This is a genomic window from Citromicrobium bathyomarinum (genome assembly GCF_038594485.1).
Taxonomy (GTDB): domain Bacteria; phylum Pseudomonadota; class Alphaproteobacteria; order Sphingomonadales; family Sphingomonadaceae; genus Alteriqipengyuania; species Alteriqipengyuania bathyomarina_A.
This window is the reverse complement of the sequence record NZ_JBCFZG010000006.1, coordinates 57,672-169,057: the sequence shown is the minus strand read 5'-3', so window position 1 is coordinate 169,057 and position 111,386 is coordinate 57,672. Positions and strand designations below refer to the sequence as shown.

At 64.1% G+C, this 111,386-nt stretch carries 116 protein-coding genes and 1 tRNA gene (2 of these 117 cut by a window edge); 77 read left to right on the top strand and 40 right to left on the bottom strand.

Annotated elements, in window-relative coordinates:
* Positions 1-496, bottom strand: partial view of a RadC family protein gene (gene radC / locus AAG591_RS12055; RefSeq protein ID WP_425341662.1) — the 5' portion only. Its footprint begins 251 nt before the window's first position; 496 of the gene's 747 nt are visible here — the first part of the coding sequence; it begins with the start codon at positions 494-496; its stop codon lies off the left edge, out of view.
* A gap of 207 nt (positions 497-703) precedes the next feature.
* On the opposite strand from radC, the gene AAG591_RS12050 reads away from it, so the two are divergent.
* The 6 genes from AAG591_RS12050 (at position 704) to AAG591_RS12025 (ending at position 4,308) form a co-directional block, all read left to right on the top strand.
* A complete protein-coding gene (locus AAG591_RS12050; RefSeq protein WP_342531579.1) occupies positions 704-1,039 on the top strand; it encodes an AtpZ/AtpI family protein in 336 nt (111 codons plus the stop codon).
* 79 nt (positions 1,040-1,118) lie between these two features.
* Positions 1,119-1,877, top strand: coding sequence for a F0F1 ATP synthase subunit A (locus tag AAG591_RS12045; protein WP_342531668.1), 759 nt, complete (start codon positions 1,119-1,121; stop codon positions 1,875-1,877).
* 41 nt (positions 1,878-1,918) lie between these two features.
* The gene (locus AAG591_RS12040) at positions 1,919-2,146 is read left to right on the top strand and encodes a F0F1 ATP synthase subunit C (protein ID WP_342531578.1); all 228 of its coding nucleotides are present in this window, start codon (positions 1,919-1,921) and stop codon (positions 2,144-2,146) included.
* 98 nt (positions 2,147-2,244) lie between these two features.
* Positions 2,245-2,739 carry a F0F1 ATP synthase subunit B gene (locus tag AAG591_RS12035; RefSeq protein ID WP_342531577.1) on the top strand — a complete coding sequence of 165 codons (495 nt, stop codon included), beginning with the start codon at positions 2,245-2,247 and terminating at the stop codon, positions 2,737-2,739.
* Entirely contained in the window at positions 2,732-3,313 is a 582-nt protein-coding gene (locus AAG591_RS12030) for a F0F1 ATP synthase subunit B family protein (RefSeq protein WP_342531576.1), read from the top strand. Before AAG591_RS12035 ends, AAG591_RS12030 begins: the two co-directional genes overlap by 8 nt.
* A gap of 101 nt (positions 3,314-3,414) precedes the next feature.
* Positions 3,415-4,308, top strand: coding sequence for an alpha/beta hydrolase (locus AAG591_RS12025; protein WP_342531575.1), 894 nt, complete (start codon positions 3,415-3,417; stop codon positions 4,306-4,308).
* Here AAG591_RS12025 and AAG591_RS12020 read toward each other — a convergent pair.
* The 5 genes from AAG591_RS12020 to rpsA all read right to left on the bottom strand — a co-directional run bounded on the left by AAG591_RS12020 (position 4,305) and on the right by rpsA (position 8,216).
* A complete protein-coding gene (locus AAG591_RS12020; protein WP_342531574.1) occupies positions 4,305-4,631 on the bottom strand; it encodes a DOPA 4,5-dioxygenase family protein in 327 nt (108 codons plus the stop codon). The genes AAG591_RS12025 and AAG591_RS12020 overlap by 4 nt on opposite strands.
* 33 nt (positions 4,632-4,664) lie before the next feature.
* The gene (locus AAG591_RS12015; protein WP_342531573.1) at positions 4,665-5,180 is read right to left on the bottom strand and encodes a DUF3224 domain-containing protein; all 516 of its coding nucleotides are present in this window, start codon (positions 5,178-5,180) and stop codon (positions 4,665-4,667) included.
* A complete protein-coding gene (gene gloB / locus AAG591_RS12010; RefSeq protein ID WP_342531572.1) occupies positions 5,180-5,935 on the bottom strand; it encodes a hydroxyacylglutathione hydrolase in 756 nt (251 codons plus the stop codon). The genes AAG591_RS12015 and gloB overlap by 1 nt, the downstream gene beginning before the upstream one ends.
* Positions 5,936-5,958: 23 nt before the next feature.
* Complete coding sequence (locus AAG591_RS12005; RefSeq protein WP_342531570.1) at positions 5,959-6,420, bottom strand: hypothetical protein; 462 nt, start codon at positions 6,418-6,420, stop codon at positions 5,959-5,961.
* 92 nt (positions 6,421-6,512) lie between these two features.
* A complete protein-coding gene (gene rpsA / locus AAG591_RS12000; protein ID WP_342531568.1) occupies positions 6,513-8,216 on the bottom strand; it encodes a 30S ribosomal protein S1 in 1,704 nt (567 codons plus the stop codon).
* Between the two features lie 405 nt (positions 8,217-8,621).
* On the opposite strand from rpsA, the gene AAG591_RS11995 reads away from it, so the two are divergent.
* Positions 8,622-9,341 (top strand): EAL domain-containing protein, encoded by a 720-nt coding sequence (locus AAG591_RS11995; protein WP_342531566.1) that lies wholly within the window; start codon positions 8,622-8,624, stop codon positions 9,339-9,341.
* A gap of 4 nt (positions 9,342-9,345) precedes the next feature.
* Here the strand turns inward: AAG591_RS11995 and AAG591_RS11990 are convergent, their stop codons facing one another.
* From AAG591_RS11990 to aroA, 4 genes are read right to left on the bottom strand one after another with little or no spacing between them, the layout of a single operon-like run.
* Complete coding sequence (locus AAG591_RS11990; protein ID WP_342531565.1) at positions 9,346-9,975, bottom strand: (d)CMP kinase; 630 nt, start codon at positions 9,973-9,975, stop codon at positions 9,346-9,348.
* Positions 9,972-10,976, bottom strand: a complete 1,005-nt coding sequence (locus AAG591_RS11985) for a proline iminopeptidase-family hydrolase (RefSeq protein ID WP_342531564.1) — start codon at positions 10,974-10,976, stop codon at positions 9,972-9,974. The genes AAG591_RS11990 and AAG591_RS11985 overlap by 4 nt, the downstream gene beginning before the upstream one ends.
* Positions 10,973-11,227, bottom strand: coding sequence for a CBU_0592 family membrane protein (locus AAG591_RS11980; protein ID WP_342531563.1), 255 nt, complete (start codon positions 11,225-11,227; stop codon positions 10,973-10,975). Before AAG591_RS11980 ends, AAG591_RS11985 begins: the two co-directional genes overlap by 4 nt.
* A 51-nt stretch (positions 11,228-11,278) precedes the next feature.
* A complete protein-coding gene (aroA, locus tag AAG591_RS11975; protein ID WP_342531562.1) occupies positions 11,279-12,601 on the bottom strand; it encodes a 3-phosphoshikimate 1-carboxyvinyltransferase in 1,323 nt (440 codons plus the stop codon).
* Positions 12,602-12,750: 149 nt separating this feature from the next.
* Between aroA and AAG591_RS11970 the strand changes: the two genes are divergently transcribed.
* From AAG591_RS11970 to AAG591_RS11880, 19 genes are all read left to right on the top strand, one after another.
* A complete protein-coding gene (locus AAG591_RS11970) occupies positions 12,751-13,083 on the top strand; it encodes a TIGR02300 family protein (RefSeq protein WP_342531561.1) in 333 nt (110 codons plus the stop codon).
* A gap of 70 nt (positions 13,084-13,153) precedes the next feature.
* Positions 13,154-13,229: transfer RNA gene (locus AAG591_RS11965), tRNA-Ala, on the top strand.
* Between the two features lie 137 nt (positions 13,230-13,366).
* Positions 13,367-14,863, top strand: coding sequence for a signal recognition particle protein (gene ffh, locus AAG591_RS11960; RefSeq protein WP_342531560.1), 1,497 nt, complete (start codon positions 13,367-13,369; stop codon positions 14,861-14,863).
* A 37-nt stretch (positions 14,864-14,900) separates the two neighbouring features.
* Positions 14,901-15,368: a 30S ribosomal protein S16 gene (gene rpsP / locus AAG591_RS11955; protein WP_342531558.1), complete on the top strand. Its 468-nt coding sequence runs from the start codon at positions 14,901-14,903 to the stop codon at positions 15,366-15,368.
* Between the two features lie 115 nt (positions 15,369-15,483).
* Positions 15,484-16,008 (top strand): ribosome maturation factor RimM, encoded by a 525-nt coding sequence (rimM, locus tag AAG591_RS11950; protein ID WP_342531557.1) that lies wholly within the window; start codon positions 15,484-15,486, stop codon positions 16,006-16,008.
* A 6-nt stretch (positions 16,009-16,014) separates the two neighbouring features.
* Positions 16,015-16,347 (top strand): hypothetical protein, encoded by a 333-nt coding sequence (locus AAG591_RS11945; RefSeq protein ID WP_342531556.1) that lies wholly within the window; start codon positions 16,015-16,017, stop codon positions 16,345-16,347.
* Between the two features lie 112 nt (positions 16,348-16,459).
* Positions 16,460-17,197, top strand: a complete 738-nt coding sequence (locus AAG591_RS11940) for a DUF5818 domain-containing protein (protein ID WP_342531555.1) — start codon at positions 16,460-16,462, stop codon at positions 17,195-17,197.
* 40 nt (positions 17,198-17,237) lie between these two features.
* Positions 17,238-17,789, top strand: a complete 552-nt coding sequence (locus tag AAG591_RS11935) for a glycine-rich domain-containing protein (protein ID WP_342531554.1) — start codon at positions 17,238-17,240, stop codon at positions 17,787-17,789.
* Between the two features lie 14 nt (positions 17,790-17,803).
* Positions 17,804-18,619 carry a TIGR04222 domain-containing membrane protein gene (locus AAG591_RS11930; protein ID WP_342531553.1) on the top strand — a complete coding sequence of 272 codons (816 nt, stop codon included), beginning with the start codon at positions 17,804-17,806 and terminating at the stop codon, positions 18,617-18,619.
* 106 nt (positions 18,620-18,725) lie between these two features.
* On the top strand, positions 18,726-19,133 hold the full coding sequence (locus AAG591_RS11925; RefSeq protein ID WP_342531552.1) for a hypothetical protein: 408 nt from the start codon (positions 18,726-18,728) through the stop codon (positions 19,131-19,133).
* Positions 19,133-19,993, top strand: a complete 861-nt coding sequence (trmD, locus tag AAG591_RS11920) for a tRNA (guanosine(37)-N1)-methyltransferase TrmD (RefSeq protein ID WP_342531551.1) — start codon at positions 19,133-19,135, stop codon at positions 19,991-19,993. Before AAG591_RS11925 ends, trmD begins: the two co-directional genes overlap by 1 nt.
* A complete protein-coding gene (gene rplS / locus AAG591_RS11915) occupies positions 19,990-20,376 on the top strand; it encodes a 50S ribosomal protein L19 (RefSeq protein WP_342531549.1) in 387 nt (128 codons plus the stop codon). The genes trmD and rplS overlap by 4 nt, the downstream gene beginning before the upstream one ends.
* Before the next feature lie 210 nt (positions 20,377-20,586).
* Entirely contained in the window at positions 20,587-22,839 is a 2,253-nt protein-coding gene (locus tag AAG591_RS11910) for a S9 family peptidase (RefSeq protein ID WP_342531547.1), read from the top strand.
* An 85-nt stretch (positions 22,840-22,924) separates the two neighbouring features.
* Positions 22,925-24,142, top strand: a complete 1,218-nt coding sequence (locus tag AAG591_RS11905) for an APC family permease (protein ID WP_342531546.1) — start codon at positions 22,925-22,927, stop codon at positions 24,140-24,142.
* Positions 24,143-24,204: 62 nt separating this feature from the next.
* Entirely contained in the window at positions 24,205-25,395 is a 1,191-nt protein-coding gene (locus AAG591_RS11900; protein ID WP_342531545.1) for an APC family permease, read from the top strand.
* 108 nt (positions 25,396-25,503) lie between these two features.
* The gene (locus AAG591_RS11895) at positions 25,504-25,854 is read left to right on the top strand and encodes a hypothetical protein (protein WP_342531544.1); all 351 of its coding nucleotides are present in this window, start codon (positions 25,504-25,506) and stop codon (positions 25,852-25,854) included.
* Between the two features lie 225 nt (positions 25,855-26,079).
* Positions 26,080-27,105, top strand: coding sequence for an aspartate-semialdehyde dehydrogenase (locus tag AAG591_RS11890; RefSeq protein WP_342531543.1), 1,026 nt, complete (start codon positions 26,080-26,082; stop codon positions 27,103-27,105).
* 3 nt (positions 27,106-27,108) lie between these two features.
* Entirely contained in the window at positions 27,109-27,549 is a 441-nt protein-coding gene (locus AAG591_RS11885; RefSeq protein WP_342531542.1) for a hypothetical protein, read from the top strand.
* 53 nt (positions 27,550-27,602) lie between these two features.
* Positions 27,603-28,202, top strand: coding sequence for a hypothetical protein (locus tag AAG591_RS11880; protein WP_342531541.1), 600 nt, complete (start codon positions 27,603-27,605; stop codon positions 28,200-28,202).
* Positions 28,203-28,217: 15 nt separating this feature from the next.
* Here AAG591_RS11880 and AAG591_RS11875 read toward each other — a convergent pair whose 3' ends face one another.
* Genes AAG591_RS11875 through AAG591_RS11865 form a run of 3 tightly spaced genes read right to left on the bottom strand, consistent with a single transcriptional unit; the run spans position 28,218 to position 31,297 of the window.
* The gene (locus tag AAG591_RS11875; RefSeq protein ID WP_342531539.1) at positions 28,218-29,783 is read right to left on the bottom strand and encodes a DHA2 family efflux MFS transporter permease subunit; all 1,566 of its coding nucleotides are present in this window, start codon (positions 29,781-29,783) and stop codon (positions 28,218-28,220) included.
* A gap of 4 nt (positions 29,784-29,787) precedes the next feature.
* Positions 29,788-30,858 carry an HlyD family secretion protein gene (locus AAG591_RS11870; RefSeq protein WP_342531537.1) on the bottom strand — a complete coding sequence of 357 codons (1,071 nt, stop codon included), beginning with the start codon at positions 30,856-30,858 and terminating at the stop codon, positions 29,788-29,790.
* Positions 30,851-31,297, bottom strand: a complete 447-nt coding sequence (locus AAG591_RS11865; protein WP_342531535.1) for a MarR family winged helix-turn-helix transcriptional regulator — start codon at positions 31,295-31,297, stop codon at positions 30,851-30,853. The genes AAG591_RS11870 and AAG591_RS11865 overlap by 8 nt, the downstream gene beginning before the upstream one ends.
* 96 nt (positions 31,298-31,393) lie before the next feature.
* Here AAG591_RS11865 and AAG591_RS11860 point away from each other — a divergent pair, with 96 nt between their 5' ends.
* From AAG591_RS11860 to AAG591_RS11830, 7 genes are all read left to right on the top strand, one after another.
* Positions 31,394-31,843, top strand: coding sequence for a GFA family protein (locus AAG591_RS11860; RefSeq protein ID WP_342531534.1), 450 nt, complete (start codon positions 31,394-31,396; stop codon positions 31,841-31,843).
* Positions 31,840-32,289: a GFA family protein gene (locus tag AAG591_RS11855; RefSeq protein WP_425341661.1), complete on the top strand. Its 450-nt coding sequence runs from the start codon at positions 31,840-31,842 to the stop codon at positions 32,287-32,289. Before AAG591_RS11860 ends, AAG591_RS11855 begins: the two co-directional genes overlap by 4 nt.
* Positions 32,286-33,044, top strand: coding sequence for an alpha/beta fold hydrolase (locus tag AAG591_RS11850; RefSeq protein WP_342531533.1), 759 nt, complete (start codon positions 32,286-32,288; stop codon positions 33,042-33,044). Before AAG591_RS11855 ends, AAG591_RS11850 begins: the two co-directional genes overlap by 4 nt.
* Positions 33,045-33,118: 74 nt before the next feature.
* Positions 33,119-34,969 carry a M2 family metallopeptidase gene (locus AAG591_RS11845; RefSeq protein ID WP_342531532.1) on the top strand — a complete coding sequence of 617 codons (1,851 nt, stop codon included), beginning with the start codon at positions 33,119-33,121 and terminating at the stop codon, positions 34,967-34,969.
* Between the two features lie 28 nt (positions 34,970-34,997).
* The gene (locus tag AAG591_RS11840; protein ID WP_342531531.1) at positions 34,998-35,441 is read left to right on the top strand and encodes an ATP-dependent zinc protease family protein; all 444 of its coding nucleotides are present in this window, start codon (positions 34,998-35,000) and stop codon (positions 35,439-35,441) included.
* 10 nt (positions 35,442-35,451) lie between these two features.
* Entirely contained in the window at positions 35,452-36,357 is a 906-nt protein-coding gene (rimK, locus tag AAG591_RS11835; RefSeq protein WP_342531530.1) for a 30S ribosomal protein S6--L-glutamate ligase, read from the top strand.
* A gap of 153 nt (positions 36,358-36,510) precedes the next feature.
* Positions 36,511-37,470: a tetratricopeptide repeat protein gene (locus AAG591_RS11830; RefSeq protein WP_342531529.1), complete on the top strand. Its 960-nt coding sequence runs from the start codon at positions 36,511-36,513 to the stop codon at positions 37,468-37,470.
* Positions 37,471-37,591: 121 nt separating this feature from the next.
* Here the strand turns inward: AAG591_RS11830 and rplI are convergent, their stop codons facing one another.
* Genes rplI through rpsF form a run of 3 tightly spaced genes read right to left on the bottom strand, consistent with a single transcriptional unit; the run spans position 37,592 to position 38,885 of the window.
* Positions 37,592-38,275 carry a 50S ribosomal protein L9 gene (rplI, locus tag AAG591_RS11825; protein ID WP_342531527.1) on the bottom strand — a complete coding sequence of 228 codons (684 nt, stop codon included), beginning with the start codon at positions 38,273-38,275 and terminating at the stop codon, positions 37,592-37,594.
* Positions 38,276-38,289: 14 nt separating this feature from the next.
* The gene (rpsR, locus tag AAG591_RS11820) at positions 38,290-38,514 is read right to left on the bottom strand and encodes a 30S ribosomal protein S18 (RefSeq protein WP_010240048.1); all 225 of its coding nucleotides are present in this window, start codon (positions 38,512-38,514) and stop codon (positions 38,290-38,292) included.
* Positions 38,514-38,885 carry a 30S ribosomal protein S6 gene (gene rpsF / locus AAG591_RS11815; RefSeq protein WP_342531526.1) on the bottom strand — a complete coding sequence of 124 codons (372 nt, stop codon included), beginning with the start codon at positions 38,883-38,885 and terminating at the stop codon, positions 38,514-38,516. Before rpsF ends, rpsR begins: the two co-directional genes overlap by 1 nt.
* A gap of 223 nt (positions 38,886-39,108) precedes the next feature.
* On the opposite strand from rpsF, the gene AAG591_RS11810 reads away from it, so the two are divergent.
* On the top strand, positions 39,109-40,071 hold the full coding sequence (locus AAG591_RS11810; RefSeq protein WP_342531525.1) for a DUF808 domain-containing protein: 963 nt from the start codon (positions 39,109-39,111) through the stop codon (positions 40,069-40,071).
* Here the strand turns inward: AAG591_RS11810 and AAG591_RS11805 are convergent.
* The 3 genes from AAG591_RS11805 to AAG591_RS11795 form a co-directional block, all read right to left on the bottom strand.
* A complete protein-coding gene (locus AAG591_RS11805; RefSeq protein WP_342531523.1) occupies positions 40,068-40,355 on the bottom strand; it encodes an RING finger protein in 288 nt (95 codons plus the stop codon). The two genes, AAG591_RS11810 and AAG591_RS11805, sit on opposite strands and share 4 nt — an antisense overlap.
* 360 nt (positions 40,356-40,715) lie before the next feature.
* Entirely contained in the window at positions 40,716-41,444 is a 729-nt protein-coding gene (locus AAG591_RS11800) for a hypothetical protein (protein ID WP_342531521.1), read from the bottom strand.
* 93 nt (positions 41,445-41,537) lie between these two features.
* Positions 41,538-42,968 carry a glutamate ligase domain-containing protein gene (locus AAG591_RS11795; protein WP_342531519.1) on the bottom strand — a complete coding sequence of 477 codons (1,431 nt, stop codon included), beginning with the start codon at positions 42,966-42,968 and terminating at the stop codon, positions 41,538-41,540.
* Positions 42,969-43,114: 146 nt separating this feature from the next.
* On the opposite strand from AAG591_RS11795, the gene AAG591_RS11790 reads away from it, so the two are divergent.
* The 6 genes from AAG591_RS11790 to AAG591_RS11765 all read left to right on the top strand — a co-directional run bounded on the left by AAG591_RS11790 (position 43,115) and on the right by AAG591_RS11765 (position 49,593).
* Positions 43,115-43,945, top strand: a complete 831-nt coding sequence (locus tag AAG591_RS11790; RefSeq protein ID WP_342531518.1) for an LD-carboxypeptidase — start codon at positions 43,115-43,117, stop codon at positions 43,943-43,945.
* A gap of 25 nt (positions 43,946-43,970) precedes the next feature.
* Positions 43,971-44,909 carry an ACP S-malonyltransferase gene (fabD, locus tag AAG591_RS11785; protein ID WP_342531517.1) on the top strand — a complete coding sequence of 313 codons (939 nt, stop codon included), beginning with the start codon at positions 43,971-43,973 and terminating at the stop codon, positions 44,907-44,909.
* A 91-nt stretch (positions 44,910-45,000) separates the two neighbouring features.
* Positions 45,001-46,986 (top strand): beta-propeller domain-containing protein, encoded by a 1,986-nt coding sequence (locus AAG591_RS11780; protein WP_342531516.1) that lies wholly within the window; start codon positions 45,001-45,003, stop codon positions 46,984-46,986.
* 85 nt (positions 46,987-47,071) lie between these two features.
* Positions 47,072-47,824: a 3-oxoacyl-[acyl-carrier-protein] reductase gene (gene fabG / locus AAG591_RS11775; protein WP_342531515.1), complete on the top strand. Its 753-nt coding sequence runs from the start codon at positions 47,072-47,074 to the stop codon at positions 47,822-47,824.
* 185 nt (positions 47,825-48,009) lie between these two features.
* On the top strand, positions 48,010-49,137 hold the full coding sequence (gene dnaN, locus AAG591_RS11770) for a DNA polymerase III subunit beta (RefSeq protein WP_342531513.1): 1,128 nt from the start codon (positions 48,010-48,012) through the stop codon (positions 49,135-49,137).
* An 87-nt stretch (positions 49,138-49,224) separates the two neighbouring features.
* Positions 49,225-49,593 carry a hypothetical protein gene (locus AAG591_RS11765; RefSeq protein ID WP_342531512.1) on the top strand — a complete coding sequence of 123 codons (369 nt, stop codon included), beginning with the start codon at positions 49,225-49,227 and terminating at the stop codon, positions 49,591-49,593.
* A 31-nt stretch (positions 49,594-49,624) separates the two neighbouring features.
* On the opposite strand, the gene AAG591_RS11760 is transcribed toward AAG591_RS11765, so the two are convergent.
* On the bottom strand, positions 49,625-50,530 hold the full coding sequence (locus tag AAG591_RS11760; protein ID WP_342531510.1) for an alpha/beta fold hydrolase: 906 nt from the start codon (positions 50,528-50,530) through the stop codon (positions 49,625-49,627).
* Between the two features lie 287 nt (positions 50,531-50,817).
* Between AAG591_RS11760 and AAG591_RS11755 the strand changes: the two genes are divergently transcribed.
* The 3 genes from AAG591_RS11755 to AAG591_RS11745 all read left to right on the top strand — a co-directional run bounded on the left by AAG591_RS11755 (position 50,818) and on the right by AAG591_RS11745 (position 57,707).
* Entirely contained in the window at positions 50,818-53,469 is a 2,652-nt protein-coding gene (locus AAG591_RS11755; RefSeq protein ID WP_342531509.1) for an EAL domain-containing protein, read from the top strand.
* A gap of 95 nt (positions 53,470-53,564) precedes the next feature.
* Entirely contained in the window at positions 53,565-55,400 is a 1,836-nt protein-coding gene (gene lepA, locus AAG591_RS11750; RefSeq protein WP_342531508.1) for a translation elongation factor 4, read from the top strand.
* Between the two features lie 81 nt (positions 55,401-55,481).
* Positions 55,482-57,707 carry an ATP-binding protein gene (locus AAG591_RS11745; RefSeq protein WP_342531664.1) on the top strand — a complete coding sequence of 742 codons (2,226 nt, stop codon included), beginning with the start codon at positions 55,482-55,484 and terminating at the stop codon, positions 57,705-57,707.
* Positions 57,708-57,898: 191 nt separating this feature from the next.
* Here the strand turns inward: AAG591_RS11745 and AAG591_RS11740 are convergent, their stop codons facing one another.
* From AAG591_RS11740 to AAG591_RS11725, 4 genes are all read right to left on the bottom strand, one after another.
* Entirely contained in the window at positions 57,899-58,630 is a 732-nt protein-coding gene (locus AAG591_RS11740) for a hypothetical protein (protein WP_342531507.1), read from the bottom strand.
* 119 nt (positions 58,631-58,749) lie between these two features.
* Positions 58,750-59,934, bottom strand: coding sequence for a GGDEF domain-containing protein (locus AAG591_RS11735; protein WP_342531505.1), 1,185 nt, complete (start codon positions 59,932-59,934; stop codon positions 58,750-58,752).
* A 210-nt stretch (positions 59,935-60,144) separates the two neighbouring features.
* Complete coding sequence (locus AAG591_RS11730) at positions 60,145-61,011, bottom strand: aldo/keto reductase (protein WP_342531504.1); 867 nt, start codon at positions 61,009-61,011, stop codon at positions 60,145-60,147.
* A gap of 54 nt (positions 61,012-61,065) precedes the next feature.
* Positions 61,066-61,563 (bottom strand): (R)-mandelonitrile lyase, encoded by a 498-nt coding sequence (locus tag AAG591_RS11725; protein WP_342531503.1) that lies wholly within the window; start codon positions 61,561-61,563, stop codon positions 61,066-61,068.
* Positions 61,564-61,710: 147 nt separating this feature from the next.
* Between AAG591_RS11725 and AAG591_RS11720 the strand changes: the two genes are divergently transcribed.
* Positions 61,711-62,622 carry a LysR family transcriptional regulator gene (locus AAG591_RS11720; protein WP_342531502.1) on the top strand — a complete coding sequence of 304 codons (912 nt, stop codon included), beginning with the start codon at positions 61,711-61,713 and terminating at the stop codon, positions 62,620-62,622.
* A 64-nt stretch (positions 62,623-62,686) separates the two neighbouring features.
* On the opposite strand, the gene AAG591_RS11715 is transcribed toward AAG591_RS11720, so the two are convergent.
* Together AAG591_RS11715 and AAG591_RS11710 are read right to left on the bottom strand one after the other, a co-directional pair.
* Entirely contained in the window at positions 62,687-63,952 is a 1,266-nt protein-coding gene (locus tag AAG591_RS11715; RefSeq protein WP_342531501.1) for a glutamate-5-semialdehyde dehydrogenase, read from the bottom strand.
* An 80-nt stretch (positions 63,953-64,032) separates the two neighbouring features.
* Positions 64,033-64,800, bottom strand: coding sequence for a pyrroline-5-carboxylate reductase family protein (locus tag AAG591_RS11710; protein WP_342531500.1), 768 nt, complete (start codon positions 64,798-64,800; stop codon positions 64,033-64,035).
* Between the two features lie 200 nt (positions 64,801-65,000).
* Here AAG591_RS11710 and proB point away from each other — a divergent pair, with 200 nt between their 5' ends.
* The 4 genes from proB to AAG591_RS11690 all read left to right on the top strand — a co-directional run bounded on the left by proB (position 65,001) and on the right by AAG591_RS11690 (position 69,627).
* Positions 65,001-66,173: a glutamate 5-kinase gene (proB, locus tag AAG591_RS11705; RefSeq protein WP_342531499.1), complete on the top strand. Its 1,173-nt coding sequence runs from the start codon at positions 65,001-65,003 to the stop codon at positions 66,171-66,173.
* An 81-nt stretch (positions 66,174-66,254) separates the two neighbouring features.
* A complete protein-coding gene (locus tag AAG591_RS11700) occupies positions 66,255-67,058 on the top strand; it encodes an outer membrane protein assembly factor BamD (RefSeq protein WP_342531498.1) in 804 nt (267 codons plus the stop codon).
* Positions 67,059-67,172: 114 nt separating this feature from the next.
* Positions 67,173-68,846, top strand: a complete 1,674-nt coding sequence (gene recN, locus AAG591_RS11695) for a DNA repair protein RecN (RefSeq protein ID WP_342531497.1) — start codon at positions 67,173-67,175, stop codon at positions 68,844-68,846.
* A 64-nt stretch (positions 68,847-68,910) separates the two neighbouring features.
* Positions 68,911-69,627, top strand: a complete 717-nt coding sequence (locus AAG591_RS11690) for a DUF4396 domain-containing protein (RefSeq protein ID WP_342531496.1) — start codon at positions 68,911-68,913, stop codon at positions 69,625-69,627.
* Positions 69,628-69,646: 19 nt separating this feature from the next.
* Here AAG591_RS11690 and AAG591_RS11685 read toward each other — a convergent pair whose 3' ends face one another.
* On the bottom strand, positions 69,647-70,651 hold the full coding sequence (locus AAG591_RS11685; protein ID WP_342531495.1) for an acyl-CoA thioester hydrolase/BAAT C-terminal domain-containing protein: 1,005 nt from the start codon (positions 70,649-70,651) through the stop codon (positions 69,647-69,649).
* Positions 70,652-70,749: 98 nt separating this feature from the next.
* On the opposite strand from AAG591_RS11685, the gene ligA reads away from it, so the two are divergent.
* The 4 genes from ligA (at position 70,750) to AAG591_RS11665 (ending at position 75,125) form a co-directional block, all read left to right on the top strand.
* Positions 70,750-72,960, top strand: a complete 2,211-nt coding sequence (gene ligA / locus AAG591_RS11680; RefSeq protein WP_342531493.1) for an NAD-dependent DNA ligase LigA — start codon at positions 70,750-70,752, stop codon at positions 72,958-72,960.
* Positions 72,961-73,053: 93 nt separating this feature from the next.
* Entirely contained in the window at positions 73,054-73,485 is a 432-nt protein-coding gene (locus AAG591_RS11675; RefSeq protein WP_342531492.1) for a hypothetical protein, read from the top strand.
* A gap of 49 nt (positions 73,486-73,534) precedes the next feature.
* Positions 73,535-74,731: a serine hydrolase gene (locus tag AAG591_RS11670; protein ID WP_342531491.1), complete on the top strand. Its 1,197-nt coding sequence runs from the start codon at positions 73,535-73,537 to the stop codon at positions 74,729-74,731.
* A 40-nt stretch (positions 74,732-74,771) separates the two neighbouring features.
* The gene (locus AAG591_RS11665) at positions 74,772-75,125 is read left to right on the top strand and encodes a YciI family protein (RefSeq protein WP_342531489.1); all 354 of its coding nucleotides are present in this window, start codon (positions 74,772-74,774) and stop codon (positions 75,123-75,125) included.
* Here the strand turns inward: AAG591_RS11665 and AAG591_RS11660 are convergent.
* Positions 75,122-75,460: a hypothetical protein gene (locus AAG591_RS11660; RefSeq protein ID WP_342531487.1), complete on the bottom strand. Its 339-nt coding sequence runs from the start codon at positions 75,458-75,460 to the stop codon at positions 75,122-75,124. The genes AAG591_RS11665 and AAG591_RS11660 overlap by 4 nt on opposite strands.
* On the opposite strand from AAG591_RS11660, the gene AAG591_RS11655 reads away from it, so the two are divergent.
* Positions 75,389-76,342, top strand: a complete 954-nt coding sequence (locus tag AAG591_RS11655; protein WP_342531486.1) for an RNA polymerase sigma factor — start codon at positions 75,389-75,391, stop codon at positions 76,340-76,342. The genes AAG591_RS11660 and AAG591_RS11655 overlap by 72 nt on opposite strands.
* Here the strand turns inward: AAG591_RS11655 and AAG591_RS11650 are convergent.
* The 6 genes from AAG591_RS11650 to AAG591_RS11625 all read right to left on the bottom strand — a co-directional run bounded on the left by AAG591_RS11650 (position 76,339) and on the right by AAG591_RS11625 (position 81,118).
* A complete protein-coding gene (locus AAG591_RS11650; protein ID WP_342531485.1) occupies positions 76,339-77,172 on the bottom strand; it encodes a sterol desaturase family protein in 834 nt (277 codons plus the stop codon). The genes AAG591_RS11655 and AAG591_RS11650 overlap by 4 nt on opposite strands.
* Before the next feature lie 70 nt (positions 77,173-77,242).
* Positions 77,243-77,965 carry a DUF2459 domain-containing protein gene (locus AAG591_RS11645; RefSeq protein WP_342531484.1) on the bottom strand — a complete coding sequence of 241 codons (723 nt, stop codon included), beginning with the start codon at positions 77,963-77,965 and terminating at the stop codon, positions 77,243-77,245.
* Positions 77,941-78,882 carry a 50S ribosomal protein L11 methyltransferase gene (locus tag AAG591_RS11640; RefSeq protein WP_342531483.1) on the bottom strand — a complete coding sequence of 314 codons (942 nt, stop codon included), beginning with the start codon at positions 78,880-78,882 and terminating at the stop codon, positions 77,941-77,943. The genes AAG591_RS11645 and AAG591_RS11640 overlap by 25 nt, the downstream gene beginning before the upstream one ends.
* Entirely contained in the window at positions 78,872-79,471 is a 600-nt protein-coding gene (locus AAG591_RS11635) for a DUF6151 family protein (RefSeq protein ID WP_342531482.1), read from the bottom strand. The genes AAG591_RS11640 and AAG591_RS11635 overlap by 11 nt, the downstream gene beginning before the upstream one ends.
* Positions 79,468-80,418, bottom strand: coding sequence for a subclass B3 metallo-beta-lactamase (gene bla / locus AAG591_RS11630; RefSeq protein ID WP_342531481.1), 951 nt, complete (start codon positions 80,416-80,418; stop codon positions 79,468-79,470). The genes AAG591_RS11635 and bla overlap by 4 nt, the downstream gene beginning before the upstream one ends.
* Complete coding sequence (locus tag AAG591_RS11625) at positions 80,408-81,118, bottom strand: SDR family NAD(P)-dependent oxidoreductase (RefSeq protein WP_342531480.1); 711 nt, start codon at positions 81,116-81,118, stop codon at positions 80,408-80,410. The genes bla and AAG591_RS11625 overlap by 11 nt, the downstream gene beginning before the upstream one ends.
* A 173-nt stretch (positions 81,119-81,291) precedes the next feature.
* Between AAG591_RS11625 and sdhC the strand changes: the two genes are divergently transcribed.
* The 6 genes from sdhC to AAG591_RS11595 all read left to right on the top strand — a co-directional run bounded on the left by sdhC (position 81,292) and on the right by AAG591_RS11595 (position 87,083).
* Positions 81,292-81,672, top strand: coding sequence for a succinate dehydrogenase, cytochrome b556 subunit (gene sdhC, locus AAG591_RS11620; protein WP_342531479.1), 381 nt, complete (start codon positions 81,292-81,294; stop codon positions 81,670-81,672).
* Positions 81,673-81,683: 11 nt separating this feature from the next.
* Entirely contained in the window at positions 81,684-82,070 is a 387-nt protein-coding gene (gene sdhD, locus AAG591_RS11615) for a succinate dehydrogenase, hydrophobic membrane anchor protein (protein WP_342531478.1), read from the top strand.
* Positions 82,070-83,944, top strand: coding sequence for a succinate dehydrogenase flavoprotein subunit (sdhA, locus tag AAG591_RS11610; RefSeq protein ID WP_342531477.1), 1,875 nt, complete (start codon positions 82,070-82,072; stop codon positions 83,942-83,944). The genes sdhD and sdhA overlap by 1 nt, the downstream gene beginning before the upstream one ends.
* 58 nt (positions 83,945-84,002) lie before the next feature.
* Entirely contained in the window at positions 84,003-84,872 is an 870-nt protein-coding gene (locus AAG591_RS11605; RefSeq protein WP_342531476.1) for a glycoside hydrolase, read from the top strand.
* A gap of 121 nt (positions 84,873-84,993) precedes the next feature.
* Entirely contained in the window at positions 84,994-85,383 is a 390-nt protein-coding gene (locus tag AAG591_RS11600) for a BlaI/MecI/CopY family transcriptional regulator (RefSeq protein WP_342531662.1), read from the top strand.
* Complete coding sequence (locus AAG591_RS11595; protein ID WP_342531475.1) at positions 85,380-87,083, top strand: M56 family metallopeptidase; 1,704 nt, start codon at positions 85,380-85,382, stop codon at positions 87,081-87,083. Before AAG591_RS11600 ends, AAG591_RS11595 begins: the two co-directional genes overlap by 4 nt.
* Positions 87,084-87,188: 105 nt before the next feature.
* On the opposite strand, the gene AAG591_RS11590 is transcribed toward AAG591_RS11595, so the two are convergent.
* The 3 genes from AAG591_RS11590 to ypfJ all read right to left on the bottom strand — a co-directional run bounded on the left by AAG591_RS11590 (position 87,189) and on the right by ypfJ (position 90,846).
* Positions 87,189-88,187, bottom strand: coding sequence for an LLM class flavin-dependent oxidoreductase (locus tag AAG591_RS11590; protein ID WP_342531474.1), 999 nt, complete (start codon positions 88,185-88,187; stop codon positions 87,189-87,191).
* Positions 88,188-88,255: 68 nt separating this feature from the next.
* A complete protein-coding gene (locus AAG591_RS11585) occupies positions 88,256-89,932 on the bottom strand; it encodes an ATP-dependent Clp protease proteolytic subunit (RefSeq protein ID WP_342531473.1) in 1,677 nt (558 codons plus the stop codon).
* Positions 89,933-89,967: 35 nt separating this feature from the next.
* Positions 89,968-90,846: a KPN_02809 family neutral zinc metallopeptidase gene (gene ypfJ / locus AAG591_RS11580; protein WP_342531471.1), complete on the bottom strand. Its 879-nt coding sequence runs from the start codon at positions 90,844-90,846 to the stop codon at positions 89,968-89,970.
* 134 nt (positions 90,847-90,980) lie between these two features.
* On the opposite strand from ypfJ, the gene AAG591_RS11575 reads away from it, so the two are divergent.
* From AAG591_RS11575 to AAG591_RS11520, 12 genes are all read left to right on the top strand, one after another.
* Positions 90,981-91,739, top strand: coding sequence for a 3-hydroxybutyrate dehydrogenase (locus AAG591_RS11575; RefSeq protein WP_342531470.1), 759 nt, complete (start codon positions 90,981-90,983; stop codon positions 91,737-91,739).
* Positions 91,740-91,762: 23 nt separating this feature from the next.
* On the top strand, positions 91,763-93,235 hold the full coding sequence (locus AAG591_RS11570) for a M28 family peptidase (RefSeq protein WP_342531469.1): 1,473 nt from the start codon (positions 91,763-91,765) through the stop codon (positions 93,233-93,235).
* Between the two features lie 13 nt (positions 93,236-93,248).
* On the top strand, positions 93,249-93,860 hold the full coding sequence (locus AAG591_RS11565; RefSeq protein ID WP_342531468.1) for an SOS response-associated peptidase: 612 nt from the start codon (positions 93,249-93,251) through the stop codon (positions 93,858-93,860).
* Positions 93,861-94,024: 164 nt separating this feature from the next.
* The gene (gene rimP, locus AAG591_RS11560; protein WP_342531467.1) at positions 94,025-94,579 is read left to right on the top strand and encodes a ribosome maturation protein RimP; all 555 of its coding nucleotides are present in this window, start codon (positions 94,025-94,027) and stop codon (positions 94,577-94,579) included.
* A gap of 157 nt (positions 94,580-94,736) precedes the next feature.
* A complete protein-coding gene (nusA, locus tag AAG591_RS11555) occupies positions 94,737-96,404 on the top strand; it encodes a transcription termination factor NusA (RefSeq protein ID WP_342531466.1) in 1,668 nt (555 codons plus the stop codon).
* Positions 96,385-97,080 (top strand): DUF448 domain-containing protein, encoded by a 696-nt coding sequence (locus AAG591_RS11550; RefSeq protein WP_342531464.1) that lies wholly within the window; start codon positions 96,385-96,387, stop codon positions 97,078-97,080. Before nusA ends, AAG591_RS11550 begins: the two co-directional genes overlap by 20 nt.
* Before the next feature lie 51 nt (positions 97,081-97,131).
* Positions 97,132-99,681: a translation initiation factor IF-2 gene (infB, locus tag AAG591_RS11545; RefSeq protein WP_342531463.1), complete on the top strand. Its 2,550-nt coding sequence runs from the start codon at positions 97,132-97,134 to the stop codon at positions 99,679-99,681.
* Positions 99,682-99,825: 144 nt separating this feature from the next.
* On the top strand, positions 99,826-100,239 hold the full coding sequence (locus AAG591_RS11540) for a PaaI family thioesterase (RefSeq protein WP_342531462.1): 414 nt from the start codon (positions 99,826-99,828) through the stop codon (positions 100,237-100,239).
* Positions 100,239-100,778 carry a DUF1697 domain-containing protein gene (locus AAG591_RS11535; protein ID WP_342531461.1) on the top strand — a complete coding sequence of 180 codons (540 nt, stop codon included), beginning with the start codon at positions 100,239-100,241 and terminating at the stop codon, positions 100,776-100,778. Before AAG591_RS11540 ends, AAG591_RS11535 begins: the two co-directional genes overlap by 1 nt.
* A complete protein-coding gene (gene rbfA / locus AAG591_RS11530; RefSeq protein ID WP_342531460.1) occupies positions 100,778-101,182 on the top strand; it encodes a 30S ribosome-binding factor RbfA in 405 nt (134 codons plus the stop codon). Before AAG591_RS11535 ends, rbfA begins: the two co-directional genes overlap by 1 nt.
* A gap of 23 nt (positions 101,183-101,205) precedes the next feature.
* Complete coding sequence (locus tag AAG591_RS11525; RefSeq protein WP_342531459.1) at positions 101,206-101,805, top strand: thymidine kinase; 600 nt, start codon at positions 101,206-101,208, stop codon at positions 101,803-101,805.
* Positions 101,806-101,810: 5 nt separating this feature from the next.
* Positions 101,811-102,527: a site-2 protease family protein gene (locus AAG591_RS11520; protein ID WP_342531458.1), complete on the top strand. Its 717-nt coding sequence runs from the start codon at positions 101,811-101,813 to the stop codon at positions 102,525-102,527.
* On the opposite strand, the gene glpD is transcribed toward AAG591_RS11520, so the two are convergent.
* Positions 102,524-103,993, bottom strand: coding sequence for a glycerol-3-phosphate dehydrogenase (gene glpD, locus AAG591_RS11515; RefSeq protein ID WP_342531457.1), 1,470 nt, complete (start codon positions 103,991-103,993; stop codon positions 102,524-102,526). The two genes, AAG591_RS11520 and glpD, sit on opposite strands and share 4 nt — an antisense overlap.
* Before the next feature lie 112 nt (positions 103,994-104,105).
* Here glpD and truB point away from each other — a divergent pair, with 112 nt between their 5' ends.
* The 5 genes from truB (at position 104,106) to AAG591_RS11490 (ending at position 109,828) form a co-directional block, all read left to right on the top strand.
* Complete coding sequence (gene truB / locus AAG591_RS11510) at positions 104,106-105,185, top strand: tRNA pseudouridine(55) synthase TruB (RefSeq protein ID WP_425341663.1); 1,080 nt, start codon at positions 104,106-104,108, stop codon at positions 105,183-105,185.
* Positions 105,186-105,190: 5 nt separating this feature from the next.
* A complete protein-coding gene (gene rpsO, locus AAG591_RS11505) occupies positions 105,191-105,460 on the top strand; it encodes a 30S ribosomal protein S15 (protein WP_342531455.1) in 270 nt (89 codons plus the stop codon).
* 178 nt (positions 105,461-105,638) lie between these two features.
* Positions 105,639-107,969 carry a polyribonucleotide nucleotidyltransferase gene (pnp, locus tag AAG591_RS11500; RefSeq protein WP_342531454.1) on the top strand — a complete coding sequence of 777 codons (2,331 nt, stop codon included), beginning with the start codon at positions 105,639-105,641 and terminating at the stop codon, positions 107,967-107,969.
* Between the two features lie 97 nt (positions 107,970-108,066).
* Complete coding sequence (locus tag AAG591_RS11495; RefSeq protein ID WP_342531453.1) at positions 108,067-109,146, top strand: sensor histidine kinase; 1,080 nt, start codon at positions 108,067-108,069, stop codon at positions 109,144-109,146.
* A 1-nt stretch (position 109,147) separates the two neighbouring features.
* Entirely contained in the window at positions 109,148-109,828 is a 681-nt protein-coding gene (locus tag AAG591_RS11490; protein ID WP_342531452.1) for a spermine/spermidine synthase domain-containing protein, read from the top strand.
* On the opposite strand, the gene AAG591_RS11485 is transcribed toward AAG591_RS11490, so the two are convergent.
* Both AAG591_RS11485 and AAG591_RS11480 read right to left on the bottom strand, forming a co-directional pair.
* Positions 109,825-110,361 carry a DUF1993 domain-containing protein gene (locus tag AAG591_RS11485; protein ID WP_342531451.1) on the bottom strand — a complete coding sequence of 179 codons (537 nt, stop codon included), beginning with the start codon at positions 110,359-110,361 and terminating at the stop codon, positions 109,825-109,827. The genes AAG591_RS11490 and AAG591_RS11485 overlap by 4 nt on opposite strands.
* A gap of 77 nt (positions 110,362-110,438) precedes the next feature.
* A complete protein-coding gene (locus tag AAG591_RS11480) occupies positions 110,439-111,134 on the bottom strand; it encodes a GcrA family cell cycle regulator (protein WP_342531449.1) in 696 nt (231 codons plus the stop codon).
* An 89-nt stretch (positions 111,135-111,223) separates the two neighbouring features.
* Here AAG591_RS11480 and AAG591_RS11475 point away from each other — a divergent pair, with 89 nt between their 5' ends.
* Positions 111,224-111,386: the start of an ABC transporter permease gene (locus tag AAG591_RS11475; protein ID WP_342531448.1), read on the top strand. 716 nt of this gene lie beyond the right edge of the window; only the first 163 of its 879 coding nucleotides appear in the window; it begins with the start codon at positions 111,224-111,226; the stop codon falls past the right edge of the window.

The following is a 111,386-nucleotide window of genomic DNA, read 5'->3' as shown; positions in this document are numbered from 1 at the left end:
CGTGGTGATCCTGCACCAGCCGGTTCCTGTTATCGAGATACAGCACCCGCACGCGCTCCACCGTCAGGTGCGCCATGTCCGCGCTCAGGTAGTCGATCAGCGCCTGCCAGTTGCCGATCACCGGACGATCCGCGACTGCGCTGCGCGCCATCCGCCGCGCGGCCAGCGCGACAGCCTTCAGCGCAGCAGCGCTTGCCTCGCCCATGCCGGGCACCTTGGCCAGCGCAGCCGGATCGGCCTCCATCACCCGGCCAAGACTGCCGAACCGCGCCAGCAGCGCCTTGGCGAGAGGTTTAGTGTCGCCCCGCCGGATGGCAGCGAACAGCAGGTATTCGAGAACTTCGTAATCGGCGAGCGCTTCGGCCCCGCCGGTCAGCAGGCGGTGACGCAACCGCTCCCGATGGCCGAGCGCGCCGGTGGCTTCGGAAGCGCGGGCGGGGGCTCTCCCAGCCTCGTGCTCCGGCTCCCCGAACAGATCGTCGTTCTCCTGCGGCACCCGCTACCATCCCCCGTTCGATCGCGGCCCTGCGATGCGCCAAGCCTTGCCTTTGCCGGGCTATGCGCGCAAGCTCAGGAAATACCCCATGCAATGTGCAGGCAGCCTCGGTTGACTTGCCCATGACGCTTTTCTAAGGGGGCGGCGCCCTCGGCGGGCAGGTCCTGCCCATGCCGCATGATTCTCACACTGGAAGAGAGCCTTGGCATGAGCGACGACAAGTCCGCGCGAGAGCCCATACCCGAGGATGCGCGGATCGACGCGCTCGAGCAACGCCTTAAGGCTGCACGCGAGCGAGAGGAGAAGCGCAACCCGTCGGAAAGTTCACGCAAGTCCGATGCGAATTATCGCGCCGGCAACCGTGTACTGGCCGATCTGCTGGGTGGGCTCATCGGTGGTGCGTTGTTCGGGTGGGCCTTCGATTGGTTCGTCGGAACGTCGCCCTGGGGTCTGTTGGTCGGCCTGTTCCTCGGGATCGGGGTGGCCTTCAGGAACATCTTCCGCATGGCCGGAACGCAAAGCCCGCCCTCTGACGAGGGCTGATTGAGTTTACGCTGCACGAACGTGCGGCAAACGCGAACGGGAATTTCAGGTGGCCGCCGAAGAAGGCAAAGTCGATCCGATGCACCAGTTCACCATCGAGCCTGTCGGCTCGTGGGCTCACTGGGAAATCGCGGGCGTCGATGTGACGTTCACCAACAGCGCGCTGTGGATGCTGATCACCACCGTGGTGCTGATCGCGTTCGTCCAGATGGGCAACAAGCGTCAGCTTATCCCCGGTCGCTGGCAGATGGCGGTCGAGAGCCTGACCGGCTTCGTCGACAACATGGTGCAGGCGAACATCGGCAAGCAGGGTCGCAAGTACCTGCCTTACGTGTTCTCGCTGTTCAGCTTCATCCTGTTCGCCAACATCCTCGGCCTGCTGCCGCTGGGTGTCGCGGGCATCCACCCCTTCACCTTCACCAGCCACTTTACGGTCACCGGCATTCTCGCGGTGATCAGCTTCTCGATCGTGCTGCTCGTCGGCTTCTGGAAGCATGGCCTGAAGTTTTTCACGCTGTTCGTGCCGCACGGCACGCCACTGCCGATGATCCCGATCATCGCGCCGATCGAATTCATCAGTTTCATGGTGCGTCCGTTCAGCCTCGGCCTGCGACTCTTCGTGGCGATGATGGCCGGGCACGTGCTGCTCGAAGTTCTGTCGAGCTTCGTGATCGACGGCACCAATGCGGGCATCGGTTTCGGTGTGCTGGTCGGCCTGCCCAGCTTCTTGCTGATGATCGGTATCTGCGCACTGGAACTGCTGGTTGCCGGCATCCAGGCCTATGTTTTTGCGCTGTTGACCGCGCTGTACATCAACGACGCTGAAAACCTTCACTAAGCAATTTTCTCAAAACGAATATTTCTCAAGGAGTTAGTACTATGGATCCTGAAGCAGCCAAGCTCATCGGTGCGGGTCTTGCGGCGATTGGCGCCGGTATGGCCGCGATCGGCGTGGGTAACGTGTTCGGTTCGTTCCTCGAAAGCGCGCTGCGCAATCCGGGTGCGGCAGACGGCCAGCAGGGCCGCCTGTTCATCGGCTTCGCCGCCGCCGAACTTCTCGGCCTGCTGGCCTTCGTCGTCGCGATGATCCTGATCTTCGTCGCCTAACGACCTTCTTACGGTACGGGGCGCGCCTGTCGGGTGCGCCCCGGCCGACGACCTGCCGATCTTACGACCGGCCGTTTTTCTGACCGGATTGGCCCGCAATGCCTCAGATAGCCCAGCTCGCCGAGACCTTCTCCAGCCAGATTTTCTGGCTGTTGGTGTTCTTCGGCATCACCTTCTTCGTCGTTGGGCGTGGCATGGTGCCGCGCGTGATGGACACGATGGACTCCCGCGCCAAGCAGATCACCGACGATATCGCGGCGGCGCAGGCTGCCCGTGACCAGGCCGACAAGGAAGAGGAAGCCTGGCGGGTGCGTGAGAACGAGAATCGTGCCCGTGCGCAGGCCCTGATCGCGGAAGCCAAGGCGGAAGCCGCGGCCAAGTCCGAGAAGAAGATTGCCGCCGCGCAGAAGCGGCTCGACAAGAAGCTCGAAGAGGCGGACCAGGAACTCGCCGCAACGCGCGAAGCCGCGCTGGGCGAGATCGAAGAGGTCGCGACCGACGCGGCGCAGGACATCGTCTCGCGCCTCGCCGGGGTCAAGGTGACCAAGCCGGTCGCCAGCAAGGCCGTGAAGGAAGCGATGGCACATGGCTGAAACATCACCCGAACTCTTCACTACCGAAGAACCTGGCGCGACCACCGCGCATACCGAGCAGGCGCATGGCGGCGATGCCGCGCACGCCGAACCCGAACTGTGGGGCCTTGCGCCCTATCAGTGGGTCTCGGTCTCGATGCTGGTGCTGCTGCTGATCGCGTTCTTCGGCGCGAAGGTGCACAAGACCATCACCGGCGGCCTCGACGGGCAGATCGCCGCGATTCGCGAAGAACTCGACGAAGCCAAGCGGCTGCGCGCCGAAGCGGAAAAGCTGCGCGACGAGTACTCGACCAAGATCGCCAATGCGGAAACCGATGCCGAGGCGATGCTCGACAATGCCAAGGCCGAAGCCGAAGCGATCCTTACCCGCGCCGAAGCCGACAGCAAGGATCTTGTCGAGCGCCGCAAGCGCATGGCGCAGGACAAGATCGCCGCTGCCGAGCGTGACGCGGTTGCCGAAGTGCGCGCCAAGGCTGCGGCTGCCGCCGCTGCAGCGAGCCGCAAGCTGATCGGCGAAAAGCTGGACGCGCAGGCCGACAGCAAGCTGGCCGACGACCTGATCTCCAGCATCTGATCTGAACACTCGGACCGGTTACGAGAGACCCCGCTTCGGCGGGGTCTTTTCGTATGCGCGTCTTCGCGGTAGCGTTACCATAGGCGAAAGGGAGGGTGACGATGCGGCGGCTGTTGCGATTGCTATTGGGGTTGGCGGTATCGGCGCTCCTGGCGGGGACGGCTTCTGCACAGGACGCGCCGGATCCCGGGCAGCGTCTCGAACTGTGGCAGGGCGGGGTTCCGGGACATGAAGACCGCGCGAGCATCCCCGAGGAATCGCGCGACTACTGGACGAAGTCGATCAACAATCCCTCGCTGCGCTATTTCGCGGCGTTGCCCGAGCGGCGCACCGGTGCGGCGGTCATCATCATGCCGGGCGGTGCGCACGAATTCCTCGTCACGACGACAGAGGGCACCGACGTAGCCCGCTGGTTCGCGCAGCGCGGCGTTGCCGCCTTCGTGCTCAGCTATCGGCTCTCCCGGCAGGCGGGTTATCCCTGGACGATTACCGATTCGCGCCAGGACGCGGAGCGCGCCGTCCGCCTGCTCCGCTCGCGCGCCGGGGAGTTCGGGATCGACCCGAAGCGGATCGGGGTGATGGGCTTCTCCGCCGGAGGAGAGCTTGCCCGCATGACGCTGCTCAGCCCGCCGGTCGCGCCTCCGGGTTCGGGTGATGCGATCGACCAGCTATCTTCGCAGCCCGATTTCGGCATCCTCGTGTTTCCCGGCCCGCTCAAGGGTGACATCGAGACGATCACTGCGGATTCGCCCCCGCTGCTGCTGTCTGCCGCCAACGACGACGAATGCTGTGCGCAGCCGGTGGTGGATGTGTTCGACGCCTATCGCGCGGCTGGGGCCTCGGTAGAGCTGCACATGTATGCCGCGGGAGGCCACGCCTACAATATGGGCGAGGCGACACCCTCCGTCTCGCTGCGCCACTGGCCCGAACGGATCATCGACTGGATGACCGATCGCGGGCTGCTGCTGCCGTCAGGCGCGGAATCCGCGCCCTAATCGAAGATCGACAGGTCGAGCGGTTCGGACGGTCCGAACCAGACCACGTGATGCGTGTGATCGGCCAGGTCGTCGCCGCTCAGTCCGTGCGCGAAAATGGTCAGATCGCCGCGCTCGCTGGTGGCCCATGGCGCGAAGGCCCCGAATTTTTCTGGCGTGAGCGACAGCTGGCAACTGCCACGGGGGTGCGGGCCGACCGGCCTTTCGTGGAAATGGCCGACGCCGCAGCGAAACAATTCGCGTGCGCGCACGGCGAAGGCTCGCGCCGCCTCGATCTCATCGGGGTGGAAATAGATGTGGGCGTGAAACCCTCTGAGCGTCATGATCCGTTACCTTGCTGGCGCGGCACGCGCCCGTCAGCCCTCAGGTAAGGTGTAGCGCAGGCAATAGTAGTGCTTGCCCTCGCGGATATCGATCTTCAGCGATCCGCGAAGGCCCGTGAGCGCGCCTGTGCCCGAATCCGGCACCACGCTGATCGTCAGCGCGGGCGATCCGGCAGCGAGTAGCCCGCTGTGCTGCAAGGCGAAGCTCCCCTGACGACCGTCAAGCGTCCCTGTGACGAGCTCCATGGCGACGTAGCCAGCCGACCCGTCGACAGGCGTGCGGACGGCGAGCATCTGGCCGCTGGCCTTGCCTACCAGATCGCCCGAATAGCTCTTGGTCAGCGCCACGCTGTCGATACCTGCGGCTGCGCTTTCCAGCGGCGTCATGGCCACGGAAAATTCGCCCTGCGCAGTCGCTTCCCCTTCAGCGGTAGCCTCGACGGCGCAGAATGCCACCGGTGCCTCTTCGGGCGCTGGCAATTGTGCCGATACGCCGCTGCCCGCCAGCAGGCTTGCAAACAGAGATAATGCGACCCTGCCAATGGTCATCAGAACGCATCCTTCGCGGCACGCAGCGCGGCGAAGGTGGCCGCGGGCGTATCGCCGCCCCAGCGCGCCTGCATCGCGGGCGCATCCGCGCGCAGGAAGGGGTTGGTCTCCAGCTCGCGCCCCAGCTGCGTGGGCACGGTTGGTTCGTCCTTCGCGCGTTTGGCATCGATCTCGCGCGCATATGCTTGCAGCGCTTCGTTATCGGGATCGGCATGGAGCGCGAACCGGGCATTGGCTGCCGTGTACTCGTGCGCGCAGTAGAGCGTGGTGTCGGGCGGCAGCGCCTTTACCCGCTCGAGGCTGTCCCAGAACTGTTGGGGCTCGCCCTCGAACATCCGCCCGCAGCCAAGCGCGAATACGCTGTCGCCGACGAAAGCGATGCCGTCGCCCGGCAGGTGGTAGGCGATATGACCGTTCGTGTGGCCCGAGACGTCGATCACCTTCGCGACGTGGGCGCCCAGCGTTACCTCGTCACCATGCGCGACCACGCGGTCGATCGGGCTGATCCGCTCGACTTCCTGAGGGGCGATGACCTGCGCCCCCGTCGCCTCGACAATGGCCTTGTTCCCGCCGGCATGGTCGGGGTGCCAGTGCGTGTTCCAGATGGCGGTGATCCGCCAGCCTTTCGCCTCGGCCTGGCTGAGGTATTCGCCGCCATCGGGCGTGTCGATCGGGGCGGTCTCCCCGCTGTCGGGATCGTGCAGCAGGAAGCCGTAATTGTCGGACAGGCAGGGGAACTGGTGGATTTCGAGCATCGCGCTCCTTCTCCGTCAGGCGATCAGTAGATGGTCGCGTCGAGCCGCGCGGGCTCTCCGTCGCGTTCGTAGAGTTGCACGCGGACCAGCACATCGCGGTCGACGATCTTCTTCGCCATCCCATCGGTCAGGTTGCCGTTGGCGACCATCTCTTCGATCTTGTCGCGATTGGCAGCATCGCCGAACAGCGGATCGGTCTCGTCGGCATCCTGCTTCACGCCGCGCGCGTGGAAATTGGCGCGGTCCTCGCGCAGCACCTGCCACGCTTCGGTCAGCCGGTTGCCCGAAGGATCGGTGTGGTCCGGCCCGTAGAGAAAGGCCTTGTATTCGCCGACCAGCTTTACCGGGCTGCGCGTTGCTTCTGCGGGCGCAGGGGTCGCCTCCGCTTCGTCCGCCCCGGCATTGGTAGCAGCGTCGTTACAGCCACCCAGCATGGCGGTGGCGGCTAGCAGGGCGATGCCTGCGCAATGTGTGATGTTTCGCATAGCCGCAGCCTAGGCGTATCGAGCGGATACGAAAAGGCCCGCCTGCCGTGTGGCAAGCGGGCCTTTCCAATGACGCACTAAGCGCTGCTGGCTTAGTCTTCGTTCTTCTTGAGCGCTTCGCCCAGGATGTCGCCGAGCGACGCGCCCGAGTCGGCCGAACCGTACTGCTGCACGGCCTGCTTCTCTTCGGCGATCTGGTATGCCTTGATCGAGAAGGTCGGCTTCTTGCTGCGGTCGAATCCGGTGACCATTGCGTCGATCTTCTGGCCCGCCTGGAAGCGATCCGGACGCTGCTCGTCGCGGTCGCGGCCGAGGTCCGAACGCTTGATGAAGCCGGTCGCGCCGTCGTCGCCAACCTGCACTTCGAGGCCGCCATCGCGGACTTCGAGAACGGTGACGGTGACGGTTTCGCCGCGACGCAGCGAACCACCGGCAGCGGCTTCGGTCGGCGCACCCTTTTCGAGCTGCTTCATGCCCAGGCTGATGCGTTCCTTGTCGACATCGACGTCGAGAACGATCGCCTTGACCTCTTCACCCTTGCGGTGAAGCGCCAGCGCGTCTTCGCCCGAGATGCCCCACGCGATGTCGGACATGTGGACCATGCCGTCCACATCGCCATCGAGGCCGATGAACAGGCCGAATTCGGTCGCGTTCTTGACTTCGCCTTCGACTTCGCTGCCCACCGGGTGCTTCTCGGCGAACTCTTCCCACGGGTTGCGCTGGGCCTGCTTGAGGCCGAGCGAGATGCGGCGCTTTTCGGAATCGACTTCCAGCACCATGACTTCGACTTCCTGCGAGGTCGAAACGATCTTGCCCGGGTGGACGTTCTTCTTGGTCCAGCTCATTTCCGAAACGTGGACCAGGCCTTCGATGCCCGGCTCGACTTCGACGAAGGCGCCGTATTCGGTGATGTTGGTCACCTGGCCCGTCAGCTTCATGCCGACCGGGTACTTGGCGGCAACGCCATCCCACGGATCGCTTTCGAGCTGCTTCATGCCCAGGCTGATGCGCTGCGTTTCGGCATTGATGCGGATGATCTGCACGGTCACGGTCTGGCCGATTTCGATCACTTCGCTGGGGTGGTTGACCCGCTTGTAGCTCATGTCGGTGACGTGGAGCAGGCCGTCGATGCCGCCCAGATCCACGAAGGCGCCGTAATCGGTGATGTTCTTGACCACACCGTCGACAACCTGGCCTTCGGCCAGATCGTTGATCAGTTCGCTGCGCTGTTCGGCGCGCGTTTCTTCAAGCACGGCGCGGCGCGAAACCACGATGTTGCCGCGGCGGCGATCCATCTTGAGGATCTGGAAGGGCTGCGGCTGGTCCATCAGCGGGGTGACGTCGCGCACGGGGCGGATGTCGACCTGGCTGCCGGGCAGGAAGGCCACGGCGCCGTCGAGGTCGACGGTGAAGCCACCCTTCACGCGGCCGAAGATGCGGCCTTCGACGCGCTTGCCTTCGCCGAATTCGCTTTCGAGGCGATCCCACGCGGCTTCGCGGCGGGCGCGGTCGCGGCTGAGCATCGCTTCGCCATCGGCATTTTCGACGCGGTCGACGAAGACTTCGACTTCGCTACCGACTTCGAGGCCATGCTCGTCGTCGTTGCGCATGAATTCGCGCAGGTCCACGCGGCCTTCGCTCTTCAGGCCGACATCGATCAGCGCCATGCCGTTTTCGATGGCCGTGACGGTGCCCTTGACGACGCGGCCTTCGAAACCGCCATCATCGGCATCGCCGAGTTGTTCGTTGAGAAGCGCTTCGAAATCGTCGCGCGTCGGGTTGGCTGCAGTTGCCATAGGGTACTGGTTCCTAGTTCACATTTGCTACCGGCCACCGGTTGTCCGGGGTCTTTACCCGTCTGCCTGCACACCATTGCGCGGGCCGTACGGGGCAAGAGGGCCGTGTTCCGCGCGAGGCCGAATGCCACCGCGCAGGTTCGTCGAATCCAATAGATCGCGAGAACGGCGGGCAGGTACGCGCGATCCCCCGAAAATGCAAGCAAAAGCGCGTATTGGGTGGCCGCAGGGTGCCGCTCGACCCGGTTTCCCATGGCTGTTCGCGTTGGCCGCCATGAACCCGTCGCGGATCGTTACAGTTTCTTATCTGTTTTCAGTCACTAAGGTTCGATGATCGAAGAACCTAAGCCTTCACGGGGCGGATGCAGCGGGTGCCAGGCACCCGAACACACCTTTTCTATCGCGATGGCATTCCAGCCGATCGTGGATTGCGAGACAGGGGCTGCCTTCGCCTACGAAGCGCTGGTACGCGGCGAGAACGGGGAGAGTGCGCAGTGGGTGCTGTCGCAGGTGGACGAGCGAACCCGCTACGCCTTCGACCAGCAATGCCGGGTCGCTGCGATCAAGGGCGCGGTGGAGGCCGGTATCCTCGACACCGACGCCAGGCTTTCGATCAATTTCCTGCCGAACGCGGTCTATTCACCGCTGGCCTGTATCCAGCTCACGCTGAAGACGGCACGGGAATGCAATTTTCCCACGGATCGCCTGATGTTCGAACTCACCGAGAACGAGCGGATAGACGACACCGACCATGTCCGCAAAATCGTCGAAACCTACAGGAGCATGGGTTTCAGCACGGCGATCGACGATTTCGGTGCGGGCCATTCCGGTCTCGGGCTGCTGGCGAGGATTCAGACCGACTACATCAAGCTCGACATGGAGCTCATCCGCGGGATCGATAGCTCTGGACCGCGTCGTATCATTGTGGAGGGCATCGCGCGCACTTCCCAGCGGCTCGGCATCACGGTGATTGCCGAAGGGATCGAGACGATCGACGAGTGGCATACGCTCCGGCTCCTCGGCATTCGCTATTGCCAGGGCTATCTCTTCGCCAAGCCGGGATTCCGCACGATCCCCACAGTGGACCTGCCGATAGAGATCGGGTCCGCGCGCGCCGTGGCCTGATCGCCTAGCGCGGGCCCCCTCGCGCATTTTCGACCACTTCGATCGCAGCGGTAATGGACGCGGTCTTGTCCAGCGCCGTCGTATCGAGAACGAAGGCGTCGCTGGCAGGCTTCAGGGGAGCGTCCTTGCGGTTCATGTCCCGCTCGTCGCGGCGTTCGATCTGCTCGCGTACCTCCGCCCGGGTGATATCGCGCCCTTGCGCCTGCATTTCGGCAAAGCGCCGATCCGTTCGCGCGTCGAGCGAGGCGGTCACGAACAGCTTCACCTCCGCATCGGGGCAGATCACCGTGCCGATATCGCGCCCGTCGAGCACCGCGCCGCTTTCCTGCCGTGCGAAGGCGCGCTGGCGCTCGAGCAAGGCTGCGCGCACTTCGGGATGGATCGAGACGCGGCTGGCAAGGCCCCCGATCGCTTCGCTGCGCAGTTCCGGGTCGGATAGCAGGCTGTCCGGAAAGTCCGCCGCTGCCAGCGCATCGCCTGAATTGTCCGGGTCGGCGCCCGCCAGCTGCACCTGCCTCCCGACCGCGCGGTAAAGCAGGCCGGTGTCGAGATGCGGCAGGCCGAAATGCGCGGCGATCGCGCTGGCGATCGTGCCCTTGCCGCTGGCGGTGGGGCCGTCGACGGCAATGATCATGGCGCGTCGTGCCTTGCCAGCCACGCGCGCAGGATCGCCTCGCTTTCCATCGGGCGGTCGGTCAGGAAGCCGTGCGCGGCACCCGGAACCACGCCGAATTCGGCGCCCGGCGTCATCCGCACATAATCCTCTACCGTATCGATCCGGGCCTCGTCGTACTGGCCGATCAGGAACAGCGTGCGCGAACCGTCGATCCTGGCGAGCAGCGGGACGGCGTCGTAGGTCTTCAGCGATCCCTTGGAGCGGAACTCGCTCGGCCCCCACATTTCGTTGTAGATCACCGGATTGAAGCCCCGGCCGCCGATCTCGCGGGAGTAGGCGCGCGCCGCCTCGCTTGCCGGTTCGCGGCGGTTGAACTGCGCGTAGAAGGCGCTGGTGGCCCTCGAGCATTGCTCTTCGGAAGGCGGGGTGGCGGTTTCGCACGCCGCGATGGTCTGCTGGACATCCTGGGGCAGTTCCTCGAGCAGGAGATTGGCGTCGGCGATCCAGCGTTCGGTGTTGATGTAGGTCCCGCCAAGAACGGTCGAGGCGACATGCTGCGGGTATATCGCGGCGTATTCCAGCGCGATCGCCGATCCCCAGCTGTGGCCGACCACGTGCCAGCGTTCGATGCCGAGCGTTTGGCGGATCGTTTCCAGTTCGTCGACGAACCGCTCGACCCGCCAGTTCGCGGGATCATTGGGGCGGTCGGACTTCCCGCTGTCGAGCTGGTCGTAGAGGATCACCGCGCGCTCGTCTGCCAGCCCGAGCATGGAGGCGAGGCCGTTATGCGTGCCGCCGGGGCCGCCGTGGAGGAACACCACCGGCGGCGCGGCGTCGAGATCGCCGTTGACGCGCACGTACACGTTGCCGCCTTCGACGGGCACCATCAGCTCCCGGTCGGGCGCGGCATAAGCTTCCACCGCGACGGCTGGAATTGCGGCAGGTGCAGTCTCGGCCGGAGGTATCGTGGCGCAGCCCGACAGGGCGAGCGCGGCGGCCGCGAGGAGGGTTCTGATCATGGCTGTTGCGCGCCTTTCCTTTCGCGGATCGCCTTGGCGATGCCCCACAGGGCGATTGCCGCCCAGAAGCCTTCGAGCACGAGGCTGGGCAGGTTGGTGTGGACCAGCAGGCTGACGGTCAGCAGCGCCGCGCCCGCCAGATTGGTGCCGTGGAGGATGAAGGGGTTCGGTGCCTTGCTGAAGGTCAGGTAGGCGTAGGCCCCGATAATGCAGGCCATGCCAACGAAGCCGACGAGCGAATAAATGTCCATTGTCACCTTATCCTCCCCCGCCCGGGGAGAGGGAGATTGGGGGTATCGCAATCATCGCGTCGCCCCGTCGAGCAGCGCCATGAAATTGGGGAAGCTGGTCGCGATTGGGGAGGTGTCGTCGACGTCCACACCTTCACGGCTGACGAGGCCGGCGACTGCCATGCTCATCGCGATGCGGTGGTCGAGGTGGGTCGCGACCGGGCCGCCACCGGGCAGCGGCTCGCCGCCGGTCCCGTGGATCGTCAGCCCGTCCTCGCACTCCTCCACCCGCGCGCCGATGGCTTCCAGCGCGGCGGCCATGGTGGCGAGGCGGTCGCTTTCCTTGACCCGCAGCTCTTCCAGCCCGCGCGTGACCGTGGTGCCCTGTGCCAAAGCAGCGGCCACGAACAGCACGGGGAATTCGTCGATCATGCTTGGGGCGAGTGCGGGGTCGACTTCGATCCCCTTGAGCGGCGCATGGCGCACGCGCAGGTCCGCGACCGGCTCGCCGCCGACTTCGCGCACATCGACCTCCTCGATATTCGCGCCCATCGCGCGCAGCACGCCGACCAGGCCGGCGCGGGTCGGGTTCATGCCGACATTGCGGATCGTCAGGTCGCTCCCCTCGACCAGCGTGGCGGCGACCATGAAGAATGCGGCGGAGGAGGGATCGCCGGGCACGGTGATGTCCTGCGGTCGCAGGTCGGTCTGGCCGGTCAGGCGGATGACCCGCGCGCCGTCTTCTTCGGCGACCTCCAGTTGCGCGCCGAAGCCGCGTAGCATCCGTTCGCTATGGTCGCGTGTCGGCACGGGCTCGATCACGGTGGTGATGCCCGGGGTGTTCAGGCCCGCCAGCAATACCGCGCTTTTCACCTGCGCGCTTGCGACCGGCAGGCGATAGGTGATCGGCACCGCCGGGTGCGCGCCCTCCAGCATCAGGGGAAATCGCCCGCCGGGGCTTGCGGTGAAGCTCGCGCCCATCAGCGAAAGCGGCTCGATCACGCGGCCCATCGGGCGTTTCGACAGGCTTGCATCGCCGGTGAAGCTGGTGGTGATCCCGTGGCTGGCGACCAGGCCCATCAGGAGGCGTGCCGAGGTGCCGCTGTTGCCGCAGTCGATGGCGGATCCGGGTTGCAGCAGCCCGCCAACGCCCACGCCGTTTACGCGCCACTCGCCGTCGCCGAGGCGCTCGACGTCCGCTCCCATCGCGCGCATCGCGGCGGCGGTCGCCAGAACGTCCTCGCCTTCGAGCAATCCGGTGATGTGTGTCTCACCCACGGCGCAGGCACCGAGGAGCAGCGAACGGTGGCTGATCGACTTGTCGCCGGGCACGGCAATCGTGCCGCGCAGGGGGGCGGTGGGGGCGAAGCGATGCGGGGTGGCGGTGGCATTCATGCGCGGGCGGCTTTGACACCGGCATTGGTGCATGGCAAGGCGCGCGCCATTCTTGATTCGGGGCGGCGCGACCCCCAAGTCATCCCAAGCGAAATTCAAAAGAGGCGCGAGCGAACACGGCAGCGCCCGCAACAAGGAACTATCCGACCATGGTCAAACCCGAATGGGGCACCAAGCGTACCTGTCCCAAATGCGGCACGCGTTTCTACGATCTGGGCAACGAAGACCCGGTGACCTGCATCGAGTGTGAGAACACCTGGACGCCGGAGCCGGTGCTCAAGTCGAAGCAGCCGATTCCCTTCGAGGAAGAGAAAAAGAAGAAGGACGACGAGGCCGATAGCGATCTGGCCGATGACGATCTGGAAGATATCGACGTCGATGACGACGATGATTCGCCCGATAACGAGGTCGATCTTGGCGGTGACGACGACCTTGGCGTTGCCAAGTCGAAGGGTGACGACGACGACAAGGACGACACCTGATCGAAGGCAGCGATATTCCGCTTGCAAAGGGGCGCCGTGCTTTCTAAACGGCGCCTCCCATAACCGGCACGGGGCCTTAGCTCAGCTGGGAGAGCGCTACAATGGCATTGTAGAGGTCAGCGGTTCGATCCCGCTAGGCTCCACCACCGGTTTCAAGGATAGTGTTACTATCCGGATTGAGTTTCAGAAGGGGCACCGCCCCGACGCTGGCCGACGAGGTTTCGTCCGCCGGCGTTTTTCGCGTTTATTCCGGTTCTTCGCCGGAAATGGAGTGATCGAGTAGATGTTCGACGCACTGTCGGATCGCCTTGGCAATACCTTCGACCGCCTGCGCGGGCGCGGTGCGCTGCGCGAACAGGACGTGCGCGATGTGATGCGCGAGGTGCGAATTGCGCTGCTCGAGGCCGACGTGGCGCTGCCCGTTGCGCGCGACTTCATCGAGAAGGTCACCGAAAAGGCCGTTGGCGAGGCGGTTCTCAAGTCGGTCACCCCCGGCCAGCAGGTCGTCAAGATCGTCAACGACGAGCTGGTCGCGATGCTCGGCGGCGGCGATGGTGAAGACGGCCACGTTCCGCTGACCCTCGAAGCCAAGCCGCCGGTCGTCATCATGATGGTCGGCCTACAGGGCTCGGGTAAGACGACAAGCACAGCCAAGCTCGCCAAGCTGATCCGCGAGAAGCACGGCAAGAAGGCCATGATGGCCTCGCTCGACGTCAATCGCCCCGCTGCGCAGGAGCAGCTGGCGGTGCTCGGCGAGCAGGCGCAGGTCGATACGTTGCCGATCATCGAAGGCCAGCAGCCGGTCGACATCGCGCGCCGCGCGCTCGAATCGGCGAAGCTGCGCAATGTCGATGTCGTGCTGCTCGATACCGCAGGCCGCCTGCATGTCGACGAAGCGCTGATGGCCGAGATGAAGGCGGTCGCTTCGGTGGCGACGCCGACCGAAGTGCTGCTGGTGGTCGACAGCCTGACCGGTCAGGACGCGGTCAATGTCGCGCAGAGCTTCAGCGACGAAGTCCCACTGACCGGCGTGATCCTTACCCGGATGGACGGCGATGCGCGCGGCGGTGCGGCGCTTTCGATGCGCGCGGTCACCGGCAAGCCGATCAAGTTCGCGGGCGTCGGCGAAAAGCTCGACGCGCTCGAAGCCTTTCACCCGCGCCGCGTTGCCGAACGCATCCTGGGGATGGGCGATGTCGTTTCGCTGGTCGAAAAGGCCGCCGAGACGATCAAGGTCGAAGAGGCCGAGGCACTCGCCAAGCGGATGGCCAAGGGCCAGTTCGACTTGAACGACCTGCGCATGCAGTTGCAGCAGATGCAGAAGATGGGTGGCCTTGGCATGCTTGCAGGCATGATGCCCGGCATGAAGAAGGCCAAGGCTGCGATGCAGGCCAGCGGCATGGACGACAAGGTGCTGGTCCACATGGATGCGATCATGGGCTCCATGACGGCCAAGGAACGGGCCAATCCCGCACTGCTCAACGCCAAGCGCAAGAAGCGCGTCGCGGCGGGCAGCGGCACGCAGGTGCAGGACGTCAACAAGGTGCTCAAGATGCACCAGGAAATGTCCCGCGCGATGAAGCAGATCAAGAAGATGGGCGGGATGAAGGGCCTCGCCGCGATGCTCGGCGGCGGCGGCGGCCTAGGAGGAATGGCTGGCGGCCTTCCCGGCATGGGCGGCGGCAAGGGTGCGCTGCCCGGATTGGACGGTCAGGGCATGGGCGATGTCGACATGAGCAAGCTGCCGCCCGACCTGCAGAAATTACTTCCAAAGAAATAACCAAACCGACTTAGATTTAGACCAAGGACGAACCGAAATGGCTATTGCACTCCGACTTTCCCGTGGCGGCGCCAAGAAGCGCCCCTATTACCGCATCGTTGCCGCCGACTCGCGCTATCCGCGTGACGGACGCTATCTCGAGCAGATCGGCACCTACAACCCGCTGCTCGCCAAGGATGACGAGAAGCGCGTCCAGCTGAACGAAGACCGCGCCAAGTACTGGCTCGGCGTCGGCGCGCAGCCGAGCGACCGTGTCGCCCGCTTCCTCGACGCCGCCGGCATCCGCGAGCGTGCTGCGCGTAACAACCCGAACAAGGCCGAGCCGGGCGAAAAGGCCAAGGAACGCGCCGAAGAAAAGGCCGCCAAGGAAGCCGAAGCCGCCGAAGCGCTGAAGGCCGCCCAGGAAGCTCCGGCCGAGGAAGAGAAGACCGAAGAAGCACCGGCTGAAGAAGCTGCTGCCGAAGCGCCCGCCGAAGACGCTGGCGAAGAAAAGGCCGAAGGCTAAGCTCTCATATGGTCAGATCCGCTCGTGCTGAGCTTCTCGAAGCACCGTCATTTCTTCCTTTGGACGGCGTCAGAAGGGAAGAACGGCCCTTCGACAGGCTCAGGGTGAGCGGATCATGACTGGCAAGGCCTTGGACGAACCCATCACCCTTGCCGCCGTTACCGGTGCGCATGGGGTGGCGGGCGAGGTTCGCCTTAAGCTTTTGGGCGACGGGGTCGAGGCGCTGAAAGCGCACAAGACCTTTAACGCCGCAGAGGGCGGGGGCACGCTGACCCCCACCAAAATCCGCTCCGACAACAAGGGCGGTGCCATCGCGCGATTTGCCGAGGTGCCCGATCGCACCGCAGCAGAAGGCTTGCGTGGCACGCTCTTGACCGTGCCGCGCGATGCGCTGCCTCCGCTCGGGGATGACGAGTTCTACCACGCGGACCTGATCGGGCTGCCGGTCGTCACGACCGACGGGACGGCAATCGGCAGGGTCGTCGAGGTGGCCAATTTCGGCGCAACCGACATCGTCGAGATCGAGCGTGAGCCCGCGCCCGAAAAGGGCATGAAGACCCTGATGGTCCCGCTGATCCCCACCGCCGTGCCCGAGTGGGATGAAAACCGGCTTGTGATCGCGCCAGAATTCGCTGACTAATAGCGCATGTTCGCTATCGTCGGTCTGATCGTATCTCTTGCGTTTGCCCTCGCATTGACGATCGGCATCGCGTTCTTGCTAGACGTCATGGCGCCGAACAGATCCTGGAGGAGCCGGGCAGTCTGGGCGGCACTGATCGCGGCATTCCTGCCGATGTCGCTGCCGATCATTACCATTCTGAGCGAACTGGGCTTTACATCGGAAGCTATAGTACCGGTGGCCGGGCTCATCATCGGTGCGCTGTTCATTGCGGCAGTGGTGTGCTTCCCGGCGGCCTATTTCTTCTCCAAGAAGCGCACAGCGGGGCGGGATCCGGTTTCCAGGACGGTGTTCGACTGATTGCGAAGCCTTGCCGCGGCGGCGGCGTCCGTTGACGAAGCTTGCCGAAGAGCGGCGCGCGGTCCGTCCCAGACTTTCGGAACATCGCGCCCGCCTCGCGCACTGACAGGGCATGACGACATTCAGAAACACGACGAGCCTGCTCTGCGCGCCGCTGCTTCTGCTCGCCTGCGCGGCACCTTCGGACGATGCCGACCAGAGCGGCGACGATATCATAGCGACGCCCGGTGATGTGGAGGAGACCCCGGCAACGGGTACGCGCCCGTCTGGTGAGCCGAGCATGGTGACTGTCGAAGGTCGCGTCGCACAAGGTGTCGAATGCCTGACGCTCAAGACGCCCGATGGAGATACCTGGTCGTTCAATGTCGGCGAGGCAGATTTCGGACCGGGCGACTATGTGCAGATCACCGGAGAAGTCGCCGATGCCAGCTTCTGCCAGCAGGGCAGGGGGACGCTGGTCCCGCAACGGATCGAAGCCAAGGATCCGCCCGCGCGCGATCGCGATCCGGCCCGCGCGGGTGGCCTCGCGGTGACGAGCGCATATGTACAGGGAAACTGGGTGGCCAAGGGGCTGAAGGCGGATTGTACCCGGCCCGATTTCGCGGTTACGCGCAATCGCAACGGCGGCAGCATCATCGAAACCCGCATCAATGGTGTACCTGCAACGGGCTATGTCGACGTCGGCGATACACCTGCGCTGCAATGGGACGAGGGTATCCCCCCTCTGCCGATCGAGACGCGCGGGCCCGATGGTCTGGCAGTAATGCCCGCAGCGGGAGCGAACATTGTTACGCTCGCCGGTCACCGGATCGAAGGCGACGGCGTGGTCTTCGTAAAGTGCGCCGATTGAGGCTGGCCTGCCAGCCCCGACTGCCCGATAGTCGAAGGCGATGGACGCGGAGCAGACAGACCTCTGGCAGCGGCTGGCCGATTACGAGATCGGCCCGCCCGGCGCCGCGTTCACCTTCGCCCAGCGCCTCGCACGCGAGAACCGCTGGAGCGGAGAATATGCCGCGCGCGTCCTCTCCGAATACAAACGCTTCTGCTGGCTGGCGTGCGAAGCAGGGCACGAGGCCACCCCGTCCGACGCGGTCGACCAGGCGTGGCACCTGCACCTGACCTATAGCCGCGACTATTGGGACCGGTTCTGCCCGCAGATCCTGCTCATGCCGCTGCACCACGGGCCGACGGCCGGGGGCACGGCGGAGCGCACGCGCTATTACGATCAATATGCGCAGACGCTTGCGAGCTACGAAGCGCATTTCGGCGAGCCCGCACCGCTCGATATATGGCCCGGCGCGCGGCGGCGTTTCGTGGTCGATCCCCTGAACGCTCGAGTCAATCCGGCAGATGTGCTTATCGTGCCGCGTGGGCTTGCCTATGGTTTGGCCTTGGCAATCGCGATACTGATGCTGGGACTGGTCGCGCTGGCGATCACCTGAGTGGGGGACGCGCAATGAATCTCGGCTTGTCGGAATACGACGCAGGGCAATTCCTTGTCATCTATTCGGCGATGATCGTTTTCGGCTGGCTGATGACGGTGGTCGTCCCGATGATCCTGCGTCCCACCGGCGAACCGGGTGTGCCGCAGACCGTTGGCCAATACGCCGCGCTGGCGAGCGGGAAGGAGCGTTATGCCGAAGCGGTAATGGCCGGGCTGCTGGCCTCCGGACATCTCGAGCTGGAGGGCAAGACCTTCCATGTCCGCAACCGCGATTTGCCGAGGGGCGGGGCGGAAACGCGGCTGCTCTCGCTTGGCGATACCTTCGGCTGGAAGACCTTCGTGCGCGCGATCGACAGCGGGTACGAGGAAGAACGTGACGCGCTGCGCATGGCCGGGCTGCTGACCGGATCGGGCAAGGTGCTGAAGGCGCGGCTGCTGTCGATCGTCCCGATGGTCGTGATTATCCTGTTCGGGCTCTATCGCTTCGACGAGGGCAAGGCGCTGGGCGAGCCGGTCGGTGTGCTAGGTGTCTTGATCGCCGTCGGGCTGGTCGTGATTGTATGGCGGTTGCTGGCGGGCATCCGCCGCACGCGCGAGGGCGACCGGGCGATGCGCGACGCGCGGCAGGACCACCTTGGGCTAAAGCGCGCGCCGACCCGCGACGAGATGGCGCTCGGCGTCGCAATCTTCGGCACTGCCGTGCTTGCGGGCACGCCGTTCGATCCGCTCCATGCGATGCGCAGCGGCGGCGTCGGCGATTCCAGCCACGCCGGAGGCGATGGCGGATCGGGCTGCGGCGGCGGTGGCTGCGGTGGTTGCGGGGGGTGATTACGCGCGGAGCCCGTTCTGCCTGCTACTCGCAGCGCGATGCGTCAAAGCTACAGATGGCCGGGGCGGATCATCACGGCATCTCTCTTTCCATAGGCGGTCAACCTTGAACTGGCTTACGCTGGCGAGCGTTTCCCAAACAGAATTCGGGTTCGTGGATGACAGATCGCTTTTCTACGATCCCGTGCCTGCCTATATTGTCCTCGTTGCAATGGGCGTCATTGTGGCGATGATCGTCCACGCACTTATTTCCCACTTTGCATGCAAGTTGCCTGGAAAGGTTAGGGTAGTATTGGCGGTTTTGTCGCCAATAACTGCCCTGTATTTAATACGCCTCGCTAATCGATCAAATTATGATGGTTCGTTGAGTGCTGGTCTGGATGATGCGATCTATATCACAGGTGATGAAATCTTGGTCCCATGTGTCATAGTAGCTTCTGCGATTGTCGTTGCAATAATGGAACGAAAATCGAAATCGAATAATTTGCGCTCCCGGTTTAGTGACAATCCTTAATGACCTTCGCTGCCACCGTCCTGACCCTCTACCCAGAGATGTTTCCCGGCCCGCTGGGCGTCAGCCTTGCCGGGCGTGCGCTGCGCGAAGGCGCATGGTCGCTCGACACCGTGCAGATCCGCGACTTTGCGACCGACAAGCATCGTACGGTTGACGATACGCCTGCCGGGGGCGGGGCGGGCATGGTGCTCAAGTGCGATGTGCTGGCGGCGGCCCTGGATAGCGTCACGCAAAAGCCCTCCCTCCTTCAGGGGGGAGGGTTGGGAGGGGGGCTTTCCCCGGGCGAGCCCCTCCAGTGCGATCCTCTGCCCCTCCCCCCGACCTCCTCCCCTGAAGGGGAGGGGGAGAGTAGGCCGATCCCCGTCCTCGCGATGACCCCGCGCGGGAAGCCGATCACGCAGGCGCGCATTCGCGAGATCGCGGAAGGGCCAGGCGTGACCATCCTGTGCGGCCGGTTCGAGGGGTTCGACGAGCGTCTCTTCGAGGCGCGGCCAGAGATCGAGGAAGTCAGCCTTGCAGACATCGTCCTGTCGGGCGGAGAAACCGCTGCAATTGCCATACTCGACGCTTGCATTCGGCTGCTTCCGGGAGTAATGGGCGCGGCTTCAAGCGGGACCGAGGAGTCGTTCGAGGACGGACTTCTGGAATACCCGCACTACACCCGACCTCAGGAATGGGAAGGGCGCACGATCCCCGAAGTGCTGCGATCGGGGGATCATGCGAAGATCGCGGCGTGGCGAAAGCAACGCAGCGAAGAGATGACACGGTTACGCAGGCCGGATTTGTGGGAGCGTCACACTGGTGCTCCGGTCCAGTCTGCCTCTGGCGCGCAGCGAGAAACGAAGGACCAGGACCAATGAACCTGATTCAGCAGCTCGAAGCCGAAGCGATTGAAAACCTCGGCAAGGATATTCCTGACTTCCGCCCCGGCGACACCGTTCGCGTCGGCGTGAAGGTCGTCGAAGGTACGCGCGAGCGTATCCAGAACTTCGAAGGCGTGGTGATCGCGCGTTCGAACCGCGGCATGGGTTCCAACTTTACCGTTCGCAAGATGAGCTTCGGCGAAGGTGTGGAGCGTGTGTTCCCGCTCTACTCGCCGATCGTCGACAGCCTGACCGTGGTTCGCCGCGGTGTCGTGCGCCGTGCGAAGCTCTACTACCTGCGTGGCCGCACCGGTAAGAGCGCGCGTATCGCCGAACGCCGCGACAACCGGCCTGCGAAGGGCGAAAAGACCAACGCGTAAGCGCGTCTTTTCCGATCACGAATTGCAAAAGGGCGGTCCCGACGGGCCGCCCTTTTTCGTTGTGGACTTGCCAATTTCGATCGTCGTTGCGAGGAGCATAAGCGACGAAGCAATCCAGGGCGCAACAGTCGGACATATCGGCCGGTCGGACCCTGGATCGCCGCGCGACCTTTCAGGTCGCTCGCGATGACGATTGAGAGGATATCGCAAATGCGCCACCTGCTTGCTGCCGCCGCCGTTCTGGCCCTTGCAACCCCGCTCGCGGCACAGGAGAGCGATGGTATGACTGCCCAGGCTACCCAGGCTACCGACCTTTCCCTCGAACGGGTTTTCGCCAGCCCCAGCCTCAATGGACCAAGCCCGCGCGGCGCGAAGCTTTCGCCCGACGGCCGGTATCTTACGCTTCTGCGCAACCGCGAAGACGACAAGGACCGCTACGACCTGTGGGGCTTCGACCGCGAGACCGGCGAGTGGACGATGCTGGTGGACAGCGAGAAGCTGAGTTCGGGCCGCGAACTTTCCGAAGACGAGAAAATGCAGCGAGAGCGCGCACGCGTCGGCAACCTCAAGGGCATCATCTCCTATCAGTGGAATGCGGACAGCAAGGGGGTGCTCGTCCCGCTCGATGGCGATCTCTACCTCGCGAAGCTCGATGGAACGGTCACCCAGCTGACCGATACCGAGGAAAGCGAACTCAACCCGAAGCTGAGCCAGGAAGGCGGCTACGTTTCCTTCGTCCGCGACCGGCAGCTGTGGGTCGCGCCGATCGGGGGCGATGCGCATCCGATCACCCCGAAAGAGGGCGATCTGATCCGCTGGGGCGAGGCGGAATTCGTCGCGCAGGAAGAAATGGACCGCCTCACCGGCTACTGGTGGTCGCCCGACGACAGCCGCATCGCCGTGCAACGGACCGATGAAAGCCCGGTCGGCGTGGTCACGCGCGCTGCGATCGGTGCGACTGGCACCAAGACTTTCGACCAGCGCTACCCCGCGGCGGGCACCGACAACGCGATTGTCGAGCTGTACGTGATGGACCCCGATGGTCAAAGCCGGGTCAAGGTGGACCTGGGCGACAACACGGACATTTACCTCGCGAGGGTCGACTGGGCGCCCGATGGCACGCTCTACGTCCAGCGTGAGAACCGCGATCAGTCCAAGCTGGACCTGCTGCGGGTCGACCCCAAGACCGGCAAGAGCAGCGTCGCGCTGAGCGAGCATGCCGCGAAAGACTCGTGGATCAACCTGTCGAACAATTACCGCTTCCTCGACGATGGATCGCTGATCTGGTGGTCTGAGCGCGACGGCTTCGGCCATCTCTACCACATCGTCTTCGGTAGGGACGGGACGCCGGGCGAGACCACCGAGCTGACCAGCGGCGATTTCGTGGTCACCGATCTGGTGGGCGTCGACCAGCAAGAAGGGCGCGTGTTTTTCACCGCCAATGCCGACGACGTGCTGGAAATGCAGGTCTATTCGGTTCCGTTGACTGGGGGTGAGCGCAAGCGGCTGACCGAGCTCGGTTATTCCAATGGCGCCGGGATGGACGGCAAGGGCAAGACCCTGCTGATCGGGCGTTCGGGGCAGGATCAGCCACCGCAATCCTACCTCGCCGATGCTTCAGGCAACCGCCTGACCTGGGTCGAGGAGAATGCACTCGACGCGGATCATCCCTACGCGCCGTACCTTGCCAGCCAGGTCGAGCCGGAGTTCGGCACGGTTCAGGCAGAAGACGGGACCGAGCTGCACTGGATGATGCTGAAGCCCGAAATGGAGCCGGGCAAGCGCTATCCGGTGTTCTTCTCGCACTACGGCGGCCCCGGCCCTCAGACGGTAACCCACGGGTGGACCGGCGCCTTGGCGCAGGCGGTCGTCGACAAGGGCTATATCTGGTTCCAGCTCGACAATCGCGGATCTGCCAATCGCGGCGTCGCTTTCGAACAGCCGATCTACCACGCGATGGGCGGGGTCGAAGTGCGCGACCAGAAGAAGGGTGCGGAGTACCTCAAGTCGCTCGACTTCGTCGATCCGGACAAGATCGCGATCTATGGCTGGTCCTACGGCGGTTACATGACGCTCAAGCAGCTGGAGGCCGATCCCGGGCTCTACGCGGCGGGCATCTCGGGCGCACCGGTGACAAAGTGGGAGCTTTACGACACCCACTACACCGAACGCTACATGGGCGATCCGCGCAAGGTGCCCGAAGCCTATGAGAAGGCAAGCGCGATCCCGGATGCGACCGACATCGCCGATCCGCTGCTGCTGGTGCACGGCCTGGCCGACGACAACGTGGTGTTCGAGAATTCCTCCGCGCTGATCGCCACGCTTCAGGAAGGCAACGTGCCGTTCGAGATGATGCTCTATCCCGGATACACGCACCGCGTGTCGGGCGAAAACATCAGCCCGCATCTGTGGAACACGATCTTCCGCTTCCTCGAAAGCCACGGGGTGACGCCGCCCGAATAATTGCGTTTCGCGCAATTGAGCGGGACCATTTTTCGCTGCGCCTTCGTTATGTCAGCAATCCGCAGGCACGGGCGAAGGGCAGCGAATGGCCGAGAAGTCAGATCATTCCGCGAGGGGCGACAAGGACAAGCTGAGCCTGAACGCCGCCTGGTCGATGGCGGTTGGCGGGATGATCGGCGGCGGCATCTTCGCGACGCTCGGCGTGGTATTCACCGTCGCCGGGCAGCTTGCGTGGCTGAGCTTCGTGATCGGCGGCGCAATCGCGCTGCTGACCGCCTTCAGCTACGCCAAGCTGACGGTGCACCACAAGGAATCGGGCGGGGTTTACCTGTACTTGCGCGAGGAAGGGCACATCGCGGCGGCGCGGGTCGCCGTGTGGGCGCTGTTGATTGGTTATACGCTGACGGTCGCGGTCTACGCCTACACCTTCGGGGCCTATCTTTCGGAAGCGCTCAATCTCGGCAGCTGGGTCCGTCCTACGGCAGCGGTGGTAATCATCGCGGTGCTGTGCGGGGTGAACCTGCGCGGTGTGAACGAGAGCGCGGGGCTGGAAATCTTCGTCGTGTGGGCCAAGCTGGTCATCCTGCTGGTGCTCGCCGTGATCGGTTTGATCCACTGGGCGCCTGCGCAACTGGAGCCGAGCCATAGCCTTGGCGCTGGCGAGAGCGGGCTGCTGGGCGCGGTCGTGGGCGCAGCCAGCGTGTTCATGGCCTACGAGGGTTTCCAGCTGCTGAGCTACGACTATGAGGAAATGCGCGATCCCGACCGCAACGTGCGCCACGGCATGATCTGGGGCGTGATCGGGGTGATTGTGATCTACGTCCTGGTTACGCTGGGCGTTGCCATGCTGGTGGGCGCGAACGAGATCATCAAGGATGGCGAGGTATCGCTGGCGGTTGCTGGGCGTGCGGCGGCGGGCGAGCCAGGGTTTATCGCCGTGACAGTGGCAGCGGTATTCTCCACCGCGTCGGCGATCAACGCGACGGTATTCTCGGCCGCCCGGCTGGCACACCGTGCAGGCGAGCATGGCGCCTTGCCCAGCGTGTTCGAGCGGACCATCGGCAAGAACGTGCCCTGGGCCGCAATCGTGCTGATTTCCGGCGTAGCTGCGCTGCTGGCGCTGTTCGGCGGGCTCGATCCGTTGGTGAAAGCGGCCAGCTTCGTGTTCCTGGCGGTGTTTGCGACCGTCAACTTCTTCGCCGCCCGGCTCGACGACAAGAATACCTGGGTCGGCGGGCTCGGCTTCGCCGGGGCAATAGCGGCTGCGATCGTCCTGCTGCTGCATATGGTGGGTGTGTTGTAAAAGGGCTGGATTGACAGCGAAGCCGATAGAGGTGTGAAGGTCCTCACCGGAGCGGGGTAAGAATGAGCGGCAGTCAGCAGGGACGCGAGGGCCAGCTTGGCCTTGCAGCAGTGTGGGCGATTGCGGTCGGCGGGATGGTCGGCGGCGGGATCTTCTCCACGCTGGGGGTGGTCATCTCCAGCGCCGGGCACTGGGCTGCGCTCAGCTTCGTGCTTGGCGGGCTGGTCGCCTACGCCACCGGCCACAGCCTCGCCGCGCTGACCGTCGAAAAGGACGAGGCGGGCGGCATCTACACCTTCCTGCGCGATCTCAAGTTCACCCGGCTCGCCCGCGTGTCTGCTTGGGTGCTGCTGGCAGGCTATGTGCTGACCTGCGCGGTCTATGCCTACACCTTCGGGGCCTATCTGGGTCAGGCCGTCGGCGGGACTGCGTGGCTTCCCCCGGCGATGGCCTCCGCCGTGATCCTGGCCATGACCGCGATCAACCTGCGCGGGGCGGGGCAGGCGGCGGGGGTCGAGATTGCCATCGTGGCGATCAAGCTCGCCATCCTTGCCGCGCTGGCCGCGTTCGGCCTCTCTCAGTTCGAGGTGGACAAGCTTTCCATCGCCCAACAACCGGGCCCCATCGGCATCGCAATCGGCGCAGCATCGGTGTTCATGGCTTACGAAGGGTTCGAACTGCTCGCCTACGACTATGACGAGATGAAGGACCGCAAGCGCCTGATGCGCCGGATCATGCCGCTCGCCATCGGCAGCGCTGCGCTCATCTATGTGCTGGTCGCGCTGGCGGTGCCGATGCTGACGGGCACGAAGGCGGTGATCGCGGTCGGCGAAGTGGCGCTGTCGCGCGCGGGGCAGGCGGCGCTCGGCACGCCCGGCCTGATCGCGGTGACGATTGCTGCGGCGCTTTCGACCGCGAGCGCGATCAACGCCACGCTGTTCAGCTCTGCCCGGCTGGCACGTGAAGTGGCGAGGGACGGCGCCTTGCCGAGCGCGCTCGGGCGCGAGAATGCCGAAGGGTCGCCCTACTGGGCGGTGCTGCTGCTTGCGGCAGGCGCACTCGCGCTGGCGGTGATGGGCGGGCTCAGCGGGCTGGTGAGCGGGGCGAGCGTGGTCTTCCTGCTGGTGTTCGGCACGCTCAACGCGCTCGCGATGAAGGAAAATGTCGGGCACCGCTGGATCACCGTGCCCGGTACGCTGCTGGCATTCGGCGCGATCGTCGTGCTGATCCTGCATATGCTCGGCGCAATTTGAGCAAGAAATGCCGCCGCCTCTAGAACTTACCCAGTGGCCTAACGTTCTTTGTCACTTCTCCTTCGATACAAAGCGAATAATCCTCGCGCGGTAGAGGGAGAGGCCGACATGAAATTCCTTGGAATGGTCGCGATGGTAGCAGCAGCTTCCAGCGCGCAAGTCGCCGGAGGGCTGATCGACTACAGCTGGGGAATGACGCCCGCACAAGTGCTGGAGCATTCCAAGGGAACCTTGAAAGAAGGCAGAAGCGGGAGCGGCTTCATAGACTTTCGCGAATACGGTAACGGCATCGACTACAAGGTCGGCAACGTAGGCACGATCACGATCTTCGACCGCACCATGGATACAGGTTTTTATTACAGCGACGGAAAGCTGGGCCAGATCAGAACCTACCTGAAAGAAGCCTGCCCGGATTTCCGCTTCAAGCTGAAGGCGCGCTATGGCGAGCCGACCAAGTAATCGGATTACCCCAGCGGTTATTACGCAACCTGGATCGACGCGGCGTCGAAGACCGAAATCAGGCTCATGGCCAGTACCGATTGCAGGGTCTTCCTGGTCAGGAAAGATTGACGCGCACTGCACCCAACCAATTCTATCTGCTCCGTGAGCGGAAATGACCGACAATCGCTTGCGGCGTGGCGCGCTTGGCCCCATGTGGCAGTGCAGCACGCACAGGAGTGATTGATGGGTTACAAGGTCGCCGTTGTCGGCGCGACGGGCAATGTCGGGCGCGAAATGATGCAGGTTCTGGCGGAACGCGAGTTCCCGATCGACCAGATCGTGGCGCTGGCCAGCTCGCGCAGCCAGGGCACCGAGATCGAATTCGGCGACACCGGCAAGATGCTCAAGTGCAAGAACCTCGAGCATTTCGACTTCACCGGCTGGGACATCGCGCTGTTTTCCGCCGGTGGCACCATTGCCAAGGAGTACGCGCCGAAGGCGGCCGCGGCGGGCTGCGTGGTGATCGACAATTCCTCGCACTACCGGATGGACCCGGACGTGCCGCTGATCGTGCCCGAGGTGAACCCCGACGCGATCGACGGCTACACCGCGAAGAACATCATCGCGAACCCGAACTGCTCGACCGCCCAGCTGGTCGTCGCGCTGAAACCCCTGCACGATGCTGCCGGGATCAAGCGCGTCGTCGTCTCGACGTACCAGTCGGTCTCGGGCGCGGGCAAGGAAGGCATGGACGAGCTGTTCCAGCAGAGCCGCGCGATCTTCGTCGGCGATCCGGTGGAGCCTGCCAAGTTCACCAAGCAGATCGCGTTCAACGTGATCCCGCATATCGACGTCTTCCTCGACGATGGATCGACCAAGGAAGAATGGAAGATGGTGGTCGAGACCAAGAAGATCCTCGACCCCAAGATCAAGCTGACCGCCACCTGCGTGCGCGTGCCGGTGTTCGTGGGCCACTCCGAAGCTGTGACGATCGAGTTCGAGCGTGAGATCACCGCCGAACAGGCGCAGGACATTCTGCGCGAGGCGCCGGGCATCATGCTGGTCGATAAGCGCGAGGACGAAGGCTACATCACCCCGGTGGAAAGCGTGGGCGACGGCGCGACCTATATCAGCCGCGTGCGCGAAGACCCGACGGTCGAGAACGGTCTCAACCTGTGGTGCGTTTCCGACAACCTGCGCAAGGGTGCGGCACTCAACGCCGTGCAGATCGCCGAACTGCTGGGCCGCCGTCACCTCAAGAAGGGGTAGGCGATGCTCGGCCCCGATCCCGAACAGCAGCGCCGCATGGCGGGCGAGATGGATCGCTCGATCGAGCAGATAGAGCGCGAGACGTCCGCTTTCTTCGTGCGGCTGGTGGGGCGCTGGGCGGTGCGCTGGGCAGTTGTCTTCGCAGTGATTTTTCTGCTGACGCAGAGCGTCGACTGGCTCGACTGGCTGTGGTGGATCGCGGTGCCCATCGCAGTCATCTCGCTGGCCGCTCCGCTGCTGCTGCGCCGGTTCCTCACGAACCGGCTGGAGCGGGTGCGCGGGCAGATGGGCGGGATGGGAGAAACCATCGACGGTTCCTGGCATGAGGCATCGGGCACTGCCCGCTATGATCCGCCGCGCAACGCGGACGGCGAGCCTGCGGGTGTCATCATAGACCAGCGGGTCTCCGAGACGACGCCCGACAACAAAGACGACAGCTTGTGAAGCATGCGGAGCTGGGGCAGTGTCCGCGCGGGTTCTAGCTCCAGGAGAGTGACATGATGGCGCGTTTCGGATTTGCTTTTGCTGGCGTGGCAGCTCTCGCTCTGGCGGCGTGCCAGCAGTCCGACGAGGCCTCGCAGCCCCCCGAGCCTGTGACCGAAGACCAGATCGCGGCGCAGACGCCCAATGCGCCGAGCGACCGCCCGATCAACCTGATTGCCGACGGTCTCGTGATCGCTGCGCCCGAGGCAGGCGGCGATGCGACGATCCTGAATTTTGGCGACAAGCAGGAATCCGTTGTGGAAGCGCTGACGATGATCTTCGGCGGCCCGCAGTTCGGCACGAACGAAGAGTGCGGCGCTGGCCCGATGGAATACGCCAACTACGACAAGTTCGTCGCTCACTTCCAGGACGACCGCTTTGTCGGCTGGATGGTCAACGGGCCGAGCGATCGGGCCAATTTCAGCGGACCGGACGGCGTCAAGCTGGGCATGTCGGCCGCGGACCTGCGCAAGCTGGGGACCTTCGAGGCGTTGACGGACAGCACCCTTGGCGAGGAATTCATGATCGGCGATGGCGAACTCGCCATCTCGGGCCTGATCGAGGATAATCAGGTTTCGGTCTTGTGGGGCGGGGAGACCTGCAATTTCCGCTGAGCGCAGCTAGCGCAGCTAGCGCGGCCCCGCGCTGGGCGATGCCTTGCGCATCAGGAATACCAGCGGAATGGCGGCCAGCGCCATCCACATCATCAGGTAGAAATCGTCGATATAGGCGATCATCGCGGCCTGCCGGTTGACCTCCGCATCGATCATCGAAAGGACCGCTTCGCCCGCAGACTGATAGCGATCGACCATCGAGATATCGACCGCGTTGACCGTTGCCGAGGTGACGTGGCTGCCGATATCCGAATGGGCGGTCTGGATGTTCTTGGCGAGCAAGACGGTGGTGACCGAGATCCCCGCCGAGGCGCCGATAGACCGCACCAGGTTGAGCAGGCTCGACCCGTCGGTGCGCAGCCGCCCGGGCAGGGTCGAGAACGCGGTGACATTGAGCGGGATGAATACGAGTCCCAGGCCGAGGCCCTGGACCAGCCCGGTCGTAATGAAATGCCACTCGTCTGCTGCAAGCGACCAGCCCGCCATCATCCACTGCGAATAGGCGGCGATCGCAAAGCCGGTGCCCACGATGATCCGCGAGTCGAACCCGCGACGCATCAGCAGGCCCGATAGCTGCATGCTCAGCATCACGCCGACCCCGCGTGGCATCAGCACGATGCCCGTATCTATCACGCCGTAGCCAAACAGGCGCTGCAGCATCGGCGGGAGCAGTGCCATGTTGGCGAACATCACCACCCCGATGACGAGCATGAAGATGAGCGCGATCACGAAGTTGCGGTCGGCGAAGATGGCCGTGTCGAACAGCGGCTCGCGCCCGGTCGCGAAGTGGATCACGGCGATCCAGGCGGCGCTTCCCATCAGAATGGCATACAGCCATATCTCGGCCGACTGGAACCAGTCGAGCTGCGATCCGCGGTCGAGCATGAGCTGGAGCGACGCGAGCGCAACCCCCAGCATCACGAACCCGAACAGGTCGAACTTGCGTGCCTTCGCTTCGCGGTGCGGCAGCTCGAGCAGCAGAACCGCCAGAGCCACCGCCCCGACGGGCAGGTTGACGTAGAACACCCAGCGCCAGTTCACGCTCTCGGTCAGCCAGCCGCCAAGAATGGGCCCCAGGATCGGCCCGATCATGATGCCGAGCCCCCAGATCGCCATCACCTGCGGGTGGCGGCTGGGCTTCGAGGTATCGAGCATGAAGCTTTGGCTGAGCGGCGGGATAAACGCCCCGCTGACGCCCTGAAGCGCACGGAACAGCACCATCTCGCCAAGGTTCTGCGCCATGCCGCACATCATCGATGCAAGAATGAACCCCACGACGGAGAAGATGAAGAGGCGTTTCGCGCCGACCCGGTCGCTCAGCCAGCCGGTCGCAGGCATCGCGACCGCGCTGGCGATGATGTAGCTGGTCAGCACCCACGTCACGCTCTCTGCGGTCGCGCCTAGGCTGCTCTGCATATGCGGGATCGCAACGTTGGCGATCGTCGTGTCGAGCACCTGGATCAGCGATGCGGCCATGATCCCGACCATCAGCAACGGCTGGTTGCGGGCTACCAGTGCCGGCTGGTCTTCGGCCGGATCGGCACCGGCGGCAGGAGAGGCAGGTCGGGCGGCGATGGCCATGGCCTTAGCGGCCGTCTGTGAAGACGGTCACTTCCGCCGAAAGGCCTGCGATGAGCCGCCGCGGGCTTTTGCTCGTGATGCGGATCTTCACCGGTACGCGCTGGGTTACCTTGACCCAGTTGCCGGTCGCGTTCTGCGCAGGGAGCACGGAGAATTCCGAACCCGTGCCAGCCCCGATGGTCTCGACCTGACCTTTGAGGACGAGGCCGGGATAGGCATCGAGCTTGATCTCGGCAGGCTGGCCGACTTTCATATCGTCGAGATCGGTTTCCTTGAAATTAGCCTCCACGTAAGAGCTGCCGTCTTCCACCAGCGTCAGCACCGGCAGCCCCTGGACCGCCTGCTGCCCAACCTGAAGGCGATCGGCTTGCGTGACCGTGCCTGCCACCGGCGCGCGAACTTCGGTGCGGTTGAGGTTGAGCTCGGCGCCTGCTTTCTTGGCTTCGCCCGCAGCGATGGCCGGGTTCTGCCCCGGCACCGCTGCGCCGTCTGCCAGCTTGGCCTGCGCAGCCGCCTGCCGCGCGAGGGCCAGGCGCAGCGCTTCGCGCGCCTGGTTGACCTGATGCTGTGCCGCGTCGTGCTCCGTCTTGGTCAGGAAACCGCGCTTGTACAGCTCGTCCTTGCGGGCGAAGTTCGCCTCGGCAAAGGCAATGTCTTCCTTCGCGGCGGAGATGGACGCGCCCGACAGATCGGCATCGCTGCCCAGCGCGGTCCGGCTGGCCTGCGCCTGCGCGATTGCTGCGTTGGCTTCGGCAATCTGCACCTGGTAGGGTTGTTCGTCGATGCGGAACAGCAGCTGGCCCTTCGTTACCCTGTCGCCGTCACCCACCAGGACCTTGACGATCTGCCCGGCGACTTCGGACGAAATCGCAACGCGATCCTGCTGGATATAGGCGTTGTCGGTCGAGACCTTGCCCTGCAGGCTCTGCCAATAGGCAAACGCGCCAGCGAGCAGCAGCAGCGGCACCAGCGCCATCAGCGCAATGCGGCGCCAGCGCCGCTTCTTCGGCGCGGGCGCGGCAGGTTCTTCGATTGCGGCGACTTCGGTTTCGATGGTTGGATCGGCCTCAGCCATGGGCGATTCCTTGGGATTTGGTGGAGGCGGAGAGATTGTCGGAGACGAGATTCAGCATTCGCGAAAGCGCCGCCTGTTCGGTTTCGTCAAGCCCGGCGACCATCTGGTCTAGCATGCCGGTAAGTGCAGAGCGAATACGTGCAGCTTCGCCTTCGGCACGCGGTGTCAGATACAACAGGCGGGCTCTGCGGTCGGATGGGTCCTTGCGCCGTTCGACCAGGCCGGACTCCTCCATCCGGTCGACCATCCTGCACAAGGTGATCGGTTCGACCTCAAGATGCTCGGCATGAAAGGTCTGGTTCTCGCCCGGCGCACGGTCCAGCGCCAGCAGAAGGCGTGCCTGCGGCCCGGTCATGCCCGTGGTGCGCACACGCTCGTCGAACGCGCGGCGCAACAGGCGTGCATTATCGACCATGAGGAAGCCCAGGTTCTTGTCCATGCGCAGGCATATAATAAGGGCGCTTATTATGTCAATGTGATTGGTCGGAGGTTGGCTCATTTGCTATGCGAAGGCGTGTCCAGGTGGGAGAAGCGGATGAGCGAGATCGAACAGGGTGGCTGCGCATGCGGCGCGGTGCGGTACACGCTAAAGCCCGGTTATCGGCTGAAGCCCTATGCGTGCCATTGCAGCGACTGCCAGAAGCGAACAGGGACTGCGTTTAGCCATCACATGCTCGTCATGCGTGCCGATCTGGAACTGACCGGAGAACTCGATCGGGGCCGGATGACGCAGCCGAGCGGAGCGATCAGCACGATTTCGGGATGCCCGCAATGCAAGTCGCGCATAATGGCGGAGAACAGCACTCGGGCTGGTACCGCAAGCTTGCGGGTGGGCACGCTTGACCGGGCAGGACGTTTTCCTCCGGCGGCGCATCTGTGGGTCAAGAGCAAGCAGCCGTGGCTGGTGCTGCCCGACGAAGTGCCGCAGCTCGATGAGCAGCCGCGTGCGCAGGAAGATTGGATCGAGCTTTTGGGGATCAAATGATGGCCAACGTCACCAAAACCGGCGGATGCCAGTGCGGCCGGGTCCGCTATTCCGCGCAGGTCGACCCTTCGAACGCGTATCTTTGCCACTGCCGCATGTGCCAGCGTGCGACGGGCGGTGTTTCGATTGCCTTCATCGGCCTGCCGAAATCGGACATGACCTGGGAAAGCGAGCCAGACTGGTATGCCAGTTCCCCGTTCGCCAAGCGCCCGTTTTGCTGCGAATGCGGAACGCCGCTGGGTTTCGCATTCGACGAGGGCGAGAATATGGACATCACCGTGGGCAGTCTGGACGAGCCCTACGGCATCGAACCGCACTGGCATTTCGCATCGGAGAAAATCCATGAGAGCTGGATCGATACATCCGGCTTGCCGCGCAAACGCCTGTCCGAGCATGTCGTTCTGAGTAACAAATGGATCGAAGCAACAGGATCGGTGCCCGAATGAAGACTGAACAATTTCGCAGTTTCGACGGCACGAAACTGGCGCTGCACCGCGTGGGCGAGGGCAGGCCGCTGGTGCTGCTGCACGGGCTGTTCTCCAGCGCGCAGATGAACTGGATCAAGTGGGGCCATGCAGACCGGATTGCGGAACAGGGATACGAAGTCCTGATGCTCGATTTCCGCGTGCACGGAGAGAGCGAGGCGCCGCATGGCGCAGAGCATTATCCGGCGGGCGTGCTTGTGAAGGATGTCATTGCGCTGGTCGAGCATCTCCGGCTCACCGACTATGACCTCGCCGGCTTCTCGCTCGGCGCGCGCACGTCGATCCATGGCGTCGCCACGGGCAAATTGAAGCCCGAGCGGCTGATCCTCGGCGGAATGGGCGTCGATGGTCTGTCCGAGTGGGAAAAGCGGGCGGCGTTCTTCATTCGGGTCATCGAAGAGTTCGACGCGATCCCCAAGGGCGATCCGGCCTATTTCTCCATGCAGTTCCTCAAGTCGCAGAAGGTCGACCGGGTCGCCGCGCGGCTGCTGCTCGATACGATGGAAGACCTGCCGCTGTCCCAGCTCGCCAACATCACCTGCCCCACGCTGGTGGTGTGCGGCGACGAGGACCGCGACAACGGATCGGCGCAGGAGCTGGCCGAGATGCTTCCCGATGCCACCTATGTCGAGGTGCCCGGTACGCACATGACCAGCGTCACCAAGCCCGATCTGGGCCGGGCGATGGCACAGTGGCTTGGCCCGGCAGAGCGCTGACGCCTTCGCTTGCTATTACCCCGCGCGAAGCTAGTTTTGGGCGCAATGACACATACTACGACAGGATGCCGCCCATGAAACTCCTTTCCGTCTCGCTCGCCGCGCTTGCCACCGCGACCATTGCCACGCCCGTGCTGGCCGACGATCACGGCGCACAGACCGAGCAGGCGACCGAGCAATATCCGATGACGCCGCAAGGCGCGGCGGACTGGGTTGCGATGGTCGAGAAGGACCTGTTCGATTACACGGTTCGCGCCAGCCAGGTTTATTGGGTCAACGCGACCTACATCACCCACGATACCGACGCGCTGGCCGCGCAGGCGGGTGCCGAAGGGACCGAGAGGTCCGTCAAATACGCGCTCGAAGCGGCCAAATATGCCGAGGTCGACGGGCTCGACCCCGAGGTTGCGCGCAAACTCGATATCCTGCGCAACGGTATCGTTCTGCCCGCCCCGACCACAGAAGGCGCTGCGACCGAGCTGAACGAGATCGCGACCAGCCTCAACAGCCAGTACGGCAAGGGGAAGGGCACGCTGAACGGCAAGGAAATCAGCGGTTCGGATATCGAGGCCGAGATGGGCAACCTCGACCACACACCCGAAGAATACGCGGAAATGTGGGCCAGCTGGCACACCAATGTCGGCGCGCCGATGAAGGACGACTATGCCCGCATGGTCGAGATCGCGAACGAAGGCGCGGTTGAACTGGGGTTCGACAACGTCGGCACGATGTGGCGCTCTGGCTACGACATGCCGCCGGAGGAATTCTCCGGCGAGCTGGAGCGGATGTGGCAAGAGGTCGCGCCGCTCTACCAGTCGCTGCACACCTATGTGCGGACCAAGCTGAACGAGAAATACGGCGACGATATCCAGCCCGCGACCGGCCCGATCCGTGCCGATCTGCTTGGCAATATGTGGGCGCAGGAATGGGGCAATATCTACCCGCTGGTCGCACCCGAAGGATCGGGCGATCTCGGCTATGACATCGGCGATCTGCTGAAGGCGCAGGATGATGGCCCGCTCGACATGGTGAAGATCGGGGAGGGCTTCTACTCCTCGCTCGGCTTCGAGCCGTTGCCCGAGACCTTCTGGGAACGCAGCATGTTCACCAAGCCGGCCGACCGCGAGGTGGTGTGCCACGCGTCGGCCTGGGACGTGGACAACAAGGACGATATCCGCATCAAGATGTGCATCAAGGTGAATGCGGACGACTTCGTCACCATCCACCACGAGCTGGGGCATAACTACTACCAGCGCGCCTATAACGAGCAGCCGTTCCTTTACCTCAATGGCGCGAACGACGGCTTCCACGAGGCGATCGGCGATTTCATCGCGCTGTCGATCACGCCCGAATATCTGGTCCAGATCGGCCTGCTCGATCGCAAGGACGTGCCGAGCGCGGACAAGGATATCGGTCTGCTGCTGCGTCAGGCGATGGACAAGGTCGCGTTCCTGCCCTTCGGCCTGCTGGTCGACAAGTGGCGCTGGGGCGTGTTCGACGGGTCGATTACGCCTGCCGATTACAACACCGCGTGGCACGATCTGAAGCGCGAATACCAGGGCATCACCCCGCCGGTCGAGCGGCCCGACGACGCGTTCGATCCGGGTGCGAAGTACCACATCCCGGGCAACACGCCCTACACACGCTACTTCCTCGCCCGCATCCTGCAGTTCCAGTTCTACAAGGCCGCGTGCGACCAGGCGGGCTGGAAGGGCCCGCTGCATCGCTGCAGCTTCTACGGCAACAAGGAAGTGGGCGAGAAGCTGAATGCCATGCTCGAAATGGGTGCGAGCAAGCCGTGGCCCGATGCGCTGGAAGCCTTCACCGGCAGCCGTGAGATGAGCGGCAAGGCGATGATGGAATACTTCGCCCCGCTCAAAAAGTGGCTCGACGAGCAGAACAAGGGCAAGCAGAGCGGATGGTGATCCGGGAGCCGGGCGGGCGTCGGCGGGCATGATCACCGTCGGATGGCGCGAACTGGTCAATTTGCCAGAGCTGGGGCTGAAAGGCGTGCCCGCAAAGATCGACAGCGGCGCGCGGACCAGCTCGCTGCACGGGATCGTGGTCGACGAGTTCAAGCGCGACGGCGAGAAGTTCGTCCGCTTCGAGGTGTTCTTCCCGGGCAGCAAGGTGATGCAGGTGTGCGAGGCGGTGCATGTCGACGTGCGCGGGATCACAAGCTCGAACGGGGAGACCCAGCTGCGCTACGTCATCAAGACTCCGTTGCAACTGGGGAACCATACTTTTCGCGCGGAGATAAGTCTCGCAGATCGTAGCGACATGAAGTTCCCAATGCTGATAGGGCGAAGCGCCCTGCGACGAAAATTCCTCGTCGATTCGGGTAATTCCTGGCTCCAGTCCCCCGGCCGGGAACCCGTAAAAGGCCACAAGCCATAAGGATCAGGCCATGAAGATCGCGCTGCTTGCCCGAAACCCCAATCTCTATTCGCACAAGCGGCTGATGGAGGCCGCTGAGGCGCGCGGCCACCAGATCGACTGGCTCAACACGCTGCGCTGCACGGTCCACATCGCCAGCCACAAGCCCGAGGTCTATTACGACAGCGAGCCCTGCATCGGCTACGACGCCGTGATCCCGCGCATCGGCGCATCGATCACCAATTACGGCCTCGCGATCCTGCGCCAGTTCGAAATGCGCGGCTGCTGGCCGCTGAACGAGAGCGTTGCCATCGGGCGCAGTCGCGACAAGCTGCGCAGCTTGCAGATCCTCGCCAAGCACGGGCTCGGCCTGCCGCTGACCGCCTATGCCAACGATCCCAAGAAGGCGGAGGAGATCATTCGTGCGGTCAAAGGGCCGCCGGTGGTGATCAAGCTGCTGGAAGGCACGCAGGGCATCGGCGTGGTTCTGGCGGACTCGATGTCGAGCGCGAAATCCGTGATCGAGGCGTTTCGCGGCGCGAACGTGAACATCCTGGTGCAGGAATTCATCAAGGAAGCCGGCGGCACCGATATCCGCGCGCTGGTGATCGGCGGCAAGGTGGTCGCGGCGATGAAGCGCACCGGCGCGGCGGACGACTTTCGTTCCAACCTGCATCGCGGCGGCAGCGCCCAGCTGATCAAGATCACGCCCGAGGAACGCAGCACCGCCGTGCGCGCGGCCAAGCGCATGGGGCTGAACGTGTGCGGCGTCGACATGCTGCGCAGCAACCACGGCCCCGTGATCATGGAGGTCAATTCCTCGCCCGGTCTCGAGGGAATCGAACACGCGACGGGCAAGGACATTGCCGGTCAGATCATCGAATTCATCGAAAAGAGCGCGAAGATCGGCGCGACCAAGACCAAGGGCGCCGGGTAGGGATCGGGTTGCGAGGCAGAACGACTGCCCCGCCACTGCGCAATCCCTCGGGTGCCCCCAATTGCAAGAGGCATAGATTTTCCGCTTTGTCGCTTGAAAGCAGGGCGATATTCGATTGCCAGTTGCATTGAGGGGGAGAGCGGTGTGCTCAGGTTGAAATGCTCCGTACTCGTCGCCGCTTTGGCGGTCGGTGTCGCATTTGCAGCACCGGTGGCAGCCGAGGAGGCAGACTGGGAGGCAAGCGAGGCGATGAAGCCATGCTTCGCCGGAGGGAGCAATGCGGAAGAACTTGCCGCTGCACTCAAGGCGTGCCGAGAGCTTTTGGGCAGTGCGCGTTACGGCGGCGAAGATGCTGCGATGATCCGCTACGCGATCATCGACTATCAGGCGGACAGTGCCAGTACCGCGGAACAGATCGAGCAGCTTGCGTCGCTATCACGCGACAGCCTGCCCGAAAAGTTTCGCTACGGCCGTGACGAGCGCCTGGCCCGCCTGTGCTACAACGACAAGCGTTGGCAATGCGTCATCGACGCCATGCGCCCCGATCTCGAAAGCACTTACATGGCCATCGACGGTCTTTCGATGTTCCGCGAGGCAATGGTAGAAACGCAAGGGGCTGCGGCGACCGAAACGCTTGGCAGCGAGCTGATCCAGAAGCGCGGGACATCGGCGGTCGGCTATCTGGTGAGGGCGGAGGCGCGGACCAAGTCCGGCGACAAGGCCGGTGCGATTGCCGATCTTGTCGCTGCGGGCGAACGCTTGCCGGCCGACAATGCGTCCGGAATGAATGGGGTATGCTGGACTCTCGTGACGGAGCTGGCGGCGGCGGAAAAGGCGCGTACCTATTGCGACAAGGCAGCGGCGGAGTCGCCGCTCAACTGGCTGATATGGGACAGTCATGGAGCGATGAACCTCGCGCTTAAACGCAACGCCAACGCCTGGGCCGACTACGAACAGGCTGTCCGTCTGGCTCCAGAGGCTGCCAGTGCACTCTACGGTCGCGGATTGGCGCTCGAGCGTTTGGGACGGGATGCCGACGCCGAGAAAGACAAGCAGGCAGCGATCGCGATCGATCCGGACATCGCCAAGACCTACAAGGGCTACGGTATCTAATTGCCATTGCAGGCGGTGCGGCGTCTGGCGCTCTTGCGATTTAAGCCGACCCCGCAAAGCAAAAGGCCGCTACGCACCGTGGTGCGAGCGGCCCTTCGTTATCCTTGCGGATGCCTGAGGTTTATTCGCCTGCAGGCGTCTCGTCGTCACCTTCCGGCGCAGTCGCTTCGATCAGCGCTTCGCGGGTGGTTTCGCCTTCCGGAGTGCTCACGCCGTCTTCAAGCAGCTCGGCGGGGATCTCGCCGGGCTCGAGGTTCGGGTCGATCTTGTTCTCGGAAGCCGCTTCCTCGATTTCCCGCTGTTCGTCTTCGAACATCTGGGCGAGGACGTCGACGCCCTGGCTCTGCAGTTCGGCTTCGTCGTCCGAACGGGCGACATTGGCCTTCACGGTCACGTGCACCTCGGGGTGCAGCGCAACGGTGACGTCGTGCATGCCGATCGTCTTGATGGGGCTGCCCATCACGACCTGCTTCTTGTCGACTTCGTGGCCCTGGGCTTCGAGGCCCGCCACGATGTCACGCACGTTGACCGAACCGTACAGCTGGCCGGCGTTCGACGACGCGCGGATCAGGACGATTTCCGCACCGGCGATCTTCTCGCCAGCCTTTTCGGCTTCGCCGCGACGTTCCGCGTTTTCCTTTTCCAGGCGTTCGCGGTTCGCTTCGAAGACCTTCTTGTTCGCAGCGTTGGCGCGCAGCGCCTTCTTCTGCGGCAGCAGGAAGTTGCGTGCGTAGCCGTCCTTGACGGTCACGACGTCGCCGATCGAGCCGAGGTTGCCGATGCGTTCGAGGAGGATGATATCCATGTGTCTAGCTCCTCTTACTTCACGACGTAGGGAAGAAGGCCGATGTGGCGCGCGCGCTTGATCGCCTTGGCGAGTTCACGCTGCTTCTTCGCGCTGACGGCGGTGATGCGGCTGGGCACGATCTTGCCACGTTCGGACATAAAGCCCTGCAGCAGGCGCACGTCCTTGTAGTCGATGACCGGAGCATTCTTGCCCGAGAACGGGCAGGTCTTGCGGCGGCGGAAAAACGGGCGGGCCATTAGTCGTCTCCCCGATCGGAGCGCTCACGGCGCTTCTTGGAATCACGTTCGTTCTTGCGCATCATCGCCGAGGGGCCTTCCTCGTGTTCGTCCACGCGGATGGTCATGTAGCGGATGATGTCTTCGTTGATGCGGATCTGACGCTCCAGCTCGGCGACCATTGCGCCGGGGCCTTCCACGTTCAGCAGCACGAAGTGCGCCTTGCGGTTGCGGTCGATCTTGTAGGCAAGGTTCTTGAGGCCCCAGGTCTCCGTCTTGGTGACCTTGCCTTCGTTCGACTCGATAATCTCGGTGGCTTGCGCTGCCAGAGCGTCGACTTGCGACTGGCTCAAATCCTGGCGCGCAAGGAATACATGCTCGTACAGAGCCATGCCTTTTCCTTTCACATTGCTGCCGATCGCTGGCTTGTCCGCGCGGATCGCGGGGCCCCTCCGGCTTTCTTGGTTTCCCCACTGCGGGCCGTCACCCACAGCAGGGAAGCGGGGCACATAGCTGGATCGTGGGATAATGCAAGGCTTCGCATGCGACGCTCGCGGTGCCAAAGCGGATGCTGGCGCGTTGGCGTGCAGTACCACGAAACGAGAAGGAAATGCGATGCCCGGGGGCCTTGCTGCACTATTGGACGATGTATCGATAATCGCGCGCGCAGCGGCGGCCTCGGTCGACGATGTCGCGGCGGCCGCGGGCCGCGCGGGCACGAAGACCGCAGGCGTCGTGATCGACGATGCGGCGGTCACGCCCAGCTACGTCACCGGCTTCTCGCCGGCGCGCGAATTGCCGATCATCGCCAAGATCGCGGTGGGCAGCGTCAAGAACAAGCTGCTGATCTTGCTGCCGGGCGCCTTGCTGCTGAGCCAGTTCCTGCCGCAGGCGATCGTGTTCATCCTGATGTTGGGCGGCTGCTACCTGTCCTATGAAGGTGCGGAGAAGATCATCGAGAAGCTGACCGGTGCGAAGCACGGCGAGACCGTGGAGGCACCGATCAAGAACGAAAAGGCGTTCGAGAAAAAGCGCGTGGATTCAGCGATTCGAACCGATCTGATCCTGTCGGCGGAGATCATGGCGATCGCGCTGAACGAGGTGGCGGCGGAAACCTTCGTTACGCGGGCGATCGTGCTCGCGCTCGTCGGGCTGGCGGTGACGGCGGGCATTTACGGTGCGGTCGCGCTGATCGTGAAGCTCGACGATATCGGACTGCACCTGATGAAGAAGCCGGGCGATTTCGCGAAGAAAGTGGGCAAGGTGATGCTCAACGCGATGCCGCATATCCTGACCATCTTGTCCGTGGTGGGGACCGCCGCGATGCTCTGGGTCGGTGGCGGGATCATCCTGCATGGTACGCACGAGTTGGGCTTCCAGCCGCTCTACGGCGCGGCGCACGGCCTCGAACATGCGGTTCATACTACCACCGGGGCGCTGGGCGGCGTGCTCGGCTGGGTGACCTACGCGTCCGCCTCGGCATTACTCGGGCTGGTGCTAGGCTCGGTGATCTTTGTCGTGCTGCACAAGGTGTTCGGGATGGGCCACGACGAGAAAGGTGGCGAGGGCGCGCACTAGCCGCCCCGCCATGCCTCCTTGGTAAGGTCCGTACCGCAGCGGCTGCACGTCTTGTTCGGCCACGGCAGCATCAGCGGCCCGCGAAAGAACAGGTTGCTGCCGCAGTTCGGGCAGTTGAAGCCGAGAATGCCGATATTGGCCATGAACAGGCCGAAGATGACGATGGCAAAGGCAATGCTCGAATGCCCGATCCATGCATCGACCGCGATGATGAACACCACCCCGATCACTACTCCGGCGAGCATCTTGAGCGCGTGGCGGCGGGCGGCTCGGTAGGCGGTCATGTAAGCTGCTCGTCGGTGAGATCGTGTCGACACTTCCAACACTCTGAGCGCGGCCACGGCCAGAAGAACCCGTACGCCCTGAAAACGCTGTAGCCGCAGTTCGGGCATACGTAGCTATAGGTCCAAAGACCTAGACCGATCCATACGAGCGCGAACAATCCGCCAGCCCATTCGAAAGGAAGGAACCGGGTCGTGATGAGCATCCAAGGAATAAAGCAAAGGAAAGCGAGAATGATGCGTTTCGCGTGTCTCTCGGCATTTTCGTAAACGCTCACCCCAGCCGCTCCTGCTCATATCTCGCAAACCTGCTTCAGGTATCGGCGCGAGTGCTCATGAAGGCAAGCTGGCTGCCTGTTCCCGCTAGCCATCCTGCGCCGCAGCCGCCCGGTCGAGCGCGTCGAGCTGGGCCTTGTAGGTCGGGCAGTCGTAGTGCTGCTGGCCACTCATCCCCAGCGTCGTCCCGCCAAAATCGACCATGAAAGTTTCGTCGCTCAGCCGTGCCTGCATCTTGTCGAGCACCCGGCAGCTCAGCCCGCCATAATAGGTCTGCGTGCGCGGGCTATCGGTGACCGCCTGGTAGGCCGTCGTGTAGTGCGCGTAGGCTTGCTTGAAACGCTCGGGCAGGTCGACGAAGTCCTCTGCGGTGCAGGCATCCCAGTCGACCACACCGTCGATCGGCGGCCTGCCATAGGCGCACATCACCGAATTGATGGCGTCGGGGTCGGTGCCCGCAGCAAACAGCGCGTCGATATCCTGCTGGGAGAGTGCCGCTGCAATTGTGCGATGTGCGTACTCGCTGATCTTCAGCGAATAGGGCGCGAATGCGGAGCGGATCAGCGCATTCGACTCTTCGGCAGTGAAGTTTGCGTGGGCAGCTTCTTTGGTAAGGCCCTGGCCATCAGGCGAAATGACCATATCGGTGATGGTCTGCTGAGAGAGTTGTTCGAGCATGCGGGCCAGCGAAGAATCGGACACCGCGCGTTCGAAATGCTGGGTCTTTTGCCAGTTCTCCAGCGGCTCCTCGGCATTGCAGGCGGTCGTGGCGAGCAACAGTACCCCCGTCGCAGCCAGCGTTATCGCATGTCTCATCGTTTGCATCCCCCCAATTGCGGGGAGCCTAATGCGCCCCGCAGCACCCTGTCGATGGGGGCTGCGATGACAAATGCTGTCAGGTTTGCGCAGCTAACCGAGCCGGTCGAGCAGATCCTTCGCAAACACGCTCAACGTATCGTCGCGTGCGCCCATGATCGCGATACGGTCGCCGGGCCTGGCGTTTGCTACCAGCCAGTCGCCACAGCCTTCGCGGGTGTTGATGCACAGGGCCTTTCCGCCGTGCTTCGCGATCAGGTCGACGATCCGCTCGCTGCCCTCGGAGCGATCCACCGTGCCGCCGAAATAGACCGGATCGCACAGCAGGGTGATATCCTCGGGGCCGAGTTCGCGGGCGAAGGTCTCGGCGAGTTCGGCCCCCATCTGCTTCAACGGCCCGTAGCCATGCGGCTGGAAGAACGCGAGCACGCGGCCGGGATGCGATTTCAGCGTGCGCAAAGTCGCCGCCGCTTTCTCCGGATTATGGCCGAAATCGTCGATCACCGTCACGCCCGAAGGCGAGGTACCGACAATATCGAACCGGCGTGCGAGCCCTTTGAACTCGGCCAGCGCCGCGACGGCATCGGGCACCGGCACGCCCGCCGCATTCGCGCCTGCAATCGCCGCAAGCGCATTGGAGAGGTTGTGCCGCCCCGGCAGATTAAGCGTCAGCGGGTGCTGCGTATCGTCGCGCTTGTCGTGGACCATCGCCGCCTGCCGCGTCGGCCCTTCCGCCAGCGAACCCTCGACAATGCCCAGTGCGGCACAGCCATTGGTCACGCCGAAGGTCAGCGGGGCATTGGCGTGTGCGACCAGCCGGAAGGCTTCCTCGTCATCGGCATTCACCACGCCGCGAGCCGATGCCTCCAGGAAATCTCCAAACAGCTGGCGCAGTTCGTCCATACTCTTGTGATCGAGGCTGACGTTGAGGAGAATTCCGACGGCAGGAGTGTATTGCGCAATCGAGCCGTCGCTCTCGTCGACTTCGGACACATACAGGTCCGCGTCGCCGACCACCGCGCTGGCGAAGGGGCGGTCCTCGCTGACGAAGTTCTTCATCACCGCCCCATTCATGATCGTCGGGTTGCGGCCTGCGTGATGCAAAATCCAGCCGAGCATCCCGGTCACGGTCGACTTGCCGCTGGTGCCCGCGACGGCGACGCCGGTTTCGGCGGCGTTGAACAGCGCCGCGTTGAGGTCCGCGCGGGTTAGGCGGGGCACGCCCAGTTCCTTGGCGCGTACGACTTCGGGCACGGTGTCCTCCACCGCCGCGCTCGCCACCAGCACCTGCTCGGGCCGGGTGATCCCGCTGCCGTCCTGCGGGAAGAGCTGAAACCCTTGCACTTCCAACGCGGCGAATTTCTCGGGCGTGCGGCCCTGGTCGAAACTGCGGTCCGATCCGGCGACCTCCGCCCCGCGGCCCTTAAGGATCGCGGCGAGCGGCTGCATTCCCGATCCGCCGATCCCGCAGAAGAACCAGGGGCGGGCGGTGAGGTCGGCGGTGGGATCGGGAAGGTCGTTCATGGCGGCAGCACTATTGCGATTAAATCCTCTCGTCACCCCCGCGAAGGCGGGGGTCCCGCTTTATTGCGGCCAGGCTCGATAGAAGTCAGCGGGATCCCCGCCTGCGCGGGGATGACGGGGTGAGGTTTGCCGGGTACAGCGATCGCATGACACGCATCGCTATTTGCGCGCCCGCCACCGCCATCACGCCCGACCACGCCCGGGCCATCGAGCAATTGGTGGCGGACGAATTCCCCGAACACAGCGTTTTCGTCCATCCGCAGTGCTTCGAGAGCTGGGGGCATTTCGCGGGCGACGACCTTACCCGGCTGACCGCGCTGCTCGATTGTGCGAACGATCCGCAATTCGACGCAGTGTGGTTCGCCAAGGGCGGCTACGGATCCAACCGGATTGCCCAGGCGGCAGTGGCACAGATGAATAATGCCGCGCGGGAGAAGACCTATGTCGGCTTTTCGGACATGGGCTACATGCTCGCCGCGCTCTACCGCGCAGGGATCGGCCAGCCGGTGCATGGCTCCATGCCGGTCAGCGCACGCAGCGAAACGGGGCGCGAGGCGGTTCGCCGGGTGCTGCGCTGGTTTTCAGGGGACGGAAGCGGGCTTGAACCGCATCTCGATGGCAAGACGCCAACGGTCGCCTTCAATCTCATCACGCTGGCGATGATGGTCGATACCCCGATGCTGCCCGATCTTTCGGGCCATGTGGTGATGGTCGAGGAAGTGAGCGAGCACCTTTATGCGGTGGATCGTCTGTTTTTCAGCCTTTCCAACACCCTGCCGCGCGTTGCTGGACTGCGTCTGGGGGCCGTCACTAACGTGCCGGAAAACGACCGCGAATTCGGCATGACGGCCGAGGAAATCGCGCAGTTCTGGTGCGCGCGGGCGGGCATCCCCTACCTCGGTCGCGCCGAAATCGGTCACACTGCGGCCAACCGGATCGTCCCCTTCGGCCTTGCAAGCCCCGCGCGGGGTTCCTAGTCGCCTCGTCGACAAGGAGATTTAGATGACAGCCTTTATCTTCCCCGGACAGGGGAGCCAGAAGGTCGGCATGGGTGCCGACCTCGCCGACGCAAGCGCCGCCGCTCGCGAAGTTTTCCAGGAAGTCGACGACGCGCTGAACCAGAAACTCTCGGTGATGATGCGCGAGGGGACCGACTCCGAACTGACGTTGACCTCCAATGCGCAGCCCGCGATCATGGCCAACGCCATCGCCACGCTGCGGGTTCTGGAAAAGGACTTCGGTCTGAAGCTGAAGAATGCGGCGTCGTGCGTCGCGGGGCACTCGCTGGGCGAATACACCGCGCTGTGTGCGGTCAATGCCTTCTCGCTGACCGACACCGCAAAGCTGCTGCGCCTGCGCGGCATCGCGATGCAGGATGCGGTGCCGATCGGCTTGGGCGGAATGGCCGCGCTGCTGGGTTCGGACATCGAGACCGCGCAGAAGCTCGCTGAAGAGGCCGCCGGTGGCCAGGTGTGCGAGATCGCTAACGACAATGACCCTTCGCAGGTCGTGCTTTCGGGCCATGCGCAGGCGATCGACCGCGTGCTCGAACTGGCGAAGGCGCACGGTGTGAAGCGTGCAATCAAGATCGCGGTTTCCGCACCCTTCCACTGCTCGCTGATGCAGCCCGCTGCGCAGCGCATGAAGATCGCGCTCGAGAACACGTCGCCTTCGGCGATGGACCTGCCGCTTTACGCCAACGTCACCGCCGCCAAGGTGAGCGACTCGGCGGAAGAGAAGGCGCTGCTGGTCGAACAGATCACCGGCCGCGTGCGCTGGCGCGAGAGCGTGCTGGCGATGCGCGCCGACGGTGTCGAGCAGTTCGTCGAACTGGGCGGCAAGGTGCTGGGCCCGATGGTCAGCCGCACCGACAAGGAAGCGAGAGTGACCAGCGCGATCACGATGGAAGACTTGGAAGCGCTGGCAAAAGACCTCGCCTGACAGGACGGTGAAGGCGCCACGAATATGAGTGGCGCTCCGCAGGATTCCCCCTAAGATCGTGCTGCAACCACGACCTTGGGGGGAGGCGGTCATGCGCATTTCAGACAACCTGTGGGTGGCGACGCTCCTGTCGGCAGCCGTGCTGCCGCTCTGTTCGGCTTGCGCCACGGTCGATCCGCGAGTGGCGTCGAGCGATGCGAATATGCCGTCGCTCGACGGGGATGCAGCGATCGACGCATATGTCCGCAAGCTGGAGAAGCTGGCCGAGGCTCATCCCCCCGAGCCGGTCCCGTTGGTTCTCCCCCCGCCCATGGCATCGGCCCCGTCCCCTGCTTCGGACGGATCCGGCGTAGCGGATATGGCCATGGCGGAGGATACATCCGGCTCGGTCGTCGTCACCGGGTCGGTCACCGAAGAAAGCATCACCAACACGCAGGAAGCGGGCGTGGACGAGGGTGGGATCGTCAAACGGCGCGGCGACACACTGGTGGTCCTGCGGCGCGGGCGGTTGTTCAGCGTTGCCATCGGCCGCGACGGGCTGGTGCCGGTCGACAGCATAAACGCCTTCCCGCCGAACGACGATGACCCGTCCGACACCTGGTACGACGAGATGCTGATCGACGGGGATACCGTGATCGTGATCGGCTATTCCTATGGCGATAACGGCACTGAAGTCAGCCGCTTCGATCTCTCGGGCGACGGGCACCTTGCCTATCGCGATACGCATTACCTGACCTCGGGCGACTACTACTCGTCACGCAACTACGCGTCGCGGCTGATCGGCGACGAGTTGCTGTTCTACACTCCGATCGATTTCGATTCGGTCGACTGGCGCGAAGGCTTGCCCTCGGTGCGCAAGCGTGGCTCGGACGGGCGCCTGACAGAGGCAAAGCGCAACGAGGGGACCAGTCGGATATTCTTGCCCAAGCGCTACCTCGACAGCCCGAGCTTCGGTCTGGAAACGCTGCACACGGTGACGTCCTGCCATCTCGGTGAGGCTGAGCTGCCGTGTCGTTCGACCATGGTGCTAGGGGCGTGGGGGCGCGATTTTTACTTCTCTCCGGGCAGTGCGTGGGTGTGGGTCGATACGTCGGACATCTGGACCGACGGCGACGATGACGACGAGGAAGAGCAAACTTCCGAAGCGATCCTCTATCGCATCCCGCTCGACGGATCGGACCCTAGCGCGGTCGGCGTGGCGGGCTCGCCGGTCGACCAGTTCTCCTTCCGCGAGAATGGCGGCGGATCGATCGATATCCTGGTGCGATCCGAGGATTACGGCGGCGGCATGTGGGGCGGGGAGGTCAGCTATGGCGATCCGATGCTGCTCCATCTTCCGTTTGGCGCGCTGGGCAATGGCTCCAAGGACGCGGCAAAGGATCGGTATCGCAAGCTTCCGCCGGTAAAGGGCTATCGCTTCTTCAACCGCTATGTCGGTCGGCACTTGCTCTACGCTTCGGGAAGTTACGGGAACGAGGAGGAGACTCCGCAGATCTACATTGTCCCGCTCGATCACGACTGGGTCGTCGCGATGCCTCTGCCGCACGGGATCACGCGGTTCGATGCGCTGGACAGCGATGCCGTGGCGATCGGGCCGAGTGGCGACGATGCGTTGGGCTTTTCCTCGATCGCGCTCGACGCGAAAACGGGCGCGGCGCGGCTCGCCAACACGTATCTGATGCCGGACGCGGAGGAAGGGGAGACGCGCAGTCAGGCGCTGTTCTACCGGCCCGATGCGGGCAGTGCGCAAGGTGCCGACGGCACGCTCGGCTTGCCCGTCTCGCGGCAACTGCGCGACGATTTCGGGGAATTCCTGGGCGATGCCTCGGCAATCGCTTTCCTCCGGCGCGAGGATCGTATTCTCTCGCCCGCCGGGGTGCTCGAAAGCCGGGTGGCCCCGAACGACGAAAACGCCTCGGACAGTTGCCAGGCTTCGTGCGTCGACTGGTATGGCAATGCACGCCCGATCTTCATCGGCGACCGCATCTTCGCGCTGATGGGCTACGAGATCGTCGAGGGCCGGCTTGATGGCGACGCCATCGAGGAGGTACGACGGATCGACTTCACTCCGCAGTAGGACAGTTCGCCCCGACCATTGACCATCGCGGCGCGGATCGCGAAGGCCTCTGCATCACTTTTGCAAGTTTGGCGGAGATAGATTCGTGTTCTCACTCGAAGGTAAGACGGCGCTGGTCACCGGCGCGAGCGGCGGCATCGGTTCGGCGATTGCCAAGGCGCTGGCTGCGCAGGGCGCACGGCTCGCGCTGTCAGGCTCCAACGGAGACAAGCTGCGCGCGTTTCGCGAGCAGCTGCAGGATGAGGTCGGCGGCGATCACGTCGAGATTACCTGCGATCTCTCCAACGCCCAGAGCGTCGAGGAACTGGTGCCCGCCACGATCGACACGCTCGGCAAGATCGACATCCTGGTGAACAACGCCGGGATTACGCGCGACAATCTGGCGATGCGGATGAAGGATGATGAGTGGGATCAGGTGATCCGTATCAATCTGGAAGCCGCCTTCCGCCTGATGCGCGCCGCCGCACGCCCGATGATGAAGGCACGCCACGGCCGGATCGTCTCGATCACCAGCGTGGTCGGTGCCACCGGCAATCCCGGCCAGATGAACTACACCGCCGCGAAGGCCGGGCTGACCGGCATGTCGAAGAGCCTCGCGCAGGAGCTCGCCAGCCGCGGGATCACGGTCAATTGCGTCGCGCCGGGCTTCATCCGTACCGCGATGACCGATGCGCTGGACGACAAGCAGAAGGATGCCATCAATGCGCGCATTCCTGCGGGCCGGATGGGCGAAGGCGAAGAAATCGGTGCAGCGGTCGCATACCTCGCCAGCGACGAGGCCTCCTACGTCACCGGACAGACCCTGCACGTCAACGGCGGTATGGCGATGCTGAGCTGATGACACGCCGGGGTGGCGTCGGTCGCTGTTAGGCCTTATCCCCAGCAATCCCGGCAGAGTCGCGCTTGTCGCTTGCCCCTAAGTGCAGGCGCGATAAGGAAACCGGATAAGATTTCTCGCGCCAAGGCAGACTCGAGGGGGAGTCGTGCCGACTATCAAGCGCTTATGAGACGAGAGAAGGACCGATGAAGGCCACCATCGAACGCGCAACGCTGCTCCGCTGCCTATCCCACGTGCAGTCGGTCGTGGAGCGGCGGAACACCATCCCGATCCTCAGCAATGTGCTGATCGATGCCGACGCGGGCGGCGGGGTGAAGGTCATGGCGACCGATCTCGACCTGCAGGTGGTCGAGACGATGACCGCGGCCAGCGTAGAGAGTGGCGGGGCGATCACCGTGTCGGCTCACCTCCTGTTCGACATTGCTCGCAAGCTTCCCGACGGGAGCCAGGTCAGCCTGGAAATGTCGGAAAACCGCATGATCGTGAAAGCCGGGCGTAGCCGTTTCCAGCTGCCGACCCTGCCCCGCGACGATTTCCCGGTGATCGTGGAAGGCGAGCTGCCGACAAGTTTCGAACTGCCCGCGCGCGAGCTCGCCGAACTGATCGACCGCACCCGCTTCGCGATCAGCACCGAGGAAACGCGCTACTACCTCAACGGTATTTTCCTGCACGTCTCGGACGAATCGCGCCCCGTCCTGAAAGCTGCGGCGACCGACGGCCACCGGCTGGCGCGCTACACGATCGACCGTCCGGAAGGGGCGGCGGGCATGCCCGACGTCATCGTGCCACGGAAGGCCGTGGGCGAGCTGCGCAAGCTGCTGGAAGAAGCGCTCGACTCGAACGTCCAGATCGACCTTTCGGCCAGCAAGATCCGCTTCGCGCTGGGTGGTGAGGGCGGCGTGGTGCTCACCAGCAAGCTGATCGACGGCACTTTCCCCGATTACAGCCGCGTGATCCCGACCGGGAACGACAAGCTGCTGCGCCTAGACCCAAAGAGCTTCTACGAGGGTGTCGACCGCGTTGCGACCATCGCAACCGAGAAGACCCGCGCGGTGAAGATGGGCCTCGACGCAGACAAGGTCACGCTTTCGGTCACCAGCCCCGATAACGGCACTGCTGCCGAAGAGATCGCGGCGGAGTACAAGTCCGACGGGTTCGAGATCGGCTTCAACGCCAATTACCTGAAAGACATCCTGAGCCAGATCGACTCGGATATGGTGGAACTGCACCTCGCCGACGCAGGTGCCCCCACGTTGATCCGGCGCGACGAGAACAGCCCCGCGCTGTACGTTCTCATGCCGATGCGGGTGTAAGCAATAACCGCAGTTGTCACTGGAATGGTGGCCCCGACGCTATAGGCTGCCATCCGGTCTACAATTTGTCTTGGGATGGCTTTTCCGATGAAGTTTTTGCTCGCCGTTGCATCGCTCTCGCTGCTGGTATCGCCTGCTGCTGCACAGACTGCCGGACAGGTACATGATGCGCGTTGCGCTTACGTCAAATCGGTTATCCTTGGACGTCTCATGGAAGATGAGGGCGCGAACCAAGAGGTCATCCAAGGGGTTACCACCCATGTGATGTATTATTTCGGAAGACTGGAAGCGGTTATGGAGCGCCAGGCAATTTCCGACCTGATCATCTCAGAAGCGCTGAAATTCGAGAATTTCGATCAGATCGTGGACTCGGAGTCGGCTTGCGACGCCGGCATGGAAAAGACCATCGATTTCATGCTGTCGGTCGGCGCGCGATTGAAAGAGAATGCGCGCTAGGGCAGGCCGCAATCCGGCCGCGGCAAGAATCTCAAGCCAGAAATTCGCGGATCAGCCGGATCGCCTTGCCCGGGTGGGTCATCAGGAACAGGTGACCTGCGCCTTCGAACACCTCCAGCCGCGCGCCGGGAATCGCCCCGGCTAGCAGGCTTCCGTTGGCCAACGGCACGATCGGATCATTCTCGCCCATCATCACCAGCGTCGGCTTGTCGAGAAACGGCAGCGCGGGCAGGCTGGTCCACCCGGCAAGCGCCATCAACTGGTAGAAATAGCCGGTCGCACTGGGCGGGGAGATATTGCCAACGGAATTGCGCGCCAGCTTGCTCTCATCGGAATTTTCCAGCGCGGTCAGGTATTCGCGCATCAGCATCTCGTTGATCGCCGAATAGGGATCGGCCATCTGCAACAGCATCTTCGGATCGCCGGGGATCATCAGCATGCCGGGCGACGTTGCAGCCAATACCACGCGCCGCACATGTGCGCCGTGTTGCAGCGCGAAGTGCTGCGCCATGGAGCCGCCCCAGCTCATCCCCATTACATCGACTTCGTCGAGGCCAAACCGTTTGAGGAGCGAAAGCGCGGTCCAGCTCATCGTGAAGGGGTTGTAGGGCACCACGGGATCGGGCGATTCGCCCGTGCCTGGCATGTCGAACATAATGAAGCCGCGCTCTTCCAGCGCCTCGGCCAGGGGGGCGACCGCTTCTATGTTTGCGCCGATTCCGTTGAAGAACAACAGTGGTGGATGTTCGGAAGGCTGGTCGAGCCGCCAACGCGCCACGCGCAGGGCCATTCCGTCGATATTTTCGAAAGAGACGTCCGCGCTCAGCGGTCCACCCGGTTCACCGCTACGCACAGGGCGTTTTTCGCCCTCATCGGCGGCGCTGCCGAACAGCCCCCATCCGGGCAGGCGAAAATCCAGATCGGTAAAACTGATCATCTGAAAGTCTTCCTGAAACCCATGGGCGTGCTTTTGCAAAGGTGGACTAGCCAGTTCGAGGGCTCCGCTCTGGCGCACCGATCTATTCCGCAGGCCCGTGAGGCGCTGATGGCCGCTCAGGCCTCGGGGGACAAGTGTACGCTGCGCGCCGCCCCGGAGAAAACGCCGGCGTGCGCTTCGAGTTTACGCGCTGCTAACCATACCGCTTCATCACTTTCGAGCCTCTCATTGCGATAAGGCGACACATGTACGCGGGCGCGCAAGATTTAGAACAAGGGCAGGACTCTGTGCAGAACCCGCAAGCGGTCATCCCGCAGGAGGCGGAGCGTCGCCGCGTGGGCAAGCCGTCATTGCGCCAATTGGTGAACGCGCAAGCCGACGTCGACGAAGATGCTGAAGACGAAACGCCCCTCGTTCCTGCGCAATGGCCGATAATTGCCGCCGCGACGGTCGTATCGGTACTTGTTTGCGGCGCGATAGGCCATGTCGTACCTACGATCCCCGCAGTCGTGGCCTTCATCGCTGCATGTCTTCTGTTCATGATGTCTGGCCGGATTCGGCTACGGTTGAAAAAGCGAGCCCTGGCGATCGGAGCTTTCGCTCTCCTGCCCCACATGCTCGTCGGTTTTGCGTATTCCGATTGGATGCTGGAGGGTGGTCTGCCGGCCGGCCTTGGGCTCGCTGCCATTATCGTGTCGGGCAATCTCGCTGCGGTTTTCCTGTCCGGACGCCCCTTCACCTTTCTGCTGACGAAGTTGGGCCTTTGGGGGCCCCTCTCCGCGCAGGCGTTCCTGACCGGCGATATCATCGTTCTTGTCGCCTTCCTGCTCGCAACTTGCGGGGGAATCGCAATCGCGCTGTATCAGGAACGCTTCGGGCGGATGAGCGAGGAGGCGCGGCAGGCCGACGAACGTCTACGTAACCGCTCGATCGACATTATGCGCGATTACGAGGCGACGGGGCAGGGATGGTTCTGGGAAACCGATCATGCCGGACGGATCGCTTATATTTCTCAGGAATTCGCAGATCGCTACGGCCTGGATCACGATGGACTGATCGGCAAGGTCTTCACCGATGTCTTCGAAGTCGCCCCCGAAGAGCGCGATGCGGAGCGGACGATCAAGTTCCACTTTACGGCGCAATCCGCCTTTCACGACATGCCTGTGCCCGGGGTCGACATCGACGGTGAAGGCATGGTCTGGTGGGCCATCAACGGGCGGCCGATCTTCGACGGGTTCGACAATTTCTGCGGTTTCCGGGGATCGGGCACAGACCTGACCGAAAGGCGCCGGAGTGCCGAACGTGCATCGCGTCTGGCGATGTTCGACTCGCTCACCGGACTCGCCAACCGGCACTCGCTGTCGCAGATGCTCTCCAAGCTGCTGACCCATCGCGATCCGAATCGCCGCATCTGCACGATCCTGATGCTCGATCTGGACCGGTTCAAGCACGTCAACGATACCTACGGCCATCCAACCGGCGATGCCTTGTTGGTGCAGGTCGCACGAAGGCTCGAAAAGGTCGTCGGTGGGCTGGGCGTAGTGGGTCGCCTGGGGGGCGACGAGTTCAAGATCATCATTCCGCGCGAATGTCCGCAACAGCAGCTCGATCAGCTCGCTGGCGACATTATTCACGCCCTGTCGCAGCCCTATTCGATCGATGGCAAACGGATGGTGATCGGCGTTTCGATCGGGATCGCGACCTCCCCCGGCCATGGTAGTTGCAGTGAACGCTTGATCCGCAGTGCCGACCTTGCCCTTTACTCGGCAAAAGACGCCGGGCGCGGACGCTTTCGCATGTTCAGCTACGATCTCCACGCGGCGGCGCAGGAGCGTAACCAGCTGGAGGAAGAGCTGCGCAAGGCGGTCGATGACGGTAGCTTGCAGCTCTACTACCAGCCCGTGGTCGATACTCTCAGCGAGGAGATCAGCGGGTTCGAGGCGCTGTTGCGCTGGAATCACCCGACCCACGGCTGGATCAGCCCGGAGAAATTCGTTCCCGTAGCGGAAGACGCCGGATTGATCGTCGCGATCGGCGAATGGGCGATCCGCAAAGCTTGCGACGATCTGTCTCACTGGCCTGAAAAGGTGCGGTGCGCGGTAAACGTTTCGCCGCTGCAATTCGCAGATCCGCACCTGCCGGAAATGATCGCTCGCGCGATCGCCAAGGCGGAAATCGATCCGTCCCGCCTGGAGCTGGAAATCACCGAGAGCGTCTTCCTCGATGATGGCGAAAACACCGACGCCACTTTCGCTGCGCTCAAAAAGGTTGGCGTACGCCTTGCACTCGATGATTTCGGTACAGGCTATTCGTCGCTCGGCTATCTCAAGAACGCGCCGTTCGACAAGATCAAGATCGATCAGGGCTTCGTTCGCGGGGCCACGCTGCCGGGCAGCCGGAATGGCGCGATCATCGCGGCCATCAGCAGCCTTGCCTCTGCGTTGGGCATGGATACGACCGCCGAGGGGGTGGAGAACCTCGACGAACTGGACCTGATCCGCCGCCATGGGTGCAGCCACATCCAGGGGTACATCTATTCCAAGCCGCTCTCTTCGAAAGAAGCGTATGAACGACTGGAAGAGGGGCTGGCGATCAAGCCGACCGGTCCGCGCATGTCGCGCGAACCTCGCCAGGCGATGCTTCGCCGCGTCGTGCTCCAGCACGAGGAAGATTTCTACAACGGCACCATCCGCAATCTCTCCGCGCAGGGTGCGCTGATCGAGGGATTGTGGAACGTGCCCGAGGGTACTCGTTTCCGTATCGCCCTAAGCGAGAAGGTGGCGGTGAATGCCGAAGTGCGATGGTGTGTGGAGAACCGTATCGGAGTACGCTTCGCCGAAAGGTTAAAGCGCGACGATCGGGGCAAATTCGATCTCACCGCCCTGGCGCGCGACCCTGCGCAAAGGGATCAGGCCCAGCAGGCCCGCCGTTCGGCCTGAACTTACAGCAATTGCCGCTGTCCTAGACAAGACAGATAGTGCATTCCCTCAAACATGCTGACAGGCGCAGCGCGCGTGTCTATTGCGGCGCGGTAATGACTGACCTTTCCAAGATCCGCAATTTCAGCATCATCGCCCACATCGACCACGGCAAGTCCACGCTCGCCGACCGGCTGATCCAGCTCACCGGCGGGCTGACCGAGCGCGAGATGAGCGAGCAGCTGCTCGACAACATGGATATCGAGCGCGAGCGGGGCATCACCATCAAGGCGCAGACCGTGCGCCTCAGCTACACCGCCAATGATGGCAAGACGTACCAGCTCAACCTGATGGACACGCCCGGCCATGTCGACTTCGCCTACGAGGTCAGCCGCAGCCTCGCCGCGTGCGAGGGCGCGTTGCTGGTGGTCGACGCGGCGCAGGGGGTGGAGGCGCAGACGCTCGCCAATGTCTACCAGTCGATCGAGCATGACCACGAAATCCTGCCTGTTATCAACAAGATAGACCTGCCCGCTGCCGAGCCCGAAAGGGTCGCCGAGGAGATCGAGGAGATCGTCGGCATCCAGGCCACCGGCACCTGGCAGAACGGCGGCGCAGTGCTGACCAGCGCGAAGTCGGGCATCGGCGTGGAGGACGTCCTCGAAGCGATCGTCGCCCGCATCCCCCCGCCGACGGGCGACCGCGAAGCACCGCTGACCGCCAGCCTGGTCGACAGCTGGTACGACCCGTACCTCGGCGTCGTCATCCTCGTGCGCGTGATCGACGGCGTCCTGAAAAAGGGCCTCAACGTCAAGTTCATGCAGGGCGGCACGCAGCACCTGATCGACCGCGTCGGCGCCTTCACCCCCAAGCGCATCGACCTCGCGGAGATCGGCCCGGGCGAGATCGGCTTCATCACCGCGCAGATCAAGGAGGTGGAGCAGGCCCGCGTCGGCGACACGATCACCACGGTCAAGAACGGCGCCACCAAGGCGCTGCCCGGCTATCGCGAGCCGCAGCCGGTGGTGTTCTGCGGGCTGTTCCCCGTCGACGCCGCCGATTTCGACAAGCTGCGCGAGAGCATCGCGCGCCTGCGCCTCAACGATGCCAGCTTCACCTTCGAGACCGAAAGCTCCGCCGCGCTGGGCTTCGGCTTCCGCTGCGGCTTCCTCGGCCTGCTGCACCTCGAGATCATCCAGGAGCGCCTGAGCCGCGAATACGACCTCGACCTGATCACCACCGCGCCATCGGTCGTCTACCGCATCCACCTCGGCAAATCGAAGACCGAGGATGCCAAGGTGATCGAGCTTCACAATCCCGCCGACTATCCCGACCCCAACCGGATCGAGATGATCGAGGAACCGTGGATCAAGGCGGTGATCTACACGCCCGACGAATATCTGGGCAGCATCCTCAAGCTGTGTCAGGATCGGCGCGGCATCCAGACCGACCTCACCTACGTGGGTGGCCGCGCACAGGTGACCTACGAGCTGCCGCTGAACGAGGTGGTGTTCGACTTCTACGACCGGCTGAAGAGCATCAGCCGCGGCTATGCCAGCTTCGATTACGAGCAGATCGGCCTGCGCGAAGGCGACCTCGTGAAGATGAACATCCTCGTCAACAACGAGCCGGTCGACGCCCTGTCGCTGATCGTCCACCGCGGCGTGGCGGAGGAACGCGGCCGCGGCATGTGCGAACGCCTGAAAGACCTGATCCCGCGCCACCTGTTCAAGATCCCGATCCAGGCCGCGATCGGCGGCAAGGTGATCGCCCGCGAAACCATCGCCGCGCTGCGCAAGGACGTGACCGCCAAATGCTACGGCGGCGACATCAGCCGCAAGAAGAAGCTGCTGGAGAAGCAGAAGAAGGGCAAGGCCCGGATGAGGGAATACGGCAACGTCTCGATCCCTCAGGAAGCCTTCATCGCCGCGCTCCGTATGGGGGAGGAGTAACTCTCATTCTGAGGATGCGCGAGCGCCCTTTTCAAGATTGAAGTTGGCGTTCGACTCTAGACTTATAGCTAGATTCTCGTGATGGCGCAGTCACAATATCCAGGCGTCCGTGAACGTACCACGGTCCTTCTTCTCAACACGATATTCGCCTACGTCGTTTTTGTACTTATCTCTGGCCACCTCCTGCCAGATGGTGGAATTGAATCTGTATGGTTTGCCTGTGCGATCTCATATTGGTTTTTGAAGCTACTATCGGCGCCGTGGTTTATACCGCCAAGAGATGCCATTATTGCAGGCGTGGGATCATTACTAATTTTGGTGGCCTTGGAACTTGGCGCGGCCAAAGAGTTTCAGCTTGAGCTAGAGGTAATTAGGTCTGTCGCGGTCGTATTTGACCTTATCTTGATTGGGACGGCCGTAACGGCCCTTTTCTTGAACGACGGCGGAAAGCAAAGCCTGATAGGGAATCTCGCATTTCGATTGACCGGTATTTTCGGAGGCGGTGAGCTCCTGTTTTCTGCTCCAGCAGTCATAAGTGCAGTTGCTGCCTATCAGAATGACTTCGATAAGTTGGCTTGGCTTATAATTTTTTGGATTACCGTTGTAGTTGCGCAGCCAATCGAAAAAATCGCTTCTGTCGTTCGTATATATAGAAGCGAAAAGGGTCAATTAACATCGCATCAAGCAGTTGGGACAATAAGTCGCATCGATTATCCAAATATTGTTCGTGTCCGACTTTCTAGCGCTCGTTCTTGGATACCCAATAGACTTTTCACAGTGGCGATGCCTGATGAGACTCAGCAGTACGTCGTTTCGTTGTTCTCACAGACGCAAGGTTCCGAAGTTGTTGGTACTGGCCTCATCGTGGCGACAGCTCATGAGTCGATTGCGCTCGCAAGCGGCTTTGTTTGTAGTACTCACGATGAGGCGATGACCGCTGAGTTTCTGGGCAATCTAAGTGGTACGCCTGGGGCAATGCTTGTGGGCTTTGTCGTCGAGCAGTCGAACATCGCTACGATCACATTTGAAGTTTCTGCCAGCTCCGAGCTTAACGAAGGAGACGTTGTTTTTGCGCGATTGTCGGGAACCAGGGTATTTTACCAAATCGTTTCTGCAGAAACCTCTGAAGAAAATTTTGATCAGAACCCTCGTGGCACTCACCTAGTTAGGGCTACTCAGATCGGTGTTCATGATGAACAGTTGGGCTTCCGAAAATACCCTTGGTTACCGGCGATGAACACGCCGATATTTCTGTCGCGTGGCATAGAGTTTCCAAAGACCAAAACGACCGAGCGTGACATTCCGTTGGGCAGAGTTCCGACGGCAGGAATCGACGTTTACGCAAATATCGATGATCTCATCGAATACCATACGGCAGTCCTTGGCGTGACCGGCACCGGAAAGACCGAAGTCGCCCTTGAGATTGTGCGAGGCGCTGTAGGCTGCGGCGCGAAAGTCTTCTGCGTAGACTTCACGGGTGATTATAGGGCCCGCTTGGCCGATCTGAACCCTGTATTTCCCACGCCTGACTCGCGAAAGGCGAGGGCAATAGAAGGCTATCTGGCTACTATCGATGCATACGGGTTCAAGGCAGGTGACGAGAAGACGAAACTTGCGGCGATTCTTAGGGATGTCCGAAAGCAGACCGTTTCGGAAATTGATGAGTTTCTATCGAAAGAGGGTGGTGGGCTCGCGATTTTTGAGCTCGCTGAAATTTCGAACTCAAAGGCAGGCTTGAGACTCACGGAGATTTTCCTTTCGGCAATCATGACTTGGGCGAAGGATCATCGCGGACAGGAAAAAGTTCTAATTTGCCTCGAAGAAGCACACACGATCGTTCCTGAGGCGTTCGGCAGTGGGTTTGACGGTGAGACCAAGTGGGTAGTTGAGCGTATTGGGCAAATTGCGTTACAGGGTAGAAAATATGGAGTTGGTCTGCTGGTTATAACCCAGAGGACGGCTCTTGTTAGCAAAACGATCTTGTCACAATGTAATACGTTCCTTACGCATAATCTTATAGACCAAACGAGTCTGAATTTCCTCGAGAGTGTTTATAGTAGCCAGCACACACGAATTATTCCGAATTTAGGTCGCTTTGAGTTTCTGGCGTTTGGCAAGGCAATTCACTCTGAACGTCCAATCTTGCTCCGGAAGGATTTTGATCAATCTAAGCTCGATGCAAGTAAGGCCGTTCACGTGAGGTCGCGGCCTGCAGCTAAGGATGAAGCCGTAGCGAAAGACGGGGCCATTGGTGTGGGCGAAGTTAATAGCGAAGCAGTTTCACCACCACCAAATGGCGGAGCCTAATATAAGGAGTGGAGTGGCTTCTATGATCGCCATATTCCTGTCCCGCGCCGTTCCGCGTTTGCTGGCGCAAACGCTCCATGCGTCGCGTGACGTCGAACGGGTTCGGCTAGCGCCGCCCCGCCGGCCGGTGTTCGCGATGCGCGTTCCGCGCACCGGCTCCTAGCTTGTAGGTTGCTGCGCAACCTCCTGCGCTAGTCGCCTTCGCTCTCAGCATACCCCGGATGCTCCGGGTCCTCCCACCAGCGGTAGCCTGCGGCCTCGTCCTCGGCCTCGATGGCTTTGAACGCGTCGTAGGCCGCGCGGGCGCGGGGGCTCAGGGCGTTTAGCCACTTGTCGCGCGCGGCGTTCAGCTTCGCGTCGATCGCGTCGTACACGCGCTGCTCGCCGCCCTGCGCGCGCTCGCGCTCGTATTCTTCGCGCCATTGTTTCTTGAGCCGCTTCAGCTCCATCTGGCCGACCGCGTTGAGGCCCTTTGCGCGCCCCTCCGTGAACCGCTCGGGCGCGCGGTTGCGGAGCATGAACATCAGCAGGCGGTCGTTATAGGCGGTCCGCGTGCCGACCAGCTTGCCGTAGGAGTACACCGGCACGTCGACGCCGTTGAGCGCGCGGTCCATCGCGACATCCTCGATCCGCTGCACGCCGAGGTCGATCGCCGCCTGCCATGCGGCGCGAAAGCTCTCCGCGCCCCGCTGGCGGCGCAGGTAATAGGCGCCGGCCTGGCTCATGTTGACCGCCTTGCACGCGGCGTGGACGGAGCCGGTATCGGCGAGCGCTTCGATGAAGCGGCGCTGGCGATCCTCGGTCCAGCCATCGTGGCGGCTGGTCTGGCGGGGGACGGGGACGAAGTCGGGCAGTTCGCCGCCCTGTTCGATCACCTGCTGCACGGGCAGGCGTTCCTCCCGGTTGTCGGCGCGCCTAGTCATGGTGCGGGCTCATGCTCGGGGTCATGCGCGGGGTCCTCGCTTGCGAAAAGGGCCGCGGCATATGCCCCGGCCCCTATGCTGTAGGACAGCGAAACTTGGGCGATGGCTCGCCCGGGCCGCTAGGCGACCTTGCGCTGGGGGAGGCTGGTTTGCGGGATCACGCGGTCGACCGGGGGCGGGGCCGCCGTCTCCAGGTCCATCGCGTGCACCGCCCGGTCGCGCCCGCGCTGCTTCGCGGCATAGAGCGCCTTGTCCGCGCGGTGGTAGAGGTTGCGCCAGGCGGATTCGTCCTCCAGCGTGCCCTCGGCCACGCCGATGCTGATGGTGCAGTGCCCGCTGTGCGGCATCGCCGCCTCGCGGATCGTGCACAGCAGCTCGATCGCCTTGCCTGGCGGCAGCGCGTCGACCGGGCCGAGCAGCGCGAACTCCTCGCCCCCCAGCCGCGCCGCGCAGACATCCTCGCCCGCAGCCTCGCCGATCAGGCGGGCGACTTCCTGCAGGACGGTGTCGCCGACATCGTGGCCGTGCGTGTCGTTGATGACCTTGAAGCAGTCGATATCGATCAGGAGCAGGCGCGATTGCGCGGGCTGCGCGCCCAGCTTGCCCGCGAAGTCGAGCAGCGCGCGGCGGTTGATGAGGCCCGTGAGCGGATCGGTCAGGGCCAGCTGCTGGCTCTTGTGCTCGAGCATCAGCAGCTCGACCACCTGGCGGTGGTGCGCGGTGATCATGCGCCACTGGAACAGGCCCGCAACGCACAGGCTGACAGCCACGGCCATGTCGAGCGTCGATCCGGTCAGCAGCATCAGGATCGAGATCGCGCCGATGTCGACCACCAGATGAGTCGCCGCCGCGGCGCGGATGCTCGCCATGCAATATGCGGTGGCGAGCGCGCCCATCACCAGGATGACGGGGAAGTGCAGCCGCTCGCCCGGGTCCGCGGCGGACCAGCAGGCAACCGCCCAGCCGGTGCTGAGCAATGCGCCGAAGAGCGAGGAGGTCCAGCTCTGGACGATGAACCGCTCGGCGCGCCATGGCTTTTGCGGGAAGTGGTTGTCCTTGAAGAGATCGCGCAGCCCCATCAGGCAATAGAGCGCCATCAGCGTGGGCAGGCCCCAGCGCACGAACCATCCTGCAGCCTCGGGTGTGGCGAGCGCGGCGAAGGGGCACGTCAGCAGCAGCCCGACGAACAGCCAGCGCCCCTGCTTTTGCACCGTGGTTGCGCTGGCGACGACAAAATCGGTCCGCACCTCCGGCGGCAGGTCCGGAATCGCAGCCTTGCGCAGTAGAGTTTTCGCCCCGTCCATGCCGTCAAGATAGACGGAAAACGTCTAAGCAAATCTTAAACGGAGCGAGCGCGCGCGCCGCCATAAGGCCGGTATTAACCATTGTGACGGAGCGTTTCTGCGGATCTCAACCGCTATGCAAGCGGACCGCGTGGCCGCACGCAGTCCATGCGGGGCCGGGCATCATGCCCCGGCGCCGCATGTCCTTCGCAGGCGATTGCGGTCTGCGCCTCAGCCGCGCCGGGCCTTGTCCTGAAACACGGGGAAGTCGCTCGCATCGCCATAGTCGGCAATGGGCGCGCGGTTCTTCAGAGTTTCCATGTCCGCATCATTGATCTCGAAATCGACCGCAGCATTGCTGCGCATATGATCGAGTGTCTGCGTCTTGGGCAGCGGCAGCAGACCCAGTTGCAGGCAATAGCGGATGGCGAGCTGGGCGACGCTGGCGTCGTACCTTGCTGCCATCTCCTTCAGGTCGGCCTGGCCGAGAAGCTCGCCGTGGCCGATCGGCGAATACGCCTCGCAAAGCACACCCGCCTTCGTGGTATGCTCGATCAGCTTGAACGGCGTGTTGCTGATGTGGGTGAGAAACTGGTTCACAGCAGGCTTGACGGTTCCATGGTCGAGGATGTTGTCGAGATCGGCCTCCTCGAAATTGGACACGCCAATCGCGCGCAGCTTGCCAGCGTCCAGCGCGTCTTCGAGAGCACGCCAGGCGGCAAGGTTGCCTTCGAAGAAATGCTCGCCTTCCCGGAAATCCTGCCACGGCTGGGGGCTGTGGATGATCATCATGTCGATCATATCGAGGCCGAGCGTGTCGAGCGAACCGTCGATTGCTTCGCGCGCCTTGTCGTAATCCTTGATTTCCGCATGCAGCTTGGTCGTGACGAACAGGTCGTCGCGCGCCACGCCAGACGCGCGAATGCCTTCGCCCACGCCGCGTTCGTTGCCGTAGGCCTGGGCAGTGTCGATATGGCGATAGCCGGTGGCTATGCCCTGGCGAACCGCTTCTGCAGCCTTGTCGTCCTCGATCATCCAGGTGCCGAAACCGATCTTCGGGATCTCGACGCCGTTATTGAGGGTGTATGTCTCGTTCAAAATCATCAGGTCTTCTCTGTCTGTGTCCGAAGCGGGGGGGGAGGACGCGCGTCCTCAGGCTTCCGGCTTGCCCGTAACCGGTTCGCCGGCGAGATATTCCTCGTCGGTCACCTTCTCGAGCCAGGTGACGTTGGTGCCGTCCTTTGCTTCCTGAAGCGCGATGTGTGTCATGCCTTCGGTCGGCGTTGCACCATGCCAGTGAACCTTGTCGGGCGGGCACCACATGACGTCGCCTTCGTGGAATTCATACTTCTCGCCGCCCTTCACCTGCGTCCAGCCGGTGCCTTCGGTCACGATCAGCGTCTGGCCCAGCGGATGCTTGTGCCACGCGGTGCGCGCGCCGGGTTCGAATGTGACGATGGCGCCGGTCAGCCGTGAGGGGTCTTCGCGGTTGAAATTGCCCCGGATGGTGGCCTTGCCGGTGAAGTATTCTTCGGGCCCTTCGACTGATTGCTGATCTTCCTTGCGGGTAATTTCCATGTCGGGTTCTCCTGCTTCTTGCGCGAGCGCACCTGTCGCAGCCATCGCGGCGAGGGTGAGGGCGGCTGTCATCGTCCGTGCGGGCATGATGTGCTCCGTGGTGGTGAGGGGTTACCCTCCGTCCAGACTTTGCAAGATAAGGGCTCTGTGCGCCGGGATAAGCGCCACATGGCGCAACGAAGTGATGAATAATTTTCATCAATCGGCTAGGGCGGTGTCATGCAGATCAGCAAGAACGACCTCGGCGACTTCTCCTATTTCATAGCGATTGCCCGTCACCGAAGCTTCCGCAAGGCTTCGCTGGAGATCGGCGTAACACCGTCGGCGCTGAGCCACGCAATGACCGCGCTGGAAACCCGCCGCGATGTGCGATTGTTGAATAGAACCACGCGGAGCGTCACGCTAACCGCCGCCGGAGAGGATCTGCTTGCTGCAATCGAAGGGCCGATGCAGGCCATTGGCGAGGCGTCGCAATCGCTGGACCGCTTGCGCAACAATCCTGCGGGTCGCATCCGCATAAACGTGCTTGGCGATGCCGTGCCACTTTTGCTGGTGCCGGTAATCCCGACGTTCATTGAACGATACCCGGAAATCGAGCTCGACATCAGCGTCGACAATCGCCTGCTCGATATAACCGCCAAGGGGTACGACGCGGGCATACGATACGGCGGCACCGTGCCCGAAGATATGGTCGCGCGGTCATTGTCCGACGACATCCCGTGGGTCGCTGCGGCGGCACCGGACTACCTCGATCGCTTTGGTCGTCCATCTCACCCTGCCGACCTGAAACACCATCGTTGCATCGCGATCCGGTTGGGGAACGACCAGATCTACAAGTGGGAGTTCGAGCGGGCAGGCGAGGAGGTTGCCATAGAAACGCCGCGCCCGATGATCGTGGACGAAAGTAGCGCAGGGATAGGGCTCGCCCGCGCGGGGGCGGGAATCACCTACGGGGCGGAACCGGTGCTGCGCGAGTACGTGCGGCGCGGCGAACTGGAACTGGTGCTGGAAGACTGGGCGTCGATGGGCGAAGGCTTCCACGCCTATTACACCAGCCGTCGGCAAGTGCCGACCGCGCTGCGATTGCTGATCGACCTCATTCGCGAATTGAAGCCGCTACGGGCTGGCTAGGCGCAACAAAAAGGAGGCGAGCCGCACAGGCCCGCCCCCTTCAGTCTCTGGCTTTTGCAAAACCTTACGGCCGCGTCTGACCGGACCCATGAACAAGGTACTTGAAGCTGGTCAGCTGTTCGAGGCCGACCGGACCGCGTGCGTGCATCTTGCCCGTCGCGATGCCGATCTCCGCGCCCATCCCGAACTCGCCGCCATCGGCGAACTGGGTGGAGGCGTTGTGCATCAGGATCGCGGAATCGATGCTGGTCATGAACTTGCGCGCCGCGTCGTCGTCCTCGGTGATGATCGCGTCGGTGTGGTGGCTCGAATAGGTGTCGACCCAGTCGATCGCCTCGTCGAGGCCGTCGACCACCTTCACGCTCGCGATGGGGTCGAGATATTCGGTACCCCAGTCTTCGTCCGTCGCGGGCTTGATGCTCGGCGCGAGTGCGACGGCGGTTTCGTCGCCGCGCAGCTCGCAGTCGTCGCCGAAGATCGCCGCGATCTTGGGGATCGCCTGATCGGCCACCGCCTTGTCGACCACGATGCTCTCGGTCGCCCCGCACACGCCGGTGCGGCGCAGCTTGGCATTGCGGATGACCTCGGCTGCCTTGTCGAGGTCTGCCTTTTCATGGACATAGGTGTGGCAGTTGCCATCGAGGTGGAGCAGCGTGGGAACGCTCGCCTGGTCGCGCACCAGTTCGACGAGACCACGCCCGCCGCGCGGGATGACGAGGTCGACGAACTCGTCCGCCTTGAGAAGTTCGGCCACGGCAGCACGGTCGGTCGTGCCCACGGTCTGCACGGCGTGCTCGGGCAGGCCGGCGGCCTTGAGGCCTTCCTGCATGCAGCGCACGATGACCCGCGTCGAATTGCGGCTTTCCGAACCGCCGCGCAGGATCACCGCGTTACCCGACTTGAGGCACAGCGCCGAAGCGTCCGCGCCCACGTTGGGCCGCGATTCGTAAATCATGCCGATCACGCCGATGGGCACCGCGACACGTTCGATCTTCAACCCGTTGGGCCGGTCGAAGCTGGCGAGCTGACGGCCCACGGGGTCGGGCAGCTCTGCAATCTGTTCGAGCGCGGATGCCATCCCCTCGATCCGGTCGGGGGTAAGCTTAAGCCGGTCGATGAAGCTGTCGGGCTTCTTGCCCGCGACGCTTTCGACATCCTTGGCGTTGGCTTCGAGCAGCTCGTCCTGGTTGTCGCGCAGCGCCTTTGCGGCGGCGGTGAGCGCGGTGTTCTTGGCCTCGGTCGATGCGGTCAGCAGGCCCTTCGCGGCGGCGCGGGCGTTGCTGCCAAGCTCGTGAATATGGATCGCGGGATCGAGTGTCTGGTCGTTCATGGTGGTCCTCTTCGGATCGTTCTTATGGGTGGTGTTCAGTGTATAGACGGGCAAGCCGGGGCCCGGGTTCCGGGCCGATGCTAGCGCAGTTCGACCGCGCGCTTGTAGGCAGCATCCAGCGTCTCTTCGAACTTGCGTGACATCGCGCCATCGCCGTTGAGCGCGTCGAGCCCGGCGGCGGTGGTGCCGCCCTTGCTGGTGACCGAATTGCGTAGGTCTTCCAGCGACTTGTCGTCTTCTGCAATCGCCATCGCGATGGTACCTTCGAGCGTGCCGAGCACCAGCGCGCGGGCCTGTTCGTGCGAAAAGCCGATGCCTTCGGCCGCTGCGACATAGGCGCGCGCCAGTTCGAAGACATATCCGGGGCCCGAGCCTGCAACGGCGGTGACACGGTCGAGCTGGTCCTCGTCGTCGACTTCGACCACGGTGCCGGTGCGCTCCATCATCGTGGTTGCGTGGGTGCGCTGGTCGTCGGTGATGCCGGGGCCTGCGACGAGGCCGTTGGTCGCCTTGCCCACGAAAGCGGGCAGGTTGGGCATGATCCGGATGACCGGGGCGTCGCCCATGACCTTGGAGATGCGCGCGATCGACGCGCCCGCCGCCATCGAGACGACATAGCCGCCATCGGCCAGCACCGGCGCATAGTCGGGCAGGATGTCGTCGATCATCTGCGGTTTGATCGCGACGATGATCACATCGAAGCGCTGCTCGCCCAGATCGCCCTTCTCCTTGACAAGATTCACACCTTCGGGCGCACTCTCTAGGAAAGGATCGACAATAGAGAATTTCTCTTCACCCCTTTTCCAGTATTCGAGAAGGGCGCCGCCCATCTTTCCGCAGCCGATCAAAAGAATATTCTTGGAAATAGTCTTTCTCCATCACTTCCTGGTCTTGAGTAGGGAGGGATTGGCCTGATATGGCGCGCGTCCTCCGTGAGATTGCGTTTATTCTTTTATAACATAGCTGTGCAATTTTTCCAGTGGGTTGTGCAGCGCAGCACTGCACCCTATGTCGCCGCCACTGATTTGGCAGCCCGGGTGGATAGAATATGTCGCAAGCGAACACTGTCGTCGTCAAAATCGGCTCCACGCTGGTTGCCAACAGCGAACGCCTGACTCCCCGGTTCGGGTTCATCCAGCGCCTGCTGGAAGATGTCGCCAAGCTGCGCGAGCGCGGCACCAACGTGATCCTGTGCAGCTCCGGCGCGGTGGCGCTCGGCCTCAAGATCGTGGGTGAACGGCCCGAGACGGCCGGAGTCAGCGACAAGCAGGCCGCCGCCGCCTGCGGGATGCCGCTGCTGACCAATGCCTACAAGCAGATCGGCCACGAGTTCGATTTCGAGATCGCGCAGGTCCTCCTGACGCTCGGCGATTTCGAGGATCATCGCCGCTTCCTCAACACGCGCAACACCGTGCATCGTCTGCTCGAAGCGGGCGTGATGCCGATCATCAACGAAAACGATTCGATCACCACCGAGGAAATCCGCGTGGGCGACAACGATCGTCTGGCGGCCAAGGTCGCGCAGATGGTCGAGGCGAAGGACTTCATCATCCTGACCGAAGTCGATGGCCTGTTCGATCGCCACCCGGACGAGGAAGGGGCCGAGTTCATCGAGGAAGTGACCGATGTCGCGCCCTTCATGGAAGCGACCAAGGGCAAGAGCACGCTCGGCACGGGCGGCATGACGACCAAGCTGATGGCGGCGAACATCGCGCAGGAAGCGGGCGTCACCACCTATATCGCGCATGGCGAGGCGGACAATCCGCTCAGCTCCGTGCTCGATGGCGAGCGGCGCTGCACGCGCTTCCTGGCGCATGAATCGCCGGTGTCGGGATGGAAAAGCTGGATTGCCAACCGGCTGCAAATGGCGGGCAGCATCGGGATATCGAACGAGCTTGCGGACGACCTGGCGGATGGCGAACGGTCGATCCGCCGCGAGGATATCCTCTCGATCGACGGCGACTTCACGCGCGGCGATGTGCTCCATGTGTACGACCAGACGGGGCAGGAGCGCGCGCGCGGCCTGTCGGACTTTACGTCCGAAGAGCTGCGGGTGCTCGCGGTCAATCCGCACCTCGATGCCGAACAGCTGCTCGGTTACACGACCAAGGGCGATGTCATCCGGTCTAAGAACCTGGTCAGCCTGGAGGGGCGGCACCTGCTCTGGGAAGCGCCCGAGGGCAGCGAGATCGCCGGCCACGGAGAGCGGCCGAGCGCCTGATCGTCGCCGCGCAGGACGGCCGCTCAAATCGCCGCCCGTTTCACTTGGCGTTCATGGCACCCGGCGCTATACCGCCGGCCCATGAGCACAACTCGCAAAACCTTCCTCGCCGCAGCCGTCCTCGGCTCCCTTGCCACCGTGACCACGGGCTGTGCCGGGGGCAGCGGCGGTCCTCGCGATACGGCCTACGTCGCGCGCGATGTGGAAACGCTGTATTCGAGCGCGAAGGAACGGCTGGATGCGGGCAATGCGAAACTTGCCGCTGCGCTGTTCGACGAGGTCGAGCGTCAGCATCCCTATTCGCCCTGGGCCCGCCGCGCGCAGCTGATGAGCGCGTTCAGCTATTACGTCGCGCGCGATTACACAAAGTCGATCCAGAGCGCGCAGCGATTCCTGTCGATCCACCCGGGCAACAAGGATGCGCCTTACGCCTATTACCTGATCGCGCTCAGCTATTACGAGCAGATCAGCGACATTACCCGCGACCAGAAGACCACCGAGCTGGCGCTTGCCGCGCTGCGCGAGGTCGAACGGCGCTTCCCGCAGAGCGAGTATGCCTCCGACGCGCGGCTCAAGATCGACCTGGTGAACGATCACCTTGCCGGCAAAGAGATGGAAATCGGGCGCTTCTACGAACGATCGGGCAAGTGGACCGCCGCACAGATCCGCTTCCAGAACGTGATCGATACCTACCAGACGACCAGCCACGCCCCCGAAGCGCTGTATCGCCTCACCGAAACCAGCCTTGCCCTCGGCATTCCGCAGGAAGCCAAGAAGTACGCCGCCGTGCTGGGTGCAAACTATCCGGGCAGCAAATGGTACGAAAAGGCTTACGAGCTGGTGCAGGACAATGCGCCCGATACGCAGGTCGCCGTCGCAAAATAGCCCGCGCAAGGCGCCCGCAGGGGTGCTTTCGCCGCGTTTATGCACATCCACGAGCGGTAAGGCGCATGCCCGGCGGTGACGCGGGCGTGCGCGCACGCTAATCTGCGCTTTGCGATGCTGACCCAACTTGCCGTCCGCAATGTCGTTTTGATCGAAGCGCTCGATCTCGATTTCGGTCGAGGGCTGGGCGTGCTGACGGGCGAGACTGGTGCGGGCAAATCCATCCTGCTCGATGCGCTGGGCCTGGTCCTCGGCAACCGTGCCGAGACGAGCCTGGTGCGCAGCGGCGCGAAGCAGGCAAACGTTACCGCCAATTTCGAATTTGCGACCTTTCCGCCCGCGCTCTCCGAAGCGCTGGAGGACGCAGGGATCGAGATCGAGCCGGGCGAGCCGCTGATCCTGCGGCGGCAGGTGAAGGCGGACGGTGGATCGAAGGCCTTCGTCAACGACCAGTCGGCCAGCGTCGGCCTGCTGCGCAATCTCGCGCCGATCCTCGTCGAGCTGCATGGGCAGCATGACGATCGCGGGCTGGTCAATCCGCGCGGCCACCGGCAATTGCTGGACCGCTTCGCAGATGCCGACACCGCCAAGGTGGCGCGCAACTGGCGCGAATGGCGCCGCGCCGCCGAAGCGCTGGATGAAGCGCGCGAAGCGATCGACGCTGCCAGCGCGGAGCAGGACCTGCTGCTGGCGCATCTTGCCGAACTGATCGAGATCGAACCGCAGGCGGGCGAGGAAGCGCGCCTCGCCGAAGCGCGGGCCTCAATGCAGAAGGGAGAGCGTCTTTCGGGGGATCTCGAGGAACTGCGCCACATCTGGGAAGGCTCGGATTCGCCGCTGAGCGAGCTGCGCACCGCCGCGCGGCGGCTCGACCGGATTGCGGGCGAACACAAGCTGCTGGCCGAGGCGCTCGCCGCGCTCGATCGCGCGATCCTCGAAGGCACCGAGGCGGAGGAGAAGCTGGAAGAGGCCGCCGAGGCGCTGGTCCACGATCCCGCCGCGCTCGATGCTGCCGAGACACGCCTGTTCGACTTGCGCGCGCTTGCCCGCAAGCACCGCTGCGAAGTGGACGAGCTGCCGGGCAAGATGCGTGAATTGCGCGCCAAGCTCGATGCGATCGAAGGCGGCGAGGCGCAGCTCGACGCGCTGCGGCTGGCCGAGCGCGAGGCATACGATGCCTACGAGGGCGCGGCGACGCGCCTGCGCAAGGCGCGCAAGGCTGGTGCGAAGAAGCTGGACGCAGCCGTCGCAGCGGAGCTTGCGCCGCTCAAACTCGATGCCGCGCGCTTCCGCACCGATGTGCAGCCGCTGCCGCAGGAAAAATGGGGCGCAAGCGGGATGGATTCGGTCGAATTCCTGATCGCGACCAACCCCGGCGCGGATTTCGCGCCGCTCAACAAGATCGCCAGCGGCGGCGAACTCTCACGCTTCATCCTCGCGCTGAAGGTGGCCCTGGCCGAGCAGGGCGGGGCGGCAACGATGATCTTCGACGAGATCGACCGCGGCGTGGGCGGCGCGGTCGCCTCCGCCATCGGCGAACGTTTGGCCCGCCTTGCCAGCGACGGGCAGGTGCTGGTCGTGACCCACAGCCCGCAAGTCGCCGCCCGCGGCCGCGTCCACTACCGAATCGCCAAGGCGAGCAGCGGGCCCAAGGCGGGCAGCGTCACCAAGACCTCTATCGAATTGCTGGATGCGGAGGGGCGGCAGGAAGAGATCGCCCGGATGCTCTCAGGCGCGGAAGTGACGCCCGAGGCGCGCGCGCAGGCGGATCGGTTGCTGGAGGTCTAGCTTCCACGCCAAGCGGCATCCTGTCGGCGCGGAACCCTTGTCGCCTCGTTACAATTATACCGTCATGCCCCACGCGAATTTTCCCGCATGGCTACACACGCTCTCTGTCGTCTCGCTGCTGATCGCAGGGGCCTGTGCGTTGTGGATCGCCATCGACGTCGCTCGGCATCCGCAGAAGATGGCGGTGATGAATTTCGTCTGGCCGCTCGCGGCACTGTTTGGCAGCGTGCTGTGGGTGTGGCTCTACCGTGCGTTCGGCCGCCGCAAGGGGCGGGGGATCGACGCACCCGACGAAGAGCTGCCCTTCTGGGCATCGGTCGCGAAGGGGGCTTCGCATTGCGGGGCGGGGTGCACGCTGGGCGACATCATTGCCGAATGGTTGGTCTTTGCCCTGCCGCAGATCGCAGTGTGGTTCGGCTGGCACTCGCTGTTCGGCGAGAAGATCTTCGCGGTGTGGATCGTCGACTACATCGTCGCCTTCGTGCTCGGCATCGCCTTCCAGTATTTCACGATCAAGCCGATGCGCGATGTCTCTGTGGGCGCGGGGATCGGGCAGGCGATCAAGGCCGATTTCCTCTCCATCACATCGTGGCAGGTCGGCATGTATGGGCTGATGGGCCTGATCCAGTTCGCGTGGTTCAAGCCCGATTTCGGCGGCGTCGCCGAAGTCGCCACGCCAGAGTTCTGGTTCGCGATGCAATTGGCGATGCTCGCCGGGTTCTGCACCGCCTACCCGACGAACTGGTGGCTGATCCGCAAGGGCGTGAAGGAAGAAATGTGAGGCGGCAACGAACCGCCCGTCAGTTCTCGCCCCCACCCGTCGTATCGCGCAGGAACGCCACCATCTCGCGATAGCTTTGGCGCAGCGCATCGGCGTTGCCTTCGGGCGATCCGCCAAGATTGTCCAGCTTGTCGAAAGCCTCGTCATCCTCGCTCACCGGCGCGCCGAAGGCGTAGTGACCCGCGTCCGGAAAGGCGAGCAGGCGCGCGTCGTCCTTGCCCGCCTGCGCCGCTGCATCGGCGATTGCGCGGCCCATCTGGCACGATGGCCATACGATGTCCGATTCTCCGCATATCATGAGCACGGGCACGGCCACGTCGGTGATCGGGATCGTCGCTTCGGGGTGCTGCTTTTCGCGCGCTGCGATTTCGCGCCAGGTCTCGTCCATGTCGCCGCCCATCGTCTGGATACCGCCGAGGTCGAGGAACGGCAGTTCCTCCCCGCGCCAGCTCCAGGGGCTGCCGAACTGCTTCCACGGTTCGTCCCACGAAAAGCCGGGCCACACGGCGTTCCCCGGCATCCCGAGCACGATCGCCTTGATCGATTTGTCGCGGATGGCGAGCAGCTGCGTCGCCTCGGTCCCGCGCGACCAGCCAATCATCGCGGTGCGCGCCGGGTCGACCTCGGGCCGCGCGCGCAGCCAGGAAAGGCCGCGCTGGAAGGTTTCGAGCCGGATGTCTTCGAGCCGCTCGGGTTGGCCGGGGGCGCGCCAGTAGCTCTGGTGGAGGACCGAAAAGCCATCGTCCTGCAAGGCGAGTGCGAGGCGGGTCATGACGCTGCCGAGTCCGCCTTCGCTGCCGCCGATCAGCAGCACGCCGGGGCCGTTGCTCGCGCCCTTCGCCGGGTAGAAATTGCCGAGCACGTCGCCGGTATCGACCCGCTCGCCCTGCGCGGCGGTGGGCTCGACCATTTCGAGCGGCACAATCTGCGTCCACGGTTTCCAGACCCAGATGCCCGCCGCCGCCGCCAGCAGCAGCAACAGCATCACCAGGCAGCCGCAGCCGATCTTCCTTGCCAAACCCATGCCGATTCCCCCTTCGCCCCGAGCGCGACGATACTCGTGCCCAGCAATCGAGAAAATGGCTTCCGTAAACTCGCGACTGTGCCCTATCGACACGGGTGATGGCCGACCCTCAAAACCTCTCCGAAGACCTGTCCGAAGCGGACGCCGCGAACGAGCTGATGCGGCTCGCGCGCGAGATAAAGAAGCACAACCGGCTCTATCACGCCGAGGACGCGCCTGAGATTACCGATCAGGAATACGACGCGCTGGTTCGCCGGAACGAGGCGCTGGAGGCGGCATTCCCGCACCTGATCCGCGCCGATTCGCCGTCGAAGGGCGTGGGTCACGAGGTCGCCGCATCGCCGCTGTCCAAGGTCACCCACGCGGTGCGGATGATGAGCCTCGAAAATGCGTTCAACGCGGAGGAAGTCGGCGAGTGGGTCGCGCGCGTGCGGCGCTTCCTCGATCTGGATGCCGACACGCCGATCGCCTTCACCGCCGAGGACAAGATCGACGGTCTCTCCTGCTCGCTGCGTTACGAGGACGGCGAGCTGGTCCGCGCGGCGACCCGCGGCGACGGGCAGGTGGGCGAGGATGTGACGCCCAACGTGGCGCATATCGCGGATATTCCGCAGACGCTGAAGGGCGATCCGCCCGAAGTGTTCGAGGTGCGTGGCGAGGTCTACATGGAACGCGCCGCCTTTGCCGATCTCAACACGCGGCTGATGGACGAGGCGCGGGCGGCTGCGGAGGCGAAGGGCGAGGAATTCGACCCCGCGAAAGTCCGCCAGTTCGCAAATCCGCGCAACGCGGCTGCGGGATCGCTGCGGCAGAAGGACGCGAGCGTCACCGCGAAACGCCCCTTGCGCTTCTGGGCGCACGGCTGGGGCGAGGTGCAGGGCGATCTGCCGGGCGAAACGCAGTTCGACGTGATCCGCGCGATCGAGGCGTTCGGCCTGCCGGTCTCGCAGCTGTTCACCCGCGTCGAGGGGCTCGATGCGCTGCTCGCCCATTACGAGAGCATCGCCGCGCAACGCCCTGACTTGCCCTATGAAATCGACGGCGTGGTCTACAAGGTCGATCGCCACGACTGGCAGGAGCGGCTGGGTTTTGTCGCCAAGGCCCCGCGCTGGGCACTGGCGCACAAGTTCCCCGCCGAACGCGCCGAGACCACGCTGGAGGCGATCGACATTCAGGTCGGGCGTACGGGCAAGCTGACCCCCGTCGGGCGGCTCGCCCCGGTGCTGGTCGGCGGCGTGACGGTGACCAACGTGACGCTCCACAACCGCGACGAGATCGCGCGGCTCGGCCTGCGCGTCGGCGACCGGGTGCTGATCCAGCGCGCGGGCGATGTGATCCCGCAGGTGGTCGAGAACCTGACCCGCGAGGTCGAGCGCGAGCCTTATCACTTCCCCAGCAACTGCCCCGAATGCGGCAGCGAAGCCGTGGCGGAGGAAGGCGAGGTCGACGTGCGCTGCACCGGTGGCCTCATCTGCCCGGCGCAGCGGCTCGAACGCCTCAAGCACTTCGTCAGCCGCGGCGCGCTCGATATCGAGGGGCTTGGCGAGAAGACCATTGCGCAGTTCATCGAGCATGGCTGGCTGTCGAGCCCGGTCGACATCTTCCGCCTGCGCAAGCGGCGCGAGGATATCCTCGCGTTGGAGGGCTGGCAGGACAAGTCGGTGGATAACCTGTTGGCCGCGGTGGAAGACAAGCGCGCGCCCGATGCCGCGCGGCTACTGTTCGGGCTGGGTATCCGCCATGTCGGCGCGGTGACCGCGCGCGACCTGCTGAAAGGACTGGGCGATATTCGCAAGCTGCCGGGCAAGGCGGCACAGTTCCACGAGTACCGCAGCGAAAACCCGCAAGGGGCGGACGAAAAGGTCAGCCCGTTCAACACGCGCATGCTCGACGCGGTGCGCCGCATTTACGAAGTGCGCGCCGACGGGATCGGCACGGCTGTGGGCCACGCGCTCGCCGACTTCTTCCACGAAGAGCACAACCGGCAGGTGTGGGACGATCTGATCGGCACCGAGCCGGGGGCGGGCGAGGTCGACCCGCCGATCTACGAGGTCGAGACGGTCGAAAGCCCCGTCGCAGGCAAGACGGTCGTCTTCACCGGCAAGCTCGAAACGATGAGCCGCGACGAGGCCAAGGCGCAGGCCGAAAGGCTGGGTGCCAAGGCCGCAGGCAGCGTGTCGGCCAAGACCGATCTGCTGGTCGCCGGGCCGGGTGCAGGCAGCAAGATGAAAAAGGCGGAAGAGCTGGGCATCGAGATTATCGACGAGGCGGGCTGGGCGAAGATTGTCTCAGGTGCGGGCCAAGCGTAGGTCAGGAAGGTAAGTCAGTCTTCACGATCCCAATTGACCCGTATTCATCTGCGATATAGCTCTTTGCGGGGTCTTCCAACAAGGAAAACACGCATGCGTATGTACCATGTGGCGATCCTCTTAACGCTTTCGACCCTTGCAGCTCAGCCGATTTCGGCCCAGCCCACCGCGGAAGATATCTGCTTGACGCATTACTATGAACCGCAATTGCGCCTAAATGCGTGCACGCAGTTTCTGACCGACAAGAGTATATCGAAAATTCTTCGGATTCAGGCGCTCAACAGTCGTGCCTATGTCCGCATCAAGCTCAGTCAGGATGCAGTATCGGTCAGACGAACCCTAGCAGACTACGATGAGGCATTCGGTATCGCTGCCACTTTCGCAGAGCAGAAGTATCGCGACAAAGCACGGCTCATGGTCTTGCGGGAGCGCGTGAGTACGAATCGTCTCCTCGGCAATGATTCGGCTGCGGATGCGGACCGGGCCGAGATCGACGCCTTGAACGCAAAACTGAAGGCGGGCTGATCCGCGCTTCGGCCATTCCTTTCGAGCCGATGGGGTCTATATCCCCGCCATGCGCCCCCTGCTAATCTTCTTCTTCTGCGCCCTCGCGCTCGGTTCGCTGGCAACTTGTCATCTGACCGATGCGACAAGTGATACGTCGGGCGCGCCGACTTTCGAGGAGCGGATCGAGCAGGCAGCCGAAGACCTGACGGTCGAGCGGTCGCCGGAGGAGGAGTGGCTCGACGATCAGCTGTTCGCGCTCGGCACCGGGCTCGATGGCAAGGTGGGGATCGCGGTGTATGATCCGGCGCGCGGACGCATGGTCCATTTCAAGGGCACGAAACTCTACCCGCAGCAGAGCGTCAGCAAGCTGTGGGTCGCGCTGACCGCGCTCGACATGGCGGATCGCGGCACGCTCGATCTGGGTGAGACCGGCACGGTGCGGATGGGCGACCTCGCGGTGTTTCACAGTCCGATCCGCCAGAACGTGATCGCGCAGGGCAGCTTCTCCAGCAGCTATGCCGACTTCATCAAGCGTGCGCTGACCCAGAGCGATAACACCGCCAACGATACCGTGCTGCGCCGGGTCGGCGGGCCCGAGCAGGTTCGCAGCACGCTCGCGAAGAAGGGTTTCGCCGATATCCGCTTCGGCCCGGGCGAGCGGCCGATGCAGTCGCAGATTGCCGGGCTCGAATGGCGTCAGCCCTACGCGCTGGGCGATACGTTTTTCGAGGTGCGCAAGGGCGTGCCGCAAGATGTGCGCAAGGCCGCCTTCGACGCATATGTTGACGACCCGGTGGACGGCGCGACGCCCGTGGCGATTGCCTCGGCGCTCGCGCAGCTGAAGGAGGGCGAACTGCTCTCGCCCGCGAATACCGCGCGCTTCCTAGGCTGGCTGGGCGAGGTCAAGAGCGGCCCCAACCGGTTGAAGGGCGGGCTGCCCGAAGGGTGGAGCATCGCGCACAAGACGGGCACGGGGCAGGTGCTCGACATCGTGCCGCAGGGCACGCCGGCCGATCAGGCAGGCTACAATGATGTCGGCATCCTCACCGCGCCCGATGGGAGCATCTACACCGTCGCGGTGATGATCGGGCGGACGCATGTGCCGGTGCCCGAACGGATGGAGATGATGCACGGCGTCGTGCGGGCGATCGCGGGCTATCATCATATGGCCAGCGGGCCGGGTGCGAACGAGAAAGACCCAGGCCCCTCGAAAAAATCTGCCGAGCCTGTCGAAACGCGCGCACCGGCGGCGTCTCAGGTGTAGAGTACCGCCACAGGGGCGGTGCCGAACCGGAGGACGGGCGATGCAATACATGCTGCTGATTCACGAAGACGAGAGCACCTATGCGGGTGCGGATGGCGAGGCGGTGCTTGCGGCCACGCTGGCGGGCCATATGAAGCTGATGGAAGAGCTGGGTGCGGCGGGCGTCGCCTTCAGCGGAGAGCGGCTGCGCGAGGCGCAGACCGCAACCACGATCCGTTACGAAAACGGCGGCGAGGGCACGCTGCACGACGGCCCCTTCGCCGAAACGCACGAGGAACTGGGCGGCTTCTACCTGATCGAGGCGCAGGACCATGACGATGCGGTCCGCTGGGCGCGGATGATCCCGATCCCCGGCAACGGGGCGGTCGAAATTCGTCCGGTCTGGCAGGACTAGCCCTGGGCGGTCTGGGCGTTCTGGCTGATGCGCTTGCGGCTGCGCGACCCCGGGTCGTCGCAGCCCTTGCCGCGCAGTTCCGCGATCTCGACCTCGCCGAAGACGCGTTTGCGGCGGCGTGCGAGGCGGCCCTGCGCGAGGAAACGCCGATCCGCGATCCGGCGGCGTGGGCTTACGTCGCCGCGCGGCGGCGCGCGCTCGATGCGCGGCGCAAGGCGGAGCGGGAGGCGCGGGCGATCGCCAGCCAGCCCGAGGTGGACGGCATGGGCGATGTGATTGCCTTCCCCGAGCCGATCCCCGACGAACGGCTGCGGCTGCTCTTCATCTGCTGCCATCCCGCGCTCGCGCTGGAGGCGCGGATTGCGCTGGCCTTGCGGACGATCTGCGGTGTCTCGGTCCTGAGGATTGCGCGCGCCTTTCTGGTCAGCGAGGCGGCGATGTATCAGCGGATCACGCGTGCGAAGACGAAGATAAAGGCAGCGAAAATCCCGTTCGAGACGCCGCCTCCGGGCGAATGGGCGGAGCGTGTGGGTGCGGTGCTCGAAACGCTCGAAACCGCGCTGGGCATTGCCTACCGCGATGCCGGCGGTGGAGGCGACACCGAAGGTCTTGCCCCGGAGGTCGAGCGGCTGGCGGAGCTTCTCGCCGAGTTGATGCCGGAGGAGGCGGAGGCACTCGGATTGCTGGCGGTGGTCTCCGTTGTTCGCTCGCGCGAGAACGCGCGGCTGGACGACAAAGGTTCGATGGTGCCGCTGACCGAACAGGATGTTGCGCGGTGGGATGCGGTGAGGATCGAGGCGGGGCGCAGGGCGCTCGACCGGGCGACCGCGTTGCGCACACCCGGACCGATGCAGACTCTCGCCGCGATTCACCTGACCCATGCGATGCGCTTGCACCATCGATCGGCCGACTGGCGCACGATCCTGCGCCTCTACGACATGCTGCTGGCGATGCGGCCCACACCCGTGGTCGCGATCAATCGCGCGGTGGCGCTATCTCGCGCGCACTCGCCCGAGGATGGGCTGGCAGCAATGGACGAACTCGATGCAAAGACGCTGGCCGATTTCCTGCCGTTTCATGCGGCACGCGCCGACATGCTGGCGCGGGCTGGGCGGGGCGAGCAGGCGCGCGCCGCCTATGATGCGGCGCTAGCGCTTGAGCCGGAGCCTGCCGAGGCGCGCTTTCTTGCCGCACAGCGCGACGCGCTCACGGCTTAGGCCGGGGCGGCTCCACCCGCCGATTCCTTCTCCCGCATCGCTTTGCGCGTGCGTGCGGTCACCTTGCGGAATTCCTCACGGTAGCGCGGGTGCTCGGTGCCCATCCAGCGATCCCACCAGGTGAAGTAGAGCCCGAAATTGGTGTTGCCCGAGCTGTGGTGCAGATCGTGATGCGTGGTCGTGTTCCACCAGCCGACCCAGCGATTGTCGACCCAGCCCGCCGGGTACAGCTCTACGCCGAGGTGCCCGATCACGTTGCGGACGATCATGTGCCACAGGAACAGGAACACCGCGAGGCCGGTCATCGCGAAGCCCATCGTGCTGGTCGCCAGCATGAACAGCGGGATGAACAGCGCCTCGGTCACGGCCTCCCAACTGGAAAAGCTGTACGCGGTCCAGGGGGTCGGAGTGCGCGACTTGTGATGGTGCAGGTGCGTCGTGCGGAACAGGCGCCTGTGGTGCAGTGCGCGGTGCATCCAGTAGAAATAGGCGTCGTGCGCGACGATCATCAGCACCAACTGCCAGGCGACGGTGACGATCGTGAAAGTTTCGATCTTGAGCTTGACCAGCCCGACCTCGCGCAGGGCCAGCGTGAGGAAGGTGGTCAGCGCGAAGATGAACGAGGTGTGCAGCGAAGAGGCGATTTCGCGCGTATAATCCTTGCGCGCCGCGCGGCGGTTCTGGATCCGCTTGCGCTGCGCCCAGCTGCGAAACACGAGCAGCGCGATGGTGAAAAGCCCTGCCGCCACGAAGTACCGCTGCATATCGAAATAGATCACCCGCATCATGCGGTCGGCGAAAAGGTCGAATGCGGCGGGCAGATCGATCATGAGGTTATTGACATTAATGCAAGCAGCGCGCGCCGTCATGCATATTTTTGGCGATCCGATCGGCTGACGATCAGGATTCCTTGTCGCCTTGCGGTATCCACTTCATCACGCCGCCCGACAGCGGGGTCCAGGATCCGATTGTCACGCCCGCCTCGGCCAATGCGTCTGCCACCCACTGGTTGCAGGTATAGCCGATCCAGTAGCGTCCCCTGGCGTCGAACACCTTCGCCTTCGGATCGAAGCTGGAATAGCTGACCCTTTCAGTCGGGTCGTCGAGAGGGGGCAGCGTGTGCTCCACCTGCGCGACCAGCCGTGCATATTCCTCTTCGCGCAGGATCAGCCAACGGCGGTGCGTGCTTGTGCCGGGGCGATAATAGCCTGCGACCTGCATCACGGCAGGCCCTCCGCGCGTGGCGACCCGCAGCACGGTGGAGGCTTTGAGGTCGTCCCATGTGGCCACGGTCCGGTAAACCTCGCGGTCGCCCCAGCCGACCGAGACGTGCGTCGGCCGCGCGCCATGTGCCGTCGGCCCGGCCAGCGAAGGGAAGGTATCGCGCCAGTCCTTCACCGGCGTGACCACCGGCATGACGATACCGGTATGATACCCATTGTCCTCGACCATCACCGGGATGCCGGTCTCGGCCTCGGTCCATCCCGAATTGCGAGGGATCGACGATCCGATCCATGCGGCGAGGAAATAGCCCGCTACGATCAGCGCGAGCAGCGCGATCAGCCAGCCAATTGCGCGGCCCAGGAGGCCGAACGCTCTCACCCCCGCACGCTGCGCAGGCACAGGATCGACCAGTCGCCGTCGGCAATCTGCCGCTCCATCCGCAGGCCCTGCCGCTGGTACGCACGCGTCACTTTCGCTTCCTGCGTGGTCAGCAGCCCGGCCAGGATCACCCGCGCGCCGGGCATCAGCGTGCGGGCGAAGTCGGGCGCGAGTTCGATCAGCGGCCGGGCGAGGATGTTGGCGATCAGCAGGTCATAGGGCGCGCGAGCCTTCAGCGCGGGATGATCCATCCCCGGCGCGGTGACGTAATGGAGCGCACCTGGCCTCTGCCCTAGCGGAACCGCGTTGCCAGCCGCATTTTCCCCGACGATCTCGGCGCACACCGGGTCGATATCGCTGGCGATGACGTTCGCCGTGGGAAACAGTTTGAGCGCGCCGATGGCGAGCAGGCCGGTGCCCGTCCCGATATCGGCAATCCAGCGTGGACGAACGCCGCGCTGCTTCAGCCAGCCGAGCATCGCAAGGCACCCTGCGGTGGTCTCGTGCTGTCCGGTGCCGAAGGCGCGGCTGGCGGGGATGATCAGGTCGATCGCGCTTTCGTCCGCCGGGAAATCGGGCGTGCGGATATGGAACGGCCCCGCGCGTACCGGCTCGACCGCATGCTGGCTGAGCGTCACCCAGTCTTCCGGCTCGACCTTTTCCAGCGTGAAGTCCGGCGGGTTGCCGTCGAACATGGTCTTGAGCGTGGCGCGCAGTGCCTTGTCGGGCTTGCGCGGATACCATGCCTCGATCCGCCACAGGCCCGCATTCATCGGGTCGTAGCGATCCGCCTCGACCTCGTGCGCGCTCATCACCAGATCGCTGTCCCACGCCTCCTCCACACTCGCCGCGAGCGCCGCCTCGGCAGCGGTGCGGTCGACCAGTGCGGTCAGCTTCCAGCTGATTCCGGCGTCTTCGGCAGTAATGTCAGCCGACATGGGCGGTCGTTTCCTTCGTAAGGCGCGTCGGGGTGGAGACAGGCTCCAGCGTTTCGGGATCGAACAGCGCGCTCCGGCGGCGGTCGCCCGAGACGATGTCCTTGACCATCCTGACGAAGAAACGGCGCATCAGCGTGTTCATCGAAAGGCGGCGGACCGGCCCGGTACACGCCGGATCGTCATCGACAAAGAGGTGTCCGATCGGTTCCCCCAGCATCCGCGTCCGCGCCTCGGCGTCGCAATTGCCGACCAGCGTGGTGACGTAGGGAATTTTGCCGGTCTTGAAGGTGTTGAACATCGGCGTGTTGCAGCATCCCGCGTACCAGCGCAGCGTGGGCTTGTCGGTCAGGTGGAGGCATTGCAGACGGTCGATGCCGCTCTCTATACGCATCCGCGCGCAGCGGCTCTGGTAGAGCGGTGTGCCTGCGTTCTGCTCGTCCATCACCCTGTCGCCCGCATCGAAGCGATTGGCGAACGTCTGGCAATCGGTGCAGTGGCACACGACGAAGTCGCCCTCCCGCCGCGTCGCCTTCCGGATCGTGCCCCGCACGGTGCCACATCGGCAGGCGAAGGACAGATCGTCGTTCATCGACGCTCTTTCGCCAACCGCTCGTCGAGACGCTTTGAGAGGGCTTGCGCGTAATCGGCGCAAGCGGCGCCATCCAGCAACCCGCCGCCCTTCATCCGGTCGAGCATCCCGCTCGACGAAGGATGCGGCGTGACGAGCAGGTCGCAAGGAAGCGTGGCGACGCTGGCGATGCTGCGCCGGAAATCGGCCACGACTGCCGGGTGATCGCTAAAGCGGTAATCGTCTGCCGAGACGGGCGAGAGGCTGTCGACATAGGCGATACGGCGGCACACGGGCGGCTGCCAGGGAAGCGCGCAGGCGCTCCACGTCCAGCTCGTCGCGCCCGGCGTGTGGCCGGGGGTGAAATGCGCGGTGAATTCCTTGCCGCCCAGCTTCAGCACTTCGCCATCGCTGACGACCCGGTCGACCTTCACCGGCGTCATCGCGGGGTGGATCGCGGCCTGCGGATCGTCCGCGCCGACCTTGCCGCTGGCCAGAACCTTCGCCGCTTCGGGCGAGGCGATCACCTGCGCTCCGGTCGCTTCCACGAGGGCAGCATGCGCGCCGACATGATCGAAATGCTCGTGGCTCATCAGCAGGTAGCGTATGTCGCGCGGGTCGATCCCGATCGCGCGGATATTGTCGAGGATCAGAGGGGCGGCAGCCTCGACCCCGCTGTCGATCAGGACGTGGCCATCCTCGCCAATGACGAGGATCGCGGAGATACCGCAGGTGCCGACGTACCATGTGTCGCCGAGCAGCTCGAACGGCGGGGAGGGCTTGTCCCACTCGTCGAAGTCCTCGCATTGGTCGAGGAACTCCGACTGCCGGAAACGTACGGCGAGGTCGGGGGAGGTGACGATGCTCGTCTGCTCTGCCTCGGCAGCGCTAGAGACCGGTTCGGTCGCGGGGGCGCAGCCTGCTGCGAGGAGAGCCAGCGCCGCGAGGGCCGGGAATTTACCGGACATAGCTTGCTCCATTGGCGTCGATCGTCGCGCCGGTCATGCTCGGCGGCGCATCGAGCGCGCACCAGATCGCGATATCGGCGATTTCCTCAGGCTCGGCCACGCGGCCCAGCGGAATATCGGCGAGCAGGCCGGGGCCGCCCCGGCTTTCAAGATAATCGCCGGCCATCGCGGTGTCGGTGAAGCCCGGCGTGACCGCGAAGCTGTAAATCCCCTCGCTCGCGTAGGCGCGCGCAATCGTCTTGTGCAGCGCCAGCATCCCGCCTTTCGCCGCAGCATAGTGCCAGTGTTCGGGCGAATCGCCGCGATGGCCTGCGCGGCTGGCGACGTGGACGACCCGCCCCGATACGCCGCGTTCCTGCCAGTGGCGCACCGCGAACCGGCTGAGCTGCGCGGCGGCGGTCAGGTTGATCCGCAGCGTTTCCTCCCACGCATCGAGCCATTCGATATCCGAGGTATCGAGCGGGATTCCGTCGAACAGGCCGGCATTGTTAATCAGCACGTCGATCTCGCCGTCGGACTGCCGCAACGCCTCTTCCCACAGCATCGAAGGCGCGGAAGGCTCGGTGAAATCGGCGGCAATCTCGCCTTCTTCCAGCCCGCGTGTGGAATGGCCGATCACGCGCACGCAGCGCGCCTCCAGCTGTTCGCGAATGGCCGCCCCGATGCCCCGGCTCGATCCTGTGACGAGAATGCCTGTCATGGGCCCACCTGTTAGGCCGATTGCGGCAGGCTACCAACCCCCACGCTTGCACTGACCCCATTCCCCGTGCTTTGGCACATCCAGCCTTTGGACTCGCTTGAACCTCCCCGTGCTTTCGCTAAGTGGAGGCGCAAGACTTACCGCATCCGGCCAGATTGGACCCGCTAGACACCATGTCGAACAGACCGCTCTCTCCCCATCTCCAGATCTGGAAGTGGGGCCCGCACATGTTTACCTCGATCCTGCACCGCGTCACCGGCGACGGAATGGCGCTGGTCGGTCTGGCCGTACTGCTGTGGTGGCTGGGCGCGATGGCGAGCGGGCCTGAGGCTTACGAGACTTTCGCCGGTGTGATGACCAGCCCGATCGGCTACATCGTCCTGATCGGCCTGACCTGGGCGTTCTTCAGCCATATGATGAGCGGACTGCGCCACTTCGTGCTCGATATCGGCGCAGGCTACGAGCTGACCATCAACAAGCTCTGGGCCACGCTCGCACCGATCCTCGGCGTCGTTCTGACTATCGCCTTCTGGGCGATCATCTTCACCAAGTAAGGCTTTTCCCAATGGGTAACGGAACCTCCATCGGCCGCGTTCGCGGTCTCGGCTCGGCCCACGAGGGCGCGCATCACTGGCTGCTGCAGCGGTTCACCGCGATCGGCAACCTCGTGCTGGTGCTGTTCCTGCTGGTCAGCTTCCTGATGCTGCCGGGCTACGACTATGCCACGGTGACCGACTGGCTCGCCTCGCCGATCGCATCCGCCGCCCTGATCCTGCTGATCGTCAGCACGTTCTGGCACGCGCGGCTGGGGCTGCAGGTGCTGATCGAGGACTATATCCACCAGGGCGGCAGCCGCTTCGCCCTGATCGCCCTTCTCAATCTCGTGGCAGTGGCAGGCGCCGTATTCGGCATCTTCTGCATCGCCAGCATCGCATTTGCAGGAGCCGCCTGATGGCGACCGATACCGACAGTAAGACCACCAATTCCGGCAAGGCGGGCGAAGCCTACCCGATCATCGACCATGAGTTCGACGTGGTCGTCGTGGGTGCGGGCGGATCGGGCCTGCGCGCGACGATGGGCGCGGCAGAGGCTGGCTTCAAGACCGCCAATATCTCCAAGGTTTTCCCCACCCGGTCGCACACCGTGGCGGCGCAGGGCGGGATCGCGGCCAGCCTTGGCAACAATACGCCCGATCACTGGACCTGGCACATGTACGACACCGTGAAGGGGTCGGACTGGCTGGGCGACCAGGACGCGATCGAATATCTCGCACGCGAAGCCCCGCAAGCGGTGTACGAGCTGGAGCACGCAGGCGTGCCCTTCAGCCGCAACAATGACGGCACGATCTACCAGCGTCCGTTCGGCGGCCACATGCAGAACATGGGCGAGGGCCCACCCGTGCAGCGCACCTGCGCCGCAGCCGACCGTACGGGGCACGCGATGCTCCACGCGCTCTACCAGCAGAGCCTGAAGTACGACGCGGACTTCTTCATCGAATATTTCGCGATCGACCTGATCATGGCGGGCGAGGGTGCGGATCGCCGCTGCGTCGGTGTGATAGCGATGTGCCTGGATGACGGCACGATCCATCGCTTCCGCGCGCACGCCGTGGTGCTGGCGACCGGCGGCTATGGCCGCTGCTACTACACCGCGACGTCGGCCCACACCTGCACCGGCGATGGTGGCGGCATGGTACTGCGCGCTGGCCTGCCGCTGCAGGACATGGAATTCGTCCAGTTCCACCCGACCGGCATCTACGGTGCGGGCGTGCTCATTACCGAGGGTGCGCGTGGTGAGGGTGGCTACCTGACCAATTCTGAAGGCGAACGCTTCATGGAGCGTTACGCGCCTTCCGCGAAGGACCTCGCCAGCCGCGACGTCGTCTCGCGCTCGATGGCGCTGGAGATGCGCGAAGGGCGCGGCGTAGGTGCGGACAAGGACCACATCTACCTGCACCTCGATCACATCGATCCCAAGGTGCTGGCAGAGCGCCTGCCGGGCATCACCGAAAGCGGCAAGATCTTCGCCGGTGTCGACCTGACGCGCGAACCGCTGCCGGTGACGCCGACCGTCCACTACAACATGGGCGGCATCCCGACGAACTATCACGGCGAAGTCGTGACGCTGGGGCCGGACGGCAATCCCGATCATGTCGTGCCGGGACTCTACGCCGCGGGCGAAGCGGGCTGCGTCTCGGTTCACGGGGCGAACCGCCTCGGTTCCAACTCGCTGATCGACCTCGTGGTGTTCGGGCGCGCGATCGGCCATCGCCTGGCCGACACGATGAAGCCGGGCGCGAAGCACGATGCGCTGCCCGCCGACAGCGCCGACCTCGCGCTGACCCGGCTCGACCACTTCCGCCACGCCAAGGGCAGCCTGCCGACCGCGCGGATTCGCGAAGACATGCAGAAGACCATGCAGAAGCATGCTGCCGTGTTCCGCGACACCGAAACGCTCGCCGCGGGCAAGAAGCATTTGGCCGAGGTCAACGCGAGTATGCAGGACATTCACGTGTCCGACCGCTCGCTGATCTGGAACAGCGACCTGATCGAGACGCTGGAGCTCGACAACCTGATGGCTCAGGCCAGCGTCACCATGACCAGCGCCGACAACCGCAAGGAAAGCCGCGGCGCGCACGCGCACGAGGACTTCCCCGAGCGCGACGATACCAACTGGATGAAGCACACCGTCACGTGGTTCGACGGCTGGGGCGGCGGTGCCAAGGGCGCGGGCAAGGGCGAGATGAAGATCGATTACCGCCCGGTGCACGAATACACGCTGACCGACGATATCGAGTACATCAAGCCGAAGAAGCGGGTCTATTGATGGGTTGCGGCGGGCCGATTGGTCCGCCGTTCATCTGGACGGGTATAGGTCTCGCCGGATGATTATCCGTGCAATCGGTCTGCCCAGCCTGCTGGCGCTTTCTGCCTGCGCTACGATGGCTGCGACGTCCCCGCCGCCCGCGCTCGGCATTCCATCCTTCTACACCCAGTACCGCGATGCGGACGGTATCCCCGTGGTCTCCTCCAGCGAAGTGCGCGAAGATGCGCTGGTCGCGGCGGAAGCGATGATCGAGGATATGCTCGCCTACCGTCCCGACCTCGCAGACTGGCTGCGCCGGGAAGGCTATCGCGTCGCCATCATCGGAGAGACGGAGGCGCTGCTCGACCTTCCCGAAAACGCGCACTGGAAAAAGCCGGCCCCCGACGATCCGCGCCTGACGCGGTGCGAGAAGAAGCATTATGACGAGCGGATCGGGCGGCTCACCGACCGCGCTTACTGGGATGCCCGCGCGCGCGGGATCGGTGGGCAGCACACGGTGGGTGCGGAAGAGGACGTGCTCGGCCTGCCGACCAGCCGGTATTACGGCGAGACGATCCTCGTGCACGAATTCGCGCACAACATCCTGTTCGCGATTCAAGGCGTGGACCCGGCTCTCTACGCCGAGGTCGAGGCTGCCTATGCGAACGCTCAGGCGAACAGGCTGTGGTTCGAAGAATACAACATGACCACCATGCAGGAATACTGGGCGGAAGGAACGCAGTTCTGGTTCGATTCGAACCGGTTGCAGGTGTTCGATGGACGTCGGATCCTCAGCCATCGGGATCTGGAGAGCTACGATCCGCAGCTCGCCGCCGCGTTGCGTGCCGCCTACGGCGACCGGCACCGGCTGGCGGCGGACCCATTCTGGATGAGCGACGCGCGCGTCCCGCCCGGCCCGATTCCGGAGAATACCGCCGAAGTCTGCTGACCGGCGATCATCTCAAAAAAATGCTGTTCGTCGAACCGCGAGCGTCATTCATCCACCGGTAATGTTTACATCCGTAATCGATGCGGCTACAGACGTAATCGACTACGGAGGGTGGAGATCGATGGCGCAGTCGAAGATCGATAAGAGCGAACGGATCAGCGAAGCGGAACACGCGATCATGGAGGTGATCTGGGATCGCCATCCGGTGAGCGCGACCGAGGTTTGCGAGGAAATCTGCGAGCCGCGCGGCTGGTCGATGCCGACGGTGAAGACGCTGCTTTCCCGCCTTGTGGGCAAGGGCGCGCTGGCGACCGAGCCCGACGGGCGCCGGTTCCTTTACACCCCGCTGATCGAACGCTCGGACTATGTCGACGGCGAATCCCGTCGGCTGGTGGATCGGCTGTTCGGCGGCCGCGCGGCCTCGCTGTTCGCCCATCTCGCCGAAAGCGAGGCGCTGACCGACGAGGATCTCGGCGAGATCGAACGCCTGCTGAAGGAGATGCGCAAATGAGCATCGACCTGCAAAGCTTCGCGCTCGACACGCTCATGTGGACCGGTGGCCTGATCGTGGCCGTGCTGGTGCTGCGCCGTCCGGTATCGCGGCACTTCGGTGCCAAGGCTGCCTACGCGCTCTGGGCGCTGCCTTTTCTGCGGCTGATGTTGCCGCCCATCGTCCTCCCCGCATCGGTCGCGCCCGCCAGTGTCGCTACTGTGCCGGTGCCGATCGGCGGATATGGCGTGGCGGAAACCGGCGGTGCGGGCATGATGCTGCAGCCGATGGTCGCGACGCAGCCGACGATCGATTGGGTGCTTCTCGGCCTGACCATATGGCTCGTGGGAGCGGCGGTCTTCCTGACCAAACGCTACGCCCTCTATTTCGCCATGCGCCGCGAATTGATGCGCGGGAGCGTGCAGGTCGGGGTGCGCGGTCGCGTCCGCCTGATCGAATCGCCTGCAACCGCTTCGCCGGTCGCGTTCGGCGTGTTCGACAAGGTGATCGCGCTGCCCGAGGGTTTTATGGCGCAAACCGAGGAAACCCGCCGCGATCTCGCGCTCGAGCATGAGCTGGCACACCATCGTGCGCGCGACCTGCTGGCCAATGCGATCGTGCAGCCGCTGTTTGCGCTGCACTGGTTCAACCCGCTCGGCTGGGTGGGCTGGCGTGCCATGCGGCGCGACCAGGAGGCAGCCTGCGATGCCCGCGTCGTGGAACGCTGCGATGCCCGTCTGCGGGAAACCTACGCATCCACCATCGCCTCCTTCGCGACCCGCAGCGACCGGCGAGCCAGCCTGGCGCTCGCCGCGCCGATGGCGTGCCCGGTGCTGGGTGACAAATCGATAATTCACCGCCTGAGGAGTTTGACCATGTCCGATGTTTCCCCCCGCCGCCGCATCGCTGCGCGCGTGCTGACGATCGGTGCACTGGCGGCGCTGCCGCTGACGGCTTCGATTTCCTACGCCGAGACCGCAATGGGTAAAGAAGTGCCTGAGGCGCCGGAGCCTCCCGCTGCGCCCGCAGCGCCAACCGCGCCCGAGGCGCCGGTCGCCCCCGAAGCGCCGCTGGCACCTGTCGCCCCGGCGGCTCCAGACCACGTGTTGACGATCAGAGATGAGGCCGGCGGCGAAAGTCGGACCATCGAGGTCGAACGCAAGGTGGTGACCGACGACGCCGGTCGGTCGACCGAGCATACCAGCTACAAGATCAACGGCCGCGAGGCGACGACCGAAGAACGCGCGAAGCTCGAAGTCGAGGTCAGGAAGCTGAGCGCGAAGGCGGAAAAAAGCGAGCGCGCAGCGCGTGAAATGGAGATCAAGGCCGAACGCATGGCTCGCAAGGCCGAAAAGCAGCGCGAAATCTCCGTGCAACGTGAATTGTCGGTCGCCCGCAGCGAAATGCGCCGCGATCTGGCAGATGCCCGGCGCGAGATCAACGCGACGACCGAGCTCGACAAGGACACGCGACTGGCACTGGTCCAGATGGTCGACAGCCTGAGCGACATGCGCTTCGACTGCGACGGGTCGTCGCAGGCGAGGGCTGCCAATGGCGGCGGCATGGGTTCCTGCATTTCCGGCGCGCTGGCCAGTGCCAGGAGCGCGATTGTCCAGGCGCGCGTTTCGATCGAGCGCGATCGCACGCTGTCCGCAAGCGAGCGTGCCGAAGCGCTCCGCGACCTCGACGAGGCGATGCGCGAACTTTCCGCGGTGAACTAACCCTAAGTCAGCCGCACTGATGGCAGCGCACGTTTTCCCCCTGGCGTGCGCTGCCAATTTTCATGTGTCAGCCGGGGAAGGGTGAGCGGGCGAAGCCCAGCGGCGTCAGGCTGCGGCGCGTTCACCCGCGAAAGCCTCTGCCGCCAGCGTGAGGCTGCGCTTGCGCTTTTCATGATCGTAGATGGACCCGGCGATGATCAGCTCGTCCGCCTTGGTCCGGTCGACAAAAGCCTGCATCTGCTCGCGGACTTGCGAGGGCGTGCCGATCGCGGTCGCTTTCAGCACTCCGTCGAGCATCGCGGCGGCCTGCGGCGGCAGGCTTTCGCGATAGCCTTCGACCGGGGGCGGCAGTTTGCCAGGCTGGCCGGTGCGCAGGCGGACGAAGCTTTGCTGCATCGAGCTGGCGAGCAGGTGCGCTTCCGCTTCGGTCTCCGCCGCGAAGACGTTGTAGCCGCAGATCGCGTACGGCTCGCTCAACACGTCGGAAGGTTCGAACCGCTCACAATAGATCGCCAGCGCATCGTCGAGCGCCTGCGGCGCGAAATGGCTGGCAAAGGCGTAGGGCAGGCCCAGCACGGCGGCGACCTGCGCGCCGAACAGGCTCGAACCCAGAATGTAGAGCGGCACTTTCGCGCCCGCACCCGGCGTTGCCTTGATGCCCGTGCGTCCGTCGCCTGCGAGGTAGCTTTGCAGTTCCACCACATCGCGCGGGAAAGCGTCCGGATTGGTATCGAGATTACGGCGCAGCGCGGCGGCGACGCGCTGGTCGCTTCCCGGCGCGCGGCCGAGCCCGAGGTCGATCCGACCAGGGAACAGCGCCTCCAGCGTGCCGAACTGCTCGGCAATCACCAGCGGCGAATGGTTGGGCAGCATGATCCCGCCCGCACCCACGCGGATGGTGCTGGTCGCAGCGGCAACGTGGCCGATCACTACGCTGGTCGCGGCGCTGGCGATGCCTTCCATCCCGTGATGTTCGGCGCACCAGTACCGTTCGAACCCCAGCGATTCTGCATGGCGGGCAATATCCGCCGCGTTGGCGAGCGAGGTGGCCACATCGCCGCCTTCGGTGACGTGAGCGAGATCGAGCAGGGAGAGTTTGGTCATGCCCCTCAAGATGGGGGCGCTGCCGATTTTTCAAACACGGTGCGGTCGCAGATTTTCTTTGCGGGCGGCTAGACGACCTCTGCGATCAGCCCCATCGCCTTCGCCTCGCTCGCGGTGATGAACCATTCGTTCGGGGCCTTTTCGCGCAGTTCCTGCACGCTGACGTTCGATCCTTCGGAGATCGCCCGATAATCCTCGTCCTCCTGCTCGATCTCGCGCTGGATTTCGCGCTGGACGTGTTCGAGCTGGCTGGCGACGCTGCGCAGCGATCCGCCCGCAAGCTCGATCGGCTGCGCGCGCTTGTTCTCGGTCACCAGCACCTTGGTCGCGCGGGTAAGGTAGCGGTGGCTGACGGGAAAGGCGGCCATGAACAGCACGCCCGCGCCGTAGACCGCCGTCTTGCCGAGAAAAATGATCTCGCGCCGTCCGCGATCGCGCAGCAGGCGAATATCGTCGGCCATGCTGCGTGCGATTTCGGGATCGCCCTCCATCGTGGTCAGCGCGATGACGATCGGCCCGCCGGGCTTCTGTTCGGAAAGTTGCTCGGTGAACTCCGCATACATCTTCGCGTCGAGCGTGCCGTAGAGGCGGATGCCGGGGTTCGCGAGCGTCTGCGAGGCGGGCTGGGTTGCCGGATTGTGGGGGTCTCCGGGAATGATCTCGACCTGATGCGGCCGCCGCGCCTGTTCGGGCGGGGCCGATCGCGCCGGCGCCTCGGGATCGTCTCCGGCGGTAGGCAGGGCCGCCGCAGCGACCGGAGCAGCCATTGCTGCCGCTGCCGTCCACCCGGCACCGTCTGCTCCGGTGTCGTCTATCGTTTCGTCGGAGCCTTTGCCGAGCGGGATTGCGCGGGTCTCTCCACGGTCGTCGTCGTCCTCTTCATCGCGGTCGAAGAAGCGGTCCTTGATCGCCATCGCACCTGCGGCGGTCGCCGCAGCTGCTGCGCCGACACCGGCGACCTTGAGCGCGGTCCCCTGCCAGTCGTCCAGGTCGAACCAGTCGTCGTCCCTGTCGTCTTTCCGGGGCGGTTCGCCGCCTTCTTCGACGACAGGCGCAGGTTCGGCCGGTGCGGGAGCGGGCTCGTCTTCGGCGGCAGGTGCGGCAACATCCTGCGCCGGTTCGTCGTCGTGGTCCCAGTTCACCGCGGAGGCTACGGTTGCGGCCTGCGCAGGCTCGGGAGCGAGCGGTGCCTCCGGGGCCTGCCGTGCATCGGCCTGCGGCTCGGCTTCGTGTTCGGGCTGCGTTTCGGGTGCGGGCTGTGATTGCGGTTCGGGCTCCTCGGCGCGAACCGGCTCGGGCACCTCGGGAATCTCGGCGGGATCCGCCGAGGCGGGTTTGTAGTCGTAGTCCTCGCGCTGCAATGGCCCGGCAGAGGCAGGCTCGGGCAGTTTTTCCGACGGATCGTCGGCATTGCGCGCGGGCGCCCGGGCCGGTTCGAGTTCGGCCATGAAGTCGGAACCGGCAGGGCTGCGGTAGACCGCGGGTTGGGGCAAGTCGGTATCGCGCGCGGCCCTGTTGCGTGCGGTCGCCCGCGATGCGGCGGAGGGTGTGCCCTGATCGGCCTGCGCGCGCCTACCCTGATAGACTGCCGGACCGTCGCCCTGGCCATCGGCGTCCCGGTCGCTGCCACGCACTTCGCGGACCAGAGCCATCGCCATGCCGGGCACATCGCCGCGCTTCTGCCCGTCGCGGATGATGTCCTGCAGACGCTGGAACAGCGTGAAAAGGTTGCGGATGAAGTCCATCGCCTGCCTGTTCCAGCCCCCCTAAAACGATGCGCCTAGAACGAGTCGGGCGCGAAATAGCGATCGCATATCGTATCGTTGCCGCTGTTCATGCCCAGCCGCAATGCCTGCATACGCTGTTCACTGGTACCGTGGGTGAAGCTTTCGGGCGAGACCCTACCTCCCATGCGTTCCGAAATGGCATCGTCGCCGATTGCGGCGGCGGCCTGCATGCCTTCCTCGAAATCGCCCGGTTCGATCCGGTCCTTGTTCTTGCCGGCCCAGACTCCGGCGTAGCAATCGGCCTGCAATTCCATGCGCACCTGCAGGCGGTTGGCGTTCTGCGGGTCCCTTTGCTGGGCGCTGGCGACCTGATCGGCAAGGCCGGTCAGGTTCTGGATATGGTGGCCGTATTCATGCGCCACGACATACAGCCGGGCGAAATCGCCGCCTGCGCCCAGATCGCGCTTCATCAGGTCGTAAAAGCTGGTGTCGATATAGATGCCGCCATCGCGCGGGCAGTAGAAAGGCCCGGCGGCAGAGGTCGCACTGCCGCAGCCGCGCGTGTTCACGCCGCCGCTGTAGAGGTGCAGGAAGGGCTGCTGGAATTCGATGTTCGCCCGCTCGAACTCGGGCTGCCAGGTTGCATTGAGCGACTGCAGCGCGTTGCACGCCTCGGTCGCGTACTGGCTGCTGGTGCACAGCTCCTGTTCGCTCATCTGCCCGTCGGCGTTGGAGACCTGGCCGTTGCCAGCCGTCTGGTTGACCGTATCGAACACGGCGACCGTCTGGCCGAAATCCGTGCCGAACAGCAGCGAGACGATCCCTGCGATAATCAGCGTGCCGCAGCCCAGCTGGCCTGCTCCGCCGCCGGGAAAGCGGCTGCCGCCGCCGCGCACATCGATATTGTCGGTGTTGAATGGATTGAGCCGCATTGAACCGGTTCCCCTTGTTGTCTCCCCCGTGCGCCTTGCAGAAAAAGGATTGCAATGCGCACTCGCGCACGGAACCACCCCGCTCGGGCAGCGGTTGGGCCCACACGGCTTGCATAATCTCCGAAAGGGTAGCGATGTTCCTCGAAGGTAAGAAGGCTCTTGTCACCGGTTCGACCTCGGGCATCGGTCTGGCGGTCGCACGGGCGCTGCATGGCGAGGGCGCGCGGATCGTGCTCAACGGTTTCGGCGACGAGGCGGAGATCGGGAAATTGCGCGAGGAGCTCGGCGGGGCGGAATATTCCGGCGCCGACCTGACCGACGTGTCCGCGATCGAGGGGATGATGGCCGACGCAGGCGGGATCGACATCCTCGTCAACAATGCGGGGATGCAGCACGTCGCGCCGGTGGACGAATTTCCGCCCGAGAAATGGGACAAGATCATCGCGCTCAACCTGTCGGCGGCGTTTCACACCATCCGGCTGGCCGTACCGCACATGAAGGAAAAGGGCTGGGGCCGGATCATCAACACCGCCAGTGCGCACTCGCTGGTCGCATCGCCCTACAAATCGGCCTACGTCGCTGCGAAGCACGGAATTGCCGGTCTGACCAAGACGGTCGCGCTGGAAGTCGCGACCACCGGCGTCACCGTGAACTGCATCAGCCCCGGATATGTCTGGACGCCGCTGGTCGAAAACCAGATTCCCGACACGATGAAGGCGCGCGGGATGAGCCGCGAGGAAGTGATCGACGAAGTGCTGCTGGCCAAGCAGCCGACCAAGAAGTTCGTCCAGCCCGAGGATATTGGCGAGATGGCCGTCTTCCTGTGCCGCGATTCGATGGCGAACGTGAATGGCGCGAACTGGAGCGTCGATGGCGGCTGGACCGCCGATTGAGGGGAAGAAGGCAAGTGGGGACTATGATCAGGGGCATTACGGCGGGCGCTGCTGCGCTGCTGTTGAGTGCATGCGCAAGCGTGCAGAGCGTGCCGTCGAGCCCGCCGCCACCTTCGCTCGACGCGGTAGAAACGGCTTTGGCGCGCGACATCACCACTCTTTCCGCCGACGACTTTGGCGGCCGCTTCCCCGGCTCCGAAGGCGAGGGGAAGACGAGGCGCTGGCTGATCGAGCGCTATTCGGAAATCGGCCTGCAACCGGGCATGGGCGAGGGCGACTGGACGCAGGACTTCACCCTCGTCCGCCGCGCCCCCGCGAGCGAGCCTGGCGCGAGTAGCGCGACGATTACGCGTGGAACGCGCAGCATTTCGCTCTCGCCGGGACTGGTCGCCGTCCAGCCAGGTGAGGACGATGGGCACCTCGCCGATGTTCCGATCGTCGGACTCGATCCGGACCTGAAGGAATTGCAGCCGCGATCGCTGGTCAACCGCGCGCTGGCGCTGCCCGCATCGTCGCTCTTCAAGCTGTTCCCGCAATTCGAGGCGGCAGGACCCAAGGTCCTTCTGATCATGACCGTAGACGAGGAGGAATATCGCAAGACTGCACCGCTGATTTCGCGCGGCCGCTGGCGGCTCGACAGCGATTCCTCGGGGCCGGCGATCCTGCTTCTGACCCCGCAGGATAGCGAGCGACTGATGGATGTCGTCGGCCAGAATGCGTTTCGCCATCCCGATGGGCTGGGCGTGATCGCCTACGACACGATCCTGCAGGCCAGCATCGTCCAGCAGGTCGACCGAATCGAGACAGCCAATGTGATCGGCAGGATGCCGGGCAAGGTGCCGGGCGCAGGGGCCGTGATGGTGCTGGCGCACTGGGATCACCTGGGCGATGCATGCGGCCCGACCGATGCGAAGGACCGGCTGTGCAACGGCGCGGTCGACAACGCCAGCGGCCTTGCCGTGATGACCGAAGCCGTAAAGATCGCGCTGCGCGACGGCCCGCTCGACCGCGATGTGATCGTGCTGGCGACCAGTTCCGAAGAGCTTGGCCTGCTCGGCGCGAAAGCCTTCGTCGCCGACCCGCCGGTGCCCTTGCCCACGATTGCGGCGGCATTCAATCTCGACACCATGGCGATCGCGCCGCGTGGTACGCCGGTGGTGGTGCTGGGGGCGGGCAAGACGCAGCTCGACTACGGGATATCGGAGGTTGCGCGAGTGCAGGGCCGCGAGGTCGTACCGTCCGACATGCAGGATGCCTTCCTGCCGCGGCAGGACGGGTGGATATTGCTGCGCGATGGCGTGCCCACGGTCCTCGTCAGCAGTGCGCTGGCAGACACGGGGGCGTTCGAAAGCTTCATGCAGGGCCCGTATCACCACGCCAACGACGATACGGCCGCCGGGCTCGAGCTTGGCGGGGCGGCGCAGGACACGTTACTGCACGCCGATCTGCTCCGATATTTCGGCAACCTGACGACCTATCCGGGAAGCGGCGAGTAACGCGTCCGCGCGCATGTGCAATCTCTACAAGATCCGCAGCTCGCATACCGAGATTGCCGATTTCTTCGATGCGATCGCGCAGGATTTCGGCGCGAACACGGCTGAGGAACTCTACCCCGGCTATCCCGCGCCCGTTGTTGCGGAGGGGAGGGTGCGGCCGATGGTATGGGGCTTTCCGCTCCAGCGGACGGGCGCGAAGGGCCAGCCGCTTAAGCCCAAGCCGGTCAACAATACGCGGACCGACAAGCTCAAGAGCTTTTTCTGGCGCTATTCGTTCGAGGAACGGCGCTGCCTGATCCCGGTCAGCCGCTTCGCCGAAGCCGAGGGGGAAAGGGGCGCGATGACCCGGACATGGTTCGCCGTGCCCGACGCGCCGCTGTTCGCGACTGCGGGTATTTGGCGGCAGACCGAGGAGTGGGGCGAGGCGTTCAGCATGATCATGACCGAGGCCAATCCGCAGGTCGCGCCGATCCACAACCGTATGCCGGTAATACTGCCTCGCGAAAGTTGGGCGCAATGGCTGGAGGGGACGCCGCAGGACGCGTACCGGCTGTGCGCTCCCTTTACCGAACCACTTGCGATCAACCGCACGGACGAGCCCTGGTTCAAGCCGAAAGGTACCTGACCGGGCACAAAATCGCGCTTCGTCTGCCAAAGCGCGTTGCATTTTTCGCTGGTCCCGCCTATCTGCCCTTCATCCCGACATTGCTGGCACCGTGTTGGGCCGGGCCGAAAGGCACCGGCGCCAAACCGCATTGCCATGCAGATCGAAGATGAAACGGAGACCGAATGGCGGATATCGCGCGACTGACACAGATCATTGAACCCGAGGCGCAGGCCCTGGGATTCGATCTCGTGCGCGTGAAGATGATGCCGTCCGAAGCCGGCGACGGCACGCAGGCGCTGCAGATCATGGCGGAAGACCCGGCAACCGGGCAGCTGGTGATCGAACAATGCGCCGCGTTGAGCCGCGCCGTTTCCGCGAAGATCGACGCGCTGGAAGAGCAGGGCGATGTGCTGATCGAGGGGGCGTACCACCTCGAAGTCAGCTCGCCGGGCATCGACCGTCCGCTGACCCGCACGAAGGATTTTTCCGACTGGGCGGGGCACGAGGCGAAGATTTCGATGGCGAAGGGCTATGATGGCCAGCGCAATTATCGCGGGAGCCTGAAGGGAATAGAGGGTGACATCGTCACCATCGCCGACCGCAAGGCGGGGGATGTCGAACTTCCCCGCGACCAGATTCATGCAGCCCAGCTCGTCCTCACCGACGAACTGATCGCTGCGACCAGACCGCTCGACACCACGGGGGCGGACGAGATTTCAGAAGACGAAGAGAATTAGAGTTTTCCGTTCGCCCTGAGCCTGTCGAAGGGCTGCACTTTCCTCGAGTGCGACCTTCGCGAAAAAGAAAGACAGTGCTTCGACAAGCTCAGCACGAACGGGTATTGGATTGAGGCAAATCCCGCTTCGCGGGATGAATGATGAGAAGGTAAGACCAATGGCCACTGCCATTTCCGCCAACCGTGCGGAGCTCCTCGCGATCGCGAAATCGGTCGCTTCGGAAAAGATGATCGACGAATCGATCGTCATCGAAGCGATGGAAGAGGCGATCCAGAAATCCGCCCGCAACCGTTACGGTGCTGAGAACGACATTCGCGCCAAGCTCGACCCGCAGAGCGGCGACCTGCGCCTGTGGCGCGTCGTCGAAGTGGTCGAAGAGGTCGAGGATTACTTCAAGCAGGTGAACCTGGAGCAGGCGCAGAAGCTGCAGGACGGCGCATCGCTGGGCGACTTCATCGTCGATCCGCTGCCGCCGGTGGACTTGGGCCGCATCGACGCGCAGTCCGCCAAGCAGGTGATCTTCCAGAAGGTCCGCGATGCCGAGCGTGAGCGTCAGTACGAGGAATTCAAGGATCGCAGCGGCGAAATCATCACCGGCGTGATCAAGTCGGTCGAATTCGGCCACGTGATCGTCAACCTCGGCCGCGCCGAGGGCGTGATCCGCCGCGACCAGCAGATCCCGCGCGAGGCCGCCCGCGTCGGCGAGCGCGTGCGTGCGCTGATCACCAAGGTCGAACGCAACAATCGCGGTCCGCAGATCTTCCTCTCCCGCGCGCACCCCGACTTCATGAAGAAGCTGTTCGCGCAGGAAGTGCCCGAAATCTACGACGGCATCATCGAGATCAAGGCCGCCGCCCGCGATCCGGGCAGCCGCGCCAAGATCGGCGTGATCAGCCACGACAGCAGCATCGACCCCGTCGGCGCCTGCGTCGGCATGAAGGGCAGCCGCGTGCAGGCCGTCGTGCAGGAACTGCAGGGCGAGAAGATCGACATCATTCCGTGGAGCGAGGAAGAGGCGACCTTCATCGTCAACGCGCTCCAGCCCGCCACCGTCAGCCGCGTGGTGCTGGATGAAGACGAGAGCCGCATCGAAGTCGTAGTGCCGGACGACCAGCTTTCGCTGGCGATCGGTCGCCGTGGCCAGAACGTGCGTCTCGCCAGCCAGCTGACCGGCAACCAGATCGACATCATGACCGAGGAAGAAGCCTCGGAAAAGCAGAGCAAGGAATTCGCTGCTCGCTCCAAGATGTTCGAGGAAGAGCTCGACGTCGACGAAACGCTCTCGCAGCTGCTCGTCGCCGAGGGCTTCGCGGAACTGGAAGAAGTCGCCTACGTCCAGCTGGACGAGCTGGCGATGATCGAAGGTTTCGACGAGGAACTGGCCGAGGAACTCCAGAGCCGCGCGACCGAAGCTCTCGAACGGCAGGAAGCCGCGCACCGCGAGGCGCGCCGCGAACTGGGCGTCGAGGATGCGCTGGCCGAGCTGCCGCACCTGTCCGAAGCGATGCTGGTCACGCTGGGCAAGGCCGGGCTCAAGACGCTCGACGATGTGGCCGATCTCGCCACCGACGAACTGATCGCCAAGAAGCGCGAAGCGCCGCGCCGCCGCAACAACAATCCCGATGGTCCGCCGATGCGGCGCGACCGTCCGCAGCGCGAGCAGGACAAGGGCGGCGTGCTGGGCGAATACGGTCTGACCGAAGAGCAGGGCAACGAGATCATCATGGCTGCGCGCGCCCACTGGTTCGAGGACGAGGAACCGGCAGCGGCCAAGGCCGAGCCGGCAACCGAACAGGAGGCCGCCGATGCGGACTCCGAACAATGAGTCTCTGACGCCGACAACTGAGCGCACGCGCCCCGGCGGGAAATCGCCGGAGCGCAAGTGCATCCTGACCGGACGCCACGGCGAGCGGGGCGAGCTGATTCGGCTCGCGATCTCGCCCGATGGTGACGTGCTGCCCGATCCGCGCGCGCGTGCGCCGGGTCGCGGCGCATGGCTGGGCGTCTCCCGCGCCGAGCTTGAAGCCGCGATGGAGAAGGGCAAGCTCAAAGGAGCGCTGGCCCGTGCGTTCAAATCCGCGCCTCCGCGCGTACCCGACGATCTGCCCGCGCAGATCGATGCGGGGCTGCTGCGCACGCTGACCGACCGGTTGGGGCTCGAAATGCGGAGCGGACACCTTATCTTGGGGTCTGAACGCATTGCGGAACATGCGCGCGGGGGAGTGCTGGCCGCACTCTATCACGCAGCCGATGCGAGCGATGGCGGCGCTGCCAAGCTCGACCAGGCGTGGCGCGTGGGGAACGATCGCGAAGGTTCGGGCGAGGGCGGTACGCGCTTGCCACTGGACCGTGCGGCGCTGTCTGTGGCATTGGGCCGCGACAATGTCGTCCATCTGGCGCTGGCCGATCATGCGGCGGCCGAGCGGGTCGACCAGGCCCTGACGCGCCTGCTGCATTACCGGAATGCGTCTGCGGACGTGAGCGAAGCGGGGGCCGCCTAGGCGGTGACCCTCGATTTCGCGACGATGTGACTGAAGGAAGAAACGAGTTTTATGAGCGACGACGAAAACAAAACCCGGACCCGTAAACCGCTTGGCCTCAAGCGGAGCGTGGAATCGGGCGAGGTCAAGCAGACCTTCAGCCACGGCCGCACCAACAAGGTGGCGGTCGAGGTGAAGCGTCGTCGCAAGATCCTGAAGCCCGGCGAAACCGCGCCGCCCGCCGAAGAAGCGAAAGCTCCCGAGCCCGCTCCCGCACCGGCGCCTGCGCCCGCACCCGCGCCCAAGCCCGCGGCGAAGAAACCTGCGCCGAAAAAACCCGCACCTGCCGACGAAACGCCGCAGGAACGTGTCGCTCGGCTCCAGCGCGAAGCCGAGGAAGAGCGCCTGCGGCTGGCGGAAGAAGCGCGCAAGCGCGACGATGAAAAGGCCAAGCAGGCCGCCGAGGACGAGAAGAAGCGCGCCGAGGAAAACGCCAAGGCAAAGGAAGAAGCTGCCAAGCGGGCCGAGGAAGACGCGAAGGCCGCCGCCGCAGCTCCGCCTGCCGAGCCCGAGGAAGCCAAGGCTCCGGCCGAAGAGGAAGGCAGCAAGACGACTGCGCGCCCCGCTGCACGCAAGTTCACGCCCGTTGCACGTCCCGAACCCAAGAAGCCCGAGAAGAAGCCAAAGAAGGAAGAGAAGCCCGCTCGCGGTGCCGAACGTCCCGACAAGCGCCGTTCGGGCAAGCTCACCGTCACCAAGGCGCTGAACGAGGACGAGGGCCGCCGCGCCCGCAGCCTCGCCGCGCTCAAGCGTGCGCGTGAGAAGGAACGCCGGATGCAGGGCGGCGGCTCGTCCAAGCCGCGCGAGAAGCAGGTCCGCGACGTGGTCGTGCCCGAAGCGATCACCGTGCAGGAACTCGCCAACCGCATGGCCGAAAAGGGCGCGGACCTGGTGAAGGAACTGTTCAGCCTGGGCATGGCGGTCACCGTCAACCAGACGATCGATCAGGATACCGCAGAGTTGCTGGTCGAACAGTTCGGCCACAACATCCAGAAGGTTTCGGAGGCCGATGTCGACATCAAGGCCGAAGAGGATGTCGATCCCGAAGAAACGCTTAAAGCCCGCCCGCCGGTGGTCACGATCATGGGCCACGTCGATCACGGCAAGACCAGCCTGCTCGATGCGCTGCGCGGCACCAATGTGACGCGCGGTGAGGCGGGTGGTATCACCCAGCATATCGGCAGCTATCAGGTGAAGACGAAGAACGGCGACAAGATCACCTTCCTCGACACGCCGGGCCACGCCGCCTTTACGGAGATGCGCGCCCGCGGTGCCAACGTCACCGATATCGTTGTGCTGGTGGTCGCTGCCGACGATGGCATTATGCCTCAGACGATCGAAGCGATCAGCCACGCGAAGGCCGCTGGCACGCCGATCATCGTCGCCATCAACAAGATGGATAAGGAAGAGGCCAACCCCCAGAAGGTGCGCGAGCGCCTGCTGGAACAGGAGGTTATCGTCGAGGCGATGTCGGGCGACGTGCAGGACGTGGAAATTTCCGCGCTCAAGGGCACCGGGCTCGACGAACTGCTCGACAAGATCGCGCTTCAGGCCGAGCTGATGGAACTGAAGGCCAACCCCGATCGCGCGGCGGAAGCCACCGTGATCGAGGCGCAGCTCGACAAGGGCCGTGGCCCGGTCGCCTCGGTGCTGGTGACGCGCGGCACGCTGAAGAAGGGCGACGCCCTTGTGGCCGGCACGATGAGCGGCCGCGTTCGCGCGATCGTCGACGATCAGGGCAAGCAGATCAAGGAAGCCGGGCCTTCGATGCCGGTCGAGGTCCTCGGCCTCGGCGGGGTGCCGAATGCGGGCGACCAGCTGACCGTGGTCGAGAACGAGCAGCGCGCGCGCGAAGTCGCCGAATACCGCCGGGACAAGGCGAACGAGCAGCGCACCGCGCTGGCGCCGACCAATTTCGATGCGATGTTCGCCGGGCTCGCCAACAAGGCGATCGAATTCCCGGTGCTGGTGCGTGCCGACGTTCAGGGCTCGGTCGAGGCGATCAAGACCGCGCTCACCAACCTGTCGAACGACGACATCAAGGTCCGCATCCTGCACTCGGGCGTGGGCGCGATTACCGAGAACGACGTGACGCTGGCCGCAGCGGGCAAGGCACCGATCATCGGCTTCAACGTCCGCCCCAACGCCAAGGCACGCCAGCAGATCGAACGCGAAGGCGTGCGGATGATGTATTACGACGTCATCTACCACCTGACCGAAGAGATCGCGAAGGAGATGGCGGGCGAGCTGGGTCCGGAGCGGATCGAACACGTCGTCGGCCGTGCGGCGGTCAAGGAAGTCTTCAAGTCCGGCAAGAAGGACAAGGCGGCCGGCCTGCTGGTGGAGGAAGGCGCGATCCGCAAGGGTCTCCACGCCCGCCTCACCCGCGACGACGTCATCGTTTCGTCGACCACCATCGCCTCGCTGCGGCGCTTCAAGGACGACGTGGACGAAGTGCGCGCCGGCCTCGAATGCGGCGTGGTGCTGGAAGACACGAACGACATCAAGCCGGGCGACCAGCTTGAAGTGTTCGAAGTCGAGGAGCGTGAACGGACGCTGTGACCTGAACTCCCCTCCCGCTTGCGGGAGGGGTCGGGGGTGGGGCGATGCACGCACAATGGCCCACCCCGCTGCGACTAGGTCGCTTGCGCGACCAAGTCTCGCTACCCCTCCCGCAAGCGGGAGGGGAGTTGGGAGGGAAGGCGAGTGACCGAACTCTTCAAAACCCAACGCTCGCCCTCGGCGCAGCTGATGGGGTCGCAGTTCGTCGGCTGGGACGCTTCGAGCGGCGAAATCACCTTCACCTACGATCCGCCGCCCAGCTTTGCCTCTCCCAGAGGGGCGGTGCAGGGCGGATTGATCGCGGGGTTTCTCGATGAGGTGATGGGTGCGGCGCTGCTGGCCTCCACCGATAACGAGGCGCTGCCGCTCAATCTCGATATGAACCTCAGCTTCGTGCGCATGGTCCCGCTCGAACGGATCACCGCCAAGGGCCGGGTTATCAAGCACGGGCGCAAGGTTGCCTTCCTCGAAGGCGAGCTGTTCGACAAGGAGGGCCGCCTGCTCGCCCGCGCGACCTCGACTGCGATCCCCACACCCGTGCCGGACGCACCCGTCTGATGGCGCGCAGCGTGGCCTTTCTCGGCTCGATCAATGTCGGTGGTAACCGGCTCAAGATGGCCGACCTCAAGCTTGCCCTGGAAGACGCAGGACTTGCGCAGGTCGGAACGGTCGTCGCCAGCGGCAACGTGCTGTTCGATCCACAGGGGCGCAGCACCGCGGATGCCGAAACACTCATCGCCAGCGTGTTGGCAGAACGGTTCGGGCTCGAAGTGCTGGTGACCGTGCGCTCGCGCGGCGAGGTTTCTACGGCCATCGCGGACAATCCCTTCCACGGGGAAGGCGAGGACAAGTTCGTCCATACCCACTTCCTCGAACGCCAGCCCACGCAGGCACAGTTCGATCAACTGGTCGCCGATCACGCGGGCCGCGGGTCGGAAAAGCTCGCGCTGGGCGAGCGAATGCTGTTCCTCGACTATGGGGACGGGGTGGCGGACAGCAAGCTGACCGGAGCCTTTATGGAGAGACGGCTTGAATCGCGCGGCACAGCGCGCAACATGCGCAGCCTGAAACGTATACTCGAGAAGATGGAAGCCTGATGGCCCGCCAGCAATTTTCCGCCGAACAGCATTCCGTCCGCGTCCTCAAGGTGGGCGAACGGGTGCGCCACATTCTCTCCGAACTGCTTGCCCGGCAGGAGGTGCACGACGAGACCCTGTCTGCCCACACGGTCAGCGTGACCGAAGTGCGGATGACGCCCGATCTCAGGAACGCGAGCGTCTACGTTAAGCCGCTGCTGGGCGAAGACGAGGCTGCGGTTCTCAAGGCGCTGCGCACCAACACCGCGTTCTTCCAGCGCGAGGTTGCCAAGCGGCTGGGCCTCAAGTTCGCGCCCAAGCTGCAGTTCCGCGCCGACGAGAGCTTCGAGGAAGCCGACCGGATCGAACGCCTGCTGAACGACCCAAATGTCGCACGCGATCTTGACGGGGACGAGGAGGAGTAGGCGGCCTCGCTGCGACAAAGCCGATGGCCAAGCTCTATTTCTACTACGCCAGCATGAATGCCGGGAAGAGCGCACTGCTGCTGCAGACCGCGTTCAATTACCGCGAGCGGGGCATGGACGTCTCTCTATGGACCGCGGCGGTCGATAATCGCGCGGCATTCGGCGCGATCAACAGCCGGATCGGGCTGACCAGCGATGCGCATCGCTTTGCGCCTCAGACGGATATCGCCGCACAGGTGCGTGACGATGTAGCCAATCGCGGGCCGGGCGATCCGAAGCTCGCCTGCGTGCTGGTGGACGAGGCGCAGTTTCTGACCTCGCAGCAGGTGTGGCAACTCGCCCGGCTGACCGACCGGGACGATATCCCGGTCATCTGCTACGGCCTTCGCACTGATTTCCAGGGGCGGTTGTTCCCCGGATCGGCAGAACTGCTCGGCATTGCAGACAAGCTCGTCGAGATGAAGGCGGTCTGCCATTGCGGTCGCAAGGCGACGATGAACCAGCGGGTCGACGACGCGGGCAATCCGGTGACCGACGGCGCGCAGACCGAGATCGGCGGGAACGAACGCTATGTCGCGGTGTGTCGCCGCCACTTTGTGCGCAGTCCGCAAGCACCTATCTGACGGGTATGGTCGACACACTCGCATTTGCCGCAATCCTGATCCCCGCGCTGATCGTCGCGATCGTGTTTCACGAGGTGGCGCATGGCTGGGTGGCGCGGCTGCTGGGCGACAGCACTGCGTATGATCGCGGGCGGCTGACGCTCAATCCGATCCGCCACGTCGATCCGGTCGGCACGCTGCTGGTGCCGGGCTTCCTCGCGCTGGTCGGCGGGCCGATCTTCGGCTGGGCCAAGCCTGTGCCGGTGGTGCGTCACCGGCTGAACAATCCGCGTTACGACATGATGCTGGTCGCCGCCGCCGGGCCGCTGACCAACCTCCTGCTCGCACTGATCGGCGCGACCCTGTTCGGGCTGACCATGCCCGACGGTGCGTTGCTGATGTCGAGCGAGACCGGCCTGCCGCAGGTGGCGGGGCTGGATGGAACCGTCGCCCTGATCCCGAGCGTGCTGTTCGTCTTCATCCTGATCAACGTGTTCCTCGCCTTCTTCAACCTGCTACCGATCCCGCCCTTCGATGGGTCGCACATCGTCGAAGGGCTGCTGCCGCGATCCTGGGCGGTCCACTGGAACAAGCTGCAACAGATCGGGATGGTGCTGTTTATCGTGCTGATCGCGATCGTGTGGGTGTTCCCCAACACCGGCCTGATCGAAAACACGATCGGCCCGCCCGTCGAATGGATGATGGGGCGGTTCCTGACGATCGCGGACTGGGTCGCGCGCTAGGCTTCGAACCAGCGCGCGATGGCCGCGCGATCCGCCTGCTTCAGGTGCAGGCCCAGCTTGCTGCGGCGCCACAGCACATCATCTCCACAGCGCGCGAACTCGACATCGCGCAGGTAGCGCAATTCGGCTTCGTACACGCCCGCTGCAATCTTTTCGCCCGTTTCCCGCGGGGCTTCCTCGGTCCCGAAAATATGTTCGATCCGGGTACCGTAGGCGCGCACCAGCCGGGCGATATCTTCGATCCGCATATGCTGGCGCAGCCAGGCGTAGCGTTCGACCATCTCTGCGTGGCCCCCCACCGCCATGTCGCCGCCCGGTAGCGATGCATCGGCGGTCCATGCCTTGTCCCCGATATCGAGCTTCTCCAGCGCGTGTTGGGCCAGCCTGCGATAGGTGGTGATCTTTCCGCCGAAGACCGACAGGATCGGCGCGCCGCCGTCCTCATCGACCTCGAACACATAGTCGCGGGTGACCGTGGAGTCGCTCGCCGCCTCGTCCTCGTAGAGCGGGCGCACGCCCGAATAGCTCCACACCGCGTCCCCGGGGTGGACCTGCGTCGCGAGGTACTCGTTGACCGAGGCGCAGATATACGCGGCTTCCTCGTCGCTGATATGCACTTCGTTCGGGTCGCCCTCGAACCGTTCGTCGGTGGTGCCGAGCAGGGTGAATTCGCGCTCGTAGGGAATGGCGAAGCAGATCCGGCCGTCGCCGTTCTGGAAGATGTAGCAATGCGCGCCGTCCCACAGCTTGGGCACGACGAGGTGACTGCCCTTGACCAGCCGCAGGTGCGCAGGCGCGTTGGCGCGCGTCGCGCGGCGCAGCACCTCGTCGACCCACGGCCCGGCGGCATTGGCGACCGCGCGCGCCTGCACCTGCGTTTCGCCCGAGCCATCGCGCAGGGTCACGCGCCACAGCGCATCCTCGCGTTCAAGTCCGGTGCATTCGGTGCGCGTGCGGATATCCGCGCCGCGCTCCTTCGCGTCGAGCGCGTTGAGCACCACCAGCCGCGAATCCTCCACCCAGCAATCCGAATATTCGAACCCGCGCTTCAGCGATGGTTTGAGGATCGCCGCGTGCGGAGGCTGGCGCAGGTCCACGCCCTTCGTCGGGGGTAGCAGCTTGCGCCCGCCGATATGGTCGTAGAGGAACAACCCGAGCCGCAGCAGCCATGCCGGGCGCAGGCCCGCATGGTGTGGCAGCACGAAGCGCAGCGGCCAGATGATGTGCGGTGCGAGGGCGAGCAGCACCTCGCGTTCCTTCAGGCTCTCTCGCACCAGCCGGAATTCGTAGTGCTCGAGATAGCGCAGGCCGCCGTGGACCAGTTTGGTACTGGCGCTGGAGGTGTGCGCGGCCAGATCGTCTTTCTCCACCAGCAGCACCGACAGGCCGCGCCCGGCGGCATCACGCGCGATCCCCGCGCCGTTGATGCCGCCACCGATGACGAGAAGGTCGAAGGGCTCGCTCATACATCTAAGTAATTGGCCTATCCCGTGTGGTTTGGCTAGGCGGGCCTGCGTGAGTGACCATAACAAATCCGTGCCGCCTTCGGGCTGGCTGATTCTCGACAAGCCGCGCGGGATGGGTTCGACGCAAGGCGTTTCGGCGGTGAAGCGCGTGCTTCGCGAGGGCGGCTATGCAAAGACCAAGGTGGGCCACGGCGGCACGCTCGATCCGCTGGCCGAAGGCGTACTGCCGATCGCGCTGGGCGAAGCGACCAAGCTTGCGGGCCGCATGCTCGACGCGACCAAGATCTACGTCTTCACCATTCAGTTCGGCGAGGAGACGGACACGCTCGATACCGAAGGCGAGGTCGTGGCGCGCAGCGATCGCTTTCCTCCGCTGGCGGCGGTGGCGGGCGTGCTCGACCATTTCACCGGCGAAATCGAGCAGGTGCCGCCTGCGTATTCTGCGCTGAAGGTAGACGGCAAGCGCGCTTACGACCGGGCGCGGGCGGGGGAAGATGTCGAGCTGAAATCGCGCGCGGTGACGATTTACGCGCTGCGGCTTGCCTCTCCCTTGACGGGAGAGGACGGCGAAGCTTGGTCGCAAAGCGACCTAGCGCAGCCAGGTGAGGGTGACTGCGCGACGCCCCCCTCACCAACTTCGGCTAGTGAGCAAGCTCACGAGCCTGCGTATCCTCTCCCGCAAGGGGAGAGGAGCGATGGCGAGCTGGAGTCCACCTTCGCCACCACCACCGGCCGACCGGACCCCTACGACCCTTCCATGCCGCTCGAACTGGCGGAGAGCGTCACGCTGGAAGCGACCGTCAGCAAGGGCACGTATATCCGCTCCCTTGCACGGGATATCGCGCTCGCCCTTGGCACGCGCGGGCACGTGACCTACCTCAGGCGGACCAAGGCCGGGCCGTTCCGCGAGGAACAGGCGATTTCGCTGGACAAACTGGGCGAAATCGGTAACGGCGCGCCATTGCAAGACCTACTCCTGCCGATAGAGGCGGGGCTGGACGACATCCCGGCCCTCTCCCTCGACCCGGAGCAAGCGCAGGCGGCCCGCCAGGGCCGGGTCATCTCCGGAATGCCCCTTGCCGACGGGCTCTATTTCGCGAAATCGGGCACTGTTCCGGTGGCGCTGGTGGAGATCGAAAGCGGTACGATGCGAATCGTACGGGGTTTCAACCTTCCAGATGTCGCGGAGTAGAATGAATGACGGTTACTGCCGAGCGCAAGCAAGAGATCATCAAGGACAATGCCCAGGCCGAAGGCGATACGGGCAGCCCCGAAGTGCAGGTCGCGATCCTGACGGAACGTATTCGCAACCTGACCGAACACTTCAAGGACAACCACAAGGATAATCACTCGCGTCGTGGTCTCCTGATGATGGTCAACAAGCGCCGCAACCTGCTCGCCTATCTCAAGAAGAAAGACGTCGAGCGGTACAACGCGCTGATCCAGAAGCTGGGTCTTCGCAAGTAAGAGTTTTCTCGGAGGGGCGGCTCGGTAAGGGCCGCCCCTTCGTCTATCCGCATTCCAAGCAATCCGGCTGGGTGCGGACCAAAGGGGCATAAAGACGCCCCGCACCGGACCGGGACGGTATCCCCGGCACAAGAGGCCCCGCGCGGCAATATGGCGGCGTGGGTCAGAAGGATAATCAATGTTCGATACGAAAACTGTAAGTCTGGAGTGGGGCGGAAAGACCCTCACTCTGGAAACCGGCCGCATTGCCCGTCAGGCCGACGGCGCCGTGCTGGCCACCTATGGCGAAACCGTGGTGCTGTGCGCCGTGACCGCCGCCAAGAGCGTCAAGGACGGGCAGGACTTCTTCCCGCTGACCGTTCACTATCAGGAAAAATTCTCCGCTGCGGGCCGTATCCCGGGCGGCTTCTTCAAGCGCGAAGGCCGCGCGACGGAGAAGGAAACGCTGGTTTCGCGCCTGATCGACCGCCCCGTGCGGCCGCTGTTCCCCGAAGGTTTCTACAACGAAATCAACGTGATCTGTCAGGTCCTGTCGTATGACGGCGAGACCGAGCCCGATATTCTCGCGATGATCGCGGCCTCGGCTGCGCTGACCATCAGCGGCGTGCCCTTCATGGGCCCGATCGGTGCCGCGCGCGTCGGCTTCCGCAATGGCGAATACGAACTCAATCCGTCGCTCTCGTCCGCGCTCGACGAAGAAGGTCGCCTCGACCTCGTCGTCGCCGCGACCAACGACGCGGTGATGATGGTCGAGTCCGAAGCCAAGGAACTGACCGAAGAGGAAATGCTCGGCGCCGTCATGTTCGCGCACGAGGAAAGCCGCAAGGTCATCGGTGCGATCATCGAGCTGGCCGAACAGGCCGCCAAGGACCCGTGGGAACTGGCTTCGAGCGACGACAACGCGTCGATGAAGGAAGCCATCCGCGCAATGATCGGCGACGACATTGCCAAGGCTTACAAGCTGACCGACAAGTCCGCCCGTTCGGACGCGCTCAACGAAGCGCGCGAGAAGGTGAAGGCGCACTATTCTTCGGAAGAGTTCGACGGTCAGCAGAAGATGACCGCCAACAAGCTGACCAAGAAGCTGGAAGCGGAAATCGTTCGCGGCGCGATCCTCAAGGATGGCCAGCGCATCGACGGTCGCAAGCTCGATCAGGTTCGCCCGATCGAAGCGATGGTCGGACTGCTGCCCCGCACGCATGGTTCGGCGCTGTTCACGCGCGGTGAGACGCAGGCGATCTGCACCACCACGCTGGGCACCAAGGATGCCGAGCAGATGATCGACGGGCTCGAAGGCCTTTCGTACAACCACTTCATGCTGCACTATAACTTCCCGCCCTATTCGGTCGGCGAAGTGGGCCGCTTCGGCTTCACCAGCCGCCGCGAAACCGGCCACGGCAAGCTCGCATGGCGCGCGCTGCACCCCGTGCTGCCGAGCCATGAAGACTTCCCGTACACGATCCGCATCCTGTCCGACATCACCGAGTCCAACGGCTCGTCCTCGATGGCCACCGTGTGCGGTGGGTGTCTGTCGATGATGGACGCCGGCGTTCCGATCGAACGCCCGGTCTCGGGCATCGCGATGGGCCTGATCCTCGAAGGCGACGAGTTCGCCGTCCTGTCGGACATTCTGGGTGACGAAGATCACCTGGGCGACATGGACTTCAAGGTCGCGGGTTCGGAAGCGGGCATCACCTCGCTCCAGATGGACATCAAGGTTGCCGGCATCACGCAGGAAATCATGACCAAGGCGCTCGAGCAGGCGAAGGCCGGCCGCGCGCACATCCTGGGCGAGATGACCAAGGCTTTGGGCTCGTCGCGTACGGGCGTTTCCAAGCACGCTCCGCGCATCGAGACGATGCAGATCGACAAGTCGAAGATCCGTGACGTCATCGGCACGGGCGGCAAGGTGATCCGCGAGATCGTCGCCGAAACCGGCGCCAAGGTCGACATCGACGACGAAGGCGTGATCAAGATTTCGTCGAGCAATGCCGACGAAATCGAAGCCGCGCGCAAGTGGATCGAAGGCATCGTCGAAGAGGCGGAAGTCGGCAAGATCTACAACGGCAAGGTCGTCAACATCGTCGATTTCGGTGCGTTCGTGAACTTCATGGGTGGCAAGGACGGCCTCGTCCACGTCTCCGAAATGAAGAACGAACGGGTCGAAAAGCCGACCGACGTCGTTTCCGAAGGCCAGGAAGTTAAGGTCAAGGTCCTCGAGATCGACAACCGCGGCAAGGTCCGCCTGTCGATGCGCGTCGTCGACCAGGAAACCGGTGAAGAGCTGGAAGACACCCGTCCGCCGCGCGAACCGCGTGGCGACAAGGGTGATCGCGGGCCCCGCGGTGATCGTGGCGGCGACCGTCGCGGTGGCCGAGGCGGTCGTGGCGGCGGCGGTGGCCGTGGTCGCGATGGCGACCGTGGCGGCGATCGCGGTGGCAAGGGCGGCGACAACGGGGGCGGCGACGGCCCCGCGCACATGCCGGCCTTCCTGCGCGACGACGACTAAGTCTTCGCACAGTAGGAATACACGAAAGGCTGCGGGAGCATTGCTTCCGCAGCCTTTTTTCTTTGCGCAAAACATCAAGCGCTGCCATTCGCCAGCAGTGTCGCAATCGCCCCCATCAGAATCGAACACGCCGAAATTGCCGAGCGCGGCACGTCGCTTCGCCGCGCGTGTGCCGCTGGCGCGCAATCGACCCTGGATCGGCTATGGGGTTGCCCTGCTCCTGACGTTCGTCGCGTGGGCGATCCGTTACGAAATCGGGGACGGACTGCCGCCGGGTTTCCCCTACCTCACATTCTTTCCCGCTGTCATCGTCACCGCGTTCTTCTTCGGAGCGGGGCCGGGCGTGGTGTGCGCGGTGCTGTGCGGGATGCTGGCCTGGTTCTTCTTCATCGCGCCGTTTGGCAGTTTCGATCTGCAATTCGGCTCCGCGCTGGCGCTCGGGTTCTACATCTTCATCGTCTCGGTCGACATCACGCTCATCCACTGGATGCAGATGGCAAACCGCGATCTCGATGCGGAGCGCCGCCGCAGCATCGCGCTGAAGGACAATACCGAAGTGTTGTTCAAGGAGCTGCAGCACCGGGTCGGCAACAACCTGCAGATGGTCGGTTCGCTCATCTCGCTGCAAAAGAATCGCATGACCGACGAGGGCGCGCGCGCCGCGCTGGAAGAGGCGTCACGTCGACTGGGTCTCGTCGGGCGCATCCAGCGCCAGCTGTACGATCCGGCAGGCGCGCAGGTCAGCCTGGCGGCCTATATCGACCAGATTTGCCGCGATGTGATCGCAGCCTCGGGCCGCAGCGGGCTGGGCTACGAATTCGTCGCCAACGCCGACACCGTACTGCCGCCGGACAAGGCGATCCCCACAGCGCTGGTGGTGGCCGAAGCGCTCAACAACGCGATCGAGCATGGTTTCGGATCGCGCGAAGGCGGGCAGATCGTGGTCACCGTCGCCCCCTTCGAAGGCGGCACCGAAGTGATCGTGGCTGACGACGGGGTCGGGCTGCCCGAGGGTTTCGACCTGGCGCGCGCCGAAAGCCTCGGGCTCAAGATCGCGCGGACGCTGGCCCAGTCGCTCGGCGGGCGCTTCACGATGGCGGCGGCGCCGGTCGGACCGGGCGCGATTGCGCGGCTGGAGATCGATTCACACATGCTCGAAGTGCCGGTGGTCGACTGATATGCTGCCTCGTGAAACCATTGCCACCGCCCAGATTCCCGATGGGAAGGAGCTGACGCTGGTCAGCCACGGCCGCGACTTCATCATCATGCTCGGCCGGGACGAGCTGATGGGCACGCGGATGCAGTTTTCGGAAGAACAGCTCGCGGTGCTCACGCTGGCGGAGCTGGACGCGCCCAAACCCCGCGTCCTGATCGGCGGGTTCGGCATGGGCTTTACCTATCGCGCCGCGCTCGCGCACCTGCCCGCAGGCGGCAGCGTGACGGTCGCCGAGCTGGTGCCCGAGATCCTCGAATGGGCGAAGGGGCCGCTCGCGCACCTGAGCGCCGAGAGCCTTGCCGATCCGCGCGGCGAGGTGATCCTGTGCAATGTCGAGGCGCTGATCGACGATGCCAATGACGGCACAACGCCAAAGTACGATGCGATCCTGCTCGACGTCGACAACGGCCCGGACGGGATCGTGGTCGACAGCAATTTCCGGCTTTATACACGCACCGGCATCGCCAAGGCGAAGGATGCGCTGAACCCCGGCGGGATCATGGCGGTGTGGTCCGCCGCGCCCGACCACAAGTTCACCACGCGGCTGAAGGATGGCGGGTTCGACGTCGAAGTGCGTGAGGTGCGCGCGCGGCCCAACAACAAGGGGCCGCGCCACACGATCTGGTTCGCGAAGAAGCGTTAGCGCTGCCGGAACATGGGGCCTGCAGGATTGCCCATGTAATCGCGCTTGCTCAGCGGGACCCCCTTCATCCGGAGTATGTCGTAGAAGGTGGTCGCGTGAAACTGAAAGTTGGGCAGGTTGAAGCCCAGCAGGAAACGCTCGCCCGGCAAGGTGAACCGGGTCTCTCCACCCAACACGAAATCAATCTCGCGGTTGGCGATATCGTTCACCTGCTCGGGTGTTGCTGCTGCCAGTTGCTCGCTGGCTTCGGCGATCATCGCACGCATCGAATCCCAGCTTTCCGGAATCCGGGTAAAATCGGGCGTGAACTCGGTGCCGGTCAGCTGGTCAAGTGCATAGCCGCTGTGCACCCAGCAGGAGCGGATGTGCCACGGCAAGGCCCACATATCGTCCGCCAGCCGCGCCTCGATAAGTTCTGCATCGCTGCAGCCGCTGTCGGCCACGTGCTGCTCCGCTTTCGAGATTACGCCGGGCACAGCATCCAGCAGCTGGCGAACCGTGGGAACGAAGGCATCGTAAAGGGTGAAGGCCATGATATTTCTCCGGACGTGAAAAGGGCCCGCCGACTTCGCACCGGCGGGCCCTGATTTACGGGTTCATTAGGGTCGCATCAGCGCACGCGCGGCCCGCCATAGGGCAGCGGCGGCGGGGGCCGGCGGCTGCCGCGCGGCAGCTGCGCCTGATAGGCGCGTCCGCAATGCTCGACGCAATAGGGGAAGCCGGGGTTCACCGCTTCGCCGCAGAAGTGGAAATCGGGCTCGCCCGGGTGGCCCATCGGCCAGCGGCACACCTTGTCCGACAGATCGAGCAGGCTGGTCTTGTCCGCGATCGACGGATCGGGCTTGGCAGGGACGAGGCGGCGCGGCGGCGCGGGCGGGATCGGCGGTTGCTGATCGCCGGGCCCCTGACGCAGAAAGCCGCCGGGGCCGACCGATACGATCCGCGGCGATGTGGATGCGGGCGCGGAATTTTGCGCAGGCCCCTCGGCTGCGGGGGCTGCCGGTTCCCGCGGCGCAGCGGGCGTGGGCTTAGGCGCAGGCCTCGCCGCTACCGGAGCCGGTGCCGGTGTCGGGCTGGGGGCGGGAGCCGGGGCCGCCTTCTTCTTTGGCGCAGGCTTGGGCTTGGGCGCCGCCTTTTTTTCCGCTGCCTTGACGGGGGAGGGGCGCGATTTCAGCCCCAGCCGGTGCGCCTTGCCGATCACGGCATTGCGCGACACATCGCCCAGTTCCTTGGCAATCTCGGTCGCGGTGGCGCCGCCTTCCCACAAACGCTTAAGGGTGGCGGTACGCTCTTCGGTCCAACTCATCGAAAATCCATCTGTCTAGCGGTGGCTGTTTATCTAGGCATTCGCGGCCCGGGTTGCCACCCTTCGTTGACGCGCTTAGGCGGCAGGACATGAGCGATCAAGCACCGCCCGCCGACGCGAGCCTTTCCGCCACCGACGCCGTCCCCTCCGCGCTGCCCGAATGGGGCGTGGCGCAGATCCACGGGATCAACCGGATCGGGCTGTGGAGCCTCTATCGCAAGGAGGTGCGCCGGTTCTTCAAGGTGCAGACGC

Bases quoted from the DNA above. Each gene is read 5' to 3' on its own strand.
- AAG591_RS11900 (WP_342531545.1), top strand. From the start codon at position 24,205: ATGAGCGGCAGTCAGCAGGGACGCGAGGGCCAGCTTGGCCTTGCAGCA.
- rpsF (WP_342531526.1), bottom strand. From the start codon at position 38,885: ATGGCTCTGTACGAGCATGTATTCCTTGCGCGCCAGGATTTGAGCCAG.
- rpsP (WP_342531558.1), top strand. From the start codon at position 14,901: ATGGCTATTGCACTCCGACTTTCCCGTGGCGGCGCCAAGAAGCGCCCC.
- bla (WP_342531481.1), bottom strand. From the start codon at position 80,418: ATGTCCGGTAAATTCCCGGCCCTCGCGGCGCTGGCTCTCCTCGCAGCA.
- rplS (WP_342531549.1), top strand. From the start codon at position 19,990: ATGAACCTGATTCAGCAGCTCGAAGCCGAAGCGATTGAAAACCTCGGC.
- AAG591_RS11895 (WP_342531544.1), top strand. From the start codon at position 25,504: ATGAAATTCCTTGGAATGGTCGCGATGGTAGCAGCAGCTTCCAGCGCG.
- AAG591_RS11635 (WP_342531482.1), bottom strand. From the start codon at position 79,471: ATGAACGACGATCTGTCCTTCGCCTGCCGATGTGGCACCGTGCGGGGC.
- rimK (WP_342531530.1), top strand. From the start codon at position 35,452: ATGAAGATCGCGCTGCTTGCCCGAAACCCCAATCTCTATTCGCACAAG.
- AAG591_RS11850 (WP_342531533.1), top strand. From the start codon at position 32,286: ATGAAGACTGAACAATTTCGCAGTTTCGACGGCACGAAACTGGCGCTG.
- AAG591_RS11800 (WP_342531521.1), bottom strand. From the start codon at position 41,444: ATGAGACATGCGATAACGCTGGCTGCGACGGGGGTACTGTTGCTCGCC.
- AAG591_RS11725 (WP_342531503.1), bottom strand. From the start codon at position 61,563: ATGACAGCCGCCCTCACCCTCGCCGCGATGGCTGCGACAGGTGCGCTC.
- AAG591_RS11875 (WP_342531539.1), bottom strand. From the start codon at position 29,783: ATGGCCATCGCCGCCCGACCTGCCTCTCCTGCCGCCGGTGCCGATCCG.
- AAG591_RS11660 (WP_342531487.1), bottom strand. From the start codon at position 75,460: ATGGCAGCAGATGAAGAGCAGCCGCAGCCGTTCGTCGGGGATCGGCTC.
- rpsR (WP_010240048.1), bottom strand. From the start codon at position 38,514: ATGGCCCGCCCGTTTTTCCGCCGCCGCAAGACCTGCCCGTTCTCGGGC.
- trmD (WP_342531551.1), top strand. From the start codon at position 19,133: ATGACCTTCGCTGCCACCGTCCTGACCCTCTACCCAGAGATGTTTCCC.
- AAG591_RS11700 (WP_342531498.1), top strand. From the start codon at position 66,255: ATGAGCACAACTCGCAAAACCTTCCTCGCCGCAGCCGTCCTCGGCTCC.
- AAG591_RS11525 (WP_342531459.1), top strand. From the start codon at position 101,206: ATGGCCAAGCTCTATTTCTACTACGCCAGCATGAATGCCGGGAAGAGC.
- sdhA (WP_342531477.1), top strand. From the start codon at position 82,070: ATGGCGACCGATACCGACAGTAAGACCACCAATTCCGGCAAGGCGGGC.
- AAG591_RS12025 (WP_342531575.1), top strand. From the start codon at position 3,415: ATGCGGCGGCTGTTGCGATTGCTATTGGGGTTGGCGGTATCGGCGCTC.
- AAG591_RS11665 (WP_342531489.1), top strand. From the start codon at position 74,772: ATGCAATACATGCTGCTGATTCACGAAGACGAGAGCACCTATGCGGGT.
- AAG591_RS11795 (WP_342531519.1), bottom strand. From the start codon at position 42,968: ATGAACGACCTTCCCGATCCCACCGCCGACCTCACCGCCCGCCCCTGG.
- AAG591_RS11520 (WP_342531458.1), top strand. From the start codon at position 101,811: ATGGTCGACACACTCGCATTTGCCGCAATCCTGATCCCCGCGCTGATC.
- AAG591_RS11485 (WP_342531451.1), bottom strand. From the start codon at position 110,361: ATGGCCTTCACCCTTTACGATGCCTTCGTTCCCACGGTTCGCCAGCTG.
- sdhC (WP_342531479.1), top strand. From the start codon at position 81,292: ATGTCGAACAGACCGCTCTCTCCCCATCTCCAGATCTGGAAGTGGGGC.
- rpsA (WP_342531568.1), bottom strand. From the start codon at position 8,216: ATGGCAACTGCAGCCAACCCGACGCGCGACGATTTCGAAGCGCTTCTC.
- AAG591_RS11735 (WP_342531505.1), bottom strand. From the start codon at position 59,934: ATGGACGGGGCGAAAACTCTACTGCGCAAGGCTGCGATTCCGGACCTG.
- AAG591_RS11860 (WP_342531534.1), top strand. From the start codon at position 31,394: ATGAGCGAGATCGAACAGGGTGGCTGCGCATGCGGCGCGGTGCGGTAC.
- AAG591_RS11980 (WP_342531563.1), bottom strand. From the start codon at position 11,227: ATGGACATTTATTCGCTCGTCGGCTTCGTTGGCATGGCCTGCATTATC.
- AAG591_RS11625 (WP_342531480.1), bottom strand. From the start codon at position 81,118: ATGACAGGCATTCTCGTCACAGGATCGAGCCGGGGCATCGGGGCGGCC.
- AAG591_RS11585 (WP_342531473.1), bottom strand. From the start codon at position 89,932: ATGGACTTCATCCGCAACCTTTTCACGCTGTTCCAGCGTCTGCAGGAC.
- AAG591_RS11810 (WP_342531525.1), top strand. From the start codon at position 39,109: ATGCCCGGGGGCCTTGCTGCACTATTGGACGATGTATCGATAATCGCG.
- AAG591_RS11590 (WP_342531474.1), bottom strand. From the start codon at position 88,187: ATGACCAAACTCTCCCTGCTCGATCTCGCTCACGTCACCGAAGGCGGC.
- AAG591_RS11985 (WP_342531564.1), bottom strand. From the start codon at position 10,976: ATGATCAGAACCCTCCTCGCGGCCGCCGCGCTCGCCCTGTCGGGCTGC.
- rimP (WP_342531467.1), top strand. From the start codon at position 94,025: ATGGCGGATATCGCGCGACTGACACAGATCATTGAACCCGAGGCGCAG.
- AAG591_RS12005 (WP_342531570.1), bottom strand. From the start codon at position 6,420: ATGCGAAACATCACACATTGCGCAGGCATCGCCCTGCTAGCCGCCACC.
- AAG591_RS11805 (WP_342531523.1), bottom strand. From the start codon at position 40,355: ATGACCGCCTACCGAGCCGCCCGCCGCCACGCGCTCAAGATGCTCGCC.
- AAG591_RS11685 (WP_342531495.1), bottom strand. From the start codon at position 70,651: ATGGGTTTGGCAAGGAAGATCGGCTGCGGCTGCCTGGTGATGCTGTTG.
- AAG591_RS11870 (WP_342531537.1), bottom strand. From the start codon at position 30,858: ATGGCTGAGGCCGATCCAACCATCGAAACCGAAGTCGCCGCAATCGAA.
- gloB (WP_342531572.1), bottom strand. From the start codon at position 5,935: ATGCTCGAAATCCACCAGTTCCCCTGCCTGTCCGACAATTACGGCTTC.
- rimM (WP_342531557.1), top strand. From the start codon at position 15,484: ATGACTGGCAAGGCCTTGGACGAACCCATCACCCTTGCCGCCGTTACC.
- AAG591_RS12015 (WP_342531573.1), bottom strand. From the start codon at position 5,180: ATGACCATTGGCAGGGTCGCATTATCTCTGTTTGCAAGCCTGCTGGCG.
- AAG591_RS11890 (WP_342531543.1), top strand. From the start codon at position 26,080: ATGGGTTACAAGGTCGCCGTTGTCGGCGCGACGGGCAATGTCGGGCGC.
- AAG591_RS11880 (WP_342531541.1), top strand. From the start codon at position 27,603: ATGATGGCGCGTTTCGGATTTGCTTTTGCTGGCGTGGCAGCTCTCGCT.
- AAG591_RS11855 (WP_425341661.1), top strand. From the start codon at position 31,840: ATGATGGCCAACGTCACCAAAACCGGCGGATGCCAGTGCGGCCGGGTC.
- AAG591_RS11935 (WP_342531554.1), top strand. From the start codon at position 17,238: ATGGACGCGGAGCAGACAGACCTCTGGCAGCGGCTGGCCGATTACGAG.
- AAG591_RS11535 (WP_342531461.1), top strand. From the start codon at position 100,239: ATGGCGCGCAGCGTGGCCTTTCTCGGCTCGATCAATGTCGGTGGTAAC.
- AAG591_RS11565 (WP_342531468.1), top strand. From the start codon at position 93,249: ATGTGCAATCTCTACAAGATCCGCAGCTCGCATACCGAGATTGCCGAT.
- AAG591_RS11605 (WP_342531476.1), top strand. From the start codon at position 84,003: ATGATTATCCGTGCAATCGGTCTGCCCAGCCTGCTGGCGCTTTCTGCC.
- AAG591_RS12040 (WP_342531578.1), top strand. From the start codon at position 1,919: ATGGATCCTGAAGCAGCCAAGCTCATCGGTGCGGGTCTTGCGGCGATT.
- AAG591_RS12020 (WP_342531574.1), bottom strand. From the start codon at position 4,631: ATGACGCTCAGAGGGTTTCACGCCCACATCTATTTCCACCCCGATGAG.
- AAG591_RS11970 (WP_342531561.1), top strand. From the start codon at position 12,751: ATGGTCAAACCCGAATGGGGCACCAAGCGTACCTGTCCCAAATGCGGC.
- AAG591_RS11480 (WP_342531449.1), bottom strand. From the start codon at position 111,134: ATGAGTTGGACCGAAGAGCGTACCGCCACCCTTAAGCGTTTGTGGGAA.
- AAG591_RS11575 (WP_342531470.1), top strand. From the start codon at position 90,981: ATGTTCCTCGAAGGTAAGAAGGCTCTTGTCACCGGTTCGACCTCGGGC.
- AAG591_RS11780 (WP_342531516.1), top strand. From the start codon at position 45,001: ATGCGCATTTCAGACAACCTGTGGGTGGCGACGCTCCTGTCGGCAGCC.
- AAG591_RS12045 (WP_342531668.1), top strand. From the start codon at position 1,119: ATGCACCAGTTCACCATCGAGCCTGTCGGCTCGTGGGCTCACTGGGAA.
- AAG591_RS11930 (WP_342531553.1), top strand. From the start codon at position 17,804: ATGAATCTCGGCTTGTCGGAATACGACGCAGGGCAATTCCTTGTCATC.
- AAG591_RS11760 (WP_342531510.1), bottom strand. From the start codon at position 50,530: ATGATCAGTTTTACCGATCTGGATTTTCGCCTGCCCGGATGGGGGCTG.
- rpsO (WP_342531455.1), top strand. From the start codon at position 105,191: ATGACGGTTACTGCCGAGCGCAAGCAAGAGATCATCAAGGACAATGCC.
- pnp (WP_342531454.1), top strand. From the start codon at position 105,639: ATGTTCGATACGAAAACTGTAAGTCTGGAGTGGGGCGGAAAGACCCTC.
- AAG591_RS11715 (WP_342531501.1), bottom strand. From the start codon at position 63,952: ATGAACGACCAGACACTCGATCCCGCGATCCATATTCACGAGCTTGGC.
- AAG591_RS11940 (WP_342531555.1), top strand. From the start codon at position 16,460: ATGACGACATTCAGAAACACGACGAGCCTGCTCTGCGCGCCGCTGCTT.
- AAG591_RS11845 (WP_342531532.1), top strand. From the start codon at position 33,119: ATGAAACTCCTTTCCGTCTCGCTCGCCGCGCTTGCCACCGCGACCATT.
- recN (WP_342531497.1), top strand. From the start codon at position 67,173: ATGCTGACCCAACTTGCCGTCCGCAATGTCGTTTTGATCGAAGCGCTC.
- fabD (WP_342531517.1), top strand. From the start codon at position 43,971: ATGACAGCCTTTATCTTCCCCGGACAGGGGAGCCAGAAGGTCGGCATG.
- nusA (WP_342531466.1), top strand. From the start codon at position 94,737: ATGGCCACTGCCATTTCCGCCAACCGTGCGGAGCTCCTCGCGATCGCG.
- proB (WP_342531499.1), top strand. From the start codon at position 65,001: ATGTCGCAAGCGAACACTGTCGTCGTCAAAATCGGCTCCACGCTGGTT.
- AAG591_RS11690 (WP_342531496.1), top strand. From the start codon at position 68,911: ATGCCCCACGCGAATTTTCCCGCATGGCTACACACGCTCTCTGTCGTC.
- lepA (WP_342531508.1), top strand. From the start codon at position 53,565: ATGACTGACCTTTCCAAGATCCGCAATTTCAGCATCATCGCCCACATC.
- sdhD (WP_342531478.1), top strand. From the start codon at position 81,684: ATGGGTAACGGAACCTCCATCGGCCGCGTTCGCGGTCTCGGCTCGGCC.
- AAG591_RS11720 (WP_342531502.1), top strand. From the start codon at position 61,711: ATGCAGATCAGCAAGAACGACCTCGGCGACTTCTCCTATTTCATAGCG.
- AAG591_RS11550 (WP_342531464.1), top strand. From the start codon at position 96,385: ATGCGGACTCCGAACAATGAGTCTCTGACGCCGACAACTGAGCGCACG.
- AAG591_RS11885 (WP_342531542.1), top strand. From the start codon at position 27,109: ATGCTCGGCCCCGATCCCGAACAGCAGCGCCGCATGGCGGGCGAGATG.
- AAG591_RS11655 (WP_342531486.1), top strand. From the start codon at position 75,389: ATGGGCGATGTGATTGCCTTCCCCGAGCCGATCCCCGACGAACGGCTG.
- dnaN (WP_342531513.1), top strand. From the start codon at position 48,010: ATGAAGGCCACCATCGAACGCGCAACGCTGCTCCGCTGCCTATCCCAC.
- AAG591_RS11595 (WP_342531475.1), top strand. From the start codon at position 85,380: ATGAGCATCGACCTGCAAAGCTTCGCGCTCGACACGCTCATGTGGACC.
- truB (WP_425341663.1), top strand. From the start codon at position 104,106: ATGGGTTCGACGCAAGGCGTTTCGGCGGTGAAGCGCGTGCTTCGCGAG.
- aroA (WP_342531562.1), bottom strand. From the start codon at position 12,601: ATGAATGCCACCGCCACCCCGCATCGCTTCGCCCCCACCGCCCCCCTG.
- AAG591_RS11640 (WP_342531483.1), bottom strand. From the start codon at position 78,882: ATGTCGGCTGACATTACTGCCGAAGACGCCGGAATCAGCTGGAAGCTG.
- AAG591_RS11840 (WP_342531531.1), top strand. From the start codon at position 34,998: ATGATCACCGTCGGATGGCGCGAACTGGTCAATTTGCCAGAGCTGGGG.
- AAG591_RS11995 (WP_342531566.1), top strand. From the start codon at position 8,622: ATGGCATTCCAGCCGATCGTGGATTGCGAGACAGGGGCTGCCTTCGCC.
- AAG591_RS11650 (WP_342531485.1), bottom strand. From the start codon at position 77,172: ATGATCGATCTGCCCGCCGCATTCGACCTTTTCGCCGACCGCATGATG.
- AAG591_RS11905 (WP_342531546.1), top strand. From the start codon at position 22,925: ATGGCCGAGAAGTCAGATCATTCCGCGAGGGGCGACAAGGACAAGCTG.
- AAG591_RS11945 (WP_342531556.1), top strand. From the start codon at position 16,015: ATGTTCGCTATCGTCGGTCTGATCGTATCTCTTGCGTTTGCCCTCGCA.
- glpD (WP_342531457.1), bottom strand. From the start codon at position 103,993: ATGAGCGAGCCCTTCGACCTTCTCGTCATCGGTGGCGGCATCAACGGC.
- AAG591_RS11570 (WP_342531469.1), top strand. From the start codon at position 91,763: ATGATCAGGGGCATTACGGCGGGCGCTGCTGCGCTGCTGTTGAGTGCA.
- ypfJ (WP_342531471.1), bottom strand. From the start codon at position 90,846: ATGCGGCTCAATCCATTCAACACCGACAATATCGATGTGCGCGGCGGC.
- AAG591_RS11600 (WP_342531662.1), top strand. From the start codon at position 84,994: ATGGCGCAGTCGAAGATCGATAAGAGCGAACGGATCAGCGAAGCGGAA.
- rplI (WP_342531527.1), bottom strand. From the start codon at position 38,275: ATGGATATCATCCTCCTCGAACGCATCGGCAACCTCGGCTCGATCGGC.
- AAG591_RS11670 (WP_342531491.1), top strand. From the start codon at position 73,535: ATGCGCCCCCTGCTAATCTTCTTCTTCTGCGCCCTCGCGCTCGGTTCG.
- AAG591_RS11675 (WP_342531492.1), top strand. From the start codon at position 73,054: ATGCGTATGTACCATGTGGCGATCCTCTTAACGCTTTCGACCCTTGCA.
- AAG591_RS12050 (WP_342531579.1), top strand. From the start codon at position 704: ATGAGCGACGACAAGTCCGCGCGAGAGCCCATACCCGAGGATGCGCGG.
- AAG591_RS11865 (WP_342531535.1), bottom strand. From the start codon at position 31,297: ATGGACAAGAACCTGGGCTTCCTCATGGTCGATAATGCACGCCTGTTG.
- AAG591_RS11745 (WP_342531664.1), top strand. From the start codon at position 55,482: ATGGCGCAGTCACAATATCCAGGCGTCCGTGAACGTACCACGGTCCTT.
- ligA (WP_342531493.1), top strand. From the start codon at position 70,750: ATGGCCGACCCTCAAAACCTCTCCGAAGACCTGTCCGAAGCGGACGCC.
- AAG591_RS11765 (WP_342531512.1), top strand. From the start codon at position 49,225: ATGAAGTTTTTGCTCGCCGTTGCATCGCTCTCGCTGCTGGTATCGCCT.
- rbfA (WP_342531460.1), top strand. From the start codon at position 100,778: ATGGCCCGCCAGCAATTTTCCGCCGAACAGCATTCCGTCCGCGTCCTC.
- AAG591_RS12030 (WP_342531576.1), top strand. From the start codon at position 2,732: ATGGCTGAAACATCACCCGAACTCTTCACTACCGAAGAACCTGGCGCG.
- ffh (WP_342531560.1), top strand. From the start codon at position 13,367: ATGTTCGACGCACTGTCGGATCGCCTTGGCAATACCTTCGACCGCCTG.
- AAG591_RS11790 (WP_342531518.1), top strand. From the start codon at position 43,115: ATGACACGCATCGCTATTTGCGCGCCCGCCACCGCCATCACGCCCGAC.
- AAG591_RS11740 (WP_342531507.1), bottom strand. From the start codon at position 58,630: ATGACTAGGCGCGCCGACAACCGGGAGGAACGCCTGCCCGTGCAGCAG.
- AAG591_RS11490 (WP_342531452.1), top strand. From the start codon at position 109,148: ATGCTGCCTCGTGAAACCATTGCCACCGCCCAGATTCCCGATGGGAAG.
- AAG591_RS12035 (WP_342531577.1), top strand. From the start codon at position 2,245: ATGCCTCAGATAGCCCAGCTCGCCGAGACCTTCTCCAGCCAGATTTTC.
- AAG591_RS11910 (WP_342531547.1), top strand. From the start codon at position 20,587: ATGCGCCACCTGCTTGCTGCCGCCGCCGTTCTGGCCCTTGCAACCCCG.
- AAG591_RS11990 (WP_342531565.1), bottom strand. From the start codon at position 9,975: ATGATCATTGCCGTCGACGGCCCCACCGCCAGCGGCAAGGGCACGATC.
- infB (WP_342531463.1), top strand. From the start codon at position 97,132: ATGAGCGACGACGAAAACAAAACCCGGACCCGTAAACCGCTTGGCCTC.